Annotated in this window: 99 protein-coding genes (2 of these 99 cut by a window edge); 47 read left to right on the top strand and 52 right to left on the bottom strand. The window is 60.0% G+C overall.

Features of this window, described 5'->3' with window-relative positions; all coding sequences use genetic code 11:
- The 7 genes from AC3IP0_RS16630 to AC3IP0_RS16600 all read right to left on the bottom strand — a co-directional run.
- A protein-coding gene (locus AC3IP0_RS16630) for a TetR/AcrR family transcriptional regulator (protein ID WP_489316201.1) crosses the window boundary here: on the bottom strand, positions 1 to 440 show its 5' portion. Its footprint begins 205 nt before the window's first position; 440 of the gene's 645 nt are visible here — the first part of the coding sequence; its start codon is at positions 438 to 440; its stop codon lies off the left edge, out of view.
- 67 nt (positions 441 to 507) lie between these two features.
- Entirely contained in the window at positions 508 to 1,332 is an 825-nt protein-coding gene (locus tag AC3IP0_RS16625; RefSeq protein WP_489316200.1) for an SDR family NAD(P)-dependent oxidoreductase, read from the bottom strand.
- A 30-nt stretch (positions 1,333 to 1,362) separates the two neighbouring features.
- Complete coding sequence (locus AC3IP0_RS16620; RefSeq protein ID WP_489316199.1) at positions 1,363 to 1,779, bottom strand: MaoC family dehydratase; 417 nt, start codon at positions 1,777 to 1,779, stop codon at positions 1,363 to 1,365.
- A gap of 14 nt (positions 1,780 to 1,793) precedes the next feature.
- Positions 1,794 to 2,234: a MaoC family dehydratase N-terminal domain-containing protein gene (locus AC3IP0_RS16615; RefSeq protein WP_489325364.1), complete on the bottom strand. Its 441-nt coding sequence runs from the start codon at positions 2,232 to 2,234 to the stop codon at positions 1,794 to 1,796.
- A 29-nt stretch (positions 2,235 to 2,263) separates the two neighbouring features.
- Positions 2,264 to 3,448 (bottom strand): lipid-transfer protein, encoded by a 1,185-nt coding sequence (locus tag AC3IP0_RS16610; protein WP_489325362.1) that lies wholly within the window; start codon positions 3,446 to 3,448, stop codon positions 2,264 to 2,266.
- A 27-nt stretch (positions 3,449 to 3,475) separates the two neighbouring features.
- Positions 3,476 to 4,576: an acyl-CoA dehydrogenase family protein gene (locus tag AC3IP0_RS16605; RefSeq protein WP_489319794.1), complete on the bottom strand. Its 1,101-nt coding sequence runs from the start codon at positions 4,574 to 4,576 to the stop codon at positions 3,476 to 3,478.
- Between the two features lie 305 nt (positions 4,577 to 4,881).
- Complete coding sequence (locus AC3IP0_RS16600) at positions 4,882 to 7,713, bottom strand: winged helix-turn-helix domain-containing protein (RefSeq protein WP_489325361.1); 2,832 nt, start codon at positions 7,711 to 7,713, stop codon at positions 4,882 to 4,884.
- 197 nt (positions 7,714 to 7,910) lie between these two features.
- Between AC3IP0_RS16600 and AC3IP0_RS16595 the strand changes: the two genes are divergently transcribed.
- From AC3IP0_RS16595 to AC3IP0_RS16520, 16 genes are all read left to right on the top strand, one after another.
- Positions 7,911 to 9,065, top strand: a complete 1,155-nt coding sequence (locus tag AC3IP0_RS16595; protein ID WP_489316196.1) for a CaiB/BaiF CoA transferase family protein — start codon at positions 7,911 to 7,913, stop codon at positions 9,063 to 9,065.
- A 39-nt stretch (positions 9,066 to 9,104) separates the two neighbouring features.
- On the top strand, positions 9,105 to 9,908 hold the full coding sequence (locus AC3IP0_RS16590) for an enoyl-CoA hydratase/isomerase family protein (protein ID WP_489325359.1): 804 nt from the start codon (positions 9,105 to 9,107) through the stop codon (positions 9,906 to 9,908).
- 51 nt (positions 9,909 to 9,959) lie between these two features.
- Positions 9,960 to 11,516, top strand: a complete 1,557-nt coding sequence (locus AC3IP0_RS16585; protein WP_489316194.1) for an acyl-CoA synthetase — start codon at positions 9,960 to 9,962, stop codon at positions 11,514 to 11,516.
- A 4-nt stretch (positions 11,517 to 11,520) separates the two neighbouring features.
- A complete protein-coding gene (locus AC3IP0_RS16580; protein WP_489325358.1) occupies positions 11,521 to 13,044 on the top strand; it encodes a long-chain-fatty-acid--CoA ligase in 1,524 nt (507 codons plus the stop codon).
- Between the two features lie 247 nt (positions 13,045 to 13,291).
- Complete coding sequence (locus tag AC3IP0_RS16575; RefSeq protein WP_489316192.1) at positions 13,292 to 14,431, top strand: acyl-CoA dehydrogenase family protein; 1,140 nt, start codon at positions 13,292 to 13,294, stop codon at positions 14,429 to 14,431.
- Positions 14,432 to 14,459: 28 nt separating this feature from the next.
- Positions 14,460 to 15,668: a lipid-transfer protein gene (locus tag AC3IP0_RS16570; protein ID WP_489325356.1), complete on the top strand. Its 1,209-nt coding sequence runs from the start codon at positions 14,460 to 14,462 to the stop codon at positions 15,666 to 15,668.
- Positions 15,665 to 16,822 carry an acyl-CoA dehydrogenase family protein gene (locus AC3IP0_RS16565; RefSeq protein ID WP_489325354.1) on the top strand — a complete coding sequence of 386 codons (1,158 nt, stop codon included), beginning with the start codon at positions 15,665 to 15,667 and terminating at the stop codon, positions 16,820 to 16,822. Before AC3IP0_RS16570 ends, AC3IP0_RS16565 begins: the two co-directional genes overlap by 4 nt.
- Positions 16,823 to 16,846: 24 nt before the next feature.
- Positions 16,847 to 17,848, top strand: a complete 1,002-nt coding sequence (locus tag AC3IP0_RS16560; protein ID WP_489325352.1) for an acyl-CoA dehydrogenase family protein — start codon at positions 16,847 to 16,849, stop codon at positions 17,846 to 17,848.
- 9 nt (positions 17,849 to 17,857) lie between these two features.
- Positions 17,858 to 18,646: a crotonase/enoyl-CoA hydratase family protein gene (locus tag AC3IP0_RS16555; RefSeq protein WP_489325351.1), complete on the top strand. Its 789-nt coding sequence runs from the start codon at positions 17,858 to 17,860 to the stop codon at positions 18,644 to 18,646.
- 167 nt (positions 18,647 to 18,813) lie between these two features.
- Entirely contained in the window at positions 18,814 to 20,646 is a 1,833-nt protein-coding gene (locus AC3IP0_RS16550) for a DUF1302 domain-containing protein (RefSeq protein WP_489325350.1), read from the top strand.
- Between the two features lie 26 nt (positions 20,647 to 20,672).
- Entirely contained in the window at positions 20,673 to 22,040 is a 1,368-nt protein-coding gene (locus AC3IP0_RS16545) for a DUF1329 domain-containing protein (RefSeq protein WP_489325348.1), read from the top strand.
- A gap of 138 nt (positions 22,041 to 22,178) precedes the next feature.
- Positions 22,179 to 24,398, top strand: a complete 2,220-nt coding sequence (locus AC3IP0_RS16540) for a helix-turn-helix transcriptional regulator (RefSeq protein WP_489325346.1) — start codon at positions 22,179 to 22,181, stop codon at positions 24,396 to 24,398.
- Between the two features lie 53 nt (positions 24,399 to 24,451).
- Positions 24,452 to 25,882: a coniferyl aldehyde dehydrogenase gene (locus AC3IP0_RS16535; RefSeq protein WP_489325345.1), complete on the top strand. Its 1,431-nt coding sequence runs from the start codon at positions 24,452 to 24,454 to the stop codon at positions 25,880 to 25,882.
- A 28-nt stretch (positions 25,883 to 25,910) separates the two neighbouring features.
- Positions 25,911 to 26,993: a Zn-dependent alcohol dehydrogenase gene (locus AC3IP0_RS16530; RefSeq protein WP_489316183.1), complete on the top strand. Its 1,083-nt coding sequence runs from the start codon at positions 25,911 to 25,913 to the stop codon at positions 26,991 to 26,993.
- Between the two features lie 143 nt (positions 26,994 to 27,136).
- Complete coding sequence (locus tag AC3IP0_RS16525) at positions 27,137 to 28,330, top strand: acyl-CoA dehydrogenase family protein (protein WP_489325343.1); 1,194 nt, start codon at positions 27,137 to 27,139, stop codon at positions 28,328 to 28,330.
- A 12-nt stretch (positions 28,331 to 28,342) separates the two neighbouring features.
- On the top strand, positions 28,343 to 29,485 hold the full coding sequence (locus tag AC3IP0_RS16520) for an acyl-CoA dehydrogenase family protein (protein ID WP_489325342.1): 1,143 nt from the start codon (positions 28,343 to 28,345) through the stop codon (positions 29,483 to 29,485).
- A 28-nt stretch (positions 29,486 to 29,513) separates the two neighbouring features.
- Here the strand turns inward: AC3IP0_RS16520 and AC3IP0_RS16515 are convergent, their stop codons facing one another.
- Positions 29,514 to 30,146 carry a dihydrofolate reductase family protein gene (locus AC3IP0_RS16515; protein WP_489325341.1) on the bottom strand — a complete coding sequence of 211 codons (633 nt, stop codon included), beginning with the start codon at positions 30,144 to 30,146 and terminating at the stop codon, positions 29,514 to 29,516.
- A gap of 269 nt (positions 30,147 to 30,415) precedes the next feature.
- Between AC3IP0_RS16515 and AC3IP0_RS16510 the strand changes: the two genes are divergently transcribed.
- The 5 genes from AC3IP0_RS16510 to AC3IP0_RS16490 all read left to right on the top strand — a co-directional run bounded on the left by AC3IP0_RS16510 (position 30,416) and on the right by AC3IP0_RS16490 (position 35,333).
- Positions 30,416 to 30,988: a hypothetical protein gene (locus AC3IP0_RS16510; protein ID WP_489325339.1), complete on the top strand. Its 573-nt coding sequence runs from the start codon at positions 30,416 to 30,418 to the stop codon at positions 30,986 to 30,988.
- Between the two features lie 382 nt (positions 30,989 to 31,370).
- Complete coding sequence (locus tag AC3IP0_RS16505) at positions 31,371 to 31,907, top strand: hypothetical protein (RefSeq protein ID WP_489325338.1); 537 nt, start codon at positions 31,371 to 31,373, stop codon at positions 31,905 to 31,907.
- A 130-nt stretch (positions 31,908 to 32,037) separates the two neighbouring features.
- Positions 32,038 to 32,880 (top strand): DUF6502 family protein, encoded by an 843-nt coding sequence (locus tag AC3IP0_RS16500; RefSeq protein WP_489325336.1) that lies wholly within the window; start codon positions 32,038 to 32,040, stop codon positions 32,878 to 32,880.
- Positions 32,877 to 34,481, top strand: a complete 1,605-nt coding sequence (locus tag AC3IP0_RS16495; RefSeq protein WP_489325334.1) for a DUF5666 domain-containing protein — start codon at positions 32,877 to 32,879, stop codon at positions 34,479 to 34,481. The genes AC3IP0_RS16500 and AC3IP0_RS16495 overlap by 4 nt, the downstream gene beginning before the upstream one ends.
- 102 nt (positions 34,482 to 34,583) lie before the next feature.
- Positions 34,584 to 35,333: a hypothetical protein gene (locus AC3IP0_RS16490; protein ID WP_489316177.1), complete on the top strand. Its 750-nt coding sequence runs from the start codon at positions 34,584 to 34,586 to the stop codon at positions 35,331 to 35,333.
- A 106-nt stretch (positions 35,334 to 35,439) separates the two neighbouring features.
- Here the strand turns inward: AC3IP0_RS16490 and AC3IP0_RS16485 are convergent, their stop codons facing one another.
- The 3 genes from AC3IP0_RS16485 to AC3IP0_RS16475 all read right to left on the bottom strand — a co-directional run bounded on the left by AC3IP0_RS16485 (position 35,440) and on the right by AC3IP0_RS16475 (position 38,027).
- Complete coding sequence (locus AC3IP0_RS16485) at positions 35,440 to 36,243, bottom strand: 2OG-Fe(II) oxygenase (RefSeq protein WP_489316176.1); 804 nt, start codon at positions 36,241 to 36,243, stop codon at positions 35,440 to 35,442.
- Positions 36,244 to 36,326: 83 nt separating this feature from the next.
- Entirely contained in the window at positions 36,327 to 37,136 is an 810-nt protein-coding gene (locus AC3IP0_RS16480; RefSeq protein ID WP_489316175.1) for a glycosyltransferase, read from the bottom strand.
- A 405-nt stretch (positions 37,137 to 37,541) separates the two neighbouring features.
- Positions 37,542 to 38,027 carry an adenosine-specific kinase gene (locus tag AC3IP0_RS16475; RefSeq protein ID WP_489325333.1) on the bottom strand — a complete coding sequence of 162 codons (486 nt, stop codon included), beginning with the start codon at positions 38,025 to 38,027 and terminating at the stop codon, positions 37,542 to 37,544.
- A gap of 459 nt (positions 38,028 to 38,486) precedes the next feature.
- On the opposite strand from AC3IP0_RS16475, the gene AC3IP0_RS16470 reads away from it, so the two are divergent.
- The gene (locus AC3IP0_RS16470) at positions 38,487 to 39,188 is read left to right on the top strand and encodes a hypothetical protein (RefSeq protein ID WP_489325331.1); all 702 of its coding nucleotides are present in this window, start codon (positions 38,487 to 38,489) and stop codon (positions 39,186 to 39,188) included.
- A gap of 706 nt (positions 39,189 to 39,894) precedes the next feature.
- Here AC3IP0_RS16470 and AC3IP0_RS16465 read toward each other — a convergent pair.
- The 11 genes from AC3IP0_RS16465 to AC3IP0_RS16415 all read right to left on the bottom strand — a co-directional run bounded on the left by AC3IP0_RS16465 (position 39,895) and on the right by AC3IP0_RS16415 (position 52,099).
- Positions 39,895 to 40,245, bottom strand: a complete 351-nt coding sequence (locus AC3IP0_RS16465; RefSeq protein WP_489316173.1) for a copper-binding protein — start codon at positions 40,243 to 40,245, stop codon at positions 39,895 to 39,897.
- A complete protein-coding gene (locus AC3IP0_RS16460) occupies positions 40,242 to 43,400 on the bottom strand; it encodes an efflux RND transporter permease subunit (RefSeq protein ID WP_489325330.1) in 3,159 nt (1,052 codons plus the stop codon). The genes AC3IP0_RS16465 and AC3IP0_RS16460 overlap by 4 nt, the downstream gene beginning before the upstream one ends.
- Entirely contained in the window at positions 43,397 to 44,881 is a 1,485-nt protein-coding gene (locus tag AC3IP0_RS16455; RefSeq protein WP_489316171.1) for an efflux RND transporter periplasmic adaptor subunit, read from the bottom strand. Before AC3IP0_RS16455 ends, AC3IP0_RS16460 begins: the two co-directional genes overlap by 4 nt.
- Complete coding sequence (locus AC3IP0_RS16450) at positions 44,878 to 46,134, bottom strand: TolC family protein (protein ID WP_489325328.1); 1,257 nt, start codon at positions 46,132 to 46,134, stop codon at positions 44,878 to 44,880. Before AC3IP0_RS16450 ends, AC3IP0_RS16455 begins: the two co-directional genes overlap by 4 nt.
- 100 nt (positions 46,135 to 46,234) lie before the next feature.
- On the bottom strand, positions 46,235 to 46,576 hold the full coding sequence (locus AC3IP0_RS16445) for a hypothetical protein (RefSeq protein ID WP_489316169.1): 342 nt from the start codon (positions 46,574 to 46,576) through the stop codon (positions 46,235 to 46,237).
- Positions 46,577 to 46,884: 308 nt separating this feature from the next.
- Positions 46,885 to 47,793, bottom strand: coding sequence for a MurR/RpiR family transcriptional regulator (locus AC3IP0_RS16440; protein WP_489316168.1), 909 nt, complete (start codon positions 47,791 to 47,793; stop codon positions 46,885 to 46,887).
- 127 nt (positions 47,794 to 47,920) lie between these two features.
- Complete coding sequence (locus AC3IP0_RS16435; protein WP_489316167.1) at positions 47,921 to 48,685, bottom strand: ABC transporter ATP-binding protein; 765 nt, start codon at positions 48,683 to 48,685, stop codon at positions 47,921 to 47,923.
- Between the two features lie 18 nt (positions 48,686 to 48,703).
- Positions 48,704 to 49,816, bottom strand: a complete 1,113-nt coding sequence (locus AC3IP0_RS16430) for a succinylglutamate desuccinylase/aspartoacylase family protein (protein ID WP_489325326.1) — start codon at positions 49,814 to 49,816, stop codon at positions 48,704 to 48,706.
- 9 nt (positions 49,817 to 49,825) lie between these two features.
- The gene (locus tag AC3IP0_RS16425) at positions 49,826 to 50,524 is read right to left on the bottom strand and encodes an ABC transporter permease (RefSeq protein WP_489316165.1); all 699 of its coding nucleotides are present in this window, start codon (positions 50,522 to 50,524) and stop codon (positions 49,826 to 49,828) included.
- Positions 50,525 to 50,536: 12 nt separating this feature from the next.
- On the bottom strand, positions 50,537 to 51,226 hold the full coding sequence (locus tag AC3IP0_RS16420) for an ABC transporter permease (protein ID WP_150756328.1): 690 nt from the start codon (positions 51,224 to 51,226) through the stop codon (positions 50,537 to 50,539).
- Between the two features lie 96 nt (positions 51,227 to 51,322).
- A complete protein-coding gene (locus AC3IP0_RS16415) occupies positions 51,323 to 52,099 on the bottom strand; it encodes an ABC transporter substrate-binding protein (protein ID WP_489325324.1) in 777 nt (258 codons plus the stop codon).
- Positions 52,100 to 52,542: 443 nt separating this feature from the next.
- Between AC3IP0_RS16415 and AC3IP0_RS16410 the strand changes: the two genes are divergently transcribed.
- Positions 52,543 to 53,352: a hypothetical protein gene (locus AC3IP0_RS16410; RefSeq protein ID WP_489325322.1), complete on the top strand. Its 810-nt coding sequence runs from the start codon at positions 52,543 to 52,545 to the stop codon at positions 53,350 to 53,352.
- 151 nt (positions 53,353 to 53,503) lie between these two features.
- Here the strand turns inward: AC3IP0_RS16410 and arsH are convergent, their stop codons facing one another.
- The 4 genes from arsH to AC3IP0_RS16390 are packed head-to-tail and all read right to left on the bottom strand — an operon-like array spanning position 53,504 to position 56,365.
- Entirely contained in the window at positions 53,504 to 54,199 is a 696-nt protein-coding gene (arsH, locus tag AC3IP0_RS16405; RefSeq protein WP_489316162.1) for an arsenical resistance protein ArsH, read from the bottom strand.
- 11 nt (positions 54,200 to 54,210) lie between these two features.
- Entirely contained in the window at positions 54,211 to 54,681 is a 471-nt protein-coding gene (locus tag AC3IP0_RS16400) for an arsenate reductase ArsC (RefSeq protein WP_489325320.1), read from the bottom strand.
- 29 nt (positions 54,682 to 54,710) lie between these two features.
- Positions 54,711 to 55,994 (bottom strand): arsenic transporter, encoded by a 1,284-nt coding sequence (locus AC3IP0_RS16395; RefSeq protein ID WP_489316160.1) that lies wholly within the window; start codon positions 55,992 to 55,994, stop codon positions 54,711 to 54,713.
- A 23-nt stretch (positions 55,995 to 56,017) separates the two neighbouring features.
- A complete protein-coding gene (locus AC3IP0_RS16390) occupies positions 56,018 to 56,365 on the bottom strand; it encodes a metalloregulator ArsR/SmtB family transcription factor (protein ID WP_489325318.1) in 348 nt (115 codons plus the stop codon).
- A 153-nt stretch (positions 56,366 to 56,518) separates the two neighbouring features.
- Between AC3IP0_RS16390 and AC3IP0_RS16385 the strand changes: the two genes are divergently transcribed.
- A complete protein-coding gene (locus AC3IP0_RS16385) occupies positions 56,519 to 57,022 on the top strand; it encodes a GNAT family N-acetyltransferase (protein WP_489325316.1) in 504 nt (167 codons plus the stop codon).
- Between the two features lie 42 nt (positions 57,023 to 57,064).
- Here AC3IP0_RS16385 and AC3IP0_RS16380 read toward each other — a convergent pair whose 3' ends face one another.
- The 11 genes from AC3IP0_RS16380 to AC3IP0_RS16330 all read right to left on the bottom strand — a co-directional run bounded on the left by AC3IP0_RS16380 (position 57,065) and on the right by AC3IP0_RS16330 (position 68,117).
- Positions 57,065 to 57,898: a DUF2950 domain-containing protein gene (locus AC3IP0_RS16380; protein WP_489316158.1), complete on the bottom strand. Its 834-nt coding sequence runs from the start codon at positions 57,896 to 57,898 to the stop codon at positions 57,065 to 57,067.
- An 80-nt stretch (positions 57,899 to 57,978) separates the two neighbouring features.
- Positions 57,979 to 59,514 carry a DUF3300 domain-containing protein gene (locus AC3IP0_RS16375; RefSeq protein ID WP_489325314.1) on the bottom strand — a complete coding sequence of 512 codons (1,536 nt, stop codon included), beginning with the start codon at positions 59,512 to 59,514 and terminating at the stop codon, positions 57,979 to 57,981.
- Positions 59,515 to 59,678: 164 nt separating this feature from the next.
- On the bottom strand, positions 59,679 to 60,956 hold the full coding sequence (locus AC3IP0_RS16370; RefSeq protein WP_489316156.1) for a peptidase MATCAP family protein: 1,278 nt from the start codon (positions 60,954 to 60,956) through the stop codon (positions 59,679 to 59,681).
- Positions 60,957 to 61,043: 87 nt separating this feature from the next.
- Positions 61,044 to 63,170 (bottom strand): TonB-dependent receptor family protein, encoded by a 2,127-nt coding sequence (locus tag AC3IP0_RS16365; RefSeq protein ID WP_489325312.1) that lies wholly within the window; start codon positions 63,168 to 63,170, stop codon positions 61,044 to 61,046.
- A 109-nt stretch (positions 63,171 to 63,279) separates the two neighbouring features.
- A complete protein-coding gene (locus AC3IP0_RS16360; RefSeq protein ID WP_489316154.1) occupies positions 63,280 to 64,020 on the bottom strand; it encodes a Mut7-C RNAse domain-containing protein in 741 nt (246 codons plus the stop codon).
- 173 nt (positions 64,021 to 64,193) lie between these two features.
- Positions 64,194 to 65,000, bottom strand: a complete 807-nt coding sequence (locus AC3IP0_RS16355) for a lytic transglycosylase domain-containing protein (protein WP_489316153.1) — start codon at positions 64,998 to 65,000, stop codon at positions 64,194 to 64,196.
- 317 nt (positions 65,001 to 65,317) lie between these two features.
- Complete coding sequence (locus tag AC3IP0_RS16350; protein WP_489325311.1) at positions 65,318 to 65,509, bottom strand: cupin domain-containing protein; 192 nt, start codon at positions 65,507 to 65,509, stop codon at positions 65,318 to 65,320.
- 669 nt (positions 65,510 to 66,178) lie between these two features.
- Positions 66,179 to 66,382 (bottom strand): hypothetical protein, encoded by a 204-nt coding sequence (locus tag AC3IP0_RS16345; RefSeq protein ID WP_043302433.1) that lies wholly within the window; start codon positions 66,380 to 66,382, stop codon positions 66,179 to 66,181.
- 68 nt (positions 66,383 to 66,450) lie between these two features.
- Positions 66,451 to 66,675, bottom strand: a complete 225-nt coding sequence (locus tag AC3IP0_RS16340; RefSeq protein ID WP_008019294.1) for a hypothetical protein — start codon at positions 66,673 to 66,675, stop codon at positions 66,451 to 66,453.
- 28 nt (positions 66,676 to 66,703) lie between these two features.
- Positions 66,704 to 66,955, bottom strand: a complete 252-nt coding sequence (locus AC3IP0_RS16335; protein WP_043302427.1) for a hypothetical protein — start codon at positions 66,953 to 66,955, stop codon at positions 66,704 to 66,706.
- A 259-nt stretch (positions 66,956 to 67,214) separates the two neighbouring features.
- Positions 67,215 to 68,117 carry a LysR substrate-binding domain-containing protein gene (locus AC3IP0_RS16330; protein WP_223455646.1) on the bottom strand — a complete coding sequence of 301 codons (903 nt, stop codon included), beginning with the start codon at positions 68,115 to 68,117 and terminating at the stop codon, positions 67,215 to 67,217.
- 251 nt (positions 68,118 to 68,368) lie between these two features.
- Here AC3IP0_RS16330 and AC3IP0_RS16325 point away from each other — a divergent pair, with 251 nt between their 5' ends.
- From AC3IP0_RS16325 to AC3IP0_RS16300, 6 genes are all read left to right on the top strand, one after another.
- On the top strand, positions 68,369 to 69,568 hold the full coding sequence (locus AC3IP0_RS16325; protein ID WP_489325310.1) for an agmatine deiminase family protein: 1,200 nt from the start codon (positions 68,369 to 68,371) through the stop codon (positions 69,566 to 69,568).
- 321 nt (positions 69,569 to 69,889) lie between these two features.
- Entirely contained in the window at positions 69,890 to 71,179 is a 1,290-nt protein-coding gene (locus AC3IP0_RS16320; protein WP_489325309.1) for a polyamine ABC transporter substrate-binding protein, read from the top strand.
- 118 nt (positions 71,180 to 71,297) lie between these two features.
- Positions 71,298 to 73,007: an amidase gene (locus AC3IP0_RS16315; RefSeq protein WP_489316149.1), complete on the top strand. Its 1,710-nt coding sequence runs from the start codon at positions 71,298 to 71,300 to the stop codon at positions 73,005 to 73,007.
- Between the two features lie 146 nt (positions 73,008 to 73,153).
- Positions 73,154 to 74,110 (top strand): agmatinase, encoded by a 957-nt coding sequence (gene speB / locus AC3IP0_RS16310; protein WP_489325307.1) that lies wholly within the window; start codon positions 73,154 to 73,156, stop codon positions 74,108 to 74,110.
- Between the two features lie 163 nt (positions 74,111 to 74,273).
- Complete coding sequence (locus tag AC3IP0_RS16305; RefSeq protein WP_489325306.1) at positions 74,274 to 74,894, top strand: tyrosine-type recombinase/integrase; 621 nt, start codon at positions 74,274 to 74,276, stop codon at positions 74,892 to 74,894.
- An 897-nt stretch (positions 74,895 to 75,791) separates the two neighbouring features.
- A complete protein-coding gene (locus tag AC3IP0_RS16300) occupies positions 75,792 to 76,142 on the top strand; it encodes a BON domain-containing protein (RefSeq protein WP_489316147.1) in 351 nt (116 codons plus the stop codon).
- 198 nt (positions 76,143 to 76,340) lie between these two features.
- Here AC3IP0_RS16300 and AC3IP0_RS16295 read toward each other — a convergent pair whose 3' ends face one another.
- On the bottom strand, positions 76,341 to 77,234 hold the full coding sequence (locus tag AC3IP0_RS16295; protein WP_489316146.1) for a LysR family transcriptional regulator: 894 nt from the start codon (positions 77,232 to 77,234) through the stop codon (positions 76,341 to 76,343).
- 99 nt (positions 77,235 to 77,333) lie between these two features.
- On the opposite strand from AC3IP0_RS16295, the gene AC3IP0_RS16290 reads away from it, so the two are divergent.
- Positions 77,334 to 78,476 carry an alpha/beta hydrolase gene (locus tag AC3IP0_RS16290; protein ID WP_489316145.1) on the top strand — a complete coding sequence of 381 codons (1,143 nt, stop codon included), beginning with the start codon at positions 77,334 to 77,336 and terminating at the stop codon, positions 78,474 to 78,476.
- 45 nt (positions 78,477 to 78,521) lie between these two features.
- Positions 78,522 to 79,733: an MFS transporter gene (locus tag AC3IP0_RS16285; protein ID WP_489325304.1), complete on the top strand. Its 1,212-nt coding sequence runs from the start codon at positions 78,522 to 78,524 to the stop codon at positions 79,731 to 79,733.
- Positions 79,734 to 80,027: 294 nt separating this feature from the next.
- Here the strand turns inward: AC3IP0_RS16285 and AC3IP0_RS16280 are convergent, their stop codons facing one another.
- Both AC3IP0_RS16280 and AC3IP0_RS16275 read right to left on the bottom strand, forming a co-directional pair.
- Positions 80,028 to 81,161 carry an ATP-binding response regulator gene (locus AC3IP0_RS16280; protein WP_489325302.1) on the bottom strand — a complete coding sequence of 378 codons (1,134 nt, stop codon included), beginning with the start codon at positions 81,159 to 81,161 and terminating at the stop codon, positions 80,028 to 80,030.
- Positions 81,162 to 81,210: 49 nt separating this feature from the next.
- On the bottom strand, positions 81,211 to 86,073 hold the full coding sequence (locus AC3IP0_RS16275) for a HAMP domain-containing protein (RefSeq protein WP_489325301.1): 4,863 nt from the start codon (positions 86,071 to 86,073) through the stop codon (positions 81,211 to 81,213).
- Positions 86,074 to 86,371: 298 nt separating this feature from the next.
- Here AC3IP0_RS16275 and AC3IP0_RS16270 point away from each other — a divergent pair, with 298 nt between their 5' ends.
- Positions 86,372 to 87,013: a response regulator gene (locus AC3IP0_RS16270; protein WP_489316141.1), complete on the top strand. Its 642-nt coding sequence runs from the start codon at positions 86,372 to 86,374 to the stop codon at positions 87,011 to 87,013.
- A gap of 349 nt (positions 87,014 to 87,362) precedes the next feature.
- Positions 87,363 to 87,662 (top strand): hypothetical protein, encoded by a 300-nt coding sequence (locus tag AC3IP0_RS16265; RefSeq protein WP_489316140.1) that lies wholly within the window; start codon positions 87,363 to 87,365, stop codon positions 87,660 to 87,662.
- Between the two features lie 281 nt (positions 87,663 to 87,943).
- On the opposite strand, the gene AC3IP0_RS16260 is transcribed toward AC3IP0_RS16265, so the two are convergent.
- From AC3IP0_RS16260 to AC3IP0_RS16250, 3 genes are all read right to left on the bottom strand, one after another.
- Positions 87,944 to 88,597 (bottom strand): hypothetical protein, encoded by a 654-nt coding sequence (locus tag AC3IP0_RS16260; RefSeq protein WP_489316139.1) that lies wholly within the window; start codon positions 88,595 to 88,597, stop codon positions 87,944 to 87,946.
- A gap of 278 nt (positions 88,598 to 88,875) precedes the next feature.
- Positions 88,876 to 89,154 (bottom strand): DUF2790 domain-containing protein, encoded by a 279-nt coding sequence (locus tag AC3IP0_RS16255; protein ID WP_489316138.1) that lies wholly within the window; start codon positions 89,152 to 89,154, stop codon positions 88,876 to 88,878.
- Positions 89,155 to 89,568: 414 nt separating this feature from the next.
- Positions 89,569 to 90,873: an MFS transporter gene (locus AC3IP0_RS16250; RefSeq protein ID WP_489316137.1), complete on the bottom strand. Its 1,305-nt coding sequence runs from the start codon at positions 90,871 to 90,873 to the stop codon at positions 89,569 to 89,571.
- Positions 90,874 to 91,034: 161 nt separating this feature from the next.
- Here AC3IP0_RS16250 and AC3IP0_RS16245 point away from each other — a divergent pair, with 161 nt between their 5' ends.
- Complete coding sequence (locus AC3IP0_RS16245) at positions 91,035 to 93,857, top strand: AMP-binding protein (protein ID WP_489325299.1); 2,823 nt, start codon at positions 91,035 to 91,037, stop codon at positions 93,855 to 93,857.
- 339 nt (positions 93,858 to 94,196) lie between these two features.
- Positions 94,197 to 96,056, top strand: a complete 1,860-nt coding sequence (locus AC3IP0_RS16240) for an ABC transporter ATP-binding protein (protein ID WP_489325297.1) — start codon at positions 94,197 to 94,199, stop codon at positions 96,054 to 96,056.
- Between the two features lie 401 nt (positions 96,057 to 96,457).
- On the opposite strand, the gene AC3IP0_RS16235 is transcribed toward AC3IP0_RS16240, so the two are convergent.
- Together AC3IP0_RS16235 and AC3IP0_RS16230 are read right to left on the bottom strand one after the other, a co-directional pair.
- Entirely contained in the window at positions 96,458 to 96,892 is a 435-nt protein-coding gene (locus tag AC3IP0_RS16235; RefSeq protein ID WP_489325295.1) for a GFA family protein, read from the bottom strand.
- Between the two features lie 70 nt (positions 96,893 to 96,962).
- A complete protein-coding gene (locus AC3IP0_RS16230) occupies positions 96,963 to 97,904 on the bottom strand; it encodes a carbon-nitrogen hydrolase family protein (RefSeq protein ID WP_489316133.1) in 942 nt (313 codons plus the stop codon).
- A 103-nt stretch (positions 97,905 to 98,007) separates the two neighbouring features.
- On the opposite strand from AC3IP0_RS16230, the gene AC3IP0_RS16225 reads away from it, so the two are divergent.
- Positions 98,008 to 98,703: a winged helix-turn-helix transcriptional regulator gene (locus AC3IP0_RS16225; protein ID WP_489316132.1), complete on the top strand. Its 696-nt coding sequence runs from the start codon at positions 98,008 to 98,010 to the stop codon at positions 98,701 to 98,703.
- 288 nt (positions 98,704 to 98,991) lie between these two features.
- On the opposite strand, the gene AC3IP0_RS16220 is transcribed toward AC3IP0_RS16225, so the two are convergent.
- Positions 98,992 to 100,023 carry an IS110 family RNA-guided transposase gene (locus tag AC3IP0_RS16220; protein WP_489325293.1) on the bottom strand — a complete coding sequence of 344 codons (1,032 nt, stop codon included), beginning with the start codon at positions 100,021 to 100,023 and terminating at the stop codon, positions 98,992 to 98,994.
- A gap of 339 nt (positions 100,024 to 100,362) precedes the next feature.
- Here AC3IP0_RS16220 and AC3IP0_RS16215 point away from each other — a divergent pair, with 339 nt between their 5' ends.
- Positions 100,363 to 101,337: a quinone oxidoreductase family protein gene (locus tag AC3IP0_RS16215; protein WP_489319792.1), complete on the top strand. Its 975-nt coding sequence runs from the start codon at positions 100,363 to 100,365 to the stop codon at positions 101,335 to 101,337.
- The gene (locus tag AC3IP0_RS16210) at positions 101,334 to 102,260 is read left to right on the top strand and encodes a LysR family transcriptional regulator (RefSeq protein WP_489316131.1); all 927 of its coding nucleotides are present in this window, start codon (positions 101,334 to 101,336) and stop codon (positions 102,258 to 102,260) included. The genes AC3IP0_RS16215 and AC3IP0_RS16210 overlap by 4 nt, the downstream gene beginning before the upstream one ends.
- Positions 102,261 to 103,251: 991 nt before the next feature.
- On the opposite strand, the gene AC3IP0_RS16205 is transcribed toward AC3IP0_RS16210, so the two are convergent.
- The gene (locus AC3IP0_RS16205; protein WP_489325292.1) at positions 103,252 to 103,590 is read right to left on the bottom strand and encodes a hypothetical protein; all 339 of its coding nucleotides are present in this window, start codon (positions 103,588 to 103,590) and stop codon (positions 103,252 to 103,254) included.
- Positions 103,591 to 103,905: 315 nt separating this feature from the next.
- Between AC3IP0_RS16205 and AC3IP0_RS16200 the strand changes: the two genes are divergently transcribed.
- The 5 genes from AC3IP0_RS16200 to AC3IP0_RS16180 are packed head-to-tail and all read left to right on the top strand — an operon-like array spanning position 103,906 to position 108,952.
- Positions 103,906 to 105,378 carry a c-type cytochrome gene (locus AC3IP0_RS16200; protein WP_489325290.1) on the top strand — a complete coding sequence of 491 codons (1,473 nt, stop codon included), beginning with the start codon at positions 103,906 to 103,908 and terminating at the stop codon, positions 105,376 to 105,378.
- A 49-nt stretch (positions 105,379 to 105,427) separates the two neighbouring features.
- A complete protein-coding gene (gene ctaD, locus AC3IP0_RS16195; RefSeq protein ID WP_489319791.1) occupies positions 105,428 to 107,200 on the top strand; it encodes a cytochrome c oxidase subunit I in 1,773 nt (590 codons plus the stop codon).
- Positions 107,197 to 107,889 (top strand): cytochrome c oxidase subunit 3, encoded by a 693-nt coding sequence (locus AC3IP0_RS16190; protein ID WP_489325289.1) that lies wholly within the window; start codon positions 107,197 to 107,199, stop codon positions 107,887 to 107,889. Before ctaD ends, AC3IP0_RS16190 begins: the two co-directional genes overlap by 4 nt.
- A 6-nt stretch (positions 107,890 to 107,895) precedes the next feature.
- Positions 107,896 to 108,621 carry a heme-copper oxidase subunit III family protein gene (locus AC3IP0_RS16185; protein ID WP_489325287.1) on the top strand — a complete coding sequence of 242 codons (726 nt, stop codon included), beginning with the start codon at positions 107,896 to 107,898 and terminating at the stop codon, positions 108,619 to 108,621.
- A gap of 13 nt (positions 108,622 to 108,634) precedes the next feature.
- A complete protein-coding gene (locus AC3IP0_RS16180; RefSeq protein WP_489316126.1) occupies positions 108,635 to 108,952 on the top strand; it encodes a cytochrome C oxidase subunit IV family protein in 318 nt (105 codons plus the stop codon).
- A gap of 32 nt (positions 108,953 to 108,984) precedes the next feature.
- Here AC3IP0_RS16180 and AC3IP0_RS16175 read toward each other — a convergent pair whose 3' ends face one another.
- Both AC3IP0_RS16175 and AC3IP0_RS16170 read right to left on the bottom strand, forming a co-directional pair.
- Entirely contained in the window at positions 108,985 to 109,545 is a 561-nt protein-coding gene (locus AC3IP0_RS16175; RefSeq protein WP_489325285.1) for a magnesium transporter, read from the bottom strand.
- 133 nt (positions 109,546 to 109,678) lie between these two features.
- Complete coding sequence (locus tag AC3IP0_RS16170; protein WP_489319790.1) at positions 109,679 to 109,969, bottom strand: hypothetical protein; 291 nt, start codon at positions 109,967 to 109,969, stop codon at positions 109,679 to 109,681.
- A 277-nt stretch (positions 109,970 to 110,246) separates the two neighbouring features.
- On the opposite strand from AC3IP0_RS16170, the gene AC3IP0_RS16165 reads away from it, so the two are divergent.
- Positions 110,247 to 110,498, top strand: coding sequence for a hypothetical protein (locus tag AC3IP0_RS16165; RefSeq protein ID WP_489316113.1), 252 nt, complete (start codon positions 110,247 to 110,249; stop codon positions 110,496 to 110,498).
- Positions 110,499 to 110,916: 418 nt separating this feature from the next.
- On the opposite strand, the gene AC3IP0_RS16160 is transcribed toward AC3IP0_RS16165, so the two are convergent.
- Together AC3IP0_RS16160 and AC3IP0_RS16155 are read right to left on the bottom strand one after the other, a co-directional pair.
- A complete protein-coding gene (locus tag AC3IP0_RS16160) occupies positions 110,917 to 111,402 on the bottom strand; it encodes a MaoC family dehydratase (protein WP_489316112.1) in 486 nt (161 codons plus the stop codon).
- Positions 111,403 to 111,482: 80 nt separating this feature from the next.
- Complete coding sequence (locus AC3IP0_RS16155; RefSeq protein ID WP_489316111.1) at positions 111,483 to 112,100, bottom strand: LysE family translocator; 618 nt, start codon at positions 112,098 to 112,100, stop codon at positions 111,483 to 111,485.
- A gap of 189 nt (positions 112,101 to 112,289) precedes the next feature.
- Here AC3IP0_RS16155 and AC3IP0_RS16150 point away from each other — a divergent pair, with 189 nt between their 5' ends.
- A complete protein-coding gene (locus AC3IP0_RS16150) occupies positions 112,290 to 112,742 on the top strand; it encodes an Lrp/AsnC family transcriptional regulator (protein WP_008053368.1) in 453 nt (150 codons plus the stop codon).
- A 156-nt stretch (positions 112,743 to 112,898) separates the two neighbouring features.
- On the opposite strand, the gene mhpT is transcribed toward AC3IP0_RS16150, so the two are convergent.
- Positions 112,899 to 114,116: a 3-(3-hydroxy-phenyl)propionate transporter MhpT gene (gene mhpT / locus AC3IP0_RS16145; RefSeq protein WP_489316110.1), complete on the bottom strand. Its 1,218-nt coding sequence runs from the start codon at positions 114,114 to 114,116 to the stop codon at positions 112,899 to 112,901.
- Positions 114,117 to 114,462: 346 nt separating this feature from the next.
- Between mhpT and AC3IP0_RS16140 the strand changes: the two genes are divergently transcribed.
- Positions 114,463 to 115,343 carry the 5' portion of an OprD family porin gene (locus tag AC3IP0_RS16140; protein WP_489327813.1) on the top strand. It continues 427 nt past the right edge of the window, so 881 of the gene's 1,308 nt are visible here — the first part of the coding sequence; it begins with the start codon at positions 114,463 to 114,465; its stop codon lies off the right edge, out of view.

The following is a 115,343-nucleotide window of genomic DNA, read 5'->3' as shown; positions in this document are numbered from 1 at the left end:
AGTTTGGGTTCGGCGCAGCTGAGCGAGCCTTCACGCACGCCTTGCTCCAGCAGATCTTGCACGTCTTTGAGGTAAACCCGACGGGCCTGGCGCACCAATGCCAGCGACTTTTCGTCCAGGCTCCTGAATTCCAGGTTGCCGAGTACTGCCTGGTCCTGATGTTCCAGGTGATAACGCACATGGCAGGCCACGAAAGCGCGGAGTTTGAAATCGGCACGCGCTACGGCGGGGCGGCACCGGGCCCACTCCTGGGACATTGCCTCGAAGTATTCGAGGATCAGCTCCAGCAGCAACTCGCCTTTGCCTTGGTAATAGAGGTACAGCGTCGAGGAGTTGATCCCCGATTCAGCCGCCAGTTGCCGAAGGCTCATCGACCCGTAGCCATTACGCGAGATCAGTTTGATGGCAGCCTGGCGGATATTGGTTTCAGTCATGTTCATGGGTGATCCTGCGGTCATCAATCTCAAACAACACCGCCGCGCCTGACCGGTGCGGCGGCGTGAACAGTTACTGCAGATTACCGGCCACCGCGATGGTCTGGGCCGTGATGTAGTTCGACTCCGGCGAGCAGAACAGGTACACGGCGTCGGCCGCTTCCTTCGTGGTGCCCGGGCGACCCAGCGGGTTGCGCTGGGCGAACGACCTGGCTGCTTCCGGGCTGATGCCGACGCGGATGTCACGGCCTTCGATGTTCACGGTGGCACCGGCATGGGCGTCCGCGCTGGTCATGCGGGTTTCGATGAAACCGAAGGCCACGGCGTTGACGTTGACCTTGAAGCGGCCCCATTCCCGGGCCAGCGCGCGGGTCATGCCCAGTACACCAGCCTTGGCCGAGGAGTAGTTCATCTGCCCTGCATTACCGTTGAGGGCCGAGACCGACGAGATGTTCACCACTTTGCGGAACACTTCGCGCTCTGCTGCGGCGTCCGCCTGGGCCTGCGCCTTGATGATCGGGTAAGCGGCACGCAGGATGCGGAACGGTGCGGTCATGTGGCAGTCGAGAATCGCGTACCACTGCTCGTCGGTCATCTTCTGGATCACGTCGTCCCAGGTGTAGCCGGCGTTGTTGACGATGATGTCGATGCCGTTGAAGTTGTCCATCGCGGTCTTGATGTAGCGCTCGGCGAAATCCGGGGCGCTGACGTTGCCGTGGCACACCGCGGCTTCGCCACCCATCTTGCGGATCAGTTCTGCGGTCTCATGGGCCGGATCGGCGTCCAGATCGTTGATCACGATGCGCGCGCCTTCGCTTGCAAGTTTCAGGGCGATCTGCTGGCCGATGCCACGACCGGAACCGGTGACCAGTGCGACTTTGCCTTCGAGTTTTGCCATGGGGTGTTGCTCCTCAATTATTCGGTTTGTTTACAGAGCGATTACGGCGTCACCAACAATTTTGGTGTCGCCGTATTGATTGGTGGTGCGCACTTCGACCTTGACCCGTTGCTCGCCGTCGACTTCAAAACGCTCGACGACGGTGCCGGTGCAGGTGATCTGGTGGCCCAGGTGGGTGATGCCGAGAAAACGCACGCCGAACTCGCGCAACTGGCGCTGGTCGACCCACTGGGTCAGCAGGCGACCGAGGTAGGCCATCGACAACATGCCGTGGGCGAACACGTCGGCCATGCCGGCCTTGCGCGCGTAATCGGTGTCGATGTGAATGGCGTTGTGGTCGCCCGACGCGCCGGCAAACAGTGCCAGGGTGGTGCGGTTGATCGGCGGCAGCGCCAGCGGTGGCAGGGTGTCGCCGATGTTGATTTTTTCCAGGCTTATGGCGTTCATCAGTGTTCTCCGCTTCAGCTGTTGCGCTGTACGAGCACGCTGCGCAGGTCCGCGACGTGCTCACCGTGCTGGTTGGTGACTCGGGTCTCGCGCACCACGAATTCCAGCGCGCCGCCTTTTTTGTCGTAGATGTCGGCGATGCGTACGTCGAAGCGCAGGGTGTCGCCGGCATAGGCCATGCGGTGGTAACGGAACGACTCTTCACCGTGCAGGATGCGTGCGGTGACGATGCCCAGTTCGTCACGCCAGGCGTTGGACGGGATCTGGAATTCCAGCGAGAACAGGAAGGTCGGCGGCAACGGCAGGTTCGGATGCCCTGCATCGCGAGCGGCCAGCTCGTCGAAGTAGATCGGGTTGGTTTCCCCGGTGGCCTTGGCGAAGAAGCGCAGTTGCCCGGCTTCGGCGGTGGCGAGGAACGTGGGCAGTTGTCTGCCGATGTGTTTCTTGTCGATCATCTGAGTGACTCCTTGATTACCCGGTCGCTTCAGTTTTTCTGGTACACGGTGACGACGCAGGCGCCGCCCAGACCGAGGTTGTGCTGCACGGCGATGCGCGCGTTCGGCACTTGGCGTTGTTCGGCGGTGCCGCGCAGCTGATGAGTCAGCTCGTAGCACTGCGCCAGACCCGTGGCGCCCAGCGGGTGGCCCTTGGAGAGCAGGCCGCCGGAGGGGTTGGTCACCCACTGGCCGCCATAGGTGTTGTCGCCGTCATTGACCAGTTGCTCGGCGCCGCCTTCAGCGCACAGGCCGAGGCCTTCGTAGGTCAGCAGCTCGTTCTGCGCGAAGCAGTCGTGCAGTTCGATCACGTCGATGTCCTGCGGGCCGATGCCGGCCTGGTTGTAGGCGATGTCGGCGGCCATGCGTGTCATGTCGAAACCGACCACGCGGATCATGTCCTTGGCGTCGTAGGTGCTCGGCAGGTCGGTGGTCAGGGCCTGACCGGCCATCAGCACGTCGGTGCGCAAGCCGTGTTTTTTCGCGAACGCTTCGGACACCACAATGCTCGCGGCAGCGCCACAGGTCGGCGGGCAGGCCATCAGGCGGGTCAGCACGCCTTCCCACAACATTGGTGCGGCCAGGACTTCTTCCGGGGTGACCACGTTGCGGAATACGGCCAGCGGGTTGTTGGCGGCATGGCGGCTGGCCTTGGCGCGGATCTTGGCGAAGGTTTCCAGTTGCGTGCCGTACTTCTGCATGTGCGCGTAACCGGCACCGGCGAACTGGCGGATGGCGGTCGGCAGGTCGGGCATGCCCACCAGTTCGTTGGTCAGCTTGAGGGCGCGCTCGGTGGCCGGGGCGCGGTCGGTCCAGGCGGATTTCAACGCGCCGGGATTCATCTGCTCGAAGCCAAATGCCAACGCGCAGTCCACCGCACCGCTGGCCACGGCCTGCCGGGCCAGGAACAGCGCGCTGGAGCCGGTGGCGCAGTTGTTGTTGACGTTGATCAGCGGGATACCGGTCATGCCCACGCGGTACAGGGCTTTCTGGCCGCAGGTGGAGTCGCCGTAGACGTAACCGGCGTAGGCCTGCTGGATGTCACTGAAGTCCAGCCCGCAATCGGCCAGGGCCAGGCGAATCGCCTGTTCACCCATGATGTCGTAGGGCTCGTTGGTCCCCGGTTTCTTGAACTGGATCATGCCGACGCCAGCAACGAACACTTTATTGCTCATCGTTGTTTTCCTTGTTGTTTGAGAGGGTCAGAGCTTGCGCGCGATCATTTCGCGCATGACTTCGCTGGTGCCGCCGTAGATGCGGTTGACGCGCATGTCGACGAACGCGCGGGCAATCGGGTACTCCATCATGTAGCCGTAGCCACCGTGCAGCTGGACCATGTCGTCGATGCATTTCCACAGGGTTTCGGTGGTGTGGAGCTTGGCGATTGCGGCTTCTTCCAGGGTCAGCCGGCGGCGCATGTGTTCGCCCAGGTAGTAGTCGACCATCACCCGCAGGGCGGTGGCCTGGGCCTTGATGTCGGCGAGCTTGAATTTGCTGTTCTGGAAGTCCCACACGGTCTGGTTGAAGGCCTTGCGGTCTTTCACGTACTCGATGGTCCGCTCCAGCAGGCGCTCAAGCTTGGCGGCGGCGGAGATCGCGATGGAAAAACGCTCCTGGGGCAGTTCCCCCATCAGGTAGGTGAAGCCCAGGCCTTCCTCGCCCAGGCGGTTGCCCACCGGCACGCGGACGTTGTCGAAGAACAGCTCGGCGGTGTCCTGGGCGTGCTGGCCGACCTTTTCCAGCTTGCGGCCATGCTTGAAGCCGGCGCGGCTGGTTTCCACGGCAATCAGGCTGATGCCCTTGGCGCCAGCGGCCGGGTCGGTCTTGCACACGACGATCACCAGGTCGGCGGTCAGGCCGTTGCTGATGAAGGTCTTGCTGCCATTGATCACGTACTCGTCGCCATCGCGCACGGCGGTGGTGCGCACGGCTTTCAGGTCGCTGCCGGTGCCGGGTTCGGTCATGGCGATGGCGAGGATGATTTCGCCTGCGCAGATGCCCGGCAGCCATTTCTTTTTTTGTTCTTCGTTGCCGCAACGGTTGATGTAGGGGGCGATCACGTCGGAGTGCATGCCGAAGTAGGCGCCGCTCACGCCAGCCCGGGCGAACTCTTCGTTGAACACCGCGCAGTGGCCGAAGTCGCCGCCGCCACCACCGTATTCGGTGGGCAGGGTGATGCCGAGCAGGCCTTCGCGGCCGGCCTTGAGCCAGGTTTCCCGGTCGACCTGGCCGGCCTTGTCCCAGGCGGCCTGGCGCGGCAGGCATTCACGCTCGAAAAAACGCCGCACGGTGGTGCGGAACATCTCATGGTCGTCGCGGAAAACGGTTCGGGCGATGTGCACGCAAGACTCCTCAAAAATGCCAGGCCGGCCAAAGGCCGAGCGCTTACGCAAGGCGCGGACTGCGCCTGTGATCTGAGGGCTACGATAGGTGGGGGGGCGCGAGTGAACGCCACCCGAGGTGGGTGGCGGTTAAAAAATCACTGAAGACAACACAATCCCTGTGGGAGCGGGCTTGCCCGCGAAGAGGCCAGCAAATTCAACATCTGTGTTGACTGACACACCGCCTTCGCGGGCAAGCCCGCTCCCACAGGTTTCTCTATTGGCAGTTAGTGAGTACCAGTGCCTGGATCACCCTGCGATTCCAGGTCCCGCACCCGCGCCACCGCTTCATCGCGGCTGCTGACGCCGAGCTTGCTGTAGATATGGCTCAGGTGCCATTTCACGGTTTCCGGGGACAGCCCCAGCGCACGGGCGATTTTCTTGTTGGGCAGGGCCTGGGCCAGCAGGCGCACGACTTCGATTTCCCGCTCGCTCAAGGGCTCGATCCCGGCCGCCAGCGGTTTGCTGGTTGCCGCCGTCGCGGGCTTGGCTTTCGAGACCGCAGGGGCCGTGGCCCCGGCGGCCTGCAAGCGTTCGACATAAAACGCCAGCACCGGGTCCAGGACTTCCCGGCTGGTGATATCGCAGATCAGTTTCAACCCATCCGGATGGGCGTCGATGAGGCTGCGTACCAGGCCGAAGCGTTGCCCTCGGCGCAGCGCCTCCATGACCTTGTCCCGCGCCTGCTCATGGTGACCCCGTTCGGATTCGATCACGGCACTGAGCACCATCAGGCGTACTGCTCCGAGTTGGCGGCGGTGCCTTTCACAGGTTTCGATCAGCTGTTCAATGCGTGTGAAGGCGCCGTCCAGGTCGCCCTGTGCCAGTTGCCAGCGAGCGCGGGCGTTCTCGGCCAGGATGTGGATTTCCTTGAGTGCCGTGTGCCCGGCGTCCGGGTGGCGCGCGTCGATGGCCTCCAGGCGCGCCAGCTTGGCCTGGGCTTGTGCGGTCTCCCCGAGAATCAGCAACCAGCGCACCTGCCAGGTCAGGCAGTAGGCTTGCAGGCGCTCCAGGCCGAGTTTGATCGCGTACTCATCAAGCCGCTCGACGAACGCCAGGGCCTCCTGATGGTTACCCGCCAGCCATTGCACATTCCACAGCACTTGCAGCACCCGCAGCACGGAATCGGGAATCGAGATCCGTTCGAGAATGTCGATCCAGCCCGAGAGCATCTTGAACGCGGCGTCGAGGTCGTTGGTTTCGTACAGCACTTCGCCGAGCAGCGCAGCGGAGAGGTAAGTCGCGTCGGCACCGCCCTTGCCGCATTGGCTGGCTTCATGCAATACATCGCGGTAAACCCGTTCCGCCTGGGTCATCTGGCCTTCAAGGGCCAGGCTCAAGCCGATCAGGCAACGCCCCTGAAGGCTGCCCGCCGTGGTCCCCAGCAGCGGCTGGCCATTGATCAGCAGGTTCGGCCGGTCGAGTTGCACCTGGCGGGCCTTTTCGTATTCACCGCGGTGCATGTACAGCCAGGACAGGATGTTGGCACAGGAGCCGATGGCCACGCTGTTGCTGCCCGCAGGCGGGTTGAGCAATTGCGGCAGGACCGTCATGGCCGCATCGGTGTCATCCCGTTGCAGGGCCAAAGAGGCGCGCAGCAGCGAGATCATGAAGCGGTCATGGACTTCGCTCTCGGGAACGTCGCGAAACAGTTGTTCGAGGCTGGCGGTGCAGGCCACGAAGTCCCTGGCATACAGCTGCATCCGCGTTTTGAGAATGCGCAGCTTGACCCGGGCCTGTACCTGTTCGACCGGCAACAGCCGCACCAGCTCGATCAACATGCGCAGGTCGCCATGGGCGTACAGCGCCTCGCAGTGTTGTTCCACCAGATCGGCGGCGGCCGACGGGTCGCCGCCCATGACCGCATGGTGCACCGCTTCATCCAGGTGATTGTGCTCGCGGAACCAGTTCCATGCGCGAACGTGCACCGCTTGTTGCTCGGCGTTGCTGCGCGAGTCGAAATACTTGAGCAGGGTTTCGCGCAGCAATGGGTGCAGGCGATACCAGGTTTCGTGCTCGGCGCTGTCCACCGGAATCAGGAACAGGTTGTCCCGCTCCAGCCGCGTCAGCAGCGCGTTCGCCTCGGCAACCGCCTGCGGGTGACCGCTCAAGGCAGCGCACAACGAGGCGCAGAAACGGTTGCACACGGCCATGAGCAGCAACAGGTCCAGGTCTGTCGGTGACAGGTGGGACAACACTTCGACTTCGAAAAACCTGGCGAAGGCTTGATCGTCCCGTAGCTGCGCCTGCACCGACGTTGCCTCTGTGGCGGCAGGCGGGCGATTCTTTTTGCGGCTGACGGCGAGCAGTTGCAGGCCGGCGACCCAGCCATCGGTCAGCTCATGCATCATCCTGGCGTCGCGGGCGGTGATCTCGCCCAACTGCGCCTTGAGGAACTGTTCGGATTCGGCGGCCGTGAAACGCAAGTCCCGCAGGTTCAGCTCCAGCACCAGTTCCTGGCTGCGCAACCGCGCCAGGGACAGCGGCACGACACTGCGCGATATCAGCGCCAGATGCAGGTTGGCCGGGGCGTAGTCGATCAGCCATTGCAGGGCCTGGTGAATGCCCACGTCTGTCAGGTGATGCAGGTCGTCGAGTACCAGCACCAGCTCACGGCCACGGCTGGCAATGCTGCGCACCAGGGTGATGACGGTGCGTTCCACGGCTTCGCTGTCGATGCCGCGACCTTCCAGTTGAGTCGCCTCGCGCACGAGCGTCGGGTCGATCTGACCGAGGCTCGCCAGCAGATAGTCAAGAAAGCGCGCCAGTTCGTTGTCATCCGCCGACAGCGTCAGCCACGCCACATCGAACCCCAGCGGCAACAGCGCCTGGCGCCAGGCGATCAGGGTCGAGGTCTTGCCACAGCCGGCCGGCCCCTTGAGCACGATGCAACGCAGGCGGCGGGCCTTGAGCATTTGCTCCTGCAGGCGCTCGCGGGAAATCAGGCGCCCGGCGCTGCGCGGCGGAATCAGTTTGGTGCTGACGATCGGGGACTGAACCGGATTGAAGACCTGGCTGGCATGGGTGTCCGATGCATTGGACTTGCGGTGTTTATCCATGGGGCTGTCCGATTCTTTTTTGTTTTGTGAGTGCGCCGAATCTCATCGAGTGTAACCCAGACCATGGGCGGGATGACCCTGTCTTTGGCGGCCACCACCCGATGCGGGTGGTGGTCGGTGGGGCCGGGATTGATCTACTGGATGGCACAACAATAGGAGTGCTGCTGGCGCTCCAGAAGAATCACGGAGCGTTGGCGATGGGCGTACTGAGCGGCATTCGGGTGGTGGAGTTTGAGGCAATCGGGCCGGCGCCGTTTGGCACCATGCTGTTGGCCGACATGGGCGCCGACGTGGTGCGCATCGACCGGCCGCAGAAGGCCAGTGACCTGGGGCCGAAACTTGAAGGCAAGCGGGCCGACATCACCGGGCGCAACCGCCGTTCGGTCACCCTCGACCTGAAGCATCCCGACAGTGTCGCCGTCGCGCTGGAGTTGATTGAGCGCGCCGACGTGGTGATTGAAGGGTTTCGCCCCGGCACGATGGAGCGTCTGGGTCTCGGCCCGGAAGTCGCGCTACAGCGCAATCCGCGCCTGGTCTACGCCCGTATGACCGGCTGGGGCCAGACCGGCCCGATGGCCGATCGCGCCGGCCATGACCTGAACTACATCGCCTTGTCGGGTGTGTTGTCGAGTATTGGCCCGGCCGGCGGTCGGCCGGTGCCGCCGCTGAACCTGGTGGGTGACTACGGCGGTGGCGGCATGTTGCTGGCGATGGGCGTACTGGCGGCGCTGGTCAATGTGCAGCGCGGCGGCGCCGGGCAGGTGGTCGACGCGGCGATGACCGAAGGTGCGGCGCAGCTGGGCTCGGTGATCTGGGGCCTGCTGGCCGGTGGTCACTGGAAAGAACAGCGCGGCAGCAACCTGCTTGATGGCGGTGCGCCCTGGTACGACACCTACGAAACCCGCGACGGCCAGTACATGGCGATCGGGCCGATTGAATCGCGCTTCTATGGGCAGATGCTGGACATTCTCGGACTCTCCAACGCAGACCTGCCCAGCCAGCACGACCGGGCTGGCTGGCCGCGGCTGCGGGAGGCATTTACTGCCGCGTTCCTCGGCCGTACCCGCAAACAGTGGGAGGAGGCCTTCGAAGGCAGCGACGCCTGCGTTGCGCCGGTGCTCGGGCTCGCCGAAGCGGCCAGGCACCCCCACGGCATTGCCCGTGGCAGCTTCATCGAGGTCGACGGGGTGGTGCAACCGGTCCCGGCTCCGCGTTTCCTCGGCACGCCATCGGCGCAACCGCAACCGGCGCCCGAGCGTGGCGAACATGGCGGCGCAGCACTGCGTGACTGGGGCTTCGACAGCGCGGCCATCGAGCGCCTGCGTGAACTGGGCCTGGGTTTTGGCGCCTGAAAAACAACATGAAGAATCGCGCAGCGCAGGAGTTACACCATGGCCATTCAGTTCAAGATCATCGATCACGTGGCACTCATCACGCTCGATGCGCAACAGTCGAACAACGCGCTGAGCGTCAGCGATCTGATGCACCTGCGCAAGACCCTGGGTGCCTGCCAGGATGACGAGCAGGTGCGGGTGATCGTCCTGACCGGTGCCGGCGAACGCGCGTTTTGCAGCGGTGCAAGCCACAAGGTGTCGTTGCTGGCGGCATCCGGTTTTGTCGCCGGCACCCTCAAAAGCCGCGAGACCGAAGCCGAGGAGGGCGGCTACAGCCGGCTGTTCGACCTCAGCGACCTGGACATCTGGAAACCGGTGATTGCCGCCATCAATGGGGCCTGCCTGGGTGGCGGCCTTGAGCTGGCGCTGCAATGCGATCTGCGCATTGCCTCGACCAGCGCCACGTTCGGTTTGCCTGAGGTGTGCGACGCGACCATTCCGGCGGCCGGTGGCGTGCAGTACTTGCTGCGTGCAATTCCAGCGGCCCATGCCATGAAAATGGCGCTGACCGGGGAGTCGATCAACGCCGGGCAGGCTCTGGACATCGGTTTGATCATCGAGCTGCTGCCCAAGGAACGCCTGCTGCCAGCGGCGCTGGATCTGGCCGAGCGCATTGCCGCCAACGGCCCGCTCGCGGTGCAGTCGATCAAGCGCCTGGCCTTGCAGAGCGCCCATCTCGCGCCCCGGGACTTCGTCACCCAGGCCCATCTGCACTGGGGCTTGCTGCGCGACAGCGAGGATCACGCCGAAGGGCGCATGGCCCAGGTCGAGCAGCGTTCGCCGAAATACACCGGTACCTGATCCCCAGAGTCGCGTTCGTTACCTGACAACAATAATTCACAGGAGAACCTCATGTATCTGACCCAAGGCCTGCACCGTGTGCTGCAGCAACGTCCCCATGCCGTGGCGACGGTCTTTCGCGACCGGCGCCGCACCTATGCCGAACTGGCCGACCGGGTGGCTCGCCTGGCCGGGGCCTTGCAGCAACTGGGGATGCGGACCGGCGATCGCGTTGGTCTGCTGGGCCTGAACTCCGACCGATTCCTTGAGTATTTCCTGGCGACCTGGTGGGGCGGTGGCGTGGTCAACCCGGTGAACATTCGCTGGAGCGTGCCGGAAATCGTCTATTCGCTGGACGACAGCGACACGCGCATCCTGCTGATCGACGACACCTTCCTGCCCTTGGCCGAAGGCATTGCCAGCAGTGCCAGGGTGCGGCCGCTGTTGATCCACATCGGCGACGGGCCGTTGCCAGAAGGCATGCTGTCCTACGAGCAATTGATTGGTGAAGCCACGCCTGTGGACGACGCGTTTCGCGGCGGCGACGACCTGGCGAGCATCATGTACACCGGCGGCACCACCGGCCGACCGAAAGGCGTGATGCAGTCGCATATGAACCTGTGGACCGCTGCCGTGGCCCGCGCCGCCGACGTACCGGTGCCGGCGGACGCCTTGACCCTGCACATCGCGCCGATGTTCCACCTGGCGGCGCTGTCGCGGGTGATCCTGATTTCGCTGCTGGGGCTGCCGAGCATTTTCGTTCCGGCCTTCGATGCCCTGGACGTGATGCGCACCATCGAGCGCGAGCGCATCACCGATATCCTGATCGTGCCGACCATGCTTCAGGCGCTGATCATGCACCCGGATTTCGCCAGGCATGACCTGAGCTGCCTGCGCAGCCTCACTTACGGCGCCTCGCCGATTGCCGTGCCCTTGCTGGAAATGGCACTCAAAGCCTTGCCGAATGTCGAGTTCACTCAGGGTTACGGCATGACCGAAGCGGCGCCGCCGATCTCTGCCAACGGCCCGGAAAACCACAGCGCCGAAGGCATCGCCAATGGCCGCCTGCGCTCGGCCGGGCGCCCGGGGCTGGGCGTCACGGTGCGCATCGTCGACGAAAATGACAACGAAGTGCCCTGCGGTACCGTCGGCGAAGTGGTGGTGCGCGGCCCGAACATCATGCTCGGCTACTGGAACAACCCCGAGGAAACCGCCAAGGCCTTGCGCGGCGGCTGGATGCACACCGGCGACGGCGCCTACATGGACGCGGATGGCTTTATCTACATCGTCGACCGCTTCAAGGACATGATCGTCAGCGGTGGCGAGAACGTGTATTCCGGCGAGGTGGAAAGCGCCATTGCCAGTCACCCGGCCGTCGCCGCCTGCGCAGTGATCGGCATTCCCTGTGCACAGTGGGGCGAAGCGGTGCACGCGGTGGTGGTGCTCAAGCCGGACAACGACGTTGCAAGCGCCCAGATCATTGAACACTGCCGTCGGCAGATTGCCGGCTACAAGACCCCGAAATCCGTGGAGTTCCGTGCTGCGTTGCCGTTGTCCGGTGCGGGCAAGGTACTCAAGCGCGATCTGCGTGAACCGTTCTGGCGGGGCACGGATCGGGGTGTGAGCTGAAAGCATGTACATGACCCAATGCCTGCAACGCACGCAGCAACAGAACCCGGACCACATCGCGACTATCCATGGCGAGCGTCGCCACACCTACCGTGAATTTGGCGAACGGGTCGCTCGCCTGGCGGGCGCCTTGCAGAAGCTCGGCATGGCGGCCGGTGACCGGGTCGGCATGCTGGCGCTGAACTCCGACCGCTACCTGGAATACATCATGAGCGTGTGGTGGGGCGGAGGGGTGCTCAATCCGGTGAACATCCGCTGGAGCGTGCCGGAGATCGTCTATTCGCTGGACGATTGCAGTACCGGCATCCTCATCGTCGATGAGCACTTCGCCGGGCTGGCCGACAGCATTCGTGCCCGTGCCCAGCGTGCTCCGTTGTTTATCTACGCGGGTGACGGTGACGTGCCGGCCGGCATGCTGGGTTTCGAGTCACTGATTGCCCAGACTGCCCCGGTGCAAGACGCCGGGCGGGGCGGTGAAGACCTTGCCTGCATCATGTACACCGGCGGCACCACCGGGTTTCCCAAGGGGGTCATGCAGTCGCACCTGAACCTGTGGTCGGCGTGCATGCCTCGCATGGTGGACATGCCGCCGATCCGCGGCGGTCTGTTGATGCATGTCGCGCCATTGTTCCATGTCGCCGGCATGGCCCGTGCGCTGATTCAGTTTCTGGCCGGTGAAAGCCATGTGCTGGTGTCGAGCTTTGACCCGTTGCAGGCCTTGCAGATGATTGAGCGCGAACGGGTTACCGAGACGTTGCTGGTGCCGACCATGATCCTTGCGCTGTTGGCTCATCCAGACGTTGACAAGTATGACCTGGGCAGCCTGAAACGCCTGACCTACGGCGCTTCACCCAGCGCCGGGGATATGGTCGAGCAAGTGCTGGCCAGACTGCCGGATATCGAATTGTCCCACTCCTACGGGCTGACCGAGGCCTGCCCGGTGGTGTCCAGCAATCTGCCGTGCAATCACACGCCAGAGGCGCGCATCAGCGGCCTTTCACGCTCGGTAGGGCGTGGCGGCCTGGGCGTCAACGTGAAGATTGTCGACCCGCAGGGGCAAGAGGTTCCCCGTGGCACAGTGGGCGAGATCATTGTGCGTGGGCCGAACATCATGCAGGGCTACTGGAACAAGCCCGAGGAAACTGCCAGGGCGTTGCGCGACGGTTGGCTGTACACCGGCGACGCGGCGTGGATGGACGAGCAGGGCTACCTGTTCATCGTCGACCGCTTGAAGGACATGATCGTCAGCGGTGGGGAAAACGTTTACTCGGCGGAAGTCGAAAACATACTGTCGCGGCACCCGGCCGTGGCGATGTGTGCGGTGATCGGTGTTCCCCATGAGCAGTGGGGCGAGGCGGTGCACGCGGTGGTGGTGTGCAAGCCTGATTCGCAGGTCGATGAAGAACAAGTGCGCCTGTTTTGTCGTGAATTCATCGCCCCCTACAAGTGCCCAAAGACCGTGGAGTTCCGCGACGAGCTGCCGCTGTCGGCGGCGGGCAAAGTCCTCAAGCGCGAACTGCGCAAGTAACCAAACCACAAATCCCCTGTAGGAGCTGCCGAAGGCTGCGATCTTTTGATCTTGTTTTTGAAAAGCAAAGTCAAAAGATCGCAGGCTTCGCCAGCTCCTACCTTGATGGTGTTTCATTTCAAGCCCTCCGTAAAACCGCTCCGCAAATCCGCTACCCGATCCGGGTGGCCTCACGACCCACCCCCCGCCCATACAGTGGACTCACGAACCAGGCGCATGCCTGCCTGGCAACCCACTGGAGATCCCGATGCACATCAACCGTACCGTCTACCGTGAAGACCACGAAATGCTGCGTGAAACCGCGCGCCGTTTCTTCGAGCGTGAATGCCTGCCCAAGCAGGCGCAGTGGGACGAGGCCGGGCAGGTCGACCGGGAAACCTGGCTCAAGGCGGGCCGCCATAACCTGCTGTGCCTCACCGTGCCGACCGAGTACGGCGGTGGCGGCGGCGACTTCGGCCATTCGGCGGTGCTGATCGAAGAGCTGTACCGCGCCGGTGTCTCGGGCTGGAGCCTGGGTGTGCATTCCGACATCGTCGCGCCTTACATCGTGCGCCTGGGCACCGAAGAGCAGAAGCAGAAATGGCTGCCGAAAATCTGCTCTGGCGAAACCGTGCTGGCGGTGGCCATGACCGAACCGGGCACCGGTTCCGACCTCAAGGCGATCCGCACCACTGCCGTGCGCGACGGTGACGAGTGGGTGATCAATGGCAGCAAGACCTTCATCAGCAACGGCCTGACCTGCGACATGGTCGTGGTGGTGTGCAAGACCGACCCGAGCGCTGGCGCCAAGGGCTGCAGCCTGATCATGGTCGAGTGCAATCGCGAGGGTTTCCGTCGTGGCCGCAAGCTGGAGAAGGTCGGCCAGCACGCTGCCGACACCGCCGAGTTGTTCTTCGACGATGTGCGTGTGCCGGTGGGCAACCTGCTCGGTGAAGAAAACAAAGGCTTCATGCACCTGATGGAAGAGTTGCCGCAAGAGCGCCTGGTGATCGCCCTGTACAGCGCCGCCAAGCTCGAGCGCCTGCTGGAGCAGACCGTCGAGTACGTGAAGGACCGCAAGGCCTTCAACCAGACCGTGTGGGATTTCCAGAACACCAAATTCAAGCTGGCCGACATCAAGGCCAAGGCCACCGCCGTGCGCCTGACCATCGACCACTACATCGCCGAACACATGCGTCGCCGCCTGACCGTACAGGAGTCGGCCATCGCCAAGCTGTACGCCACCGAGACGCTTTGGCAGTGCATCGACGACATGGTCCAGCTCCACGGCGGCTACGGCTACATGCTCGAGTACCCGATTGCCCGCGCCTTCGTCGACATGCGCGTGACGCGCATCTTTGGTGGCACCAGTGAAGTGCTGCGCGAGCTGATCGCGCGCCAGTTGTGATCCTTCCCCCTCATTTTCAGGTGACACCATGAGCGAAAAAGTACTAGTGGCCGGCGTCGGCATGATCCCGTTCCGCAAGCCCAGCGACAGCCCGACCTATGTGCAGATGGGGTCCGAAGCGGTACGCCTGGCCCTGGCTGATGCGGGCATTGACTACAAACTGGTGCAAGAAGCGTATGCCGGTTATGTCTACGGCGACTCCACCTGCGGCCAGACCGTGCTGTACGAAGTGGGCATGACCGGGATTCCGGTGGTCAACGTCAACAACAACTGCTCCACCGGTTCCACCGCGCTGTACCTGGCGCGCAAGGCCATCGAGTCCGGTTCGGCAGATTGCGTATTGGCGGTGGGTTTCGAGCAGATGCAGGCCGGCGCGTTGAAATCCCACTGGGACGACCGCCCGCCAACCCGCGAACGCTTCCTGCCGATCCTGCGCGGTCTCACCGCCGATATGGATGGCATGCCTCAGGCCATCCGTACCTTCGGTGGTGCCGGGCGCGAGTACATGCACAAATACGGCACCAAAATGGAAACCTTCGCCGCCGTGCGCGCCAAGGCCAGCCGTCATGCAGCCAACAACCCGCTCGCATTGTTTCGCAAGGTGCTCAGCGTCGAAGACGTGATGAGCGACCCGGTGATTCTGCCAGGCGTCATGACCCGCCTGATGGCGTGCCCGCCAACCTGCGGTGGTGCCGCGGCGATCCTGGTGTCCGAGTGTTTTGCGAAAAAGCATGGCCTGCGCCGCGATGTGGAAATCGTTGCCCAGGCGATGACCACCGACACCCCGGAATCCTTCAATTTCGAAAAACCGTCGCTGCTCGACTGGGTCGGTACCCACATGACCCACGCCGCCGTGGGCCAGGTCTACGAGAAGGCCGGTGTCGGCCCGCAGGACATCGATGTGTGCGAACTGCATGACTGCTTCGCCCAGAACGAAGTGATCTGCTACGAGTCGCTGGGTTTCTGCCCCGAGGGCGGGGCCGAGAAGTTCGTCATGGACGGCGACAACACCTACGGCGGACAAATCGTCATCAACCCGTCCGGCGGCCTGCTTTCCAAGGGCCATCCATTGGGCGCGACCGGTCTGGCGCAGTGCTACGAGCTGACCCAGCAATTGCGCGGTAATGCCGATCAGCGCCAGGTCGACGGTGCACGTCTGGCCATGGCCCATAACCTCGGGCTGGGCGGTGCATGCGTGGTGACGCTGTACGGCAAAGCCAGTGGGGGTGCCCAGTGAGCAGCTTGCTCGACGCCTTTCGCCTGACCGCGCTGCCGCCACACGCCGAGGCCTTTCGTGCCGAGGTCAAAGGTTTTCTGGCCGAGCATCTGCCGAGCGTTCCGGCGAATGTACGGGCCCGCAGCTGGACCGGTTTTGACGCCGGTTTCAGTCGCCAGCTCGCGCACCGTGGCTGGGTCGGCCTGACCTTGCCGACCGCTTATGGCGGTGCCGGGCTGGATGCGTTCAGTCGCTTCGTGCTGGTCGAGGAACTGCTGTCGGCCGGTGCTCCGGTGGCGGCGCACTGGATCGCCGACCGCCAGAGCGGGCCGTTGATCCTGAAATTCGGCAACGACGCGCAGAAGGATTTTTTCCTGCCGCGCATCTGCGCCGGCAAGGCGTTTTTCTGCATCGGCATGAGCGAACCGAACTCGGGGTCTGACCTGGCCAGCGTGCGCAGCCGCGCCACCCGTTGCCCTGAAGGTTGGCGTCTGAGCGGGCGCAAGATCTGGACCACCAATGCCCATCACGCCGACTACATGATCGCCCTGGTGCGCACCAGCGGTTCGCCCGAGGACCGTCACAACGGGCTGTCGCAATTCATCATCGACCTCAGGCAGCCAGGCATCAGCGTGCGTCCCATTGTCGACTTGGCCGGCGACGCGCATTTCTCCGAAGTGGCCTTCGACGATGTCTTGCTCGGCGAAGACGCGTTGGTGGGCGAGGAGGGCAGCGGCTGGAAGCAGGTGAATGCCGAACTCGCGTTCGAGCGCAGCGGGCCGGAGCGCTTCTACTCCAGCGTGGTGTTGCTCGATCTGTGGGCCGACACCTTGCGCCGTCACGGCGCCACTGCACAGGAATCCGCGTTGCTCGGCAGTTTCCTCACGCAGTTGACCTGCCTGCGCAACCTCTCGCTGGCGCTGACTGCATTGCTCGCCCGGGGCGAAAGCCCGGTGGTGGAAGCTGCGCTGGTCAAGGACATCGGCACTGAATTCGAACAGGCGATCCCGACAGCGATTGCCACGGCGATCAGCGCCCATCCGGATGTACCCGTCGATGAGGAGCTGTACCGCACGGTCGTCTACCTGAACCAGGTCGCGCCGACCTTCTCGTTGCGCGGCGGCACCCGGGAAATCCTGCGCGGCATGATCGCTCGCGGCCTCGGCCTGCGCTGATGCACCTCGAATAGGAAAAACTTCATGTTCACTGAAGCCATTGAAAAGATCCTCAGCGACTTGTGCACGCCGGCGCTGGTCCGTGCCGTGGAAAACGGAGACAGCGCTGCAACGCTGTGGAGTGCCCTGGAAGACAGCGGCTTTCTGGAATTGCTGACGCCTGAAGTCGCCGGTGGCGCGGGACTGGCGCTGAATGCACTGCTGCCGATTTTTGTCGCCTTCGGTCGCTGCGCGCTGCCGGTCCCGGCGGCGCAAAGCATTGCTGCCCGCGCGTTGATGTGTGACTGCCCGAGCCGGCCACCGACCGGCATGTTGACCCTGGCCGGTACGGCCTGCCGCCAGCCCGATGGCCTGTTGTGTGTGCCGCGTGTGGCGTTTGGTTTGTTGGCTGATTTCGCCCTGGTCAACCTGGACGGCGAGTTGCTGCTGCTCGATTGCAGCCTCGCCCGCCGCGAGTCCACGGGCGTTCACGGCAGTCAATGCGCCACCTTGTACTGGCCGCAGGATTCACTCGGCAGCGCAATCGGCAATAACGGCGAAGAAGTACGAGTGTTCAACGCGGCTATCCACGCCGCCGCCATCGCCGGGGCCATGGAGCAGGTTCTCGCCATGACGCTGGAGTACTGCAACGACCGGGTGCAGTTCGGCAAGGCCATCGGCAAATTCCAGGCCGTGCAGCATCAACTCAGCGTGATGGCCGAGCAAGTGGCCGCCGCGCGCATCGCCGCTGAACTGGCGTTTTCCGGCGATTTTCAGGTGCCGGACCTGATGGCGACGGCCATTGCCAAAGCGCGGACCAGCATGGCCGTGCCTCAAGTCACTGCCATCGCCCACGCACTGTTCGGCGCCATCGGCGTGACCGAAGAACTGGACTTGCAACTGTTCACCCGGCGCCTGCACGAGTGGCGCATCAGCGACGGCTCGGAAACCTGGTGGAACGGCATCGTCGGCCAGGCGTTTCTTGAACAACCGGATACCTGCGCCAGCCATTTCGTGCGTCACGTCACCCTGTCCCCATCGGCCTGAGGATCATCCATGAGCCCGTTTTTGAAGTACGAACAGGAAGGTCATGTCGTCACCCTGACGATGAATGACCCCGAACGACGCAACCCGCTGACCGGCAACAGCGCCGTGCCGGAATTCCTCGAAGCCATTGAGCGGATTGAACGCGACAGCAGTGTGCGTGCAGTGATCATCACCGGCGCCGGCACGGCGTTCTGCTCCGGTGGCAACGTGCGCGACATGGATCGCTACGCGCAGATGTCGGGCATGCAATTGCGTCAGGAATATCGCACCGGCATTCAGCGCTTGCCCTTGGCGTTGTTCAATCTGGAAGTACCGGTGATCGCCGCGGTCAATGGCGCGGCCATCGGCGCGGGGCTGGATCTGGCGTGCATGTGTGACATCCGCGTGGCGTCGGAGCACGCGAAGTTTGCCGAGAGTTTCGTCAAGTTGGGGATCATTCCTGGCGACGGCGGCGCCTGGTTGTTGCCACGCATCATCGGTTTGTCCCGCGCCACCGAACTGACCCTGACCGGACAAATGATCGACGCACGCCAGGCCGAGCAATGGAACCTGGTGTCCCGCGTTGTCCCCGCCGAGCAGTTGCTGGATACGGCGCGGGAGATCGCCGCGTCGATCGCCGCCAACCCGCCTCACGCCGTGCGCCTGGCCAAGCGTTTGTTGCGCGAGGCCTTGCACACCCGACTCGACACGCTGCTGGAAATGTCGGCGACGTTCCAGGTGCTGTCGCACCAGACCGCCGACCACCGCGAAGCCGTGGCGGCGTTTATCGACAAGCGAGCACCAACTTTTACCGGGTGAGTGTCACCGAGCGTAACGCACGGTGACCGTGGTTCGAACCGGGTGGTTACGCGGCACAAAACCCCATCAATAAGGCTGTTTCAAATCACCCGTTCGGGTGTGAGACCCCCAACGGAGCGCCGCTAGCATGGGCGCTCCAACACTTAATCCTTAACCGGAGAAACCGCATGACAACAAAAACAATGCGCGGAGTCTTCCAGCCGAGTCTGCTGGCCGTCGCTGTGATGGTTGCCACTTGCGCGAGCAATGAGGCTCACGCTGTCGCTTTCAATATCGGGGAAATTCAGGGCAATTTCGATTCGTCGCTGTCGATTGGCGCGAGCTGGTCGGCAGCTGATCCGGACAAGCAATTCATCTCCAACTTCAACTCCCAGGGTGTCACCGGCGGCAAGTCCGCGTCCCGGACCACCGACGACAACCGCCTGAACTTCAAGAAGGGTGAAACCTTCTCGAAGATCTTCAAGGGCGTGCATGACCTGGAGCTCAAGTACGGCGACAGCGGCGCCTTCGTGCGCGGCAAATACTGGTACGACTTCGAGCTGATGGACGAGAGCCGTCCGTTCTATGACATCGACGACTCGGGACGTGACCGTGCGGCCAAGTCGTCCGGCGCGATGTTCCTCGACAGCTTCGTCTACCACAACTACACGATTGGCGATCAGGTCGGCAACGTGCGCCTGGGCAAGCAAGTGGTGAGCTGGGGCGAGAGCACCTTCATCGGCAACTCGATCAACAGCATCAACCCGATCGACGTCGCCGCCTTGCGTCGCCCGGGTGCGGAAGTGAAGGAGGGTCTGATCCCGGTCAACCTGCTCTACGTGTCCCAGGGCCTGGCGGACAACATCACCGCTGAAGGTTTCTACCAGCTGCAATGGGACAAGTCGGTGGTGGACAACTGCGGCACATTCTTCGGCAATGACGGTGTGCCGCAAGGTTGTGACGATCGCCTGGTGATCGCCGGTCTCGACCTGCCACCGGGTGTTGCGAAGAACACCGGCGGTCTGGCTGCCATTGCCGCCGGCACCGACGACGCGTTCATCCCGCGCCTGAAGGACAACGATGCGCGCGACGGTGGCCAGTATGGCCTGGCGCTGCGTTGGTATGTGCCGGAAGCCAACGACACCGAGTTCGGCGCCTACGCGATGAACTACCACAGCCGTAACCCGCTCCTGAGCATCAATCAGATGAGCAACCCGGCCGGTGGCGTGGCCTCGGCGCGCAGTGCGCGTTACTTCATCGATTATCCGGAAGATATTCGTCTGTACGGCTTGAGCTTCCAGACCAACGTCGCCGGCGTATCGCTCGGTGGCGAAGTCAGCTACCGGCCAAACATGCCGCTGCAACTGAACACCGCTGACCTGTTGTCCGCCGCGACCTTCGGCGCAACGTCACCGCTGATCACCACCGGTTTCGCCGGACGCACCCTGGGTGCCGAGGTCAACGGCTACAAGCGCATGCCGGTGACCCAGGCGCAGGTGACCGCCACGCAGTTCTTCGATCAAGTGTTCGGTGCCAGTCGCCTGACCCTGGTGGGTGAGGTGGGTTACAACAAGATCAACGGCCTGGGCAAGGCGGACGGTACGGACTTGCGCTTCGGTCGCAGCCCGGCCTTCGGTTCCGGCGAACTGCCGGGCGCAGCGGGCGCGGCCACCTGCCGAGGTTCGGCGGCAGGCCTGCCCAACGCCAGCAACCCGGCGCAGGAATGCAACAACGATGGTTTCTACACCAGCAGCAGCTGGGGCTATCGCCTGCGCGGCAAGCTCGACTACCCGAACGTGATCTCCGGCATCAACCTGTCGCCGAACCTTGCCTGGTCCCACGACGTCCAGGGTTTCGGCCCGAACTTCGAAGAAGGCTCCAAGGCCGTGAGCCTGGGTGTCGATGCCGATTACCAGAACACCTACACCGCCAGCCTGAGTTACACCAACTACTTCGGTGGCGATTTCAACACCAACGTCGACCGCGACTATGCCGCGCTGAGCTTCGGCGTGAATTTCTGATGCAACCCTGCCAGAGGAAACTGAACATGAACGCACGTTTAATTCTGCGCGCTGGCGCACTGAGTCTGTCGTTGCTGGCCAGCGGTGTGATGGCCGCGGTTGCCCCACAGGAGGCGGCGCAACTGGGGACTACGCTGACGCCGTTGGGGGCACAGAAAGAGGGCAATGCCAACGGCAGCATTCCGGCCTGGACCGGTGGCCTCAAACCCGGTGCGGCGGCACTCGACAATGGTTTTCTCGGTGATCCGTTTGTCGGTGAAAAACCGCAGTTCGTGATCACGGCAGCCAACGTCGACCAGTACAAGGACAAGCTGACCCCGGGCCAGCTGGCGATGTTCAAGCGTTATCCGGACAGCTACAAGATCCCGGTGTACAAGACCCTGCGCACCGCAGCGTCACCGCAGAATGTCTATGACATCGCGAAAAAGAGTGCGGTGACCACCGAGCTGACGCCCGATGGCAACGGCCTGGTGAACTTCACTCAGACCCGTTACTACCCGTTCCCGATTCCAAAGAACGGCGTGGAGGTCTACTGGAACCACACCAACCGTTATCGCGGCGGCAACATGGAACGTATTGCGGCCCAGGCTGCTCCGCAAACCAATGGTTCTTACAACATTGTCGAGTACGAAGACAAACTGGCCTTCCCGCAATTGATGGAAGGCGTCGATGCCGGGCAGGCCGACAACGTCCTGTACTACTACAAACAGGAAATCACCGCGCCGTCGCGCATGGCCGGCAGCGTGATCCTGATCCACGAGACCATCGACCAGGTCAAGGAACCGCGCCTGGCGTGGGTCTACAACGCCGGCCAGCGCCGCGTACGGCGTGCACCGCAAGTGGCTTACGATGGCCCGGGCAACGGCTCCGACGGCATGCGCACCGCCGACAACACCGACATGATGAACGGCGCACCGGATCGTTATGACTGGAAGCTGGTGGGCAAACAGGAGCTGTACATCCCGTACAACAACTACAAGTTGCAGTCGCCGAAGGTCAAGTACGACGACATCATCAAGCCGGGGCATATCAACCAGGACCTGACGCGCTACGAATTGCACCGCGTCTGGCACGTGCAGGCCACGCTCAAGCCCGGTCAGCGTCACGTGTATGCCAAGCGTGACATGTACTTCGATGAGGACACCTGGCAACTGGCCGAGGTCGATCACTACGACGGTCGTGGCCAGCTGTGGCGGGTGGCGGAAGGTTATGCGATCAACGATTACGAGCGTGGCGCGCCGAACTTCGCGATGCTCGGCATCTACGACCTGATCGCCGGCCGCTACAACGTGCTGGCCATGACCAACCAGTCCAGGCACGCCACCACCTATGGCTTGACCGCGAAGATGACCGATTTCACCCCGGCTGCGCTGCGCAACGACGGCATTCGCTGACCGTTCGCCCTCGCCTCAAGCAACGCCCTGTTCGCAGGGCGTTGTGCATTGCGAGCCTTGCACCCACCTGATGCGGGTGGCGCGCAAACCGGTGTCCGGCTCAATGATGGAGTCCACTTCCCATCAGCGAGGTCCGCCATGTTTGTGCCACGGCCGCATCTGATCGATGCACTTGAGGGCAAGCAGTGCCGCTTGCAACTGCTTTGCGCGCCTGCCGGGTATGGCAAGACGTCATTGTTGCAGCAGTATTTGCAAGGCGTTGCGCCGCCGGGGCAAGTGGTGTGGATGTCTTTGGGCGCACAGCCGCAGACGCTGGAGCACTTCATTTCAGGATTGGCGGGTGAATTGGGGTTGGCGGCTGATACGGCTCCCTATGCGCTACTGGATGTTCTCGATTCAAGAAATCTGGAGACTGAGCCATCGCTATCGCGAGCAAGCTCGCTCCCACAGGGGAACGCGGTCAACTGTGGGAGCGAGCTTGCTCGCGATGAGGCCCTTGCGACCAGCGGAGATCTCAAGCTTCGCCTGGTTTTCGACGATCTCCCGGCACAGATGCCGGCAGACCTGAACCACTGGTTCGACCAACTCCTGTCCCTCAAAACACCACGACTGCAAGTGTTGGTCACCTGTCGCCAGCGCCCGGACTGGAATCTGCCGCGCTTGATGCTGACCGGGCAGTTGCAGGAGCTGGGCACCGGGCAACTGGCCCTGCGCCCCGATGAGTTCGAATCGCTGATCGATGCCCTTGCGCCGCACACCGATGCAACGGCCAGAGAAAAACTCTGGCATGAGACAGGCGGGTGGTGCGCCGGTATTCGTCTGTCGCTTTCTCTGGAGCAGGCACAGTCCTCACCCTTGCTCACTCAATACCTTGAGCGCGAACTGTTGTCGCGGCTGAGCCAGGAACAGCGCGAGGTCCTGTGCGGGCTCGCGCATTTGTCCCGATTCAGCGCGGACTTCTGCGAACAGTTATGGGAAGGCCAGCAGGGTGGTCGGGTGTTCAACAGCCTGCTGCACGGCCAGGCTTATGTGTTCCCGGTGGAGCAACAATCTGGCTGGTTCCGGCTGCTTCCGGCCGTGGCCCGGGCGTTGCAGCATCAATTGGCTGGCCTGGCGCTGAACCGCTTGCGATTGCGGGCCTGTCAGTTGCTCAGCGTGCTGGGGCATGTCGATGAGGCGGTGGAGCAGGCGTTGTGGGCTGATCAGCCCGAGGTGGCCGCCAATTACATGGAGCGCTTGTGGCTGAGCTGGATCCTCGGCGAACAGCATCTGAGCAAGCTGATGGACTGGCGTGAGCGTATCGAACCGCAGTTGCTGCACAGCAGCCCGCGCCTGATTTACCTGTGTGCCAAGGCGTTATTGTTCAGTGGGCGGCTGGACGAGGCCGCCGAGTGCCTGGCGCGGCTCGGGCATTTTCTGCCGTTGCCCGATACCCGGCGCAATCATCGTCTGCTGGCGAACTGGCAGGCGCTGTACGGCACCTTGCAGGCATTGCGCGGCCATGCCGACTCGGCGCGCCTGCATTGTCGGGCGGCCCTTGACGACCTGACGGCTGAGGATTGGCTGTCGGTATTGCTGTGCCATTGCATCCTGGCGCGAATCGCGATGGAGGCCGGCGACCTTGTCGAGGCCCAGTCGCTGCTGGATCACTCACTGGAACTGGCCCGGCGCCAGGGCAGTCATGAGTCGGAAGTGCTGGTCAACGTCGACCGGGCGCGCCTGCTGATGCTTCAGGGGCAATGGGGGCAGGCGCAATCGCTGGTGCGTAGCGAGCTCAACCGACTGACCGTGAAGGGCGCGCAACCTTACCCGTTGCTCGGGCGGCTGCTGTTTGCCCAGGGCGAGTTGCTGTTGCAACAGGGCCACACCCACGAAGCCGAGGTGGTGGTGCAAGCGGGGCTGTTGCAGGTCCGCGACTGCTGCGCCCCCTTTGTGCTCAACGGCTATCTGCTGTTGTCGGAAATCGCTTCGCGCAGCCGTGACCCGGAAAAGGCCCGCTGGCACTTGTACGAAGCCGAGCGGCGCATGCATTGGGGCAAGATCCACGCTGCGTGTTACCAAGGGCCGATCGCACGGCAGAAAGCCCGGATCGCCGCCCGCGAGCAACCGGCCAACGACGACAAGGTTTCGCCGGTTCGCCTGACCGGCGTGGCGGATTACCAGGATGACCTGACACCCCGCGAGGTCTCGGTACTCAAGTTGCTGGCCGAGGGGATGTCGGTACGCGAAGTGGGCAGCCGCTTGTTCATCTCGGAAAACACCGTGAAAACCCACGCCAAGAACATCAACGTCAAGCTCGGCGCCTGTCGTCGCACCCAGGCCATCAACAGCGCCAAGGCCATGGGCATCCTCGCTTGAATCCATCGACGTGACGCCACCCACCTGATCCGGGTGGCGGCGCCGCACCAGCGATGATCAACCATGCAGCCAGACCCTGTGCATTGCAGCCCGACCGTGGCCGCGTCCTGACAAAAACAAGCGAGGTAGTGATGAGCGCCATCGAGAGTTCGACGAGCTGTGACATCCGCACGATCCTGGAAAAACAACGCGCGGCCTTCCAGGCCCGCGAACCCTATACCCTTGAAGAGCGCTGTGAATTGCTCGACCGGGCGATCGGTTTGCTGGTCAATCATGAGCAGGAAATCATCGAGGCCCTGACCGCCGATTTCGGCCATCGCAGCCCCGGTTTCTCCAAGGGCAGTGAAGTGCTGTCGCCACTGGCCACGCTCAAGCAGACCAAAGCCGAACTGGCGCAATGGATGCGCCCGGAACAACGTCAGGCCCGGGCCGGTGAAGCCTGGTTGCAATACCAACCCCTGGGGGTCGTGGGCATCGTCACGGCCTGGAACGTGCCTGGCTACATGGTGTTCAGCGGGCTTGCCGGCGCGTTGGCGGCGGGCAACCGGGTGATGATCAAACCGTCGGAATTCAATCCGCACACCTCGGCATTGATCGCCCGTCTGATTCGTTCGGTGTACGCCGAAGAAGAGGTAGCGGTCGTTCTGGGCGGCGCAGAGGTCGGCCAGGCGTTCTGCGGCCAGCCGTTCGATCATCTGCTGTTCACCGGTGCCACCAGCATCGGCAAGCACGTGTTGCGGGCGGCGGCGGAGAACCTGGTGCCGGTGACCCTGGAATTGGGCGGCAAGTCGCCGACGATCATCTCGCGCTCGGCAGACTTCAACGAAGCGGTGGCCAAAGTGGTGATCGGCAAGCTGCTCAATGCCGGCCAGCTGTGCGTGGCGCCGGACTACGTGTTTGTCCCGCAAGAGTCGGTGGACGCCTTCATCGGCGTGGCCAGGGCCGTGGTGGCGAAGTTTTTCCCGACGCTCAGGGACAACCCCGACTACACCTCGATCATCAACGCCCGGCATTTCGAGCGCTTGCAGGGTTACCTGAGCGAGGCCCGCGCCGCCGGTGTCGAGCTGATCGAACTGAACGCCGGCGCTGAAGATTTCAGTCAATCGACACTGAACAAGATCGTGCCGACGCTGCTGCGCAACCCCGGTGACGATTTGCAGGTAATGCAGGACGAAATCTTCGGCCCGTTGCTGCCGATCAAGCCTTACGAATCGATCAGCGACGTGATTGCCCGGATCAACGCGCGGCCGCGTCCGCTGGCCTTGTACTACTTCGGTAACGATGCCGCCGAAGAGGCCCAGGTACTCAGCCGCACCTGTTCCGGTGGCGTGACCCTCAACGGCGTGATGAGCCACGCCAGCACCGAAGGTTTGCCGTTCGGCGGCGTCGGCCAAAGCGGCATGGGTGCCTACCATGGCATCGACGGTTTCCGCACCTTCAGCCACGCCAAAGCCGTTTTGCGTACAGCGGCCAACCCGGCCTGAACCCCACATCATTGTTGAGAGAACTGCCATGAAAGCTGCCGTATTCCATCAGGTTGGAGCCCCGCTGGTCATCGAAGAGGTGGGCATCAGCAAACCCGGTCCGCGCGAAGTGTTGATCCGTACCAAAGCCGTGGGTGTGTGCCACTCGGACTTGCATGTCATCGACGGCTCGTTTCCGTATCCCGGCCCGATGGTCCTGGGTCATGAAGCGGCCGGCGTGGTCGAGCAGGTCGGCTCCGAAGTGCGTTCGGTCAAGCCCGGCGATCATGTGGTCACCTGCCTGACGGTGTTCTGTGGCCACTGCGATCATTGCGTGACCGGCCATCTGGCGCGCTGCGTGTCGCCGGAAACCAAACGTGGCAAGGACGAAGAGCCACGCCTGACCTACGTGCACAAACCGATGCCGCAATTCGTCAACCTGTCCGGGTTCGCCGAGCAGATGCTGGTGCACGAAAATGCCTGCGTGGCGATCCGCCGCGACATGCCGCTGGACCGCGCCGCCTTGCTCGGTTGCGCGGTGACCACCGGCACTGGCGCGGTGTTCAACACCGCCAAGGTGCGGCCAGGCGAGACCGTGGCCGTGATCGGTTGCGGCGGTATCGGCCTGGCCGCGATCAACGGCGCGGCGCTGGCCGGGGCAGGGCGGATCATCGCCATCGACATGCTCGACTCGAAGCTGGAACTGGCCAGGCAGTTCGGCGCCACCGATGTGATCAACGGCCGGGATGGCGATGCCGCCAGGCAAGTGATGGAGTTGACTCACGGCGGTGTGCACCACGCCTTCGAATGCATCGGCCTCAAGCAGACCGCCGAACAGGCCTTCGCCATGCTCGCCCGTGGCGGTACCGCCACGGTGATCGGCATGCTCAAGCCGGGCCTGAAGATCGAGCTGGATCCGCTGCAATTGCTCCACGAACGGCGCATCCAGGGCTCGCTGATGGGCTCTAACCGCTTCCCGGTCGACATGCCGCGCCTGGTGGATTTCTACATGTCCGGCAAGCTCAAGCTCGATGAGATGATTTCCCAGCGCATCCGCCTGGACCAGATCAACGAGGCGTTCGATGAGTTGCGTCGCGGTGAACTGGCGCGCTCGGTGATCGTTTTCGAATAAGCAGCGTAAATACCCTGTGGGAGCGAGCTTGCTCGCGAAGAGGCCGTCACATCCAACATCAACGTTGACTGGCACGCCGCCTTCGCGAGCAAGCCCGCTCCCACAGGGGGTGTGGGTAAGCCCAAATGGTTTTGGAGTGGATGATGGACATTGAATTCACGGTGCAGGAACAGGCCTTTCGCCAGGAAGTCCGAGTCTTCTTGCGCGACAATTTGCCTGGCGAGCTGTCCGAGCGAATCTCGTTGGGCAAACGCCTGAGCAAAGCGCATCAGGTGCAATGGATGCAGATTCTCGACCGGCAAGGCTGGCTCGCGCCGGGCTGGCCGGTCGAGTTCGGCGGCACCGGCTGGAGTGCGGTGCAGAAGCATATTTTCGACGAGGAATGCTTTGCCGCGGGCGCACCGAAAGTGGTGTCGTTCGGCCTTAAGATGGTCGCCCCGGTGATCATCAAGTTCGGCAGCGCCGAGCAGAAAGCACACTTCCTTCCCCGGATCCTTTCCTGTGAGGACTGGTGGTGCCAGGGCTACTCCGAACCCGGGGCCGGTTCTGATTTGTCGTCGTTGAAAACCCGCGCGGTGCGCGAGGGCGATCACTACGTGGTCAACGGCCAGAAGACCTGGACCACGCTGGCGCACTTTGCCGACTGGATGTTCTGCCTGGTGCGTACCGACCCCGAGGCCCGTCAGCAACGGGGCATTTCGTTCCTGCTGATCGACATGAAAACCCCGGGTATCACGGTGCGGCCGATCATCACCCTGGACGGCGAACATGAAGTCAACGAAGTGTTCTTCGACAATGTGCGGGTGCCGGTGGCGAATCTGGTCGGGCAAGAGAATGAGGGCTGGACCTGCGCCAAGTACTTGCTGACCCACGAGCGCACCAGCATCGGCGGGATCGCGCAGAACAAGGCATTGCTCACCCGGCTCAAGCGCATTGCCGGCCAGGAAGTCCGTGACGGTCGGCCGCTGATCGAAGATCCGTTGTTCCGCGCGCAGATTGCCGAAGTCGACATGCAATTGATGGCGGCCGAAATGAGCAACCTGCGCACGTTGGCGGCGACACAAAACGGCGATGTACCCGGTGCCGAAAGCTCGTTCCTGAAGATCAGGGGCACCGAGATTCGGCAGGCCATCACCTACCTGATCAGTAAGGCCATGGGGCCGTACGCGTTGCCGTTCATTGAAGATGAACTGGGTTATGGCAGCGAACCGTTGCTCTACACCGACTACAGCAGCGCGGCCACCTACCAGTACCTGGATGCGCGCAAGGCCTCGATCTATGGCGGCGCCAATGAAATCCAGAAGAACATCATCGCGAAAATGATCCTCGAACTCTAAGGCGCCACGACCATGGATTTCAAACTGACAGAAGAGCAGCTGATGCTGCAGGAAACCGCCGCGCGCCTGGTGCGTGACGTGTATGGTTTTGAGCATCGCGAGCAGTACCGCCAGAGCCAACAGGGTTTCAGCGGCCCGTTCATGCAGCAACTGGGTGAACTCGGACTGTGCGCCGTGCCCTTTGCCGAAGCCTATGGCGGCTATGGTGGCAGCGGTGTGGAGAACATGCTGATCATGACCGAACTGGGTCGCGGCCTGTGCCTGGAGCCTTACCTGCACTCGGTGATTTTCGCCGGCGGCCTGGTCGAGCAGTTGGGCAACGCAGCCCAGAAAGACACGCTTTTGCCGCAAGTCGGCAGCGCCAGCCTGCAACTGGCCGTGGCCCTCGATGAACCACAGAGTCACTACCAGTTGCACGACGTTCAGACCATCGCCGAGCCAGTCAGCGGTGGCTGGAAACTCAATGGCCGCAAGTCGGTGATTATCGGTGGCCAGAGCGCCGGGCTGATTCTGGTGTCGGCGCGCACCAGTGGCGGTGTTCGGGACGAGAAAGGCATCAGTCTGTTCCTGGTCGACCCGCAAGACAGCGGCGTCAGTCGACGCACCTTCGACACCCTGGACGGGCGGATGGCCTGCGAGCTGTACCTTGAAGACGTGTTCGTCAAAAGCAGTGCGGTGCTCGGCGAAGTGGGGCAGGCCTTGCCGGCGCTGCGTTATCAGCAAGGCCGTTGCATCGCCGCGCAATGCGCCGAAGCCGTGGGCAGCATGGAGGCGGCGTGCGCCTTGACCCTCGATTACCTGAAAACCCGCCAGCAGTTCGGTCAGCCCATCGGCAAGTTCCAGGTGCTGCAACACCGGATGGTGGATATGCGCATCGAGCTGGACCAGGCCACCTCGATGACCCTGCTCGCCGCCTGCGTGGCCGATCAGGCCGACAGTGACGAGCGCAGCCGCGTCCTGGCCGCCGCCAAGTTTATCGTCAGCCGCGCCAGCCGTTTTGTCGCGGACCAGGGCATCCAGTTGCACGGTGGTATCGGCCTGACCTGGGAATACATGTTGTCGCACCATGCCAAGCATCTGTTGATGGTGGCGCGCCAGTTCGGCGACGACGACCATCATTTGCAGGCTTACGCGAAGTTGATGTCGGCGGCGTGAGGCATACCCCAACCGAGAGAGACGGTGGCTATCGCTGCCTGACGCCCTCGAACGAACCTGTGCGCACCTCGCCGCTGCGGGTGTAGCGGGCGATCAGCACCCCTCCGGGGGAGCTGATCGAATTCACCAGGGTGAAGGCCGATGCTTGTGCGTTGTCGTCGAACAGGCGCTTGCCGCGCCCCAGCAGGATGGGATGAATCATCAGCCGCAATTCGTCCACCAGGCCGGCGGCAAGCAGTTGCCGCACCAGGTCGCCGCTGCCTTGGGTCAGTAGCCGGGGACCGTCCTGGCGCTTGAGCGCGTTGATCGCGTCGACCAGGCTGCCCTCCAGCGCATGACTGTTGTGCCAGGCCAGCGAGTCGGCGCGATGGGTGGCCACATGCTTGGGGACGGTGTTGAACAGGTCAGCGATGGTGTGATGGGGTGCGTCGGCCTGAATGTTCGGCCAATAGGCGGCAAAGATGTCGTAGGTACGACGCCCCAGCAGCAACTCGAATGGCTGCGAGAACAGGTCCATTACGGCCTGGCCGGTGGTTTCGTCGGCGTAGGGCACGATCCAGCCACCGAAGCGGAATCCGCCACTGCAATCCTCCTCAGGCCCGCCGGGCGCCTGCATGACGCCGTCCAGACTCACGAACGCGGCAACGGTCAGTGTGCGCATGCTCTTCTCCTGATATTGGTTCTGGTTTAAGGGTTCAGGCAGGGAAGCCTGCGACACCTTGAGACAGTTCCCTGAAAGATAGTCGAACCAGACGCTGTGAAATCGACAACAAAACGCGCGGTCCATATACGACGAAAGTCGTATGGCGGTCTGTGTTGGTGAATGTTAATTCGCGGTTGTCTTGAAAGCGCAATTGCAAATTTGTATCATTCGTTTTCAATTCAGCGAAGCAGGGAACGCAGCGCCAAAACAATAAAAAGGTCAAGGCAATGCTCAAAATGCTTCTCGTGTACGGTCATCTGCTCGCTACGTGTATTGCCCTGGGGAGGGTGTTGCAGGCGGATCACAAGCTTTGGAGTTGGCGCAAGGAAATACTGGACCAGGCGAGGCTTGAATACCTCGATGAAACCCAGAAGATCGTCAGCCTTGCCCTGCTGGCCCTTTGGGCAAGTGGACTGTTGCTGGTGCTTCAGGGTTATCTCAATGAAGGCGATGCGTATCTGCTCAATCAGAAACTCTGGGCCAAGGTGACGGTCGTCGCGCTGCTGAGCCTCAACGGTGCACTCTTGCATCGAGTCGGCTTCCCTCTGCTGCAAAAGGCTCCATTCGTCGCACTGCGCAGTGCAGGCCGCACGCGGCTCGCCTTGTTGGGTGCGCTTTCCATGAGCGGTTGGCTATTCGCCGCTTTCCTGGGCGTGGCTCGAGCCTGGAATCACGTGTTGCCTTACCTGCATGTGATGGGCGCATTCGCCGCATTCTCGTTACTGGCCTGTTGCGTGGCACTGGTAGTCGCCGGCAGGGCGGGCAGTGTCGGTGCGCAAAAAACCTCGGTACCTGGGTAGCGATCAACAGACTGTATTTCACATCTGTAAACCTCCGGTTTAAAACGTAAAGGATGACCCCGGTTTCCGCCTGTTCGAGACCGGGGATTCATGCGCGATGAGCTGGCGAAAGCCCAGGTGAACCTGGCGGTCGGCAAAAACACACCCATGCACCCCGACATGGGCTACTCCCTCTCCATACGTGTTCCTGGCCGTCGGTCGGCTTTCTCCTGCGCGGGTTGACCCTGAGCCAGAAAGGGCTAACTTCTGTGTGTGGGAAAAAATCCCACGCGCAAGAATTCAGAAGAAGCTTCAGGTTTGACGGTTTGCTCCCATGCCGCTCCCGGATTGCAACGCGTATGGCGTTGACACTGCTCGCGGTAAATCACCAGGAGAATGCACGATGAATAATTACCTGCTTTTCAAGAGAGGATTGCTGGCTCTGGCAATTGGCGGTGTCCTTTCGGCTTCCATCGTTCTGGTACCAGATTCCATTTCCCATGACTCCAGTGCCTATGCCAAGGATGGTGGTGGTGGTGGTGGTGGTGGAAGCGGCGGTGGCGGCAATGGTGGTGGCGGTAGCGGTGGTCACGGCGGGAACAGTGGGAGCGGTGGCCATGGTGGCAATAGTGGGAGCGGCGGCAACAGTGGCCACGGTGGTAACAGTGGAAGCGGTGGCAACAGTGGTCACAGCGGCGGCGACCATGGGAATTCGGGCCATGCCGGTTCTGGAGGCGCAAACTCCGGTCGCGGTGGTACCCATGCAGAAGCGGGCGATGATCACGGCAATCACGTCGGCGGCGAGCCTGGTGACGACCACGGCGTTCACGTCGGCGGCGAGCCAGGCGATGACCACGGTGTCCACGTTGGCGGCGAGCCTGGTGATGACCACGGTGTCCATGTCGGCGGCGAACCCGGCGACGACAACAGCCGGATCTGAAGCGTTTTGTGGCTCATGCAAAACCCTGGGGACCGGTTTTGCATGAGGCGTGGCAAAAAATACGTGCTTGGGTTTATGGGATTATTTCCCACATGGCTATACTGGGATTATCTATCCAGGAATTCGCTGAATGCAATCGTCCACGCTGCCTACCTCGCTCCTCAAAGCCTTGCGGCATGTCATGCAGCCGCTGGTACGCCTGATGCTGCGCAAAGGCGTCACCTACCTGGTGTTTGCCGACCTGCTCAAGGAGGTTTTCGTCGAAGTGGCGGACCGTGAGTTCCGCCTGGGCGAGAAGGCACCGACCGACAGCCGCATCAGCCTGCTCACCGGTGTGCATCGCAAGGATGTACGGCGCTTGCGCAATACCGGCGACCCGGCTGCTTCCACGCTTCCGGAAAACATCACCTTCGGTGCGCAACTGGTCAACGCCTGGGCCAACGCGCCCTTTTGCAACGACGCCGGCCAGCCACTGCCGTTGCCTCGACTGGCCAGTGTTGGCGGCGATCGCTCCTTTGACGCCCTGGTGGCGAAGGTCAGCACCGATATCAGGGCGCGGGTGGTATTGGACGAGTGGCTGCGCCTGGGCGTCGTGCGCCTTGACGAACAAGAGCGCGTTCACCTTGAAGCCCAGGCCTTCGTGCCACAAAAGGGCTTCGATGAGAAAACCGCTTACCTGGGCCATAACCTGCACGATCATGCCTGCGCTGCGGTACACAACCTGAGCAGCGACGGCCCGGCCTTTTTTGAACGCAGCGTCCACTATGATGCACTGGCCCCGATGAGCGTCGAGGCGTTGCGTGAGGCCGTGGCCAGCGAGGGAATGCAGGCCCTGTTGAGCTTCAACCGACTCGCCAGCGAACTGGAATTCCGGGACCTGCCCAGCCTTGAACCGCGCCAGCGCATCACGGTCGGCCTGTACTTCTACACTGAAGCTTCCGATCCCAATTCGCCAAAAGCGCCTGAACCATGACCGTCAAATTGCGCCTGATTCGTGCAATCGCCCTCGTTCTGGGCCTCGGGTTTGCGATTGTGTTGCAAGCCGCCCCGGCCTGTGTCAGCCAGAATGACGCGGGCACCAGCGAAGTGCCGGTCATTCAGGCACCAGGGGGCACTGGCGGCACGGGCGCAGCGCCTGGCGGCATGGGCGGTACCGGCATCGACACCGACAACGGTGGAGTCGGTGGTACCGGCGCACCGCTGAAAAAGCTCCCTGGCGGCATTGGCGGCACTGGGGCCGTTGCAGGCGGCGTGGGTGGTACGGGCATCAGCAACGATAACGGGGGAATCGGTGGTACCGGCATTGTCGGCACCATCACCGGGTTCGCCTCGATCTGCGTCAACGGCGTGGAAGTGCACTTCAACAAAAACGTTCCTGTCAGCGAGAACGGCATTGCCACCTCCAGTACCCGCCTGGCGGTAGGCCAAGTGGTTGCCGTGGAAGCGTTCAACTCCCGGCGCGGTCTGGAGGCCGGGCGCATTTCTATCCTGCACGCCTACGAAGGTCCTTTGACAGCCCTGCCGCGCGATTCCATGCCCATGCGCGTCATGGGGCAACCGGTACGCCTGGCCAAGGGTGCCCAGGTCGCTGCCGGCCTGCGCCCGGGCGATCCCGTACGGGTCAGCGGGCTGCGCGATGCTCGTGGCGAAGTGGTGGCCAGCCGCATCGACCGGGCGCCCGGCCTCAAGGAGGCCAGTGCCATCGGCCCGGTGGATCGCAGCGGCTATCTCCAGGGGCTCAAGCTCAGCAATCACCCAGGCCCGGCGCAGGAAATGCTGGTGCGCGGCCACTGGTCCGGTCGCGAGCTGGACGTGAGCCAAAGCCGCCCCGACCCGAGCCTGCCTTTCATCGGCCGGGCACACAATGCGGTGATCGAGGGCCTGGTACAGGGCCGGCAGGACAGCCATCTGGTGGTGGGCGGCTTTAATGTGACGCTGGCGCGCGACACCGTGTTTGTCGGTGTGCAGGCTTCGGAACTGGCGCTGGATCGACGCGTGCGGATCAACGGCGTGTTCACCGGCGCGCGGGAGGTGCAGGCGACGCGTATCGAATTGCCCCGCGAGCGCTCCGATTCTTCAGCCAGCAACCGGCACGGACGACTCGGTTCCAGCGAGCAAGACACCGACGACTCAAGTGGCTCGGGCAACTCGAGCGACTCCGACAGCTCTGGCAATTCTGGCAACTCCGGAGATTCGGGGAGTTCGGGCAGTGACAGGAGCGGCCGCTCCGAGAGCGAAGGCCGCGTTGTCGACGATACTCGCCACGGGGGCAATGACAGTCATGGCGGTGGCGACAAGATAGAGCGCGTGGACGTGGACGTGGACGTGGACGTGGACAAGTCCGGCAAGTCAGAGCGAGTCGAGAAGGTCGAGCAATCCGGTAAAGTCGAGAAAGTGGAGAGGGTAGAGAAGGTAGAGAAAGTCGAAAAGGTCGAACGTCCGGAGAAAGTCGAGAAAGTTGATCGGCCAGAGAAGGTAGAGAAGGTTGATCGACCAGAAAAAGTTGAGAAGGTAGAAAAAGTCGAAAAAGTCGAGCCGGTTGAAAAAGTCGATCGCTCTGGCAAGTCGGGTTAAGCAGTGCAGTCATGATGCACTTTCGTCATAAGTAACTAGGCTGGGTAAGTCACGCACCAAAACATGCGTGTGAACTTCGATGACGCCAGACACGAGGTGAACATGGACCCCAAGCGCATCCTGCTCGTCGGTTGGCTTGCCAGCCTGGCCTTGCCGGCCTTGGCTGATACCTTCACGACCTCGATCGGAACCGACTACTCCCGGGGCGACTATGGCACCGGTACTACGTCCGAAACCTGGTACGTCCCGCTGGTGGGCAGGTACGAAACCGGTCCCATGACCTACAAGCTCACCGTGCCCTGGCTACGCATCACCAATCCTTCGGTCGGCCCTGACGGCGAACCGCTGCCCGGTGGTTGCGGCAAGGTGGAAAGCGGTCTGGGCGACACCGTTGCCGGTGCCGACTATGCCGTGCTTGACGGCAGCGTTGGCGGGCTGTTCGTGGACCTGATCGGCAAGGTCAAGTTGCCCACCGCCGACGAAGACGAGTGCCTGGGCACCGGCAAAACCGACTATTCCGCCCAGGTCGATGTCGCCAAAGCCTTCGGTCCTGTGACCGGGTTCGCGACCCTGGGCTGGAAAAAGTTCGGCGACCCGTCGGGCTCCGACTTCGACAACCCGATATTCGCCGGCCTGGGCTTCGCCATGCCCGTGTTTGCGCGCACCACGGCGGGCGTGTCCTACGACTGGCGGCAGAAGGTCGTTTCCACGGGCGACGAGATCAAGGAACTCACGCTCTTCCTCACGCACAAGCTCAATCAGCAATGGAAGTTTCAGCTGTATGCCGTCAAGGGCTTTTCCGACGCCAGCCCGGATGGCGAGGCAGGACTGTTGCTCAGCCACGCGTTCTGATTCCTGGCCGTTGCCTGCTGCGCGCCCTGTTCGGTATCGACATACCGGGACAATTCCTGCTGGTCCGCGGTATGACGTCATTGTCCGTTCCCGGGCGTTTTGCAGTTCAGTTTTTCTTCTTGATCAGTTTATTGATGTAGTACTTCAGGCTTAAACGATCTTTGGGCCTTGGTTTGTAGTGGGTTTTGTTTCTTTGTGCCGGATCGATCGCCATGGTTCCCGCGGTGTAGTAATAAAGCGCGATAGACCTGCGGGTGATGTGCTCTGGAGTCGTTAAAGGCTCCGGGTGCCCATGATTGCTGTCCTTGTCTGTGTTGAAAATGACACAGCGATTGTAAATGGGCAGGACTTTTTTAAGGCAGGTCTTCATGCCGACATCCCAAAGTTCCAGGTTGCCGCCGTATTCCTCCTGCCAGTCTTCATTCAGATAAATGATGATATTCAGTCTGCGCTCGACATTAAGCTTTTTGTTGAGCCTGAAGTCCGAGTGCACCCCCAGGAAACCACCGCTTTTCGTTTCATGCAGGCCGCCGCCGGCAAAGTAGGGGTCGGGTATCAACCCTTCGATGCCTGTGAGCTTTTCAAGAAACTGCAACATGGGGGCCGAGTTAAAGGCGTTGAAAACAGTCTTCAAATAGGGGTCGCATTCGTTGGGACTGATCTGACGTTTTCGTTGACCTTTATAGCCGCGCTCGTAGAGCATTTCGTTGTTGGTTGGCTCGACCGGGAAGTGCGAGCAGATGCTCGCAATCAGGTCTTCGTGCAAGAAGTTGTCGATGACTATGTGCGGAAATGGCGTAGCCTGAACATAGCTACCGGTCAACGAGGCACCAAAGGCGCTGGCGGCATTCTGGTCGAAATCAAGCTCCGGGGACAGGGTGATAGGTAGTGCTTGAGTGATGGGTGCCATTACCGCTCCAATGACCTGATATAAAAACCTATGGGTGACTTCACGCAGGGTTGAACGCCCTGCTCGTTGAGTCTATTCGCAGCTCAATTTGTTCTGTCGTCCTTGTTCAGACGCTTAAGGATGTTGTTGTACATTTTGGTTCGTCTATGAGTTTCACCATAGCCGCCAACCGCTGCAACAGTGCCGGACTGAATGTGATCCAGATAGCTGAAGATTTTACGTGGCGATAACATTTCAACGACATAACCCAGCGCGGTCATGCGGTCCTGAAGCGTATAGCCAGGCACGCGATCATCCATCGAAAAGTGCATGTTGTGCTGTTTGACAAGCTTGCAGTTCCACAATGTGCAGAAACTTTTCAAATAGACTTCTTTGTAAGGCTTTGGTTCTCTTGAACGCAATCCCATGGAGATTTTCAGGCGTCTGAAGTGATGCTTGAATAGTCGTGAGCTATAGCGCCAGACAGTTCTCATGGTGCCGCGGTTTATTTGCTCGACACAACCGACGGCCACGACTTTTGGATTGTTCAAGCATTTATTCAGCATCATCGAAAAAACATTCTTGTCGAAAACAAATGTATCGGTGTGCATCAGGAATAAATAATCGGTGTCAATTCGCTCCAGAACCATGTCAAGTGCCTTGCCATGCGCAATATGGCCCGCTTCTGGTTCGGAAACAGAGCGCTCGATCAAATTGATCCAGTCAAGAGTTCGTAAGTACTCAGTGCTCTCATCGGCGGAATAGTTGTCAACCACCCATACCGGGACACTGTTGCTGCCAAAATGCTGGTGTAATAAGTCCAGGCATATCTTGGTGATTTCTGGTGTTTTGTAATTTACTATAACTATGCTGAAGGCTTTGGAGCGTTCAGTCAGTAAATCAGGGTTGTTCATCGTTCAGGTGCTCAATGTTGTTTTATTTGATTGTATGAATGAATGAACTTGTATACAGTTTTTGCTTGTTTGCCGCGCAAAATCTTGCATGGCCATAGAGCACAATTTGTTAAGTCGCTTTGTCATGCATAGTAACCACGGACTGCTCAGGCCCGATGGAGAGCAGTAGAAGCGGACTTCATCGTATAAGGATCTGCTCTGCAGGTAAACATTTTGACTTGATTCGTTACATCAGGAGGCTGGTCAGGCCAGCGTCTTGGGACGGTGTGAACTGCTCTTGCGTAACGCATTCAGGTAATTTGTTACGTCACGTGGTGTGCCAGCACCCGCAGTACCGTCCCAAACAGGGCGTCACGCGCCGAGTAGCATGCGCCGGTTGAGCGTGGGTGGGGCACGCTCTGCAATTCACAGTTTGTAGCCAATCTGCCGCAACAAGTTCTTGCGCCACAGGATGTCTTCATCGCCTTCGATGTCATTGGCACAATAGCCATCCACTACGCCCAGGATCGCTCGCCCTTGCTGCGTCTCAGCGAGAATCACTTCGGTTGGATTGGCTGTTGCACAAAAAATACGGCATACCTCTGGCACCATTTTGATGGTGTTCAACACGTTCAGCGGATAGAAACCGTCACCCAGGAAAATGATGAAGCTATGGCCTGCGGCGATGGCTTTCGCATTCCTCTGTGCAAGTTCAATCATTGAGGTATCGGTGCCGGACCATCGCACCAGGCATTTGCCGGAAGCTTCACAAAAGGCCACGCCAAACTGGATACCTGGCACGGTATTGACCAGCGCTTCGTGGATGTCCTCGACGGACTTGATGAAGTGCGTCTGACCCAGAATGAAATTCGTCACATCCGGCTTTTCGATTTTCAACGTGATGAGTTGCATCTCAAACGCCTCCTTTCACGATGTTGCCAAGAGAGCCTGGCAACAAACCAAGCATAGCTACTCATTGGTTATTGCTGCGTCCTCTGTCTGCTTTTGGCTGATTGCTCAACGCGTGCCATGGATCTGATATCTGGTCGTTGACACCCGGCCTGACAGTACTAATCTAAATGATGTGGGAATATTTCCCACGCAAAGATACCAGCTGGCTCCGAGGGATCGTACGGAAACCGCAGTGGCTCGTTGTTGCTGCAGATTTATGGCCGTGCCGGTTGGCTGGCCGCTCCAATGGGCGGCCGCGAACTCACTGGACATTGCGTTCGATAGGGAGGTGACAACGCAACTCCAAGCGGAGGTGCATCATGCTGCTCAAGAAATGTTTGTTGGCTCTGGCAATAGGCGGGGTCCTGTCGGCATCGACTGTTTTGGTGCCCGATTACATCAGTAGTTTCTCCAGCGTGTATGCCAAAGATGGTGGCAGCGGCGGTGGTGGTAGCGGCGGAGGCGGTGGCGGTCACGGCGGTGGCGGCGGTTCCGGAGGCGGTGGTCACGGTGGTGGCGGCGGTTCCGGTGGCGGTGGTAACGGCGGTGGCGGCGGCTCCGGAGGCGGTGGTAACGGCGGTGGCGGCGGCTCCGGAGGTGGTGGTCACGGTGGTGACGGCGGCGGCGGAGGCGGCCACGGTGGTGGCGGCAGCGGCGGCGGTGGCTCTGGCAGTGGAGGCTCCGGAGGCGGTGGGCATGGTGGTGACGGCGGTGGCGGTCATGGTGCAGCAGGCCATGGCGGTGACGGTCGCGGTGATGCTGACCATGGTGGTATGGCCGGGAACAGAGGCCCGGGCAATGCGCGTGACAACGACGATGACCATGGTGATATGGCCGGGAATAGAGGCCCAGGCAAGGCGCAAGACAACGACGATGACAACGACGCGGATAACGCTGCAGATGCAGCCAGGGAAGCCGCAGAAGACGCCGGTGACGCTGCAAGGGAAGCCGCAGAAGACGCCGGTGACGCTGCAAGGGAAGCCGCAGAAGACGCCGATGACGCTGCAAGGGAAGCCGCAGAAGACGTTGGTGACGCTGCAAGGGAAGCTGCAGAAGACGCTGCTGACGCTGCCAGGGAAGCCGCGGAAGACAGAGGCGTTGCCAGAAATGACGCTGATGTAGCCAGAGACGCAGCCAAGGCTGATGCAGATGCAGCCCGGGATGCGGCAAAAGCCGCTGCGGATACGGCCCGGGACGTCGCCAGAGCTGAGGCGGATGCAATCCGGGATGCCGCAAGAGCTGCTGGCGTACCGCGCGCAGAGGCAGATGCAGCCAGAGACGCTGCCCGGGCCGCTGCGGATGCAGCCAGGGACGCCGCCAAGGCCGACGCAGATGCTGCCAGGGATGCTGCACGGGCTGCTGCGGATGCAACCAGAGACGCAGCCAAAGCCAAGGCGAACGTAGCCAGAGAGGCTGACAAAGCCAAGGCGCGGGCGGCCAGAGAGGATGTGGCTGACGCCCCGGATGCACCAGATGCCCCAGACGCACCTGACGCACCGGATTTCGATACGGTTGAGATAGAGAACTAGGCCCGCACGTTCGGTAATGAACACGGCAGGCATACCCGTCGATGACGTCCCGGGGGTTTGAAGGACGTATCGGCAATGAGTCGCAAGCCCTGAAGAATCGCGGGGCTTGCGACTTTTTTTCGAAATCTGTCGCAGGTCTGAAACACTGACGAGGATGACGCAAGAGGAGACGGTACTGGACGGGTAAGCAAATGCCAGCCGTTCACAAAACCCCGAACCCTCCGTTTTTCCCGAACCAGCGGATTAAATGGGTTATGTCCGGCACGACAAAACGTGCCGGACACTTCCACCACCGGAATTTACTTTTTAATGGACACAATCGAGGCGCTGTTACCCTCTAGCCGGAAGGAGAACGTCACGCGATCTCCCGCTGTCAGTCCTGTTAGCTGATCTTGCGTTACGGAAAAGGCCATGGTCATCGCTGGCCATTGCACAGCTGGAACAGCGCCGTGAGCGATGGTCACCGTATTCTTCGTAGTATCGATAGCCTTGATCGTTCCCTCGGCAGCGGCGACGGGGGTCTGCTTTATTTCTTGCTGCTTCTGCATGCCCTCCATACCGTCCATTTTCATGCCCGGCATATCCTCTGCCAGGGCAGAAAACGACAGCATAACTACGGTGCTTGCAACTGCAATCAGGGTCAGTTTCATACGACTTTTCCTTGAGGGGAGGTGGGTTCAACTTGGAGGTGACGGCGACGCATCAGGCGATACGCTGCCGGAATGACGAACAGAGACAGCAAAGGTGCCGTGACCATACCGCCGACCATGGGCGCGGCGATGCGGCTCATGACTTCGCTGCCGGTGCCGCTGCCCAACAGGATGGGTAACAGACCGGCAATGATCACCGCCACGGTCATGGCCTTGGGTCGAACACGCTGCACAGCACCTTCACGAATCGCGGCAACCAGCCCGCGTTCAGTGCTGTCGCCAAGGTCTACACGTTCGGCCCAGGCATTTTTCAGGTAGAGCAACATAATCACGCCGAACTCGGCAGAAACGCCGGCCAAGGCGATGAAGCCGACCCCCGTGGCGACCGACAGGTTGAAGCCCAAAAGATAGAGAAACCATGCCCCCCCGGTCAGTGCGAATGGCAGAGTGGCCATGATCAGCAGGGCCTCATCGAATCGGGCAAAAGTCAGGTAGAGCAACACGAAGATGATCAGCAGCGTGGCAGGCACCACCAGTTTGAGTCGTGCGTTGGCCCTTTCGAGAAACTCGAACTGTCCTGAGTAACTGAGGCTCATGCCGGGCTGCAACTTGACCTGCTCATTGACGACCCGGCGTAGGTCGGCGACCACAGAAGCGATGTCCCTGCCTCGAACATCGATGTACACCCAGCCTGAAGGCCTTGCATTCTCGCTCTTGAGCATCGGTGGGCCGTCGCTGACCTTGACCTTCGCCACAGTGCCCAGGGTGATCTGGCTCCCGAGCGGGGTGTAGATCGGCAATTGTTCCAGGGCGCCGAGCGAGTCGCGCCACTCCCGTGGGTAACGTACGTTGATCGGGAAACGCGCGAGACCTTCAATGGTCTCCCCGACATTTTCACCACCGATGGCACCGGCCACGATGGACTGCACATCGGCGATGTTGAGCCCATAGCGGGCGGCGGCTTTGCGGTCGATATCGACATCGATATAGCGACCGCCAGTCAGCCGCTCGGCCAGGGCCGAACTGACACCGGGTACATCCTTGGCTACTCGCTCGACCGCTTGGGTGACAGCATCAATTTCCGTAAGGTTGGTGCCGGCAACTTTCACGCCGATGGGACTCTTGATCCCCGTAGCCAGCATATCGATGCGGTTACGAATCGGCGGTATCCAGATGTTGGTCAGACCGGGCACGCGCACCACACGGTCCAGTTCCTCCACCAGTTTTTCCTGAGTCATGCCTGCGCGCCAATGCTCATGTGGCTTGAATTGGATGGTGGTTTCGAACATTTCCAGCGGTGCCGGGTCGGTGGCGGTTTCGGCACGACCGGCTTTACCGAAGACGTGCTCGACCTCTGGCACGGTCTTGATCAAACGGTCGGTCTGTTGCAGCAGTTGCGCCGCTTTCTGCGCCGACAATCCCGGCAGGGCAGAAGGCATATAGAGCAGGTCGCCCTCGTCCAGCGGGGGGAGAAACTCGCCACCCAAACGCGACATTGGCCATAGCGCACTGACAAAAACCAACAGCGCCACCAGCAGCGTGATCTTCGGTCGACGCAAGACCGCGTCCAGGGCCGGCTGATAGATACGAATCAACCACCGGTTCAACGGGTTCTGTTGCTCACTGGGGATTCGTCCTCGAATCCAGTAGCCCATCAGCACCGGCACCAGAGTCACCGACAATCCCGCTGCTGCGGCCATGGCGTAGGTCTTGGTGAACGCCAAAGGGCCGAACAGCCGTCCTTCCTGAGCTTGCAGCGTGAACACCGGAATGAACGACAGGGTGATGATCAGCAAACAGAAGAAAAGCGCCGGGCCTACCTCTGCCGCTGCTTCGGTCATGACATGCCAATGACGCTCACCCTTCAGTTCCTCCCCTGGATTGGCCACGTGCCAGGCCTCAATCTTTTTGTGGGCGTTCTCGATCATCACCACGGCGGCATCGACCATGGCGCCGATGGCGATGGCAATCCCGCCCAAGGACATGATGTTGGCGTTGATGCCCTGGTAGCGCATGACGATGAAGGCCATCAGCACCCCCACCGGCAGAGAGATGATCGCCACCAGCGATGAGCGCAAGTGCCAGAGAAAGATCCCGCAGACCAACGCGACGACGATGAACTCTTCGAGCAGCTTGTGGCTGAGATTTTCCACCGCGCGGTCGATCAGCTTGCTGCGGTCGTAGGTGGTGACGATTTCCACCCCGGCCGGCAGACTGCCTTTCAGTTCGTCGAGTTTGGTCTTGACCGCTGCAATGGTCTCGCGAGCGTTCTTGCCGCTGCGCAAAATCACCACGCCACCGACCGTCTCGCCTTCGCCGTCGAGTTCGCTGATGCCACGGCGCATTTCCGGTCCCGACTGGATCGTGGCGACATCGCCAAGGGTCACTGGAACACCACCCGCACCCAACTTGAGTGGAATCGCCCGAAAATCATTGAGCGTCTTCAAGTAACCGGAAGCCCGCACGATGAACTCGGTCTCTGCCATCTCCAGCACTGCGCCTCCGGTTTCCTGGTTAGCCTTGCCGATAGCGTCGGTGACCTCGGCCTGAGTGATGCCGAGGCTCGCCAGTTTCAGCGGATCCAGCTGCACTTGGTACTGCTTGACCATCCCGCCGACCGTCGCTACCTCTGCGACGTTGGGCAGCGTCTTGAGTTCGAACTTGAGGAACCAGTCCTGAAGCGCGCGCAGTTGCGCCAGGTCGTGTCCACCACTGCGATCCACCAGTGCGTATTGATAGATCCAGCCCACTCCCGTCGCATCCGGCCCCAACGCCGTCTTGGCGCTGGCCGGCAACCGACTTTGTATTTGGCTCAGGTATTCCAACACCCGTGAGCGAGCCCAATACAAATCCGTGCCGTCTTCGAACAGCACGTAAACGAAGCTGTCACCGAAGAAGGAATAACCACGCACGGTCTTGGCGCCGGGCACCGAGAGCATGGTGGTGGCCAACGGATAGGTCACCTGGTTCTCGACAATCTGCGGCGCTTGTCCTGCATAAGGGGTGCGGATAATCACCTGCACATCGGAAAGGTCTGGCAGCGCATCGATGGGCGTGCTCTGCACCGACCAGATCCCCCACGCCGTGACGAACAATGTCGCCAGTAGCACCAGGAATCGGTTGGCCACCGACCAACGAATCAGGGTAGCAATCATGGCTGGCCCCCCGATTTATCCAGGCGCTCGACACGCAAGCCATCGTCGGTCTGGCTCACTGCGACCCGAACCTTGTCACCCGCCTTGAGGCCCTGCATCAGCGCCGGACTGGCGAGAGGGAACGTCATCGTCATGCCAGGCATGCCCAGCGTCTTGAAGGGACCGTGGGCGAGCGTGACTTCTTTGTCGTTGATCTCAACGATCTGCCCATCCGCCTCATGCAAACTGGCGGCTGCTCCACTGGGTGGCGACTCTTGCTCCGTGCGAGCAACAATGCCCTTGAGACTGGCCTCGGAATCGAGGAGGAACTGGCCAGACGTAACCACCTTCTGGCCTTCTTCCAGTCCTTTCAAAATCGCCGTCTTGCCATCGCTTTCCTGCCCGGGTTGCACCTCCACCGGGCGGTAGCGGCCGGCGTCTTCGGCGAGCATCACCAGGGCACGTCGGCCAGTGCGAATCACCGCTTCGCTCGGCACCCACAATACACTTTGCTCAGATGTACGATTCAGGCGGACCTGCGCCGTCAAACCTGGTCTCAGGCGCCCATCTGGATTGGGCAGTTCCACCCGTACGCGAAGGGTGCGGCTGTCCGGATTGGTTTCGGGCAAAATCGCGCTGACCTTGCCACTGAGCGTTGTCCCTGGAAAGGCTGGCAAGCGCGCTTCGACTGCCTGCCCCACGGTGATAGCTCCGGCATCCGATTCCGGAACGGCCACGGCCAGCCAGACACTGCTCAAGCCATTGACGCGTGCCAGAGTCTCGCCAGCCGACACGGTCATACCCGCACGCACGTTCAACTCTTGCAGCACGCCGCTGATGGGGCTGGTGAGGGTCAGGTTCGGCTGGACTTTGCCACTGCGCTCTACCTGGGTGATCAGCGCAGCCGGCATCCCTGTGAGCCGCAGTCGCTGACGGGCCGCCGCCAGCAGGTCAGCATCATCGTTGCGCTTGAGGGCAAGGAACTCTGTCTGGGCGGCCGCCCAGTCCGGCACCAGGATATCCGCCAATGCCGCGTTGGCTTTGAGCAGATCACCGGGTGCATGGGCATAGACCCGCTCCACAAAGCCAGGGGTGCGTGCCTGAATCACTGCGACATCCCGTTCGTTGAACGCCAGGACACCTGTCACATCGAGGCTGGAGTCAAAGACTCCGCGAGTGACGGTCGCAAAACGCAGACCGAGATTCTGGGTCAGGCTCGGATCGATACTGACGGTCGCACGATCCTCGACGCCGCTGGCGTACTGGGGGACCAGTTGCATGTCCATGAAGGGGGACTTACCCGGTTTATCGAACTTTTGCTGCGGGTACATGGGGTCGTACCAGTACAGAGCCTTGCGTTCGTCCGGTGAATTAGGGCTCTGCTCCGAAGCGGTACCTGGTACTCCGCTCATGCGCTGGTGAGCGAACCAGTAACCAGCGGCAACACCCAATGCCAGCGAGAGGCCAACCAGCAATGCCCCGTTCCATTTTTCAAGGCTCATTGGCCGGACTCCCCATAAGCAAAAAACAGACGCGCACTGGTCAGTGCTCGCTGTTCTTCCACGTCGATCTGTTTGAGTCGGGCTTCGATGAGTTCACGTCGGGCGGTAACAACGGCGTTTAAATCGCCTTTGCCGGCACGGTAGCTGGCCATGCTGAGTTCGACCTTTTCCCTGGCCAGGGGCAAGAGGCTTTCCTGGTTGCGGCTTACCGCACGATTCAGGCGCTCATAGTCAGCCAGTTCGTTTTCCAGTTGCTGAGTGTGCTCGCGTGACAGGGCTTCGCGCTCAGCCTCAAGCTGACTGAGTTCGGCCTGTTTGGCTGCGATTTTGGGGTTTTGCCGGGAGTCAGGAAACAGCGGCAAGTCCCAGGACAATTGCACGCTGACCATATCGCCAAACTCACGACCACGGTGCTGGTAATCCAGCTCCCAGCTCCAGTCCGACTGCTTCTGCGACACGGCTTCACTAACCTTGGCTTGCGCTTCGCGGGTCATCGGCGCAAACGCTGCCAACTCGGGGTGGTGTTGCAGTTTATGGGTATAGCTTGAGGTATCGACGGGCCAGTCAGGCAAGCTGCCCACAGGCTTGTCGTTGGCGGCGGAGCCGATCCAGCGTTTGAGGGCCGCTCGGGCCTGCGCTCTCTGGAGAGCCAGATCGTCCTGTTGCTCCGCCAGTCGGGCCGCTTCTTGCTTGGGCGTCACCGCATCGGCGGGTTGAGCGCGACCACCGGCAATTTGCGCCCGGACGGTGTCGGTCAGCAGGCGGTTTTCTTTATATAAGTCCTGGAACAGCGCATCTTTGCGCTCGACCGAGTAGCTGCTGATCCAGGCCAATGCCGTGGATTGGCGTACGTTCAGTCGTGCAACTCGACGCTCGGCGGCAGCGCGATCAACGGCAGCGTTGGCGACCTCGATGCGAGCCTTGCGCTTGTCACCGTTGGGCATCTCTTGCCTGACTCCGATCATTTGCATGGTCATGAAGTCGTCGTTGATGCTCCAGCGATCCGGGCCGCCGATGGGGTAGTTCTGCACACCTGCCAGCAACTTGGGGTCAGGTAATTCACCCGCTGGAATAGCCGCACTGCTGGCAGCCTGAATTTTGGCGTCTTGTGCGGTAAGCGACGGCGCATTGTTTTCGGCCAGCCGCAGCGCTTCATCGAGTGTCAATGCGGCAGCGAAGCCCGGCAATGCCAGTACGCTTGCCGCCAGACCGGCCACGAGCGACCAACCTGTGCAATAGCACTTGGAGTTCATGTTTACGATTCCTGTGATCATCCACTGCACGCGTCAAAAAGACATGCGCACAGCCAGTCCATCCCGCTAATGCGGAATGAGGCTCAATGTTGGACAGGAATCAAACGCGAGGCGGTCGCCATACCCCGGACGGGGTTTGTACGGGCAGGGAATCACTGAAGAAGGAAACCACTACGGGGCTGAACACGGTTACAGGAGGCTTGAGGATAGAGACTTGCAGCATGCCGCCAGTCTTGCATTCCTGGCCCGGCTTGCAGGGTTTGCCATGCTCTGTCGGGCTTTTCATGTCGTTGCAGCAGTCCATTTCCATGTCATCCATCATCGCCATGCCCATCGTCTTCATCGGGCACGGTTCTGTGGGCGCCTGAACACCCGCCATCCCGCTGAGGGGAAGCACCAGGCTAATCACGAAAATGAGGCAAAACCGCAGGTAGCGTTTCATGGGCTGGAGTGTAGCGGCTGAAATGGGCTCTTACAATTGGATGAACGTTCTCACAGCCTGCCGAAGGCCCTGAATCAGGCGATATCACCCTACCCGAATTAAGTCAGCATTATCGCTGACAGAGGATTTACGCAGCAGGTGCAATGACCCACAAGCGACACGCGTTGAAAATTCCTGCCGCAATCCAGCCCATCCATGGTGGTTTGTGCGAAAGCCCGCACGGTTACCTGAGGTTTTTGCACGAATCTTCACGCTGGAGGTCGCACCAGACCGCAATCAGCAAGAAGCGGGCGTTGGATTTCCATCGCTCACTTTTTCGCTGGTTTACCGCTGGCAGGGATGTGCAGGTACGACATCACGCTTTCAGTCAGTTCGGTTGCCAGTTTGACCGCTTCTTTATTGCGCGCCATCACGCCGGCGACCAAGCCTTCGATCAGGGCCAGCACGGCGATGTTGGAACTGGTCAGCACCGGGTGATCGCAAGGCGCAAACAGCGTGTGCTGGGCAATGCCGGTGAGCGGCGAGGCGGGTGAGTCGGTAATTGCCAGCACCGATGCGCCGCGTTCATTGGCGAAGCGTGCCAGTTGCAGGGTGTCGAGGGAGTAGCGCGGCAGGGCGATCGCCAGCAGCACGTCCTGATCGGTGATTGCGGCCAGACGGTAAGCGGCGTTTTCGTTGCCGCCTTCCATGCTGATGGCCGTGGCGTCCGCACAGAAGGGCATCAGGGTCGAGGCGGCGAGGCCGGCGAAGTAGACACTGTTGCCGAACCCCAGGATGTATATTTTTCGTGCTGTGGTCAGGCGAGTGACGAACGCTTCGAAGGTGTCGGCGTGGTTGTTGCTCGCCGCCGTGGCCAGGTTGCTGCTGGCGCTCTGGAGTTGCTCATGCAGGCCAAACGCACCACCCGGGCGATGGGCAAGTTCGTTTCGCAGTTTGTCGACCGGCGACACCATCTGCTGCAACGTAGTGACCAGCTCGGCCTTCATGCCGCTGTAACCACCGAGGTCCAGTGCTTTGGCCAGACGGTTGACGGCGGCGGGTGAGGTCAATGTTTCGTGAGCCATCTCCTCGATGGTCAGCGTCGCGGCCTTGAGTGGATGACGCAGGATAAAGTCCGCCACCTTGCGCAGTGACGGCGGCAGATCGGAAACGATTTCCGTGAGTTTGCGCATGACCGGCGCGGCATAGACAGTGGTGTCTTTCGATGGGGTTGGCATATCCAGCTCAACATTTCCTGAAGGTGAGAGAAGGGCTGTGCCTGATGCCCTGACAAGGTTGGCTGGAGTGTATCCGAAGCCAACCTCGTCTGGGCAGCACCGAGCAGTGGATGGGTGGGCGGCGGTCTTACTTCAGGCTCCCGGCCAGAAACTGCTGGAGGCGTTCGGACTGTGGGTTGACCAGCACTTCACGCGGGTCGCCACGCTCTTCGACAACGCCCTTGTGCAGGAACACCAGTTGGTTCGACACCTCGCGGGCAAAGCCCATTTCGTGAGTCACCACCACCATGGTGCGGCCTTCCTGCGCCAGATCCTGCATGACTTTAAGCACTTCGCCGACCAGTTCGGGGTCGAGGGCCGACGTCGGCTCATCAAACAGCATCACTTGCGGTTCCATCGCCAGCGCGCGGGCAATGGCCACGCGCTGCTGCTCGCCACCGGACATATGTGCCGGCCAGGCGTTCATGCGGTGCGCCACACCGACTTTGTTCAGGTAGTGCTCGGCCTTTTCCCGTGCCTCTTTCTTGCCCAGGCCCAGCACATGCACCGGGGCTTCCATGACGTTTTCCAGGGCGCTCATGTGTGACCACAGGTTGAAGTGTTGAAACACCATCGACAGTTGCGAACGCATGCGTTGCAACTGCCTGGGTTCGGCCGCCTTCAACCCGCCAAGCTTGTTGGCCACCAGCTTGAGCGGTTCGCCATTGAGCACGATATTGCCCGCATTGGGCTGCTCCAGCAGGTTGATGCAGCGCAGGAACGTACTTTTGCCAGAGCCGCTGGAACCGATGATGCTGATCACGTCACCGGCCTGTGCCTGCAGGGACACGCCCTTGAGCACCTGGTGCGCGCCGTAGCTTTTATGCAGGTCTCGAACTTCAAGTTTGTACATGGTTTGAACTCTCTGGAGTCAGTCGCTGAGCAAGCGACCCTGGCGAATAGGGGTGACGCCTGCCACTTTGGCCAGCCACAATCCCGGCTGGGCAAAGCGCAGCCGTTCGCGGGCATAGAGAATGCCGTCGGTGCTGGCGCTCACCACGCTATGGCGGTCGGTCAGCGGGTCGATGACCTCGAATAGCGGATCGCCGACCTTGACCTGGGCGCCCAGCGGTTGCAGAAAACTCACCACACCCGGATGGGGCGCACAGGCGTACTGCGCGCCGGCGAATGGCATGGCCTGGCAATGGCTCGGTGGTGCCGCTGGCCAGTCACCGCTGATCAGGCCTTGTTCGGCGAGATACCCGAGAATGGCTTGTGCACTGTCGAGGCATTGCTCGCGCTCGGTGTCTGCCATGCCACGCAGTTCGATGGTGGTGGCCGCGCACGCCAAGGGAATGCTGGCTTCGGGAAACAGCTCGGCCAGGCGTAGCCATGCAATGGCGCAGGCTTCGTCGAAGGCACTGCCGCCCGCATCTTCGGCCAATAACGTGACCCCGGCGCCGAGGCGGGCAGCCAGTGACTGCAAGCGTGGCCAGACTTGCGGCATCGCATACATCAACATGATCGATTCGAAATCGCAGTGCAGGTCCAGCACCACATCGGCGTCACAGGCATGCTGCAGCAACAGGCGGCGCAGGCCGTCGAGTTCCGAGGTCGGTGCCGGCATGGCGGCGAGGGCATCGCCCATGGCGCGGCGGATGAGTGCGATGTTGGCGTCGGCATCGTCGCCCAATCGGCCTTCCAGCAGCGGCGCAACGGCATCGACCAACTCCGGGAAATCGCGATTGAAGTTCTTGCCGCTGGAGAACTCGAAGCGCCCCTGATGGGTGGCCTGGAACATCTGGGCGATACCGATCGGATTGGCCATTGGCACCAACTCGATCACCCCGGTCAGGCGGCCTTGGGTTTCCAGTTCCAGAAGACGGCGCTTGAGCTCGACGGCAACGCGCATCCCCGGCAATTCGTCGGCATGCAGTGACGCCTGGATGTAAGCCTTGCGTGGTCCGCTGCCAAAACGGAACAGCGATAGCGTTCGTTCGGTGCCCGAGGCACTCCACGGCAACAGGTATTGAATGTGCTCCATAGCAGCTCCTTAGTGCTTGCGCGGTGCCAGATACGCCAGCCAGCGGCGCTCGGCCAGCTTGAACAGACGCACCAGGATGAAGGTCAGGGCGAGGTAGATGAGGCCGGCGGTGATAAACGCCTCGAACGGTAGATAGAACCGAGAGCTGACAGTACGCGCGGCCCCGGTGATGTCGACGAGGGTGACGATGGAGGCCAGGCTGGTGGTTTGCAGCATCATCAGCACTTCGTTGCTGTATTGCGGCAATGCCCGGCGCAAGGCCGACGGCATGAGAATGCGGCGATACAGGGTCAGGCGTGACATGCCCATGGCCCTGGCGGCTTCGATCTCGCCATGGTTGGTGGATTTCAGACTGCCGGCCAGCAGCTCTGCGCTATAGGCACTGGTGTTGATCGCGAAGGCCAGGCAGGCGCAAAAGGTGGCGCTGGAGAGGTAAGGCCAGAGCACGCTTTGGCGCACCGCTTCGAACTGCGCAAGGCCGTAATAGATCAGGAACAATTGCACCAGCATCGGCGTGCCGCGAATCACGTAGGTATAGAGCCAGGCCGGGAAGTTGATCAGCGGCGATCGCGACACCCGCATCAATGCCAGTGGAATCGCCAATACCAGACCCAGGGCCAGGGAAATGAACAGGACTTTGAGGGTCAACAAGGCGCCATTGAAGTACAGCGGCAGGTTTTCCCAGATCAGGTTGTAGTCGAGAATCATGGGTAGCTCCCCTCACAATTCGGCGGCTTTGATGCCGACCGAGTAGTGTTTTTCCAGATAGCGCAGCACCAGCAAGGACAGGCTGGTGAGCATCAGATACAGCGCCGCCACCGCGAGGAAAAACGTGAATGGCTCGTGTGTGGCATCCGCTGCGTTCTTGGCTTTGAACATCATGTCCTGCAAGCCGATCACCGAGATCAGCGCGGTGGATTTGGTCAGCACCAACCAATTGTTGGTAAACCCCGGGATGGCGAAACGAATCATCTGCGGTACCAGAATTCGCCAGAACACCTGCGCACCGCCCATGCCATAGGCCACGCCGGCCTCGGCCTGACCCTTGGGGATCGCCATGAAGGCGCCACGAAAGGTTTCCGAGAGGTAGGCGCCAAAAATGAAGCCCATGGTGCAGACGCCGGCGATAAAGGGGTTGATGTCGATATAGCGGGTGTAACCGAGCGCCAGGGCGATGCGGTTCACCAGATCCTGGCCGCCGTAGAAGATCAGCAGGATCAGCACCAGGTCTGGAATGCCGCGAATCAGGGTGGTGTAACTTTCCCCGAGCATGGCCAGCCATTTGAGCGGTGACAAGCGAAAGGCCGCGCCGACCAGGCCCAGGGCAATCGCCAGGGACATGGACGTCAAGGCCAGGTTTATGGTCAGCCAGGCGCCATCGAGAATGCTCGATCCGTAGCCGTGAAGCATGATGAAGTTCCTCAAGCGAGCGCCGCGAGGCGCGCAAGACAAGCCCCGACAGACGCCTGCGGAGGGCCGCGCCGGGGCTGGGGTCAGGGGTAAGGCTTACTCGCCGTAGATATCGAACGCGAAGTACCTGGCCATCACTTGCTGGTACTTGCCATTGGCGCGAATGGCGTCAATCGCGGCACTCAGGCGCGCAACGTTGGCAGTGTCGCCTTTGCGCACGGCGATCCCCGCGCCTCGGCCAAAATATTTCGGGTCGTTGATGTCGGGCCCTGTGAGTGCGAAGCCCTGGCCGGCGGGTGTCTTGATGAAGCTCTCATCGGTGTTGACGATGTCGGCGAGGGTGGCGTCCAGACGACTCGAGGCGAGATCGAGGAAGGCTTCATTCTGTGAGCCGTAGCGCACCACGACGACGCCGGCTTTTTCCAGTTGCTCGGTGGCAAAACGATCGTAAGTCGAGGAGCGTTGCACGCCGACTTTCTTGCCCTTGAGGTCCGTCAAAGGGTCATTGATCACGTTGCCGGCCTTCATCGCGAACTTGCCTGGCGTGTGGTAGTACTTTTTGCTGAAGTCCACGGATTTCATCCGGTCTTCGGTGATCGACATCGACGACAGCACGGCATCGATCTTGCGCACTTTGAGCGACGGGATCATGCCGTCGAACTCTTGAATGACCCACTCGCACTTGACCTTCATTTCTTCGCACAAGGCGTTGCCGATGTCGTAGTCGAACCCGCTGACGTTGCCTTCGGGTGTCTTGAAGGAGAAGGGCGGGTAGGCGGCTTCGATACCGATACGCAGGCTGTCTTCGTCGGCATGTGCCAGGAAACTGAAAGCGCATAGCGCCAGAGCACCTAGAAGTTCTGTCTTGTTCATATTGTTGACTCCTTGGAGGGCATTTGGGGGAAACGGGTGCCCGCCATCCGGGTTGGCGCGGTGGATCAGTCCTGTGATCGGCGAGGCTATAAATGACACAATAAAAATCAACATGCAAGATATCTGAAAATAAACATATCAGTTTGAGGCGTGACGATGCTCCAAATGGGTCAGGTTGAAGTTGTTGCTCAACCCATGCGTCAGTCCTGATGCTCTTTTTTTTGAACTCGGGCTGAAAGCACTTATCCAAAAAAATGTGGGAATGTTTCCCACGCAACGATGCCAGCTGGCTCTGAGGGATCGTGCGGATACCGCAGTGGTTCGATAATGCTGCAGATTGATGGCCGTGCCGGTTGGCCGGCTGCTCCAATGGGCGGCCGGAAACTCACTGGACATTGCGTTCGATACGGAGATGAGTACGCAACTCCATGCGGAGGTGCATCATGCTGCTCAAGAAATGTTTATTGGCTCTGGCCATCGGCGGAGTCCTGTCGGCATCGACTGTCCTGGTGCCCGATTACATCGGTAGTTTCTCCAGCGTGTATGCCAAGGATGGCGGCAGCGGTGGAGGCGGTGGTGGTCACGGTGGCGGTGGCGGCTCTGGAGGTGGTGGTCACGGTGGTGACGGCGGAGGCGGTCACGGTGCCGGCGGCCATGGCGGAGAAGGTGGCGATCATGGTGCAGCAGGCCATGACGGTGACGGTCATGGAGGTCCGGGGCGCGGCGACGCTGACCATGGTGGTGTAGCCGGGAACAAAGGCCCGGGCAATGCCCATGACAACGACGCTGACGACGCTGATCATGATGCGGACAACGATGCCGCAGATGCAGCCCGGGACGCTGCCAAGGCTGATGCCAAAGCAGCCCGGGACGCGGCCAGAGCGACTGCGGATGCAACCCGTGATGCGGCAAAAGCCACTGCCGATGCCGCCCGGGACGCCGCCAGGGCTGAGGCGGATGCAGCCCGGGATGCCGCAAAAGCTGCTGGCGTAGCCGGCGCCGATGCAGACGCGGCCAGAGACGCGGCCCGTGCCACCGCGGATGCCGCCCGTGACGCCGCCAAGGCTGAAGCAGATGCCGCCAGGGATGCTGCCCGGGCTACCGCCGATGCCGCGAGGGACGCCGCCAAAGCCGAGGCGAAGGCAGCCAGAGAGGCCGCCAAAGCCGTGGCGAAGGACGCCAGAGAGGATGTGGCGGACGCCCCGGATGCCCCGGACGAACCGGATTTCGACGCGGTTGAGGTCGAGAACTGAGCCTGCACGTTCGGCAATGAACACGGCAGGCATACCGTAGAAAACGTCCCGGGAGTTTGAGGGACGTATCGGCAAAGAGTCGCAAGCCCTGAAACGTCGTGGGGTTTGCGACTTTTTTTCGGCTATTGAGCCTGGTGGAACATCTCTACAGTCAGATCGACCGCTGATTCACGCGCTGACTCAGTTCCTGCGCTGACTCTTTGCGTTCCGAGTAGCGATCAACCAGATCGGGGCGATCCCGTAGCAGCAGGGTAAATTTCACCAGTTCCTCCATGACGTCCACGACCCTGTCGTACAGCGACGAGGGTTTCATGCGATTGGCGTCGTCAAACTCCAGAAAAGCCTTTGGCACGGAGGATTGATTGGGGATGGTGAACATGCGCATCCAGCGTCCCAGCACACGAAGTTGATTCACCACATTGAAGGACTGGGAACCGCCGCAGACTTGCATGACCGCGAGGGTTTTACCCTGGGTCGGGCGAACGGCCCCCAACGCCAACGGCACCCAGTCGATTTGCGCCTTGAACACCGCAGACATGGAACCGTGGCGCTCTGGCGAGCACCAGACCTGGCCTTCGGACCACTGCATCAGTTTGAGCAGTTCCTGGACTTTCGGGTGATCGGAGGGCGCGTCGTCCGGTAGCGGCAGGCCTGAAGGATTGAAGATCCGTGTCTCGGCGCCGAAGTGTTCGAGCAACCGGGCTGCTTCCTCGACCAGCAGGCGACTGAACGACCGCGCACGAGTCGAGCCGTATAGCAACAGGATGCGCGGCTTGTGCTGGTCGTCGCGTCCATGGGCGATGGGCTGGGTCAGTGACGTGTCGAGATGGGGCAGGGGATGGGTCATGGGGGCTCCGGTCAAAGCGTGCCGATGCGGTCGAGTTCCCGCTTCAGCGCATCGCGGTCAAGTTGTGCAAAAGGCAGGTCGAGCAATGCCCTGCAGCGTGTTTCGATGCGGGCCAGGGTTGAGTGGAACGCCGCCGATACCGTCGCTTCATCTCCCTGTATGTCCGATGGGTCTTCCAGGCCCCAATGAGCTTTCAGTGCCGGCCCGAAGTACACGGGGCATGCCTCACCGGCGGCCTTGTCGCAGACCGTGATGACGATGTCCGGCGGGTTGGCTTCGAAAGCCTCATTGCCTTTGCTGCTCAAGCCGTCGATGGCAATGCCGGCCTCTTGCAACGTGCTCAGGCTGCGGGGCAGCACCTGGCCCTTGGGGAAGCTGCCGGCACTGATCGCCTCAAAACCTTCGGGGGCGAGATGGTTGAACATGGCTTCGGACAGGATGCTGCGACAGCTATTGGCGGTACACATAAACAGAACGCGCATGGTGACTCCTCTTTGCAGTCGCACAGGGGCTAAACGCTCAGGCGCAGGGCCAGGGCAGACAGGGTGATGAACAGAATCGGCAGGGTCAGGACCACGCCGACCTTGAAGTAGTAGCCCCAGGTAATGCGGATGCCCTTGCGCTCCAGGACATGCAGCCAGAGCAGGGTGGCCAGGCTGCCGATGGGGGTGATTTTTGGGCCCAGGTCGGAACCGATGACATTGGCGTAGATCATGGCTTCACGCACCACACCGGTGGCGTCGCTGGCCTGAATCGACAGGGCACCCACCAGCACCGTGGGCATGTTGTTCATGCCCGATGACAGCAAGGCCGTGAGCAGTCCAGTGCCCAACGCGGCGCCCCAGATGCCGAATTCGGCCATGCGGTTCAGGGCCATGGTCATATAGGTGGTCAGCCCGGCATTTTTCAGCCCGTACACCACCAGGTACATGCCCAGCGAAAAGATCACGACCTGCCAGGGCGCCTCACGCAGCACCCGTCGCGTTGAAATCACATGCCCACGCGCCGCCACGGCGAACAGCATCGCGGCACAGACCGCTGCGATTGCGCTGATGGGAATGCCCAAGGGTTCCAGGGCAAACAGCCCGATCAGCAACAGAGCCAGGACAATCCAGCCGACGCGGAAGGTCAGTGGATCACGCACGGCGCGTCGCGGATCCATCACGTCATCGAGAGAGTAGTGCCTGGGGATGTCACGCCGGAAAAACCAGTAAAGCACCACGAGCGTGGTCGCCACGGCAACGAAGTTGACCGGCACCATGATGGCGGCGTACTCGCTGAAGCCCAGGTCGAAGTAGTCGGCCGAAACGATGTTGACGAGGTTGGACACCACCAGCGGCAAGCTCGCCGTGTCGGCAATGAAACCGGCCGCCATGACGAACGCCAGGGTAGAGGCTGGCGAAAAACGCAGTGCGAGCAGTATTGAAACGACGATGGGGGTCAGGATCAGGGCTGCACCGTCGTTGGCAAACAGGGCGGATACGCCGGCCCCCAGCAGTATCGTGAAGACGAACAGGCGCCGCCCGTCACCCTTGGCCCAGCGCGCCACATGCAGTGCGGCCCACTGGAAAAACCCGGCCTCATCGAGCAGCAGACTGATGATGATGAGCGAGATGAACGTCGCGGTGGCGTTCCAGACAATGCTCCACACCAGTGGAATATCGCCCAGCGTCACGACGCCTGCCAGCAGTGCCAGGACGGCCCCCAGGGAGGCGCTCCAGCCGACGCCCAGGCCCTTGGGTTGCCAGATGACCAACACCATGGTCAGCAGGAAAATGGTAAACGCAGTAAGCATGCACAGTCTCGATGAATGAAGGGTCAGCAGCAGGCGGAAGTGTTGAGCGGGCGGTCGCCCATCGCGGCGAGGCGAGTGCTGTCGTTCGCAAGCCAGTCGGCGTTTGCCAGCAAGGTTGTCTCGAGAACGTCGCGAACCCACGCGGGCAGGTCGGGGTTGAGCCGGTAATACACCCACTGTCCCTGGCGGCGGTCGAGAAGCAGGCCGCAGCCGCGAAGCTGTGCAAGATGGCGGGAAATTTTAGGTTGGCTGTCGTCCAGGGCACAGACCAGTTCACACACGCATAACTCGCCTTCACGCGTGATGAGCAAAGTGGCCCGGGCGCGGGTTTCGTCGGCCAGGCATTTGAATACGGCGGCAGGATTGAGCATTGGCGTGGCTCGATACATATGGTTATTCGAATATACGATTTTCCATATGTGTTATGCAAGCCGCTCTGGCTCGAGAAGGGAAGGCTCGGCCCGGATGTTCAGGTATGGGATAGACTCGAGCCAATTCGGCACAAGACACAGGAGAGGTGATGAATGGAATCGTTTAGCGTACGCGAGCTGAAAATGACTGACGCTCAAGCGTTGCTGGCTTTCGAAATCCGGAACCGTGAATGGTTCGAATCCCATATCGATGCGCGCGACCCTGCTTTTTACTCGTTGCAGGGTGTCGCCGATCACATCGAAAGCTATTTATCCGATTTCGCCATCGGTGCCTGGCACCCCTTTGTCATCGAGGGTTCCAGCCAGAGAATCGTCGGTCGAGCCAATCTGAAAAGCATCGATTCATCGACGGGTTCTGCGCAGGTGGGCTATCGGATCGATCAGCGCGCATGCGGCCAGGGGCTGGCAACACTGGCGCTGAGGCACCTGATCCAGGAGGTACGGATGCGCTGGGGACTTGCGCATCTGGTTGCGTATGCCTTCAGGGAAAACGCCGGCTCCAGAAAAGTACTGGATCGGTGCGGATTCAAGCTTGAGCAACCACCCTGCAACGACAACACGGGGGGCGAAGACCGATTTGTCCTGTCGATCAGATAAGTGCTTTCAACCGTTCTGAAGGCTTGAAGCAGGTCACGCCTGCTAGTCCTGATCTTCAGCCACCTCTTTCCAGCTGTCATCCGGATCAAAGCGCTTCATCGCCAGCGCCAGTTTTTCACCCTCGGGCCCCAGGTCTTTCTCGAACACCTGGCCTTCATGACTGATCATGAAACTCATCACGCCGGTGTCGTTGTACTTCACCGGCCAGGCGATCAGCGCAAAGCCCCGGCTCATCTTGTCACCGATGAGGTAACTGTAGGCACCGCCCGGTGCCGAAGGACCCTGGCCATCAAGGATGCGGAAGCGGTAACCGTGCCATTCTTCGTCGGCAATGGCTTTGCCGAACGAAGGCCCCAACGGGCTGATCTGGCCGCTGTCGTCTTCCTCCCAATAAAGTCCGTCGTGCTTGCCGGGGGTGCTGAAGATTTTCTGCGCATACTCGAGTGCGCCGTCATCGTCTCGATCCACCGACGCATAGTCCATCTGGGCGTCGTGATAGGCCAGCACCGATTGCACCGCGGCAAGTTCATTGCGGCCGATTTGACGTGCACGGATCTCGGCGCTGCCGGCCTTCATGTCAAAGCGCCAACCGTTCTCGTTCTTTGTCAGGGGGATAGGCAGTGTCCAGTTCTTGCTGCCAACCGCCAGGATGGCCTTGCGGTCGCTGGTGTTTTCAATGTGGTGTTGCTCGCGGTACTGCTGCAAAAACGCATCCACATCTTCGCGCTGTACGCCTTCGCGGGGGATATAGCTGTGCCAGTCGCTGCCCAGCAGCTCGGTCAGGCGTGCCTGGTCGGAGTGTTCGGTGCCCAGTGCTTCGACAAAGGCTTCTGCGGCCTTTTCAGGCGTTGGAAAGGCCTGCTGTGCCGTCGCCATGCACGACCACAACAAGCCGGCGGCTATAACCAGGACATGAGGGAGCAAGCCCGTGAGTCCCTTCAATCGAGGATGGTTTTTCAACGGCGGCCCCCCCTTTGACGCGCTGGTGGATTGGACGGCCGGCTGACCTGGTGCCCGGCCGGTCGCGAGGCACTGGGGCGTTGGGCGGATGCCTGGCTGGCCCGGCCACGATTGGCCTGGACGTTGGCCTGGGACGGTGAGCGTGCGCCGGCGAATGCATTGTTGCGGGCACTGCCGGCACTGGCGGCGGGCCGTTTATTCGTCGCTTGGCGCGTCTGCGCGGAGCCTTCTCTGCGCTGATTCAACTGGGAACTCTGGTTCCTGGCCTGCTGGGTTTCTCTCCTTGGCTGTTGGTTCTCCCGGGTGTTTCTGGCCGTGCCCTGGCTTCTGTCCGCCGCCTTGGGCCTGTCTGCACCGGCCTGCAGCCGATCGCCGCCTGCGGTTCCGGACTGGAGTTTGCGCGTTTGATCACGGGCTTCGCGGTTGCTGGTGGCTGGTCGTTCGATACCGTGCTTGTCCATTGAGCTGCGGGCATTTTCACGGGCCTGGGCGCGTTGGGCATTGTCCCCGCGATAGGCTTCACGCTGACTGGCGCCGTTCAGTTGCCGACCGTACTGTGCGCGGCTCGCATTGTCTCGATAGGGCACGCCATTGCGATGCACCGGGTTGTGCTGCCATTTGTTGTTGGTGATCCGGTTGTTGGCATTGATGTTGTTGTAGCGATTGACGTCGATGTCGACGTCGTTATTGCCCCAGTCACATTCACCCCACAACGATCCAACGATCGCCACACCGGCACCGAACGCGAGTCCGGCCATCAGCGCCTGACCAGGGTAATAGGCCGGTGGCGGTGGATAGTAAGCGGGCGGCGACGCAGGGTAAGCCCAGGTGCCGTAGGTGGTTGTCGGGTTATAGGTGGGGACGTACACCACCTGCGGATCGGCAGGCTGAATGATGATGGTGGAGTTGCTGGCCGGAGCCGATTCAGGGGCGGGAGCCGCAGTCGTGGTCGCCGGTGCTGGCGACGGGAGATTCTGGATCGTCACGTTCTGATACTGGTTGCTCTGCAGGTTCCCGGCTGCCTGTGCCTGGCGACGCAAGCGTTGCGCGCTTTCCATGACATCGTCGGGCTGCGCCAGGAAGGCATCACCCAGGCGCTGGACCCAGACGGGGTCCTGCCCCAGCAGTACCAGAACCTGCGGGAAGGCGACCAGTGCCTGCACGCTCGGATCCCAGGGCTGGTTCGCCACCTGTTTGACCGCATCGTCACCCTTGGCGTCCGGGTGCGCTTTGGACCAGTTGACTGCCTCGCCGACTTCCCCGGGGTAGGTGGTGGCCATCAGCACCTGTGCAAACAGCGGGTCCGGGTACAGCGCAATGGGCGCCAGCATCTGATCCAGCTGTTCCTGGGTAAATACCGGATCCTTGGTCACCGGGGCGGCGGGCGCTGCAGTGGCCGCGCTTGCCGGTGCGGGGGCTGCGGCGGGTGCCGGGGCCGGTGCGGCGGCGGTCCCATCCGTACCCAGTGCCAGGCAGGAAGATCCGCTCAAGAACAGTACGGCCGACAACGCGTAGAGTAATGGATTGTGCATTGCACCCCCCATGGGGTCAGGCAGGCTTGAAATGAGTGGATCAATCCCGGCAGGTGAAGCCGACTTTGCAAGCCACAGAGCCCGGCCCCGACACCGCTTTCTAATGGTAGCAGTTGATTTTAAAAACCCGGGTTGACTTTAAAACGGTGTGATCCTGTTCCTGATCAAAGTGCGCTGGCATCGCTTTCGTGTTCTTCGGCGAATGCCATGAACACCTCCAGGTCCAGCACATCCAGCTTGATCTGGGCAATGAACGCCGAGAAGGCCAGGTTCGCGGCCAGCAGGCGCAGGTCGCTGGCCCAGGCCGGAAGATAGACCGGCCCCTTGAGCCAGCCGGATTCGAACAGAGGTGCCAGGCGCACGGTGTCACCCAGGCTGAGGCGCCCGGCAAACAGATGCCCCACCAGTTCTGGCCGGTTATCGCGGATTGCGATACGCAGCAGGGTGTGGACGCCGAGCAACCCGGTCAGGTAAGCGGCATCCTTGGTGAATGCCGAACCGCCCCGCAGGTCGGCGCCGCGGAATACCCGTTGGGTCGAGCGGAAGGATTCCTCTTCTGTCTGCCCGGCCGCCAGAAAACCTTCGAACACCTGGATGAAGTCAGCCCCCTCCAGCGCCTGCTGGACGGCGAGCACGCGCAGGGCCAGGCGGCGCAGGCGATTGATGTCCATGCTGCCGGTGAACAGTTCGGCCAGGGTGGCAATGCCTTCCTGGGTCTGGGTGGTGCGGGGCGCCCCCAGGCCCAGGCTTGTCAGGTTGGGCTGGCGCGCGCCGTTCTGTGCCGTGGCGACATGCACGAAAGCCTCGTGTTGCAACAGCTGATGCTTGTCCAGCTCCGAAAACAGCGCGCTGGCCCGCAGGCGAATGCGGCTCGATCCGGCGATGGCCTTGGCGGCCAGGTTCGGATCGAGCACGACCGTGATCTGCCCGGCACCGAAGAAACGGTCCAGTTCCGGTTGAATCCAGGCGGCGAACGCCTTGGCCGGGATCTCGGCCGGGCAGGGTGGAATCCGCGCACCGCCCAGCAGGGCGTCGGTGGTCTTGAGGAAGAACCGGGCCGCGTCGAGCATGCTCAGTTGCAGGCGCGTGTAATAGAAATCCGGGCGCCGGTACAGCGCCGACGAATATTGGGTAAAAGCGGGAGTGCCAATGGCCCCCAGCATATGTCCGGCCGTGGCATAGCTACGGGCGGTCATGGCCAGGAAATTCCCGGCCGGATGCCCCACATCGCAATGGCTGATAAAGGTTTCCAGGGCGGCGATGTCGGCGCTGTGCTCGCGGGGTTGCAACTCGACCTTGGGTAACTCGGCACGCCCGCCGCGCCATTTCGCCAGGAAGTCTTCCTCGACGCCATTGGGCCAGGACAGGGCATCCAGCACGCGGATCTTGCGGGTCAGGCCGGGCAGGGCGGCATCGAGTTCGGACAGGGCGGCGGCGCTCATGGAGATCTCCTTGAGGGACGAAGTGACGTTACAAAAGCTTAGTCGTCGCGGGCGGTTGTGTGCGTTTACGAAGTGAGGTAAACGGCCTCAGAGCAGGCTCCACGATACCCCGACGTACATCGCCATGCCTTCTCCGGGGGTGGATCGCGCCGCATCCAGACCTTTGTCGTCGTAGCCTGGCGTGACCGTGGCGGCATAGTGCTTGTCGGTCAGGTTGCGCATGTCCAGCCAGGTCTGCCAGTCGCCCTTGGGGGCGTTGTAGCCCAGGGTCGCGCCGAATATGGCGTAGGGATCGGCGTAGTAACTGTTGGCGTAATCGACCGCTACCTTCGACACCCATTGCGTGTTGACCGCGGCGAAAAAGCCTTGTGGCCAGTCGTAGCGCAGTTCGCCCTGGTAATAGTGCATCGGCAGGCCCGGCAGGCGGTTGTCGCCGAATCGCTCATCGTCGCGGTAGTGGAAGTCACTGAAGGTATAGCTCTGGCGCAGGCTCAACTGGCCGCCATCGTCCGGCGACCAGAGGGGGCTCAGCAGGCTGGCTTCCACGCCCTGGTGCACGGTAGGGCTGGCGTTGAGCTCGTAGGGCGTGGTGGCGTTGGCGTCCGGCAACACCGACAGCAGTTCGTGGCGCACCTGGGCGTAGTACCAGGCCAGGCTCCACTGCCCCAGCGCGCTGTCACCGCGGCCGCCGACTTCCAGGGTGGTGGCGGTCTGGTTTTGCAGCGTGACCGGTTGGCGCTGGGCGCCCGTGGCAACGCCGCTGCCTGCAGGGAATCGAATGTTCGAGCTATAGATCAGCGACCACGGGTGCGGTGCCTCGACCGAGCGGCTGAGATTGCCGAACAGTTGCAGGTCAGGTGTCAACTGGTAACGCAGGCCCACGCGCGGGGCGTAGTCCCAGTCGTGCAGGCTGGTCTTGCCACCTTCTTGCGGGTAGGTGACATCGCTTTCACGGCGGGTGTAGATCGCAGCGAGGCCGGTGGTCAGCCACAGGTCGTCGGCGATCTCCAGGTCATTGCCGGCATGCAGGACCGTGTCCGAGCCCTGATAGGTGAAGTTGCGAATCAGTGTGCCTGGTGCATAACCGGCGGTGTTGCCGGTGGGGATGCGCACGAACTCACTGGCGCCGGCATTGGGCAGGTGTTTGGTCATTCGCAGGCCCAGGGTGCTTTGGCTTTCCAGCCCCCAGATGGTGTCGCGACGCTTGTAGTCGAACGTGCCGCTGACGTCCGTGTACGCCACTTTCAGGCGGTTCGGGCCCTCGCTCAAGTCCATGGGATAGTCGTGGTAGACAAGGCCGGTCTGGATGCTCGAATCGTCATCGATGTAGTAGGTGGTCTTGTTGCCGATAAAGGTGCTGCCCGGCTCGTCGCGGCGGTCGTCCCGCGCCACGTAGGCCGGGTTGGCCGCCCGCGGGTCGTGCTCGATGGAGTGCTTGGTCACCCGTCCTGCGAGGTCGTTGTCGGTCTGGCGGTGGCGCAGGTAGAAGCGTGTTTCCAGGTTGGGGTTGACGCGATAACCGAAGTTGGCGATTACACCCTGGCTCTCGCTGGCCGTGTGGTCCTGATAACCGTCGGCGTTGGCGTCGGTCATGGCCACGTAGTAGTCGAAGGCGCCGAGCACCTGTCCGGAACTGACCTGGCGCTGGAGGTAACCGTGGCTACCCGTCGCGTAGCGCACCTGCAACAAGGGTGAGTCGTAGCCGGTATGGCTGACGTAATCGATGGCCCCGCCCAGAGCCAGGGCGCCCCGGTCGAACCCGTTGGCGCCGCGCAGCACTTCCACATGGTCGAGCCACAGTGGTTCCAGCAATTCATAGGGCGTGCCGCCGGGGCCGGTCAGCGGCAGACCGTCGAGCATGGTGTACAGCCCCGAGGCATGGGCGCCCGGTGCGCGGTTGATGCCTGATCCGCGGATCGAGATCTTCACCCCTTCGTTGCCCGCCGACTGGGCATAGATCCCCGGCTGGTACGCCAGCACATCCTGATTGCTGGCCACGCGGCCCTGCAACGCACGGCGCATGTCGACCAGGTTGGTGCCGCCGGGCACCTGGGCCAGCCGGGCCCTGGCGTCCTCGATCCCCTGGTCTTCGTCGCTCTGGTCCTCGGCCCCAATCAGCACTTGTCCCAGCTCCAGGCCCTGAGCCTCGGTCATGGCCGGACAAACAAGGGCCAGGCCCAGCAGCGCAGCGGGCAAGGAATGAGGCGAGGGCATTGGGGAAACTCCAGACGTACGGGAACGGGCAATGAACAGTGCGACGCAAGAAGGAACGAAGGGAGCACATGGCAATTTTGTTATTTTTTTGCCCGCCAAGGGCTGGCGGCTATCGGTTCAGCAGCGGTGCCAGCAATGCACACATACCGCGCCAGTGCGAACCCTCCCAGTAAATCCGTTGGCAGGCGTCGCAGCGCAGGAAGTGCGAATAGAGGGCGCCAATGCGTGGCGGCACCTGCGTCCGGGCCAGTTCCAGGCTGATCTCGTGCAGCGGCAGGTTGCAATGAAGGCACAGGCTGAATGGTCGTGCGCTACGCGCCAGGTCGAGGCGCTCGTACAATTCGCGCAGCTGCAGCGACGGTTTCAGGGCATGCACATAACAGCCGTGGCTGATGATTCGCCGCTTGAGCAGTTCGCGGTCGCGGGTCAGCACGATACGGCCTTGCTGCGCAGCGATCTCGGCGATCTCGCCATCCTCGAAGCCATTGTCGTAGAGGGTGTCGAAGCCGCTCATGCGCAGCAGGCTGGCCAGCCCGCCAAGGTGCGCATCAGCGACGAAACGCAGCACCCGTAAAGGTTGCGTTCGAACCTTCAGCAGGGGGCTGATGTCCAGCGCTTCGAACTTGGGATACACCGCCAGCCGGTCACTGTCGAGGATCACCCGCTCCAGGCCCACCGACTCGCCGTTGAGCAGCACCAGTTCGACCTCGGTGTGCGGCACCCCGAGCGCCTCGATCATGTGCTTGACCGTCGCCCCTTGCGCGCACTGGCAGGTAAAGGGTTGCCGCCGCCGGTCGGCCGGCAGGAAATCGTTGAGCTCCTCGTAGAAGCGGAAAGTTGCACTGGTCATGTTGAACAGTATGGCAGGGCTGCAGGATGAGCGTTTCTGGTCCAGACATCTTCTGAATAGCCCCTGATCTTGTAGACATTGAATGACCGTTGTTGGCCGATTTCTGCCCCTCACGGAGGGCCGCCGTGGAGGGGCCGGCGTATTACCTATTCCGGGTTATGCGCCCTACGGTACTAGCGATGGTTGCGATAGCGTTCGGTCAAGGACTGCACGAGGGTGACGTAGGATTGCGTCTCGCCGTAGGGAGGCACCCCGTTGTACTCGACCACGGACGCTTCGCCGGCGTTGTAACCTGCCAACGCCAGCACCTGGTTGCCGTTGAAGCGCTTGAGCAGCCAGGCCAGGTAGCGCACGCCGCCACGAATGTTCTGTCGTGCGTCGAACGGATCGTCCACGGCGAAGCGCTCGGCGGTGGCGGGCATCAACTGCATCAGCCCCTGGGCGCCGGCTTCGGAAATGGCGTTGGGGTGAAACGCCGATTCGGCATGTATCACTGCGCGGACCAGCGCCCTGTCGACACCATAATGACCCGAAGCGGCTTCGATCTCCCGCCGATATGAATGGGTGTCCAGGCGCAGTGAGGCGACCTTGAAATCCTTCGGCGCCATGCACAGATAGCAGCCCTTGATGTAATAGAGCTCAAGGACATCGACCCGTGCGGAGATCCCGACGGGGCGCCGGCTCACATATTGACGAATACCCTTGTGGATGAAGGTGAACACCCGAATCCGCACCGCGCCTGGGTCGTCGTCCCGCACAACCCGTGGCAGGGCCATTGCCTTGGCGCCGACACCGGCGCCCGCCATGCCATTCAGGCGAGTGCAGCGGGCGCTGGCGATGGCTTGGCTGGTGTAGCTGATGGCGCCGTCCCTGGCTTGGCACTTGAACATGGCGCTGGCGCACAGTGGAGCGACCAGCAAGGTCAGCTCGATGCAGCCAAGAAGGCTCTTGCGAGCCCATCGCCATGCTCTGGAACTCATCACATCGCTCCGCGCCGCAGGCGCCGATCAGGCCTGGGACGCCTGGCCCGGGCGCTGCCTTTGGAGGGCCTATTCTGGGTGACCCGCCTTTTGTTCTGATAGTTATACCCCTTGTAACCGGCCTTGGAACTTACGTTGACGTACGGGCTGCCGGCGTTCCCAGGCGAGGCGCAGGCCTGATTGCTCGCACGACGCGTCGTCCCGGCTTGCCAGGGCCGGGCGCAAGTCCGATCCGCGGGTGACGGACCCGGAGCCGGGGCGGGACAGGCCCAGGCAGGCGACGGCAAAGTTGTCGTCGTTATCCGCCCGGGCCGAACTCATCCGAGAATGAAATACACCTTGCGCACCGGCGTGATGTTTTCCCAGGTTCTCTTGTACCCCGCCGCCAACACGAACGAATCCCCCGGCCAGAAGGTCTTCTCCATGCCGTCCGCATCGGTAAGGCGCACGGTGCCTTCGAGGATGTGGCACATCTCGTCGTAGTCGCACTCGCATCTCGGTCTACGCACTGACCGAAACACGGCTGCTTCCTGCGAAGATCCAGCGGTTCATCGAGTTCATACGCGACCATCTCAACAGTGCTCGATGCCTGACGACTGGATAGGGGGCATCCCGACGCAAACGAATGTCTCCTTCTGGCCGTTCTCTGCCGATCATGGTTACAAAGCGTGCTGGTCAAATCCGATGCAATCGGTGGTCAGAACGAATGCAAATGACTGGTCAGGTCGAATGCAAGCGGGTGGTCAAGTGGAGTGCAATTTCGCAGTCATCTGACATGGTCGCTTCTCCAGTTCTTGTAGAAATCGTGGCAGCGACCAAAAAAATGGCCCGCATGCGGGCGGGCCAAATGGGAATTCTTCAAAGGAGCAGGGTTAATCTGCGCTCCACCATGTGAGCGATTGGTGAAAAGCATGTCGCAGAAACGAAAAAACCCGGCACATTAGCCGGGCTCTCTGTAGATGGGCCAAATCCCTTTGGCTGACTGTATTGTGCTTGGTAGGTGTGACGAAGGCATGACAGGGGCAGATACGAGAAGCCCGGCTCTGGACCGGGCATTTGAGTTACATCGGTACGACCGCCAAGCCGCTACAACATCTCGCCGTCATACCACGCGCCTACTCCGCCTTCCCCCGCACACTTCTTCTCGCCTTCATAACCCGCCAGCTAGTTTGTGCCGTTCAATGGAGAACCCTGCGACTCTCTCCAATCCTGATCCGATCAAGCGCCCGGTTTAATGCGTCCAAGGCATCGAGGAGAGCTTTCGCCTCGGCTTCCCGGCCATCCCCCCATAGGCGTTCAGCCATTTTGTTCAGGGCTTGGATAGAACGCTCAATTTCAGCAGCAGTCACTGCTGCTTTACTGTCCGTCAGCTTCTTCTTCATTGAGTAACCGTTTACAGGGCATTGCTTGTATTTCAGATCTAGCGCGAATACGCCCGCCAGACGCATGGCTATTCAGCCTTCCGGACAATCCTTCCCGCCTTCACCTCATCTGTGTAAGCAGTCAGCCGATCAGCTTGCTCATGCAGCTTTTCGATCGTCTCCATTGCCTCCAGAAGCTCTGTATCCCCGCGCTGTTTTGCAAGCCTGAACATTTCCAGGGCAGCTTCTTCGAGGGAATATGCAGCGGCTTTCAAGTCGCGGCGTAACTCTTGATTGGGTTTGTTAAGTGCCATGACAACCTCCTGCCAATCCCTTCCGCGATCATTGGCAGTGGTCTGCCTTCGCCGGCCGGACTACCTGACCTGCACCGATTTCTTTAATCCAGCCATCTAACCGATTCTCACCTTGCTGGAAGATTGTGATCATCCTTCGAAGCGCCTCAGCGTCTGGTCCATTACCTGCGTGGCTTAGCCGCTCGGCAATCCGAACTAACTCCACGGCCGACCACTTCAGATCAGAGGCGACACCCTGCAGATCGCGCTTCAGGTCCTGCACTGGTTTGTTGAGCCCCATCATCACCCCTTACAAGCCCCCACAACACTAATCCGATATTCAGCTGCGAAATTGCACTCTACTTGATCACCCGCTTGCATTCGACCTGACCAGTCATTTGCATTCGTTCTGACCACCGATTGCATCGGATTTGACCAGCACGCTTTGTAACCATGATCGGCAGAGAACGGCCAAAAGCAGCAGTTCAAGACTCCTAAAAATCCAGAGGTCATTCAGCTTTGTGCTGAGCCACGTGAACGTTAAACCGCCCAAACAACGCTTACGGGTAGGCCGGGACTATCTTTGCCTGCTCGATCAGCCAATCGATGAGCAAAGCTATCTCAGGGATATCGCGACTCTCCTCGTTGCAGATGCAGAAATAGTCCATCCCCGTCGGCACCTTCAGTGCAAAGGGCTGCACCAGGCGGCCCTCATCCAAATCGCGCAATGAATTGATCTCGTCGCTGAGTGCAACACCATAGCCATCTCGCGCCGCCTGCAGGGCAATGCCAAAGTCTTCCAGATGGACATCGGCATCACCTGGGTAAGGCAAGCGCGCCTCAAGTAGCCAGCGCCGCCATTGAGCGCCGTCATCCTCATGCAATAGGCGGTGGTGAACAAGGTCGGACGGCTGCTTGAGCGCACGCGGGCCGCGCAGCAATTGCGGGCAGCAGACGGGAAACATATGCAGGCTTTGCAGTGGTCGCCACCAGAAACCCTCCCACGTCGGAGCGTCGTAGAGCACGGCGATATCGGCCCTGCGCCAGTCCACCTCGCTGATGTCGTCGGCAGTAATGACGCGCAGGTGAATGTGCGGATGTTCTGCACGAAAGGCGAACAACTTCGGCATCAGCCAGGCCGCGCCAAAAATCGGTTCTGTGGAAATGGTCAGGACTTTCGTCGCCGGCTCCTGGAAATACGCCTCGGAAATCTGTCGCACCCCTTCGGTGATCTCGCCGATGCCTCGAGCTACCGAACGTTGTAGAGCCAGGCCTCGTTCGGTCAGCACCAGGAAGCGGCCCTGCTTGTAGAAAAGATCGATGCCGAGTGAGCTCTGTAACGCTCTTATCTGCTGGCTGACAGCCCCGGCGGTGACATGCAGCTCAGCGGCGGCCGCACCGACATGGCCCAGCCTTGCAACACATTCAAATACGCGAAACGCATGGAGCGGAGGTAAGGGCATGCGGGTTTACCATTTAGTTTTTCTGCCTGTTTTTTTGACAATTTATATAGATTGATTGTGCCTTGAGCAACCGCAAAGATTCAGTGGAGGGAGGCCAAAGACAACAATTCAATAGGTGGCCCTACGAAGCACAGGCAACAACAGGTGTGGCAAGGAAGCGATGAGGGGTGGGCTCGGTGCACCTCTACCTGTTTCGCTCGTGTGCCTTGGTAAATGAAATATCTGGCTGGATAACCTGGGGGACTCGTTACATGGATAAAGAACAAGACATTCAGTTGGCAACAGAGCGGTTGATGGCAGATCAAGCCGCAATGGAGGGGCCTACGAACCCGGGAAGGCGCCGGTTCAATATGGGCGCGTTGGTGGCTATTACTGCAACTGCCATCGGTACATCAGGGCTTGGACGCTTGGCCCGAGCGGCGGAGCCCAACCCTGCCTCCGATGGCTATCGGGTGCCGGCAGAGTGGGAGCCACACCAGAGCGTGTTGATGGCGTATCCCTATGACAAGAGCTACAAGGACCAGCTGAAACCCATGCAGGATTCTGTCATCAACGTAGCGAATGCCATTGCGCAGTTCGAGCCGGTCTTGATGATGGCGATGACCGGCAATACCGAGGTTGTACGCAAGCGCTGCGGCCCTAACGTTACTGTCATCGAGTATCCATACAACGATTGCTGGACCCGTGATACCGCGCCAGTATTCGCGCTGAGCCCATCAGGGCACGACATGCTGGGACGCGATTTCATTTTCAACGGCTGGGGCAACAGGTGGTCGGCCACCCTGGATGATCAATTGCCCGTCGGTGTCTGCGCCACCCTTAACGTGCCTAAATCACCAGTCAATATGGTGTTTGAAGGTGGCGCGGTGATTACCGATGGGCAGGGCACGCTCATTACCACCGAACAGTGCCTGCTCAATCCCAATCGTAACCCGAGCATGACCAAGGCACAGATCGAGACCGCGCTGCTGCGTGCCTATAACGCGACCAAGATGATCTGGCTGCCGTATGGGGTGTACGGCGACGACGGCGCTGCCGCTACCGATGGGCATGTCGACCTGGTTGCTGCCTACATCGAGCCAGCCCATCTGTTATTGAATTACCCGTCGGACCCAAGCAACCCCAACGTGCCCAGGATGGCGGCAAACCTGACAGTGCTGCAACAAAGCACCGATGCAAGGGGCCGCCCCTTCAAGATTACCAAGATGCCCGTTCAGCCAACATTCAAGGTGTCAGGCCTGACGGTGGAGAACTTCAGCTACATCAACTTCTACAAATCCAACGTCGGCATCGTGGTTCCTACTTCAAGCACTCCTGCAGATGAGATTGCCTTGAATCTCTTCCGGGAGATTTCTCCGGGACGGCCAGTCGTGGGTGTCGATGGCACCATCCTTGCCAACAATGGCGGTGGTGTGCATTGCATCACCCAACACATTCCTAGTGTCGGTTAGCTCTGAAAGAATTGCCGCCTATGAGACGCAAGCAATAGCCAGACTGCTTTCCCTCGCAGGGTTGGGCCAGTTCGGCTGATCCAGCCCTGCGCGGGGAATCACCGCCTAACTCCAAAAGATGACGTGCCCGCGTTTGTGCATGCCGCTGCCTGGTGCATCCCGTCAGCGCCTGCACGAAGCGTAGGAGACATCGGCGTCAGACCCTATCGTTTAGTTTTTTTGCTTTAATTACTTGTAGTTTATATAGATTGATTGTGATTCAAGCAGCCGTAACAATTCATTTGGAGCTAGGCCAAAGACAATAATTCAAAAGGTGGTCCTATGAAGTACAAGCAGCAACAGCCGTGGCAAAAAATCGATATGGGAGCGGACTCGGTGTCCTGGCGCACCGCCCGCGTTGGAGTCGGCAGCCTGCGTGCCGTCCTGCTGAAAGCTCTGACGATGCTTGCTGGCCCGGCGCTGGCAGCCGAACGAGTGGGCACCATCTCCCAAAGCTGTGAGAAATGGATCAAGCATCAACTCCCCCGTACGCTCCTCGCTACGATCTGCAGCCTAGGCCTGCTGAGCGCTAACGCTAATGCGGAAGAGCGCACCCTGCGTGTCTACAACTGGTTCGACTACGTCGCGCCGCAGACCTTGGACAACTTCAAGAAGGAGAATGGCGCAAAGCTGGTCTACGACATCTTCGACAGCAACGAAACCTTGGAGGCCAAACTGCTCACCGGCAACTCCGGTTATGACGTGGTGGTGCCATCCGATAGTTTCCTCGCCAAGCAAATTCAGGCCAACGCGTTCCAGCCACTTGACCGAAGCAAGCTACCCAACTGGAAGCATCTGGACCCGCAATTGATGAAGCTGATCGAAGCCAACGATCCGGGTAACCGTTTCGCCGTGCCTTATATGTACGGAACCGTGCTGATCGGTTTCAACCCGGCCAAGGTCAAGGCTGCGCTCGGCGAGAACGCGCCGTTGGACAGCTGGGATCTTATCTTCAAGGAAGAGAACATTGCCAAGCTCAAGCAGTGCGGCGTGGCACTTCTCGATTCGCCGACGGATATGATCCCCATCGCCCTCCACTACCTGGGCCTGCCGCCCAACAGCACTGAGGCCAAAGACTACGCGAAGGCCGAAGAACTGCTGAAAAAGATCCGCCCCAACGTCGCCTACTTTCACTCCTCAAAATACATGACCGATATCGCCAATGGTGACATCTGCGTGGCTGTGGGTTACTCCGGCAGTTTCTCCCAGGCGGCCAATCGCGCCAAGGAGGCCGGCAACGGCGTGGTGGTGGATATGCGCTTGCCCAAGGAAGGCGCACCGGTCTGGTTCGACGTGCTGGCCATCCCCAAGGATGCGAAGAACCCGGATGATGCCCATGCCTTCATCAACTACCTGCTGCAACCGCAGGTGATTGCCCCGATCAGCGACTACGTCGGTTATCCCAACCCGAACAAGGACGCCACTGCCCTGGTCAGCCCGGGAATCCGCAACAACCCCAACCTCTACCCCTCCGCCGACGTCCAGACTTCTCTATTTGCGCTAGTGCCATTGCCGTCCAGCGCAGAACGCGCTCGCACCCGTGCATGGACCAAGCTCAAGTCGGGAACCTGACAGTAAATGGTGCTGCGCCAGTGAAACTCAACGGAACCAGGCACATGGCCGATGCGGTTTCGCTGGCACGCTGCGCCAATCAAGCCACCTTAAAGACCCAGTAGCCAGTGGTAACAGCATGATTGAAGTAACTGAGGTTTCTATTGCCGAGCTGCGCGCAGCCCTTGACGCCGGCCGAACCACGGCAGTTGAGCTGGTCCAGGCCTATCTCTCACGAATCGATGCCTACGACGGCCCCAACACGCCCACCGCCCTCAACGCGGTGGTGGTGCGCAACCCGAATGCGCTTGAAGAAGCGCAGGCCTGCGACGCCCGTCGTGCCCGTGGCGAGACCCTCGGTCCGCTCGATGGTATTCCCTATACAGCCAAGGACAGCTATCTGGTCAAAGGCCTGACCGCGGCGTCCGGCAGCCCGGCCTTTAAGGACCTGGTTGCCTATCGCGATGCGTTCACCATCGAGCGCTTGCGCGGCGCCGGTGCCATCTGCCTGGGCAAGACCAATATGCCGCCCATGGCCAATGGCGGCATGCAGCGCGGCGTGTATGGCCGTGCCGAGAGCCCGTACAACGCGGACTACCTCACTGCACCCTTCGCCTCGGGTTCCTCCAACGGCGCAGGTACGGCCACCGCCGCCAGTTTCGCCGCCTTCGGCCTTGCTGAAGAAACCTGGTCGAGCGGCCGCGGGCCGGCCTCAAACAATGGTCTGTGCGCCTATACACCGTCGCGTGGGGTGATCTCGGTGCGCGGCAACTGGCCACTGACGCCCACCATGGATGTGGTCGTGCCTTATGCCAGGACCATGGCCGACCTACTCGAAGTACTCGACGTGGTGGTGGCCGACGACGCCGACAAACGTGGCGACCTATGGCGCTTACAACCTTGGGTGGCGATCCCCAGCGTCGCCTCGGTGCGTCCTGCCTCCTACCTGGAACTGGCTGCCAGGCCCGCCGCACTCGCCGGCAAGCGCTTGGGAGTACCGCGCATGTACATCAACGCCGACCCCGACGCGGGCACCAGCGAAGCGCCGGGTATCGGGTGGGCGACAGGCCAGCGGATCAACACCCGTGCCTCGGTGATCGCCCTCTGGGAAAACGCACGAAAGACTCTGGAAGCGGCCGGTGCCGAAGTGGTTGAGACGGATTTCCCGCTGGTCTCCAATTGCGAGGGCGATCGACCTGGGGCGCCGACGGTGTTAACCCGCGGCCTGGTGTCCAGGGAGTTCCTCCATCACGAACTGTGGGACCTGACCGCCTGGGCCTTCGATGATTTCCTGCAAGCCAACGACGATCCCAAGCTAAACCGTCTGGCTGACGTCGACGGCCCGCAGATTTTTCCGCACGACCCAGGCACTCTGCCTGACCGCGAAGATGGCCCGGCCATTGGCATGGACGAATACGTGCGCATGGCCAAGCGTGGCATCACCCCGTGGGATCAGATCACCACACTGCCCGATGGCCTACGCGGGCTGGAGCAGACCCGACGTATCGATCTTGAGGAGTGGATGGATCGGCTTGGGCTCGACGCGGTGATTTTCCCGGCGGTCGCCGACGTGGGCCCGGCGAATGCCGATGTCGATCCGCAATCGGCGGATATCGCCTGGAGCAACGGCGTCTGGGTCGCCAACGGCAACCTCGCCATCCGTCACCTCGGCGTGCCAACGGTCACCGTGCCGATGGGCGTGATGCCGGACATCGGCATGCCCGTCGGCCTGACGTTTGCGGGGCGCGCCTACGACGACTCAGCGCTGCTGCGCCTGGCGTCGGCATTTGAGGCCACCGGATCGAAGCGCTTGATCCCGGTGCGAACCCCACCCTTGCCAGGCGGCTGAAAACCGCAATGGGTCTGGCGCGATAAAGCGCCAATCCTGCCCATTCACGGCAAGCCCGAGCAACAGAAACCAACCTTTGCCCCAGCGAGCATTGCGTGAGCGTACGCATGCCTGGGTCAGCTTCAGTAACCCGCATTGAGAATCCCATGCTAAATGACAATTCGATAATCGATCAGGCGATGACACGTGACAGCCTGTATGGCACCGAGGGTGAACCGACCTACGGTGGTATCACCAGTTTTATGCGGCGTCGCTACACCCGCGATTTGCGTGGTGTGGATATCGCCATCAGCGGCATCCCGTTCGATACCGCGACCAGCAATCGACCGGGCAGTCGCTTCGGACCGCGGGCGATCCGCGAGGCATCGGTACAGTCCGCCTGGGCGCGTCACTGGCCTTGGGAATTTGACCCGTTCGATCTACTGGCTTGTGTCGATTATGGCGATTGCTATTTCGATTACGGCACCCCAGAGCAGACCCCAGCGGCGATCAGGGCCCATGCCGAGCGGATTCTGGCGGCGGGTACTGCGATGCTGACCCTGGGCGGCGATCACTTCATCAGTTATCCGCTGCTGCAAGCTCACGCGGCCAAGTATGGTCCGCTTTCCTTGATCCATTTCGATGCGCACCATGACCTGGAGTCCGACGGCGAGGACAAGCGTATCGACCACGGCTCGATGTTCTATCACGCCGTCCGCGAAGGGCTGGTTGATCCTGCACGGTCCATCCAGATTGGCCAGCGCACGACCAATGACGACGTCATGGGCTTTCAGGTGCTGAATGCCAGTGAAGTGCATGATCGCTCTACCAAGGAACTGGCGGAGATTATCCGGGTGCGCGTTGGCGACCATCCGGTCTATCTCACCTTCGATATCGACTGCCTCGACCCGGCATTTGCCCCAGGCACGGGGACGCCGGTCTGCGGTGGACTATCGAGCCATCAGGCCTTGGCGATTCTGCGAGGTCTGCGCGGTATCAACCTGATCGGCATGGACGTGGTGGAGGTAGCACCGCCCTATGACCACGCCGAGATTACTGCGCTTGCCGGGGCCGCGTTGGCGATGGAGATGATCTGCCTGTATGCCGCGCGGCATAAGCTGTAAACCAGTGGTCTGGACAGCTACAGACATTTTTCGACCAGTTGCTCTAATGACAGCAACTAGCCGGTTTCTGCCTGTCCCCACCGGCCGCTTTAGGGTCGGATAGCGACCACCAGCCATTGTGACTGATCCACCCTTGTCCTCCCCTCAACGTGGAGGACGAGCCATGAATACTATTGCTAGATACCGCTATCAGCCTTGGAACAAGGGAAAGCTTGTCGGGCAGAAAGCTCCGCTTCGAGTCAGAGATATCTGGGCTATCCGCGTAAGACTTCAGCTTGCTGAGAAGACGCATGATTTGGCGCTTTTCAACTTGGCCATTGATAGCAAGCTGCGTGCCTGTGACTTAACCAAGTTGCGAGTTCGAGACATCGCCCATGGGGAGCATGTGTCGTCACGGGCCATCGTGATGCAGCAAAAAACTCATCACCCAGTGCAATTTGAAATCACTGAGCAAACTCGAACAGTTCTGGAGGCTTGGATGCACCAGGCGCGTCTCCGCAGCGAGAACTTCTTGTTCCCGAGCCGGTTGCACGCCTCGGACCATCTTTCCACCAGGCAATACGCTCGAATAGTCAAAGCGTGGGTGACAACCATTGGCCTTGATCCAACTATGTACGGAACCCACACGCTAAGGAGAACCAAGGCTTCGTTGATCTATCGTAGGACGAAGAACCTGAGAGCAGTTCAACTCCTGCTTGGTCATTCGAAGCTTGAAAGCACTGTCAGATACCTGGGAATCGAGGTCGATGATGCCCTGGAAATGGCGGAACAAACGGAAGTCTGACTATCCATAGTGACGGTCGATGCTTGACCGTCGCTATCCGACCCATAGCTGCCTGTCAATAACGGCGAAAATCGGCCATGAGAACGCACTTGGACGATGGTTGGCACAGCAGTTGAACGAAGCCCATCATTACCCAAAGATAGGCCATGCATCCAAAAAACTGGACATGTACCAGCAGGCCGTAGCATGCGTTGGCAACCCTCAAGTCATTGTGTTACCCGGGCCGCATCCACTGTCCGTTTTCCAATCTGAACACGGTTCAAAAACCTGATCTAAGCTCAATTGCGCTTGGGCTAATCCTCAGCCTCAGCCTTGTAAAAGCGCCGCGGTAGTCCAAATGCTCAACCCCGAGAAAGGAGCTAGCAATGAACAAAGGCTTTCAGCTCGCTCCGTTTATTTCCTTGGCGGTGAGTGCTTTTGGCCGATTCTGTTGAAAAAGTCGACCATGGTTTCCGCAGCAGAAAAGTATGCGTCCGAGATTGAAATATATACTTTCGGCAGAGGCTTCCGGACTCAGATTTCACGTAGCAGTGTGCAAAAAAGGCGTTTTAACCAGTCAATGACCAGGCTGTTTGGGCGTACCGACTTTTTCAACAGAATCGGTCGTTTTCTGTCGGTCGAGATCGGCAGCTATGGGTTGATCAGGGCTGATCGCAGTAAGGACTGTTTGGAGTGCTCTGTAGGTGTTGCGCCTGGCACAGAGCGACCAAGGCGGACGTTCACGGGGACAGCGCTCTGACCGCAGGCAACGGCCGTACTATAATTAATTTCTGTCAATGTTTGCGTGGCGAGCGCTCCAAAACGAATCAGGTATCCATAGCGTTCACCTGACGGGCAGAGGGCGGCACAGCAAATGGGATGGACAGTACGTCTGATTACGCGAGAGAGGGTTCAGCCATGAAAATTCACTCCTTCCAGCATTACTCTCATGGTCTGGAAATGACCGTTCACGATGCATGGATTACCGCCAAGGTGAAGTCGGCCCTGGCATTTTCCGATCCGACCCTTAGCCTGCATATCAATGTCAAAACCCATGCGGGCATAGTGGGGTTAAGCGGCCGCGTCAACACTCATAGACAGTGTGAACAGGCCATTGGTCTGGCCCGTTCGGTTCATGGTGTCGCCGAAGTCGATGCCAGCGACTTGCAGACACATGTGTTCACACCAGGGAGTTTTCCAGAAGCGCCCAACGCCGAAGAGAGCACTGAGCGCCGGCCACAATCGTCAACAAAGATGGACGACAAATGATAATGGCAACTTTGTAGGCGCCGCGTTCCCAGTCGGGAACCGAGGGCGGAGGGAAGCTGAATGCCTGTGTGCCCCAGAGTGAATCGCCCATGGTTTCGTGGACATTTCCGACTGGCTGCTTATGGCCGAATGCTGCCCTCTGACGAGGGGCAGCCACCGATCCATAGCAGACGTTGCAGCGCGTCGAATACAGAACGCTCAGCGTCTATATTTCAGCGCCTCGACCAATGCAGAAAAGGCCGGAGATGCCTGGCGTCTGTTGGGGTAGTACAAATGGTAACCCTGAAACTCGGGACACCAGTCAGCCAGGACTTCTTTAAGTCGGCCGTCGGCCAGATACGGTGCGACCAATTCCTCTGGTACGTAGGCCAGACCAACGCCATCAACGGCGGCATTGAGAACATGCATGATGCTGTTGAAAACGAGTTGCCCATCTGCCTTGACCGTAAACGCCTGGCCATCTCGTTCAAACTCCCAGGCGTAAATCGCCCCTGATGGCCGGTGGCGGATATTGACGCAGTCATGGTCAGTCAACTCATGAGGTGTTGTGGGTACCGGGCGGTGTTCGAAATACGCCGGGGATCCCACCACCGCCAACCGCCAATCCGGTCCTATGCGAACCGCAATCATGTCCTTGCTGATCGATTCGCCCATGCGAATGCCAGCATCGAAGCGTTCCTCGACCACGTTGGTGAATCCATAGTCGACGTAGAACTCCAGTGTGATATCCGGATAATTCTTCAAGAAGCCTGCAAGCATCGGCCGAATGCACAACTCAATCTGATCGTCAGTACAGGAAATACGAATCGTGCCACTGGGCTTGTCCCGTAATTCGCTCAAGGCTTCAAGCTCGACAGCGATCTGATCGAAAAGCGGGGCGATCGAACGCATCAATCTTTCTCCCGCCTCTGTGGGCGACACATTGCGTGTCGTGCGGGCCAGCAGACGTATCCCCAGTCTTTGTTCAAGTGCCCGGATCGTATGACTCAACGCAGAAGGAGTGATGCCCAGTTTCGCGGCGGCCTTCGTAAAGCTTTGATCGCGCGCCACTGCCAGGAAAGCTTGGAGATCGTTGACTTTGGGGTTTGCCATTGCTGAGCTTTTCTCACAACTACATGAAGATTATGCCTACTAATCAGGATGTCTCGAATCCGTCAAGCTCTGTCACCTATCTGGAACGGAGTAGTGAAGATGAGCGAGACACCTGTAACCCTCCTTGAATCGACAGAAGCCTTGAGCCCTCCAGGTCTTGCCAGACGCGAATTCGTAAAGGCCACCGGCGTCAGTATTGCGGCTCTGGGCGTTCTTTCGATCGCAGGCGGGTCGGCCTTCGCAGCTGACTCGAAAAACGCTGTCAGCCCGCCGGAGGGCGCCGACAATTTTTACAAAAGCGACAAGGTCACTGTGCATAAGGTGACCTTCAAGAACTCATACAATCTTCAAATTGTGGGCAATCTTGTAACGCCCAAAAATCTGGCTCGAAACGTTAAAGCGCCGGCGATTATCGTCGGTCATCCCATGGGAGCGGTCAAAGAGCAAAGCTCCATGCTCTATGCACAAAAGCTGGCGGAACAAGGCTTCATCACGCTGGCGATTGACTTGCCGTTCTGGGGAGAGAGTGAGGGCCTGCCTCGTAACCAGGTCGCCCCCGAAATGTATGCCGACGCATTCAGTGCTGCGGTTGACTACCTGGGTACGCGGGACTTCATTGATCGCAAGCGTATCGGCGTACTGGGTATCTGTGGCAGCGGTGGTTTTGCTATCAGCGCGGCCAAGATGGATCCTCGTTTGAAAGCCGTGGCCACTGTCAGCATGTACGACATGGGCGCGGTTACCCGTCATGGTCTGGGGCACTCAGTGACTGTCGAGCAACGCCAGGCCATGCTCGCCAAAGCCGCCGAGCAACGCTACGACGAGTTCTCTACCGGGCAAATGCAATTTCTGAACTATTTGCCGGTGCAGCTTGGTGAAGATGCAGACCCAGTGACTCGTGAATTCTGGGACTTCTACCGTACGCCACGCGGCATCCATATCCCTCATGGCAGAGCATTGGAACTGACGCAAAACCGCACCTTGACCAGTGAAGTCAGGTTCGTGAATTTCTATCCATTCAACGATATCGAGACGATTTCCCCGCGTCCGCTGCTGTTCATCGCTGGCGATCAGGCGCACTCCAGAGAGTTCAGTGAGGACGCCTACCAACGCGCCGCCGAACCGAAGGAACTGGCCTGGGTTGCCGGGGCCGGTCACGTGGATCTTTACGACCGCGTGAACTTGATTCCCTGGAGCAAGCTCACCGCCTTTTTTACCCGGCATCTGACGATGGTTGGCTAAAAGGCCAGAGCTTCAGCCAACAACTATTTGATGAGAGGTTTTTGCATGACGGCTCAAGTATTCGACACCCCGGCAAGTGATGCCCTCGGCACGCCGGGGACGGAGGAGCAGCCGGCTTACTGGAGTGGCATCTTTGCGATGACGCTGTGTGTATTCGCGCTGATCGCCTCGGAGTTCATGCCGGTCAGTTTGCTCACACCGATTGCATCGGATCTGCAAATCAGTGAAGGACTGGCCGGGTATGGGATCGCCATTTCCGGCGCCTTCGCGGTGCTGACAAGCCTTTCGATTTCCAGGCTTGCGGGCTCATTGGACCGCAAGACGCTGTTGCTGCTACTGACCGGGATTATGTGCGTGTCGGGGCTGGTAGTCGGTCTGGCGCCAAACTATACGGTGTACATGATTGGTCGTGCGCTGATCGGCGTAGTGATCGGCGGGTTCTGGTCGATGTCGGCGGCAATGGCCATGCGCCTGGTACCGTCCCATAGCGTGCCCAAGGCGTTGGCAATCTTCAACGGCGGCAATGCTTTGGCAACCGTAGTGGCCGCACCACTGGGAAGCTATCTGGGGAGTGTCATCGGTTGGCGGGGTGCTTTTTTCTGCCTGATTCCGGTAGCGATCATCGCGTTGATCTGGCAGTGGATCAGCCTGCCAGCCATGACGGCGGCGCCGCGCAAAGCGGGCGCTGGCAATGTCTTTCGATTGTTCAAGAGCCCATTAGTCAGTTTCGGCATGTTGAGTGTGGGCACTCTCTTCATGGGGCAGTTTGTATTGTTCACCTATCTGCGCCCGTTCCTGGAGACCGTCACTGGTTTAGATGTCTCCACGTTGTCGATGATCCTGCTGGTCATCGGCGTCACGGGTTTTGTCGGAACCATTCTGATCGGCACTTTCCTGAAAACCGGCATGTACCGCGTCCTGGTCTGGATTCCACTCTTGATGGCCGCCATTGCACTTTCCTTGATTGTCCTTGGCGGCGGAGTCGTGGCAGCTTTTGTATTGCTGGGGCTGTGGGGCCTGATCGCGACGGCGGCACCTGTGGGGTGGTGGTCGTGGCTGGCCAAGGCGTTGCCCAAGGATGCTGAAGCCGGGGGTGGCCTGATGGTGGCAGTCATTCAGCTATCCATTGCGCTGGGCTCTACCCTCGGCGGGCTGCTGTTCGACGGGAGCGGCTATCGCATGACATTTCTCGCAAGCGCTATCTTGCTGGTACTCGCCGCGGTGATGGCCTTTTTCACATCGCGAAACCAGGTTTAATAGAAGGCAGACTTGAGTTCGCCCGCAGTGCGCACGAAGAAACAGTTTTAAACAAGGCAGGCAACTGTCCGTAGTTTGCCGGATCGGATTTGATCCAACGTCTGCCATTGGCTGTGGAATCAACCGGTCGATGCAACAGATTGGCTAAATTGTTCAGTGGGCGTTTCGTAGTTTAGTGTTTTCCAAGGGCGCCAATGCGCAGCGATCTGGCCACTCTCGAAGCCATTGCCATAGTCGCAGTCTGGTTGGCCCGCCCGATGAACACGGGCCATAGCACTTTCAGTGCCATCCGGATCAATCGAGTGGCAGCGATATCGTTAATCTCGTTCCTTTGTCCGGTGCGCTGTCTATCGTGAACTCCCCGCCCAGCATGCTGATGCGTTCCTTCATTCCCACCAGCCCGAACGAGTTCAATTTTTTGCGATCCGTCATGCCTACGCCGTTGTCCTTGATCTGCAGGTAAAGCCGGCGACCCTCCCTGGAGAGTTCGATATGCACCTTTGTTGCTTGGGCGTGCCGGGCAATGTTCGACAGCGATTCCTGCACGATGCGGAACAGCGTCGTGGCGGATTTTTCATTCAGGTCGCAACGGAAATTTTCGTCTTGCGCCGACATCGTGCAATCGATCGCGCTGCGCTGCCGGAACTCTTCAAGTTGCCACTCGATCGCAGCCTGCAATCCCAGATCGAGTACGGGTGGTCGAAGATCATTGATGATACTGCGGACACTGCGGATGGCTGTATCGAGGTGATTCAGAGCATCGCTGGCCTTTTCGTTGAGCTTGGGGTGCATGGTACTGGTGCGCGCCTGCAACATGGAGACATCGATTCGCAACGCCAGCAGACTCTGTCCCAGCTCGTCATGGATGTCGCGTGCGATCCGCTTTCGCTCTTCTTCCTTGATGTGCTCCTGATAGGAGGCCAGCTCACGCAACTGCAGCTTCGATTGCAGCAATTCTTCGGCCTGCATCGTCAGTTTGCGCTGCAAGTAGAACAGGTCGACAAACACCTGGATCTTGGCGCGAAGCACCTCGGCCACAATCGGCGAGAAGATGTAATCCACTGCGCCGGACGTATAACCGCGGAAACGCTCGGAATCCGTTTCGGCCTCCGCTGTGACGAAGATAATGGGCGTGTGGGCCGACTTCGGGCGGCCGTGAATGAGTGCAGCGGTTTCAAAACCGTCCATCACTGGCATTTTCACGTCGAGCAGAATGACGGCGAAGTCGCGCTGCAATAGCAGGCGCAGCGCCTCGCGCCCGGAAGTCGCCGTGGCAATATCGAGGCCCATGTCGGCAATCACTGCGGCGAGCGCCGTAAGCTTGGCGGGATTGTCATCCACCAGCAACACGGATGCTGGCACGCCATCAGGCGGGAGCGGGTGCCGCACCTGGGCTCTCTCATTGAATACCGGAGGTTCCTGCTGCATGTTTATGCCACTTCTGTTTGCGCTAGCGCGCAATGAGCGCGGTACCGCGTCATCGATAGAGCCATTTGCGCATCAGTGACAGCAGCTGGTCGGTATCCACCGGCTTGCTGACATAGTCCGAGGCTCCTGCCTCGATGCACTTTTCACGGTCACCCATCATTGCCTTGGCCGTCAGCGCAATCATGGGCAGGGTTTCAAATCTCTTGAATGTACGGATCTGGCGCATGGTTTCAAAGCCATCCATCTCGGGCATCATGATGTCCATCAGCACGATGTCGGTATCGGGCTGCTGCTGCAGCAGTTCTATGGCGGTTCGACCGTTTTCGGCCGTGGCCACCAGCATTTGGTTGCACTCAAGCACGCTGGTCAGGGCAAAGATATTGCGCACGTCATCGTCGACCACCAGGGCCTTTTTACCCTCGAGACTGTCCGAACCCTCATAGAGTTTTTCCAGCATCCTGCGCTGGGTCTGCGACAGACTGGCGACGACACGGTGTAGAAACAGTGCGGTTTCGTCGAGTATGCGCTCGGGGGACTGAACGGCCTTGATGACGCCCTTGCCGAGCAGTGTCCTGAAACGCTCGTGTTCCGGCTTGGTCAGTGTATCTGCACCATAGGCGACGATCGGCAATTCACGCATGGCGTGGTCTTGCTGCAATGCCTCGAGAAAGCTGATGCCGGATGCGTCGGGCAGTTTGAGATTGATTGCCATGCAGTCGTAGCGTTTCTTTGCCAGTGTCTTCAAGGCTTGCGCGCCGCTGACGGTCGTTTCGATCTTCACGTCGGTGTTGCCGAGCAGATCGAGGATGCGGGCGCGGCTCCCTTCGTTGCCGTCGATGAGCAGCAGATTCCTGGTCTTGCGCCGAGCGAATGCCACGATGCCGACCAGCGCATTTTGAATCTCGTCGGCTGTGACCGGTTTGAGCAGATAGTCGAAAGCGCCATAGCGCAGCCCGCGTGTGTGGTCGTCAGCGGTCGAGATGATCTGGACCGGGATGTGACGCGTGGCGAAATTGCGCTTCAACTGCTCGAGCAGCGACCAGCCATCGATGTCCGTCAGGCCCGGGTCCAGGGTGATCGCGGCGGGTTTGAAGCGCTCGACAAGCTCCAGTGCATCCGCGCCACGGGTCGTGACGATAGCCCTGAACCCCTTCTGGCGAGCGGCCTCGAGCAGAATGCTGGCGAATCGGGCGTCGCCCTCGAGCATCAGCAGCACCTGGTCCCCAGGTTGGACAGACTCGCGGTCGTCCAGTATCTGTACAGACGGACCTGGCATGAGGTCGCGCTTGGCTTGGCCAGGTACTGTCTCTGTCGCTGATTCGTCTGGCATCTGACGCTGGGCATCCTGTGTCCGCAAGGGCACGTACAGCGCGAAAGTACTGCCCTTGCCGGTCTCACCGGGGATCAGCCGCAGCTCACCACCCAGCCGGTGTGCGAGCTCGCGGCTGATCGACAGGCCGAGGCCGGTGCCGCCGTACTTTCGTGAGGTTCCGGTATCTCCTTGCTGGAACGCTTCGAAGATGAGCTTCTGCTTGCCGGCAGATACGCCAATGCCGGTGTCGGTGACCACGAAGGCGACCACGGTATCGGCACGATTGAGTTCGCTGTTGTCCACGCTCCAACCGGACACAACGGGCGCGATGCTGATCTTGACGCTGCCTTGCTCAGTGAACTTGAAGGCGTTGGACAGCAGATTCTTGACCACCTGCAGCAGGCGCTTTTCGTCGGTCCAGATGACGGGGGGCAGGGCAGGGGCCAGTTCAATCGTGAAGGTCAGGCCCCGGCTTTCGGCGACTGGCCGGAAGGTGCGTTCGATCTGGTCGTGCAGATCGGCGAACAGCGCTTCATTCAGATCCAGAGTGACCGTTCCCGACTCGATCTTGGACAGATAGAGAATCTCGTCGATCAGCTCCAGCAGGTCTTTGCCCGCGCTACGGATGGTCTTGGCATATTCGACCTGCCGGGGCGTGAGATTGTGCTCCGCGTTGTCGCTGAGCTGCCGGGCCAGGATCAGCAAGCTGTTCAATGGCGTTCTGAGCTCATGGGACATGCTGGAGAGGAATTCGGACTTGTACTTCGAGGTCAGCATCAGCTGCTCCGCCTTTTCCTCCAGCGACAGCTTGGTGATTTCGACTTCGCGGTTCTTGCGCTCGACTTCGGCTTTCTGCTCCGCCAGCAGTCCAGCCTTGTCCCCCAGTTCCTCGTTGGTCTGTCTCAATTCCTCTTGTTGCTTTTGCAGCTCCTGCGCCAGCGATTGCGACTGCTTGAGCAGTTCTTCGGTACGCATATTGGCTTCGATCGTGTTGAGCACGATACCAATCGATTCAGCAAGCTGATCAAGGAAGGTTTGATGAATGATGCTGTAGCGCGTGAACGAAGCCATTTCGACGACGGCCTTGACCTTGTTCTCGAACAGGATTGGCAACACGATGATATTCAGTGGGGCGGCCGCACCCAGTCCCGATGAAATCGCGACGTAATTGGCGGGTACATCGGTCAACAGGATGCGCCGCTTCTCGTAGGCGCATTGCCCGACCAGGCCCTCGCCGAGCCGCCACTCATCGTTCACATTGATGTTGCCCTTGTACGCATAAGCGGACAGCAGTTTGAGTTTCGCAGGATCGGGCGGGTTCTCGTTCATCATGTAGAACACACCGTGCTGGGCGTTGATCAGTGGAGCCAGTTCAGACAGCACCATCTTGGAGACTGCCGCCAGATCGCGCTGGCCCTGCAGCAGACGGTTGAATTTCGCGAGATTGCTCTTGAGCCAGTCCTGCTCCGCGTTTTGCCGCGTGGTTTCCCGCAGGTTGCGGATCATCTCGTTGACGTTGTCCTTCAATTCCGCCACTTCACCCTTTGCTTCCACCTCAACGTAACGAGTCAGATCGCCCTTGGTCACGGCAGTCGCCACGTCGGCAATTGCGCGCACCTGATTGGTCAGGTTGGCCGCCAGACCGTTCACGTTGTCGGTCAGGTCGCGCCAGGTGCCGGCAGCACCCGGCACGTTGGCCTGGCCCCCCAGCTTGCCCTCGACCCCCACTTCACGCGCCACCGAAGTCACCTGATCGGAGAACAGCGCCAGCGTATCGGTCATGCCGTTGATGGTGTCGGCCAGTTCGGCGATCTCGCCCTTGGCTTCCAGTGTCAGTTTCTTCTTCATGTCGCCGTTGGCTACTGCGGTCACCACTTTCGCGATGCCTCGCACCTGGCTGGTCAGGTTGGCCGCCATGAAGTTCACGTTTTCGGTCAAATCCCTCCAGGTGCCGGACACGCCTTGCACCTGTGCCTGTCCCCCAAGCTTTCCTTCGGTGCCGACTTCGCGCGCCACCCGCGTCACTTCGGCGGCAAAGCTATTGAGCTGGTCCACCATGGTGTTGATGGTGTTTTTAAGCTCCATGATTTCGCCCTTGGCTTCCACGGTAATCTTGCGCCCCAGGTCGCCTTTGGCCACCGCCGTCGTCACGTCAGCGATGTTGCGGACCTGATTGGTCAGGTTGGCCGCCATGCTGTTGACCGAGTCGGTCAAGTCTTTCCAGGTTCCACCGACGCCCGTCACCCTGGCCTGGCCACCGAGCTTGCCGTCAGTCCCCACTTCGCGAGCCATGCGCGTCACTTCGTCGGCAAAGGTCGAGAGCTGGTCCACCATTGTGTTGATGGTTTCCTTGAGCTGGAGAATTTCACCTTTCGCTTCGGCTGTGATCTTGCGTGACAGGTCGCCGTTGGCCACCGCCGTCGTCACGTCGGCAATGTTGCGCACCTGGGTGGTCAGGTTGGCCGCCATGCCGTTGACCGAATTGGTCAAGTCCTTCCAGGTACCGGACACGCCGGTCACTTCGGCCTGTCCGCCCAGTTTGCCTTCGGTACCGACTTCCAGCGCGACGCGTGTCACCTCCGAGGCGAAGCTGGAGAGTTGGTCGACCATCGTGTTGATAGTGTTTTTCAGTTCGAGAATCTCGCCCTTGGCTTCAACGGTAATTTTCTTGCCGAGGTCGCCGCGCGCCACCGCCGTCGTCACCTGTGCGAGGTTGCGCACCTGGGTGGTCAGGTTGGCCGCCATGCCGTTGACCGATTCGGTCAGGTCGCGCCACGTCCCTGATACGCCGCGCACTTCCGCCTGACCGCCCAACTTGCCTTCGGTACCGACTTCCAGCGCCACGCGGGTCACCTCCGCAGCGAAACTCGAGAGCTGGCCGACCATCGTGTTGATGGTGTTTTTCAGCTCGAGAATCTCACCCCTGACTTCGACGGTAATCGTCTTGCCCAGATCGCCTTTGGCCACCGCGGTCGTCACGTAAGCGATGTTGCGCATCTGGGTGGTCAGGTTGGCGGCCATGTCGTTGACGGAGTCAGTCAGGTCTTTCCAGGTGCCGGACACCCCTTTGACATTGGCCTGCCCACCGAGAATCCCTTCAGTGCCGACTTCGCGCGCCACGCGGGTCACCTCGGAAGCGAAGGAGCCCAGTCGAGTCACCATGGTGTTCACGATCCTGGCGGATTTGAGGAACTGGCCCCGCAGTTTCAGGCCGTCTAGTACCGGTGGTACCTGCTGGCTCAGATTACCCTCGGCAACCGAACCGATAACGCGAATCATCTCGCTCATCGGGCTGATGAGGTCGCTGGTCAGCGCATTGCTCGAGTTGACGATCTTTTGCCATGAGCCTTTCATCATCGGCAATTGGATACGCTCATCGACCTTGCCCTGCTTGCCGATCAGTCGTGCCACGCGTTCGAATTCGGTGGCGGTGTCGGCCGCCATGTCGATGATCTCGTTGAGCGTGTCGGCGATCTTGCCCGGCATGCCGGTCCAGTCTTCCGGCATACGCGTGGTGAAGTCACCATTGCGCAACGCCTTCAGCGCTGTCAGCAACGTCTTCATGTCGAAAGTTTCGATCGGTGTCGTCACTGTGGCCATGTCTATGTCCAGTCAAGATGGATGCCACGCGCAAGGCGTCATGCGGGAGCCGGCATTGCAGTATTGACCATGCTGAAAGCTGAGCGTTGGCTTACGAAATATTAGCAAGGTTGGCGCAATGCCCCGGATCCTGGGGAAATTGGCCGGGAACAGGCCGTTCCAACCGATAGCACCGGCAGTCCGGAGTAGTGAGCACTAACGCCTGAGGCAAAAAGTGCAAGTGTGCTCTGTGCCTGCTAACGTCAAACGCTGCAGCAGATTCCATGGCTTGCTGGCCACTGGTGAATGGAAAATACAGATGGTTGACCACAAAATCAGAGTCTTGCTGGTGGATGATCACAGCATCGTGCGTAGCGGCGTGCGACGCATGCTGGAGACTGCCGGCGAGATCGACGTTACGGGTGAAGCAGAGACGGCACAAGACGCAATGCTCTTGGTCCGGGAGCAGGATTTCGACGTGGCGCTGGTAGATATTCAGCTGCCCGACAAGACCGGCCTCCAACTTCTCAAGCTCATGCGTGCAGAGAAACCCAGGCTCGCCGTTCTGATGCTGAGCATGCATTCGGTCGAGGCCTATGCGTTACGCGCGATCAAGCTCGGCGCAGCGGGATACCTCACCAAGGATATTTCCGCAGCCACCCTGGTTACGGCAGTTCGCAAGGTGGCCTCAGGCGGCAAGCACGTCAGTCCTGAACTTGCAGAAAAGCTGGTCAACGCAATCGGCAGAGGCGACGGGGCACCCCACGAAGCGCTATCCGACCGGGAGCTTGAAGTACTAAAGCTCCTCGCTTCAGGCGAGAGGATTGTCCGCATCGCTCAGCTATTGCACTTGAGCCCGAGTACCGTCACGACGTACCGGGCACGTATCCTGGAAAAAACCGGGATGGACAGCAACGCGAAACTCGCCCGCTATGCACTCGAAAACGGCCTGTTGACTTAGAACACCCTGCCATCCGACGCAGCCGGGCCACTCAATCGTTCTCGGCATCTTCCACACTCTGCGGTAAACGCCCAGCATCGCCGGATCCAGCCTGTTTGTAGTGGAATCACTACAAGCGCTTGGCCGATATCGCCACAAGGAAGTCCTGCTAACGTCGATAGCGGGGTCCGCTCCAATCAAGCATATTTACCTCTCGGCAAATTTTCGTCCGCTCAATGGAATTGTCTTCGTCAACGTCTTGTACAGCCATTTTCACGAGTCAGAAAAGACTCCGGAATCGATATTCGCAAGTTGAGCAAGGAGTACACGCTGCATTCATGTTGAATCAATGTTCTAACTAGAGGACGTCATGATGATAGGTTATTGGTTATGTGCGTTGCTGTGGGGTGTGGTGCTGCTGGAGGAGATCCAACTCATGCCCCTTCAAGAATGGAAAGACGAGGGTCTGAAAAAGGTTCTGTTGTTGCGCCGGACCAGAACCCGGACCGGCTACTTTATTGCGTTGATCGCGGGGGCCTTGTGCCTTTATAGCGAAATCCTGGTGGCGCCGGTCGATCAGAACATTTTCAATCCGGAGCGGATACTTGCCCTATGTGGTGTTCTTTGGGGTGCTTATCTTTCCGTAGTCTGTATGAAGGGCAAGCGATAGACGCCGGTCATCCGGGGTTAGCGGACGAGTTCCAGGCGCGCGGCATTATTGATCGGGATGAGCGAAAGATCTGAGGCGACGGAGCATAATGCCCATGCTGTCGAGGCGGATTCAACACACTGGATTGGGTGTAGGCGGGATCTTGGTTAAACCGGCGCTGGCAGCAACCTTGGGCGCCGCCAGCGAGGCTTGAGGCTGCACATTTCTGTCAGCCGGGATTTTGTGAACTGCTAACAGCGGGATTTATTGGCTAAAGCTGAACTTCCTTGTTCAACCTGGCTTCACCATCCAGCCAAGGCGGCGTTTCCTGTTGTCCTGGTGCCTTGCTCCATACGCGCTTCGGTGTCTCTGTCTTTTGCCCAGGCAGTGAGCAGTACCATTGCCCCGAAACCGCCGACGATGAGTACCGGATAGGCTGCCAGCAACTCCACCAGCGAGTACTTCCAGGCCAGCGGGCGACCAACACCCAGCATGGCGGCATAGAACCACGACACGCCGGAGAGGGCGCCGGAGAACAGCGCCAGCATGCGCAGGCTGAAGGAAAGTTTGAGTAACGAACCGGCTTTTTTCAGCGCCGGCAATACGGCGCTATGCAACAGGTAGCCGTTAAAGGTCAGCAGCACAACGATGCCGATCTTGGCTTGCAATTTTGGATTGAGGAAATATTCCATCCCCTTGCCGGCATAATCGATCCCGACGATGCCAATGCCCGTAATCCAAAGCGCTATAAGTGCAAGTACTACGGTTTTTTGAAGGCTTTCCATGTGCGCGTCATCTTGGTGACCTGACGCATCCCCCTTCAGGAGTTGCTTGACCATTGCAATGTCACTGGTCAAAACCAGCCCGATTGCAACGCAGCAGGCGATAAGATGAAAATATACAACGCCCAAACGCACATATTCCACGGTGGACGAAGAAAACATACTAAGTTCCATGGTGACCTCTTGGCTTCAATAGTGAATCAACTTGGCTCTCGGCACGGCTTGATTGGAATTTGCCGTTGCTGACTGCCATTTAGATCCAGCCATTGTTATCAATTAATCTTGCGACATTACGCCGTCAAGATAATAGTGAGTTTCGCGAATGAACTTTTAGTCATTCGAATATGTCCATTTTCAGGTAACAATAAACATCATCCGCACTGAGTGCATATGAGGTTTAACTTCCGCTTCTGGGGAGGGCGGTGAGGCCCTGAACCCGATCGACTGGTTGATCAGGCAATGCTGGTGGGATCGGCGGGGCTTCCACCCCATTCGAGGAAACGGATCTTGTGAACCTCGCCCTCGCTGTCTTCGTAGACCAGGGTCACCGGTACCACACCGGTCTTGTCGGATGTATCGGTGCGCTGCAGTACCCGTTTCACATCGATGTCCATCCCGTAGTGGTATTCGACGGCTGAGACATGCGCGCCGGGTTCTTGCAGGCTGTTCTGGTCGAACATACTGGGTGCGAGACTGGAAATCACGGCACTGACAATTGTGGTCATGCTCATAAGGCTGTACCTCTACTGACGTTTGCTTGACAAGGACCTAATGTGACACGTCGAGAAAGTGAAGTTCACTTGACCGCGACGAACGCGCCCGATTGAAAAGCCTGTAGTGGCTGCAAACTCCCGGCAATTCCCCGCGCTTGACGCCTCTCGACCATTCGTCCTTTAAACCCCGTATTTGTTGGTCAAAGTCCGTTTTTGAAGGAGGTCATGACATGTCATGACGGATTTTCACGCAAGGTGAATCAGTGCTTTCAATTCAGCCGGCTGAGTCCGAGCGACCGCGAACGCCTGCTATCGAGCCAGGGGTTTTGTCAGGGACCTGCCTGGTGCGCGGTTGAGTTTCCGAGTGCCCACTTCTGACCGACTCTCGCACTCCACGACTGACCGGAACCGCCCCAATATAGATAGTCCCTCTCACTTTTCGAGGCTCTCGGTACAGCTGACAGCTGCCTGCCGCCCGCGCTCGAGGTTGACGCCGGCCAGGATCAGCAGGCCGACCACGAAATAGCTGCCGGTGATCAGCATCGCCAGGCGGTGATCGCCGCCGGACAGCCAACTGGTCAGGCCGTAAGTCATGGGGCCGAGGATTGCCGACAGTTTGACCGCCAGCCCCCAGAGGCCGAAGAACTCCGCCAGACGCGTCGGCGGCGCCAGCAGACCGACTATCGCGCGGCCGGCCGATTGGCTTGAGCCCATGCACAGGCCGGCGAGGTTGGCCGCCAGCCAGAACAGCCCGGGGCCACTGGCGAACCAGACCAGACCGACCATGCCGAGCCAGCCCAGCAGGGTCAGCGCCAGCGTGGCGCGATGGCCGAGGCGGTCTTGCAGCCCACCGAACAGCACGGCACCGATGGCGGCCGTGATGTTCACCACGAAAATCAGCAGCAGCGTGTCCTGGGTACTGAAGCCCATGACCTGATTGGCATAGATGGCCGCCAGGGTGATTACCGCCGAGATCCCGGCCTGGTAGCAGACGGTGCAGGCAAGGAAGCGCAGCAGGTCGCGATAGTGGTCGGCTTCGCGCAGCGTCTGCGCGAAGCGCGCCAGCGCCGCTTGTGCAATAGGCATATCGCCGCGCCCTGGCTGCGGCTGGCTGCGTTCGCGCAAGAACAGGAAGGTTGGCACGCTGGCTACGGCGAACAGAGCCGCGGTGATCAGCATGCACACCGGCACGAACTGCGCCGCAGTCTGGCCCTGCGCCTGGGCCCAGCTGACAAAGGCCAGGCAGGCGCCCAGGCTGACCAGACCGCCGAGATAGCCGAACCCCCAGCCCCAACCGGACACCTTGCCCAAGGCCTCCGCACGGGCGAGTTGGGGCAAGAAGGCGGCGATCAGGTTCTCGCCGCTGCCGAAGCAGAAGTTGGACAGCACGATGAACAGGATCGCGACACCGAGCTCCCCCGGCCCGGCCAGCGCGAGTCCAGCAGTGAAGGCGACGCAACCGAGCGTGCTGAACAGCAGCAGGCGCTTCTTGCAGGCGAAGGCGTCGGCATAGGCGCCGATCAGCGGCGCGGTCAGGATGATCAGGACATAGGAGAGAGCGGTGGCGCTGGTCCAGGCCAGCGTAGCCCAGGCTTCGCCCTTGGCGACCACCGCGACGAAGTAGGCATTGAACACGGCGGTGATCACCACTGTCGTGTAGCCGGAGTTGGCGAAATCGAACATCGCCCAGGCCCAGATTTCTCGGCGTGTCACTCCGGGGGCAAGGCTGGCTGGCATGGCGATCTCTCTGTAGGCGCTGCGTCCTTAAGAGCCTAGCCCTGGCTCAGCCACCCCGCGAGCGCAGCAATCGATGATGGCATTCCCAGTCGCCGCCATAGGCGCATAATGGCAATTGGCAAGGATCTACACACAGAGTGTCCTGTCATGAGGGGCCGCCGATGTCTCGTCCGCCTCCAGAAACGCGCGCCGTTCCCCATTCCGATGGGGACGCGGAGAAATTGCTCGAAATTGTCCAGCGCACCGTGGTCGAGTTGCGCCCGCAGGCGGCAGAAGGTTTGCAAGTCACCTTGCAAAGCGTGCTGGACCGGGACCTGGGCGTAGACAGCCTGGCTCGGGTCGAGCTCTGGTCACGCATCGAGCATGAGTTCGCTGTGCGCTTGCCGGAAAACCTGTTCGCCTCGGCGGACACTCCCGCCGATGTACTGCGCGTATTGCGCAGCAGACCTGGTGCCGAGGCGGCTCGCCCGTTGCCCTTCAGCGAGGCCCCGGTAGCATCGGGGCAGACGCCGGACACCGCGCGAACCTTGATCGAAGTGCTGGAATGGCATGTGCGCCATCAGCCGCAGTATCCCCACGTGCGCCTGCTGGATGAAAGTGACCAGCCGGAAGATATCAGCTACGGCGCCTTGCACCAGGGCGCTTTGGCAGTTGCCGCAGGGCTGCAACGCAGTGGCTTGCAGGCCGGGCAGGCCGTGGCCCTGATGCTGCCCACAGGGCGCGACTTTCTCCATGGGTTTTTCGGCATCCTGTTGGCCGGTGGTGTGCCGGTGCCCATCTACCCACCGCTACGCCTGTCGCAGATAGAGGATCATCTGCGCCGCCAGGCCGGCATCCTGCGCAACGCCGAGGCCAAAGTGCTGATTACCGTGACGCAAGCGAAGCTGCTCGCCCGGCTGCTCCGGCCACAGGTCCCGAGTCTGACTCGCATCGCCAGTGTGGCCGAGCTGACAGGCGAGGGGGGCGAGTGCGTCACACCGCCGCGGCAACCGGATGACATCGCCTTCCTGCAGTACACCTCGGGCAGTACTGGCCAGCCCAAGGGTGTAATGGTCAGCCACGCCAACCTGCTGGCCAATCTGCGCGCCATGGGCACGGCGCTGAAGGTGGGGCCGCAGGACGTGTTCGTCAGTTGGTTGCCCATGTACCACGACATGGGCCTGATCGGTGCCTGGCTGGGCAGCCTGTATTACGGCTACAGCCTGGTGCTGATGTCGCCGCTGGCTTTCCTTGCGCGGCCGGCGCGTTGGCTATGGACCATCGATCGCTTGCGCGGCACGTTGTCGGCGGCGCCCAACTTCGCCTACGAACTGTGCCTGAGCAAACTCGCTGACGCCGACCTCGAGGGCCTGGACCTGAGCAGTTGGCGGGTGGCCTTCAATGGCGCCGAGCCGGTCAGCCCGGATACTTTGCAACGCTTCACCGAACGTTTCGTTCGCTATGGCCTGGCGCCCACCGCGCTGGCGCCGGTCTATGGATTGGCCGAGGCCACGTTGGGCGTGGCGTTTCCTCCCTTGAACCGAGGGCCGCTGATCGACAGGGTGCAGCGCGAGGCGTTCCAGGCCAGCGGCAATGCACTGCCCGCCGAAGCCGGCGCAACGCTGCGCTTCGTCTCCAGCGGCCGGCCGCTGCCGGGCCATCAGATTCGCATCGTCGATGGCAACGGGGTCGAAGTCCCCGAACGCAGCGAAGGTCACCTGCAATTCAGCGGGCCGTCCACCACCGGTGGCTACTACCGTAACCCCGAAGAGACCCGCCGGGTGCTATGCGATGGCTGGTTCGACTCGCTCGACTTCGCCTACATGGCCGGCGGTGAGGTCTACCTGACCGGCCGCGCCAAGGACCTGATCATCCGTGCCGGGCGCAACATCTATCCCTATGATGTCGAAGCGGCGGTCGGCAATTTGCCCGGCCTGCGCAAAGGCTGCATTGCGGTGTTCGGCAGTCCTGACCCGGCCACCGGCACCGAGCGCCTGGTGGTGTTGGCGGAAAGCTACGAGAAGGAAGCTGCCGCGCGCCAACGCCTGCAGCAGGAGATCAACCGCATCGTGGTCGACCTCACCGGTGTGCCGCCCGACGATATCGTTCTGGCGCCACCGCATAGCGTACTGAAGACCTCCAGCGGCAAGATTCGCCGTGCCGCCAGCCGCGAACTGTATGAGCGTGGCGAAGTGGGTCGGCCGCACCTCGCTGTGTGGCGCCAGTTACTGCGCCTGGTGCTGCAGGCCGTACGCGGGCATTTCGGTCGCAGCTGGCGGACCTGCCGCGCCGCGCTGTATGCCGCTTACATCTGGCTGTTGTTCTGGCTGGTCACACCGCTGACCTGGCTGGGCGTCGCGCTCCTGCCGCGCCAGCGTTGGTGTCGCAGCTTTACCCGCGCGGCCGCACGGCTGTTCGTGCGCCTGGCTGGAGTGCCGTTCAGCGTCACGGGGCTGGAGCGCCTGCCTGAGTCAAGGGTGAGCGTGCTGGCCGTAAACCATGCCAGCTACCTCGACGGCATCATTCTCTGCGCAGCCCTGCCGCCGCAGTTCAGCTTCGTTGCCAAGCGCGAACTGGCTGAGCAGTGGATTGCCGGCCTGTTCCTGCGCAAGCTCGGCGCTCGCTTTGTCGAACGCTTCGACCTGCAGCGCAGCGCCGCAGACACCGAGCCCCTGGCCGAGGCGCTACAGGCTGGCCAGCCGCTGGTGTTCTTCCCCGAGGGGACCTTTACCCGCGAGCCAGGCTTGCGCAACTTCCACATGGGCGCCTTCGTGCTCGCCGCGCGTGTCGGCGTGCCGCTGCTGCCGGTCGCAATCCGCGGTACGCGCAGGGTACTGCGCGACGGTCAGTGGTTCCCGCGCCACGGTGCAATCCACGTCAATGTCTGCCCCCCACTGTTGGCGCAGGGGCCGGGCTGGATAGAGGCAATCAAGCTGCGGGATGCAACGATAGCGGTGCTGCTGGAGCACCTGGACGAATCTGAACGGGCCCAGCTCGCAGGTTAGGCGATTACTTCGCTGCTGTCGGCTTTCCAGAGCTGTTTAAAGAGTGGGCAAGCGTCAAAAGCTAAACTGGATTCTTATCCTTCATCGAACAAGTCTGATATCGACATCTGCTGTGAGTGACCGCTTCTAGCTGTGGATTCAACCGGTCTTGGCCAGCCCCCTTCGATACCGGCCGATTTATCCCTGCCGACCGGGTCTCTGGCAACGTATGAGAGCCCGCACCCGGCAACCCAATCCTCAGAGCGACCTGCCAACAGCGCCATACCTCAACTTCGCAAAACCCTCAAAGCAACCGTTCAATGGCAGAATCTCCTCAATTTGATCGTTTTGGAGAACACCATGCTTCGTGCGTTTGAACGAAGACTCGACCCCTTTCCTCCTGACGAGGTACCACCGCCACCCAACGGCCTGGCTCGTTTCCTGTGGGCCTGTACGCGGGGCGCCCGCGGTTACATCCTTGCGCTTACGTTGCTCAGTGCCGCTGTGTCGATTTACGAAGCCTGGCTGTTTTCCTTCCTCGGGCAGGTCGTGGACCTGCTCTCGACCTGGCAGACAGGCGGTGAAGCGGCTGCGCAGGAAAGTCGCGTGTTGTGGGGCATGGGCACCGTAATGGTGACCAGTGTCGGACTGGTGGCGTTGCGCACCATGGTGCAGCACCAGATATTGGCGATTAACTTGCCGTTGCGGCTGCGCTGGGACTTCCATCGCCTGATGCTGCGACAAAGCCTTTCGTTTTTTTCCGATGAGTTTTCCGGCCGGGTCACTACCAAGGTGATGCAGACTGCGCTAGCCGTGCGCGACGTGCTATTCACCCTTATCGAGATCGCACCCGGGATCGGGGTGTACTTCATCGCGATCATCGCACTGGCCGGCGGTTTCGCACTGAAACTGATGCTGCCTTTCGTTGCCTGGGTCGTGTTGTTCGGGCTGGCCATGCTGTACTTCGTGCCCCGCCTGGGGAGAGTCGGGCAGGAACAGGCCAATGCGCGGTCGATGATGACCGGGCGCATCTCAGACGCCTACACCAACATCACTACGGTGAAGCTGTTCTCCCACTCCAATCGTGAAGCGCACTTCGCGCGTGCAGCGATGGAGGATTTCAAGCAAACCGGCTTTCGCCAGATGCGCCTGGTCAGCCAGTTCGAGATCGTCAACCAGGCATTGGTGGTGGCGTTGATCATGGCAGCAGGTGGTTATGCGCTGTGGCTATGGCACCAGGGTGAGGTCGGCGCAGGTGCCGTGGCGGCAATCACCGCCATGGCGTTGCGTATCAATGGCATGTCGCACTGGATCATGTGGCAAATGACCTCGCTGTTCGAGAGCATCGGCACCGTACAGGATGGCATGGCGACGCTGACCCTGGGCACCAAGGTGCAGGACGCGCCGGGTGCCGGCGTGCTTGTGACCTCCGGCGGCGCGGTAACCTTCGATAAGGTGAGCTTCAACTACAATGGCGAACGCCAGGTGCTCGATGGCCTGAGCCTGAGCATCCGCCCGGGCGAAAAAATCGGCCTGGTTGGCCGCTCTGGCGCCGGCAAATCCACGCTTATCAACTTGCTGCTGCGCTTCTATGACGTCGACAGCGGGGAGATTCGCATCGACGGCCAAAACATCGCACAAGTGACGCAAGACAGCCTGCGCGGCTCCATCGGCATGGTCACGCAGGATACCTCCCTGCTGCACCGTTCCATTCGCGACAACATCGCCTACGGCCGTCCCGATGCGACCGACGCGCAAATCCGCAGCGCCGCGGCCAATGCCCAGGCCGATGAGTTCATCAGCCAACTGAGCGACCGGCAAGGCCATACCGGCTACGACACCCTTGTGGGTGAGCGGGGCATCAAGCTGTCGGGCGGCCAGCGCCAACGCGTCGCGATTGCCCGGGTGATGCTCAAGAACGCCCCGATCCTGCTTCTTGACGAGGCCACCAGTGCGCTGGACTCGGAAGTCGAAGTGGCCATTCAGGAAAGCCTCGATGAAATGATGCAGGGCAAGACTGTGATCGCCATCGCCCATCGGCTGTCCACGATTGCGGCCATGGACCGGCTCATCGTCATGGATGACGGACGCATCATCGAACAGGGCACCCACACCGAATTGCTCGGGAAGAACGGCGTCTATGCGCGGCTGTGGCAGCATCAAAGCGGAGGGTTCCTGGGGGAGGATAAGGGAGTGGTCGAGGTTATGGATCAGGCGTGAGCGTGAAGGGTGCGCAGCAGAGGGGCTTTGAGCGGTGCAGTGGGGCGAGAGGGGAGGGTCACGACCGTCGCCACTCGTCAAGGGCTGCTCTGACCACTCTTCGAGTGTTGTAGATGACACCGGAGCCGGGTGCACGAAAATACCAGCGTAAATCAAAGGCATGTTTCTGGTTGGAGCGTACTACGCATCTAGAAAAACGGGTTTGATTCACTGAGTGTTTCCTGAAGTCCGTGACGGTTCTTTGGTCGACTCTATTGCACGATCAGTTTCAGATGTTGAGGCCGCTGGGTCGCTTGCGATGCTGCTTCATTTGTTCGAAGCCTTTCTGTATGACAGTGCCGAACAGGTGGCAACTGGCGTAATCAAGCAAGGTCGGATCGCCGCACGCTACCGTGCTGGCGCTATTCGTCCACGCTGACGCCCGATCCCCCTAATTCGCTGGGGACATCCTTCAGCTTGGGCAACCCGTCTTTGATGCGCAACCTGGTCTCCTGATAGTGGACGTGAACGCCTGGCGAATAAGCAAGATCCGGGATGACAGCGGCATACACGTCGATGAGCCCCATCCCTGGGTGTTCGGTGAAGATGTGCCCGCCGCAACTCTTGCACCATTTGCGATAACTTTGCGGTGTCTTGTTGTAGGTGCCAATGTTGTCCGCCCCCCGAGTTACTTGCACCGCCTCGGGTTTCCACAGCGTGAAGGCATTGACCGGTGCTGCTGACCAATGTCGACACGACTCGCAATGGCAATAGCCCATTGCGGCCGGCTCACCGCTGACGGTGAACTCGACTGCGCCGCAAAAACAACTGCCTTTGTAAGACCTTTGAATGCTCATGGAATGACTCCTTCATCAGTTGTTACGCATACCGTCGAAGTTGGGATGGATCGCCTGAGCGTTGGTAACTTCACCCGTCGATGTAGCGCACCGCTGTCGCCGGCGTGCGTCGCACCTGCAGTTCGAAAATATCAGGGCGCGCATAGTGCCCGGTGACGTCGAGCGTCCGCCGCGCTGGCGCCACGAGTGAGACGTCGATATCCGCATACACAATGCCTGCCTCTCGGTGCAGTGGACCGGCTGTGATCCGGCCTTGAGGGTTGACCACCACCGAGTCGCCGTCGTTGATCCACTCTTGCGGATCGGGAAACAGTTGCAGGCGAGCCGGAAAGTCATCGGGGATGTCGCTGCCGCGCAGCAAGGTGCCGCTGCCAAGCACCCAACAGCGGCCTTCGAGTGCAATGTGGCGCATCGTGCTGATCCAGCCATCGCCACTGTCATACGTGGGTGCGATGTAGATCTCCACCCCTTGGGCATACAGTGAATAGCGTGCCAGCGGCATGTAGCTTTCCCAGCAGATGAGCGTACCAATGCGGCCGACGGGTGTGTCGACCGTACGTAACCCTGACGCATCACCGAAACCATGGACCATGCGCTCGGGGTTCGTTGGCATCAGCTTGCGGTGTCGGTTGAGCACTGCGCCGTTCGCGCCGATAACGACTACGCTGTTGTAGAGCGTGCCGCCGCCATGGAGCCGGTCGCATTCATTGATACCGCACACGATCGTCACGGCATGAACTCTGGAGGCCTCGCACAACTCGCTCAGGTCACCGTTCGCGATATCAACGGCGTTGGCCAGCAGCCGCGCATGCAACTGGCCCATTACAGCCCCGTCCCTTCCCGCCGCCAGCCGCCAGATCCATGACGGGTAACCTGGAATGAACTGTTCGGGCAAAACGATCAACGAGGCTCCCGCCGCCGCAGCCTCAGCGACCGATTGCACGGCTCGGGCGATCGTCGCGCTGCGATCGAGCAGCACTGGCGGTCGCTGAATGATGGCTATCTTGGTCATGGCGTTCTCCTGAGACGGTGGCTTTCGCAGGTTTGAGCGTGCACGTGGCGAAGTCGCGAGGCTAGTTCAGAATCTGAAGCGTTGTAGTTGCGGAGTACAGGCGATGGATGAAAGCTACGGTCAGTTCTGCACGGTCGCGCGCGGTGCTGAAGCACTGTGCGAGCGCTGGACGCCTTTGGTCGTGCGCGAGCTGCTATGCGGCAGTAAGCGCTTCAATGAACTGCACCGTGGCGTACCACGGATGTCCACCAGCTTGCTGGCACAGCGGCTGCGCCACCTGGAAGATATCGGTGTCGTACATCGCACAGCCGCAGGCAAGGTCTGGGAGTACAGCCTGACCGAAGCAGGCGAGGATTTGCGCCCCATCATAATGGCTCTAGGCCATTGGGGCGCGCGTTGGATAGGCAGTCGCCTTCGCGATAACGAACTCGACGCGGGCCTGCTCATGTGGGACGTGCGCCGGTTCGCGCGCATCGAGATGTTCCCGTCCCGGTCGGTGGTCATCCACTTCAAGTTCCGCGACGCGCGATCCGGCGAGCAAGAGTGGTGGCTTGTGGTCGAACATGGTGTGGCAGATCTGTGCCGCGACGACCCCGGACGCGAACTCACGCTCGTCGTGGACTCTAGCGTGCGCGCGTTGACCGAGGTGTGGGCCGGCGACCGCACACCAAGGGAGGTTCTTCAGTCGCGAGAGCTGCGTGTAGACGGCGCTGTGCAGGATGCGGAAAACTTGTGGCGCTGGCTTGGCACGAGTGCGTTTGCCGGTACCCGGAGCGCTGCAATCCAGCCTTTGCAATAGCCATCGAGAAAAGTAAGCGTTCGACCGTCCGTATATGGACTCCTCCTCATTGCAAGCCTCCTTTGCTTTGGCGCCCGTGCCGACTGCACACGTATATTCGGCCTCTTACTGCGGCATCGTTTCGATGCAGGGCCATGATGGGCTATTCGCGCGTCGGCTCCCGATCGCTTTTACGTGCTTTATGCACCTGGACGTTAAAGGGTTTTGCCGACGCCGGTTCGACCGGTTTGCCATTGCTCGGGTTGCTTCGCAATCGTGGTGTATGGGGCTTCTTCCGGGATGAATGGGTCAGGCCTCTGCCCGATCCGGTTGGTAATCAGTACCGTTGCGCAGCATCGCCCAAGCCATGCGTGCAGTTTTGTTCGCCAAAGCGATAGCGGCGACATTGGGATGTGAGCGCTCGGCTAAACGGACAGCCCACTGGCTGAGCCGGTCATCTTTAAATTTGGCCGTGCGTAATGCCGATCGTGCACCATGGATCATCAGCGTTCGCAGATAAGCATCGCCACGTTTGCTGATGCCCAGCAGTCGATCCTTGCCGCCGGAGCTGTGTTGCCTCGGCGTCAGCCCTAACGAGGCGGCCAACTGCCGGCCATTGGCAAACTGTCGGGCATCACCAATGGCAGCAACGAGTGCGGTGGCTATCATCGGGCCGACCCCGCGCAGCTGCTGCAAACGAACGGCCGTTGGTTCACTTGCCGCGATTGCCGATATCTCGCTGTCGAGTTCGCCCACGCGTTCATCCAGTGTGCGAAGGTCGCCCCACAAGCCATCCAGCAGACGACGAAAACGTACCGTCAAACCGTTATCCGCCTCTTCCAACCAGCACGGTATGGCGCGACGCAGCATCAGCAACTCCTTCGGAGCAACGAGGCCGTACTCGGCGATCAGCCCACGAATCTGATTGGCTTTGGCCGTCCGCTGTTCGATTAAGCCGGCCCGGATGCGATGCGTCGCCTGGATATCCTGTTGTTCGATGGTCTTGACGGCGACGAAGCGCATGCTGGGGCGGCTCATCGCTTCGCAGATTGCCTCGGCATCGTTGGCGTCGTTCTTGTTGCTCTTGACGTACGGTTTGACGAACTGCGGCGCAATCAGCCTCACCCGAAATCCACGTGCTTGTAGTTGCCGCGCCCAATGGTGCGCACCGCTACAACTTTCCATGCCGATCTCACAGCCGGGTTCGATCTTCTCCAGCACCGTTTGCAGCCAGCGTTCGCGAGACAGACGCTGCCGCCAGACTGGCTGCTCATGACGATCCACGCCGTGGATCTGAAACACGTTCTTGGCCAAGTCGACCCCAATGCGCATAAGCTTCATGTGTGGACTCCTTCTCACGGTTGACTGCGGTTCGCACCTTCAGTCTGGCACTCAAGATGCCGAAGTGAGGAGGAGTCCATCCCATTGCTTTTGGCCGATTATTGCCTGACGCAAAAGGCAGCCACCAACCCATGGCAGACTCACGGAGACAACCCTTGGTTTCTCCAAAATCACAATGAGCCCGGCATGCTCCACAGAGTATCGCGTGCTATCCGCGATTACATTGCTGCAACCAGTGCATTAATGTCCTGCAATCAACTCGTCTTGTTCATCAGAAGATCAGTTCTCACACTGAGGCCACTTATTTGATAGCGGCTTCTGACTGAAGGAGAAATGACCATGGTATCTGCGATCCGGTTCAACCAGCTCGGCAACCCTGAAGTACTGAACCTGGAGACACTGAGCGAACAAGCGCCAGGCCAGGGAGAGGTCTGGCTTGAGCAAGAGGCGGTAGGTGTCAACTTTCTCGACGTTACCCAGCGCAAGGGAGCGGTGCCCATTGCGTTGCCATCTGGACTTGGGCTGGAAGGCGCGGGGCGTGTCACAGCTGTGGGTGCGGGTGTCAGCAACGTGCGAGCAGGGGATCGCGTGGCCTATGCCACCGGCCCTATCGGTTCCTATGCTTCGGCCCGGCTTTATCCGGCAGAGCGGCTGGTCAAAATTCCGGATTCGCTGTCATTTGACGATGCAGCAGCCGTCATGTTCAAGGGCATCACTGCGCAGTACCTGTTGAAAGCCACCTATCCTGTGGGGCCCGGTACAACCATGCTCCTCTACGGTGTGGCTGGAGGGTTGGGGGAAATCATGGTGCCTTGGGCCAGACACTTGGGTGCCACCGTGATCGGCGTGGTTTCAAAGCAGGCCAGTGTCGAGAAAGCTCAGGCGTCGGGATGCGATGAAGTCCTGGTGTTCGATGCTGACAGCCTGGCTTGCGAGGTGGCTCGTATCACCCAGGGTAAAAAGGTCGACGTTGTCTATGACCCAATAGGGCGTGTTTCTTTCCAGGCATCCCTGGATAGCTTGCGACCAAGAGGGCTGATGGTATCGTTTGGCGCTTCATCAGGTGCGCCGTCAGCCGTGGAGCTGTCGACACTCAATGCCAAAGGCTCGCTGTTCCTGACACGTCCTTCGTTGGCAGCCCATACGGCGAGTGCCTCCGAGTACCAGGAACGAGCGCAGGATGTGTTGGCCGCCATCGGTGCGGGTATTATCAAGCCTCGGGTCCGGGCAAGCTATTCACTGGCGGACGCAGCATTGGCGCATGCCGATCTGGAGTCGGGGCGTTCATCGGGGGCGATCATTTTAAAACCATGAATCTTGATGTTCTGAACAATCAGTACAGTGACGAAATCGCTGCGTTTCTGGCCGTTGCCTCGCAAGGCTCATTTGTCGGGGCTGGCCGGCTATTGCAGCGACATCCTACCGTCGTCTCAAAACGTCTCGCCGCAATGGAAAAGCGCCTTGGCGTTCGGCTCGTGGAGCGCTCCACCCGGCAGGTTCGAATTACTGAAACAGGTGCCAGGCTGGAGCAGCGCCTTCGCTCAGCCATCGAATTGATGAATGAAGCGCAGCAGCAGGCGTCCGAGGGTGCCAGCGAAATCCGCGGTACTTTGCGCCTTGCATTGCCGGCAGCCATGGGCAGGCGTTGGCTTGGCCCGATGCTGCCGGAGTTTCTCGAGGCTCATCCGCATGTCTCGATCCTTGCAGACTACAGCGAGCGTCTGGTCGATATCATCGATGAAGGTTTTGATGCGGCGATCCGAATCGGAGAGTTGGAAGACAGCCGGTTGATCGCCAGGAAACTGAGTGACCATCGCCGGATACTGTGTGCCTCGCCTGCTTACATCAGACAGCACGGCATGCCCGAAACGCCACAGGACCTGATCAGGCACAATTGCCTTCGCTTCAGCGGCCTTGCGTCTTTTCCTCAGTGGAGACTCCATCGCGGCAATGAGCTGCAGACGGTTTCTCCCAAAGGAAACCTGACGGCCAATGACAGCGAATCATTACTTGCAGCGGCCCGCGCCGATGCGGGAATACTGGGGGCAGGTGACTGGTTGATGAGTCGTGATATTGCTGCCGGGAGGCTGTTGCATGTCCTTCCTGACTGGCAATTGGATACCGCCGGTGGGGTCTACCTGGTCAGGCCATCGGCCAGGTTTCCGGGCGCGGTGGTCGTCGCGTTCAAACAATGGATCGAGTCAAAGTTTATCCCCGCGCCCCCATGGGCCATTTGACCGGCTGACCTTCGGTTCCCACCTGACCGACACATGGCTGCCGGTGATGTGTTTATAAAATCAGGAGGTGACTCACCTTTTCCATTGCATCAAAGCCAATACAGGATAGCAACGGACCACAACCAGCCGATGCAGAGGGTGGTAGCAAGGTAGATCGCCACAATCATCAGAGGCTGATTCCACATGACACACCTCCCATAACCGCTTTCTTTACAGGGTGCCTGGTAAAACGGGCGCTCGTATGAGCAATACCGCAATCATCAAGCCATTTGAGTGAAAGACGCATTTGTCAGAACACTCCAAGGGTGAACTCCATCGCCAGTACAGCGGACAACGCCAACGTCATCACCAACGCGATAAACATCAGCCCCAACTCAGCGAGCTGCTTATAAAGGGGCATCGGCCGTTTCGTGATTCGAGCAATTGATCTATTAGTGGAAGACATCACCTATCCTCACTTTTGCGTGGAACACGCGCCACAGGCTTGACCTGGGCAACAAGGCGATGGAACTGCATGGTGGTGTCGCGCGTTTCATTTTTCACCCCTCGCGTCATGCCGGATCTGGCGAGCCCCGCCGTCTCCATGATGTCCGGGACGACAGCTGTTGCGGGTATCAGGGGTGGTGCAACTAATGAGCCATTTCAATAGTGCGAAGAAAAAACTCAAATGAATTAACAAGCTGGTTCCAAGGGTTTCAAGCGAGAGGAAGGGGGAGGGGGGAATATTCCTCAAATTTGGTGGAAAACACCTGGTTGGGTGGGTGTAATACCCCATTTATGGCGAGAGTAGCGGCCCTGTTTCACCAATCGCTTTTGGCAGGGGCAACTTGCCCCTGAGGCGAGGTGGATTTAACTGGGCGGGAAGGGCCGCTTCTGCCTGTGGTTTCAACCGGTCGAGGCAACACAGTGAATTCTGTTTAAAGGACGAGTAAGTTTTCGCCACCGCACATTACCCCGCGGAGAAACACCGATGCCGGGAATCACGTAACCGCTACTCAAGCAGTTGATCAATCAACACCGCATTGGTGTAGATCAAACTGCCGTCACTCGCTCGGTGTCCAACCAGATGGAACTGACCGCGTTCGTCGTGCAAATAGACACGCATTTGACAGTCGGACAAGGGGGCGTATCCCTCGGGCATGATCAGTTCCATCGAGTCCATATCGACATCGACCATGGCTTCACGCTCGTGGGTCTTCTGCAAGCGCTCTTCGGCCTCCTCCAGACGGACATGGAGAGGTCCGTCGACGTAGAAATGGACTTCCCCCATCCGGGTGGACTTTTGGGCGTTGCTGGGTTTGCACCAGCCTTCGATCGTCAGGGCACTCATGACGAAACCTCCCATGTGGATTGCTGGACTGTGTAGCTATCGTCCCTGCTCAAGGTCATCACTTACGTTTGACGACTAAACAAGGGCAGGGTTCGTCCTTTGGGACCGCTTCCGGTCGATCTCTGCCGTCCGTCATCAGAAATTCAGTATAGCTGGCAACCGGACCTCCTTTGCCAACCTCACGGTACAAGCCGATGGCTCTATACTCCTTACTGACTTTACCGCCCGGATGGGTGGTATTTGTCTGCCCTGCCTGGACGTCAGTGGCGATGCTTTTGCATAACCAATGAGCAACAGGAATAGGATGAAGAGGAAATGGCAATAGCAATTGTCCTGATACTAATCGTTATTGCATCAGTGCTATTCCACATACTAGCGCCTTGGCATGCGACACCGGCAGCTTCCAACTGGGGGTCCATAGACACCACCCTGTTCATTACCCTGATCATTAGCGGAGTATTTTTCATTGCCATCACGGTATTCATGGCGGTCGCGGTGATGCGGTATCGTCACAAGGAGGGTGCCAGGGCGGCCTACCAGCCAGAAAACAAAAAGCTGGAACTGTGGTTGATTATCGTTACCTCGGTAGGTATTGCCGGGATGTTGGCGCCAGGCCTGGTTGTCTACAACGATTTCGTCCGGGTGCCGAAAGAGGCTTACGAACTTGAAGTGGTCGCCCAGCAGTGGCAGTGGGCCTTTCGTTTTCCCGGCCAGGACGGGAAATTGGGTAAGTCGGATATCAAGTTTGTTGATTCCGCCAACCCCCTCGGCCTTGATCCCAAGGATCCTGCAGGGCAGGACGATGTGCTTGTCATGAATAATGAAGTTCGCCTTCCGCTCGATCGGCCGGTGAAAGTCTTGCTGCGCGCTAAAGATGTCCTGCACGATTTCTATGTACCGCAAATACGCAGCAAGATGGATATGGTGCCAGGAATGGTGTCGTACTTTTGGTTTACGCCAACTAAAACCGGAAAATACGAAGTTCTTTGCGCTGAATTTTGTGGCGTAGGTCATTACAACATGCGCGGCCATATGATCGTGGAAGAACAGGGCGTCTTCGATCAATGGCTGAAAGGCCAACCGACTTTTGCGCAGACATTGACGATAGCGGCCAAACCCGGTCGAGACAGCGTGCTGGAAAAAGGCCGCCAGTTGGTCGAACAGCTCGGCTGCAAGGCCTGCCATAGCCAGGATGGCAGTGCCAGTCTCGGCCCGGGATGGAAGGGGCTGTACGGCCGCACTGAACAGCTTGCCGATGGCACCAGTGTGGTGGTCGACGAGGCCTACCTGAAAGAGTCGATTCTCGATCCAAAGGCCCGACTGGTACAGGGCTACCCGCCGGTCATGGTGGCCTATACTCTCAAGGACGATGAGCTGGGTGCTGTCATCGCCCTGATCAAATCACTGGGTGCTGCGGGGCAAGTCGATGAACCTTCGACCGGTGAAGCGTCGAGCCCGGGTGAAGACTTGGTGGTGCAGGGACAGCGGCTGGCCGGGGCGCTCGGCTGTCTGGCCTGCCACAGTGTCGATGGCACCAAGGGCGTCGGCCCCAGCTGGCAGGGCCTGTATGGCAAGACGCAAACCCTTGCCGACGATACGAGCGTAAAGGTCGATGAGGGCTATATCAAGGATTCGGTTCTTCATCCCAATGCCAAAATCGTCAAGGGCTATGCCGCCGTCATGCCGGCCCTGGCTCCGAGTGACGAGGAGTTGAATGCACTGATCGCTTTTATCAAATCCAAAGCGAATGCTGACGCTGACGCAAACAAGGCGGAGCCAGGGACGTAGCCGTAAAACAGCCAGAAATACACTGAAACTTCGGCAGGAGGATGACGTGATGGCCTATGCGGAGCAAGCCGAAACAGAAGCACTACACGAGCCAAAAAGTTTCCTGACCAAATATATCTGGAGTCAGGACCACAAGGTCATAGCCATTCAATATTCGTTGACGGCCATCTTCGTGGGGCTCATCGCTTTGGTGTTGTCCAGCTTGATGCGCATGCAGATAGGCTTCCCCGGTAGCTTGGCGTTCATGGACGCCAGTACTTACTATCAGGCGATGACCATGCACGGCATGATCATGGTCATTTACTTGCTGACGGCCTTGTTTCTGGGTGGCTTCGGCAACTATCTGATCCCGCTGATGGTGGGCGCCCGCGACATGGTCTTCCCCTATGTCAACATGCTCAGTTACTGGTTTTACCTGGTGGCGGTGCTGGTGTTGCTCAGCAGTTTTTTTGTCCCTGGCGGTCCGACCGGTTCGGGCTGGACGCTCTATCCGCCACAGTCCATTACCCAGGGGACACCGGGGGTCGAGTGGGGCATTGTCCTGATGCTCGTCTCACTGGCGATTTTTATTGTCGCCGCCACCATGGGCGGGTTGAACTACGTCACCACGGTGTTGCAGGCGCGCACGCACGGCATGACCTTGTTTCGCATGCCGCTCTCGGTATGGGGCATCTTCATGGCCTCGATCATGGCCTTGCTGGCGTTCCCGGCGTTGTTCGTCAGTGCGGTCATGATGCTGTTCGACAAGCTGTTGGGCACCAGCTTCTTCATGCCGGCGATGATCTCGCTGGGGCAACAGCTCGATCACCAGGGTGGCAGCCCGATATTGTTCCAGCACCTGTTCTGGTTCTTCGGCCACCCGGAGGTCTATATCGTTGCTCTCCCTGCGTTTGGCCTGGTCTCCGACTTGATCAGTACCCATGCGCGTAAAAATATCTTCGGTTACCGAATGATGGTGTGGGCCATTATTGCCATTGGCGTACTCAGCTTTGTGGTCTGGGCGCACCATATGTATGTCAGCGGAATGAACCCGTACTTTGGCTTTTTCTTCGCCGTCACCACCTTGATCATCGCGGTGCCGACTGCGCTGAAAGTCTATAACTGGGTACTGACCCTGTGGCGCGGCGACATCCACCTGACCGTGCCGATGCTGTTTGCCCTGGCCTTTATCGTCACCTTCCTGGTCGGCGGTCTGACCGGGTTGTTTCTCGGCAATGTGATCGTGGATATCCCGCTCTCGGACACCTATTTCGTCGTGGCCCATTTTCATATGGTCATGGGGGTCGCCCCGGTCCTGGTGGTGTTCGGCGGTATTTATCACTGGTTCCCGAAAGTCACAGGACGCATGTGGAACGACACCCTGGGCAAGCTGCATTTCTGGATTACCTTTCTGGGTACCTACGCCATCTTCTTCCCCATGCACTACCTGGGTTTCCAGGGCATGCCACGTCGCTACTACGCCTATGAAAACTACGCGTTCATCCCGCAGTCCGCGCAAGACTTGAATGCCTTCATTACGGTGATCGCATTGATTGTCGGCGTTTCCCAGTTGCTGTTCCTGTTCAACCTGACCTGGAGTGCATTCAAGGGCAAGCCGGCAGGCAGTAATCCCTGGGGCGCGGCCAGCCTGGAGTGGCAAACGCCGGACACCCCGCCGAAACACGGTAACTGGGGAGAGAAATTGCCGGTCGTGCATCGCTGGGCCTATGACTACAGCGTGCCGGGGATAGAGCAGGATTTCGTTCCGCAAACGGTTTCCACCGAGGAGTTGGAGCAGATGCGGCAACTCAGTGCCGGAACCAAGGCGGACATCAAGACATGAACAGACTGCTATTGAGAAACGCCGACGGCGCTGATCCCGGCGGCAGTTGGAGTCGCGACCCTGAGGGTATTCAGGCCGCCGAGGATGCCAATAGAAGGCAAATCGCAAGGGTAGGCCTGCGCTTGTTTCTGGTGGTGGTGAGTTCGTTATTCTTCCTCTTCCTGATCGCCTTTATTGCCCGTTCTCAAATGGCCGACTGGCTACCCCTGACAGAGCCTTTGGCGCCATTAGGCAATCTCCGGCCGCTCTGGCTGAATTCGGCTTTCCTGGTATTGAGTTGCATCGCATTGCAATGGTCGCGTATGGCCGCCCGAAAGGCTCGGCCGGGCGCAACTGTCATTGGTTTTGCATTGGGGGGTGTCTTTGCCATTGCCTTTCTGGCGGGGCAACTCTGGCTCTGGCAGCAGTTTGTCGCCTGGGGCTACTTTGTCGCCAGCAATCCGGCCAACAGTTTCTTCTACCTGTTGACCGGCCTGCATGGGCTCCACCTGCTGGGCGGGCTGATCGCCTGGTGCTGGATCGTCGCTAAATTCCTGCGTCATGTGCCACTGGCGCAACTTGGCGTCAGCGTAGAGCTCTGTGCCATCTATTGGCATTACTTGCTGGGCCTTTGGTTCGTGCTATTCGCGCTGCTGGCCAGCACGCCGCAAACCTATGAAGCCATCGCCAGATTCTGCGGCCTGAGGTGAACAACCATGGCATTGCACCCACAAGCCCAAGCCCAAGCCCAAGCCGAGATCAGTTCATCCAATCCACCAGGCTTGCCGCCTGCACCGGGATGGCAGGGCATCGCCAGCGATTGGGCCTCGGATAAAGACGCCTTCAAGCAGGTGCCTTGGGGCAAGGCGATGATGTGGATATTCCTGCTCAGCGACACGTTTATATTCACCTGTTTTCTGACCGGCTACATGTCGGTACGCATGACCATCACCAGCGCCTGGCCGAACCCCAGTGAAGTGTTCGCATTGACGATCGGCGGCAAGGAAATCCCGCTTATTCTGATCGCCATCATGACCTTTGTGCTGATCAGCAGCAGCGGCACCATGGCCATGGCCGTCAATTTCGCCTATCGCCGTAATCGTGCGAAAACCACGGCCCTGATGCTGGCGACCGCTGCCTTGGGGGTGACTTTCGTCGGCATGCAGGCATTTGAATGGACCAAGCTCATCGCAGAAGGGGTGCGTCCCTGGGGGAACCCCATGGGAGCGGCGCAATTTGGCGCGAGCTTTTTCATGATTACCGGTTTTCACGGACTGCATGTATCAATCGGCGCCCTCTACCTCAGCATTGTGGCGCTGAAGGTATGGCGCGGAGATTATGAGCGCTCCGGAAACTATCAGAACGTCGAGATAGCCGGGCTTTACTGGCACTTCGTGGATTTGGTGTGGGTATTTATTTTTGCTTTCTTCTATTTATGGTAGAGGAGCACGGGTGATGGCACATGCTCAGGGTCAGCAACATCCAATCAGTTTGTACCTTAAGATCTGGGGGCTGTTATTCGTCCTCAGCACGCTGTCGTACCTTGTCGACTATTTCCACTTCCATGGCTATCTTCGCTGGTCCCTGATTATCACTTTCATGTTGTTGAAGGCAGGTTTGATTGTCTCCATCTTCATGCATATGGCATGGGAGCGCCTGGCATTGGTCTACGCCATACTGGTGCCACCTTTGTGTTTACTGGTGCTCATCGGGCTGATGGCCACCGAGGCAGACTATGTATTCCTCAGCCGGGTCATTTCCTTTGGCCAGTAAGCATCTTTCGGATGGCCTGGAGTCTCCAGGCGCTAACCGGATATCACTCGCTTGAACTGATGCCATTTATGCTGCCAGGCCACTGTCCAGTGCGGGGCTGCCGCTCCCGTGCCGGCGACCTTCAGCTTTGGATGCTGTTTGATGACCTGATCCAGTACCGATTCCTGATTCGGTTCAACATCCACGAAGAAGATATGTTTGCCTTCTTTTACGGCCTGTTTGAAATTTCGGAAGTGAGTGTTCGGCACCTGGAAGCCAAAAAAACCGCCTTCCCAGATGCAGAAGCCCAATACAACAATGGCAAGGAAGATAAAGGGCATCCAGCCTGCGGCGGATTCGGTCCAGCCCATCCAATAGGCGCCACCCAGGACCAACGCTGCGAGTGGCACGCCGATCACCGCACCAATCTCACCAGAGTGAACAGCATCCTGTTCCATTAGCGAACTGATCTCGTGGAGGTGATGTTCTTCTACATCAGCAACTTTTTCACTGAGTACATGAATCTGTTCGGAGTTGATGCCGCTGGCTTCCAATTCATATTCAACGTTTTCAAGATCGTTGAGATTGTCACTGATGTAATAGTGTCGGTTCATGCCACACCTCCCATCTCGGGTTTGCTGTAGACCTCCTCTGTCCGGCAGCAGTCGGTAGCTGTACTGTGGGGAACGTTGCACACCCCGTGCAATCTGGAAAAAGTATAGCACTCACCACCCTGCGGATCGGTTGCTAGCTGATCTGCACAATGACCGGGCCTTCCGTCACGATCGGCGGGTTCGCGCGGATATTCGATGCATTTTTCTGAATCCAGTCACGCGCGACTTTCAGGCTCGCATCGCTGCCGGCCTTATCCGTGCAAACAGTCACCGCTGTACCACCATCACCCGTATTCAATAGTGTGTAGCTGACGAGGCCAGGCACTGTCCGCAGGGTCGCTTCGACGTCGGCATTGCGCTCTTCCAACAGCTTGAAAAGCTCCTTTGCTCCAGTACCCAGGTAGGTTCTTATAACCGCATACATAGTCGTCTCCCTTGGGAGTGCCGCCTTGATGTCAATCCAGATCCGTTGATGGCCGCTATCACTTAAGTTTTCAGTTCGCCCTGATTTATTAAGCTTAGCCAAACGCCGGCGACAATCGTAATGCAACGACCACCGGCCACTTCTGGCCGTTCTCTGCCGGTCGCCGATCCTGATCCCTCTAGGCAGTCTGTGTGCATGGGCTACACTCAAAGGTGCGCCGATTTAATCCTGCTTGCGGGGGCGCTTGAGAAATACTCGCTAAAGCAGAGTAGCTACCATGCCTACTCTTTCGATTGATTCACACACCCGTCTGCTTATCGCCAAAGCCATCATCTCTACTACAGGTGAAGCCGAAGCTATTCGTATCGTCCCGCTGCCGGACGGCGGTCAACTATTGCTGATGTTCAACTGCGGGCATATCGCCGTCGACCTCGTATCGGATCAGGACGATCTGTTCGACAACCACCACCTCGTGTTCGACGTATCTGCACAGGTCATTGCCGACATGGAAAGCCATCGCGGCGAATAGGTTGGGTTGTTCCGATCCTGAGAAACTAGGCCGTCTCGCGAGACGGCCTTTTCACAATAGTTCGCGACGGGCGCGCTGTTGGCGCAGTCGCTCTGAAACCGTAGGTTTGCGTGTCACTGGTGACACCGACCGGGCTGGACCATGTCCTTGCTCGGATGGACTGCCTGCGTAGTTCGCCAAGCTACTCTCGCGGGTCTCGCGCACCAACGCATGATCGGCGCGTTCGGATTCAGTCAATGGCAGCTCAGAGGCCATTGCATGCTGCCGCTGGTTATCGCCTAACTCGAACGCCTGCTTTGTCGTTGAGACCGTCCGGCGGTCAGTGTCCGCTCCTGGCCGATTACTTCCGGTCGTAAAAGCCTGCAACCACCCATAGCGGACACACAACGCATAAGTCGCTGCCACTCACGTCAGGCAATCAACTCATGGACCGGGCTGCGCCATTGGTGGGGTCGCCGTCAAAGAGCATTTGTGTGAGTCGTTCACGTTCTTCAGTTCCCGGCAGCACACCGCAAGTCGTGGCCTCCAGTACTGTGATGCCCTCTGCATTGAATATCCTGACTTCGGCCTTTGCATGTCCTCGCTCATCGATGTCAACGATGAGCCAATGGCAGGTGATCTGTTCTCCCGCGTAAACGGGACGCTTGAAGTTGAAACTCATCCCTGTGGCCAGCCACCCGATTTGCCCGCCGACTTCGGTGAGCAGGCTGGCTGTCAGAAGGCCGTGGGCAATGGGCGCCTTGAACCCGCGCAACTCTGCGTAGCCTGTGTCGCAGTGAACCGGATTGTAGTCTCGGGAAATCTGCGCGAACTGACGAATATCGTCTTCTGAAAAACAGCGGATTACCGTGAACCGGGCGCCGGCCTGTAGACCTTCGGCGGCACGTTCTCTTGGGCTCTTCATGAAAGCTCCCTGGAAGGCGAGGGTGGAAAGGTATGCTCGGGGCCTGGAAATACGCTTGCACTCATGACCAGTGCCGGGAATTAACCCAGCATCTGTTCGGTAAACAGCGTCACGGCGATGATGATCATGGTCGCTCCGGAGAAACGACTGACCCACCGAGCGGCGGTTGGGCGTGCCTTTAGAACAACCTGTGAGCCAAACCCGACCAGCAGATAAATAACGCTACAACTGACGGTGTGGACGAGCCCGAGCGCTAGCATCTGCGTCGGTACGGGCCAGGGGGCAGTGGCGTCGGCAAACTGAGGCAAGAGGGCCAGGAACAGCAGGAACACTTTCGGATTCAAGCCGCTGACGCAAAGCCCCTTGAGTGCCCAGCGCAGCCATGAGCCTGAGGTCTGAACTTCATCCGTATGGGGTGTGGAGGGACGGGTGAGCATGTTGATGCCCAGCCAAAGCAGGTAACCCGCCCCGGCCACCGTCAGCACTGACAAGACCCCAGGATGGTTGGCGACCAGGGTGCCAACACCCGCGGCTACCACCACTGTGGCAATCAAGTGGCCGGATAACAATCCGCCCACAGCCGGAATGACAACGCGATGCTTCAGGCCAGCGGATATCGCGTAGGCCCAATCCGCTCCGGGCGTAACGACGAACAGAAACGACACCGCCCAGAAGGCAACAAAGACACTGAAGGTCATGGCGTCACCCGCGCCCGTTCATCAATCACCGCGTTGTTCATCGTCCCGCCTCTCATATCAAAGGCCGTCCCTCTTGTTTTCTGAAGAGGAGTACGGTTGTTAATGGATGGGGGAAGATTAATGAAATGTTGTTAGAATTAACTTTCAAAGATGGTCGTATTTTCATTGCAAAGAGGGAGATTATTCTGCGTGGACAGAACTGACCGGAAGATTCTTGCCGAGCTGCAAAAGGATGGCCGCCTTTCGGTCACTGAACTTGCCGAGCGTGTAGGCTTGAGCCTTTCACCCTGTCATCGGCGAGTGCGGGCACTGGAGGACTCCGGTGTATTGCTGGGCTACCGCGCGCAGCTTGATCCCGGTGCATTGGGCCTGAATTTTTCCGCAATGGTATTTGCCACGCTCCGCGAGGGTGACCGGCAAGCGGTCGAGGCGTTCGAGGCGGCGCTCATTGATATACCCCAGGTGGTCGATGCCCAGAGGTTGTTTGGGGAGCCGGACTACCTGCTGCACGTCGTAGCTCAGGACTTGCCCGCCTTTCAACGGCTTTACGATGAGAGCCTCTCGACATTGCCTAATGTGCAACGGCTCACCTCGACCCTGGTCATGAAGCGGGTCATTCAAGACCGGCCGCTACCTTTGTGATCGGCGCGCACACCTTCTGGTTATTTCGGCTGTTTGCGACGGGGTTTCGGGCATGTGCAGGCCTCCTCAGCAGTTTTCGAAGTGGGTCCTGCGCTGGCCGCGCAGGACGATATCAAAGCGATACGCCAGGCAATCCTGAAGCCTCTGTCCCGGGGCTCAGTTTGCAGCTTGGGGTTGAGACTCGGTGGTCGCTCCGTTGCGGGCGATCACGGTCAGGATCGACAGTGCGGCGATCACCAGCCCTGGTGACGTTGCCAGTAGCACGCCAGTGGTGCCGGCACCGGCGGCGAGGATCTGGCCGGCGGCCAGGGGACCTGCCACCGAACCGAGCCGGCCGATGGCCACGGCCGCGCCGACACCGGTGGCGCGCACCGAAGTCGGGTAGGAAGGGGGCGCCAGTGCATACAGCACAAGCTGTGCGGCCATGACGAACAGCCCGACGGCAAACCCGGCGATTGCCATTGGCACGATACCCACTGACAGGCCGACCCCGGCCAGCGCCGCCAACACCCCGGCGTACACGAACAGGACCACTTTCAGGCCGTTGCAGCGGTCCAGCATCACTCCGCCGAGCAGCGAACCAATGGCGCCGCCTATGTTGAACAGCATCTGCACCATGCCTGCCTGGGGCTTGGTGAAACCCTGTTCCAGCAACAGCGAGGGCAGCCAGTTGAGCAGCATGTACATCACGGTCAGGGTGAAGAAGTAGCTCAACCACAAGGCCAGCGTACAGCGTGCCCGTCCTTCGCCGAACAGCGCCTGGGCGGTGGACGACCGTGGGCTGGCGGTCGTGACGTGTTGCTGGTGGAAGGCCGTGGATTCGGGCAGCAGCAGGGCCATCAGCGGCACCACCAGTAGAGGCGTCAGACCGCCGATGATAAAGGTGGTTTGCCAGTGTTCACTGGAAAACATCGCCACCACAGCCGCCAGCGCGCCGCCCAGGGGCACGCCGCAGTACATGACGCTGATGGCGGTGCCGCGATGGCGCTCGCTCACGGCCTCGGCACACAGGGCAATCAGGTTGGGCAGGGCGGCACCCAGGCCCAGGCCGGTCATGAAACGCACCAGCAGCAAGCTGGAATAGCTCTCGACATAGGCGGTGCAGAGCGAGAAGACACCGAACAGCAGCACGGCGCCGACGAGGATTTTCTTGCGGCCGATACGATCGGCCACCCAGCCGCCAAAAAACGCACCCGGCAGCAGGCCGATGATCCCGGCGCTGAACACCCAGCCCATCATCTTCGGGTCCAGGGCAAAGCTCTGGCGCAACCCCGCGGCAGCGGTGCCGGCAGCCTGCAGATCGAACCCCTCGATGAGCGCAACGATAAAGCACAAAGCGATTGTCAGCGTCGAGCGACGCGATGGACTGTCCATGGGTGAACCTCATTGTTGTTTTTGTTATGCAGTCGAGCCCTCCGTGCGTTGGGGGCGCCGTCGGTGACCGCTGGCGATTAAGATAACAAAGATAACTAAAAAAAGAATGGTGTCTTGAAAATTGTAAAAAACCACAAATAAAGTGTTTAAAAACAGCGTATTAAGAATGCATTCATATTTATATGTTGAAATAGATAATAATATTAATGTTCGATTATCGGTCAGCTGCGATTGACGGCGACCCTTGGCTGTTTCCATTCTCTGGTCGTGAAGCCGGCAGTCCCGTGCGGATCCGGCACCCACGAACAACAATAAAAAGTGGACATCGAACATGCCAAAATGCCCCATGAACACCGGTTCCGTAGCGTCGCTCTCCTGCGTTTGCAGTATCCATCCAGGGTGGGTCGTGGCACTGCTAGGCGTCAGCGTTCTGCCCTCTCAGCTGCGGGCCGAGGGGTTTATCGAGGACAGTCACGCAAACTTGACCCTGCGCAATTACTACATTGACCGTGAATACCAGGACGGCGGCGCCAAGACTGCCGCGCGGGAATGGGCTCAGGGTTTCATCCTGGGCATGGAGTCGGGGTTTACCGAAGGAACGGTTGGCTTTGGCCTGGACGTGCGGGGGCTGCTGGGGGTCAAGCTCGACTCCGCTCCGGATCGCAGCGGCACCGAACTGTTGCCGGTGTCGGCAAGCGACAAGCGCGCGGCGGATGACTATTCGCGGCTGGCGCCGACGGCCAAGCTGCGGTTTGCCCAGACAACGATCAAGAGCGGCGATGTCTCGATCTTCCTGCCGTTTGCCTTCGCCAGCCCGTCGCGACTGCTGCCACAGACCTTTCGTGGCACCACGCTCAGCTCCAGGGATTTTGATGGCCTGACCCTGAACACCGGTTACATCGATCGCATCAACAAGCGCGATTCCACGGACTATCAGGCCATGACCATCGCCTCGCCGAACCGGCGATTCAACGGCGCTGCCACCACCTCACACCTGGCCTATTTGGGGGGTGATTACCAGGTCAACAAGGATCTGAGCCTGCGCGCCTACCATGCCGAAGTGACCGACCTGTACCAACAGGACACCCTGGCATTGCTGCACAACCTGCCGCTCGGCGAAGGTGTGTTCACCAGCGACTTGCGCAGTTTTTTCAGTCGCGAGGATGGCAGCGCCAAGGCGGGCAGGGTGGACAACCGCAACCTCTCGGCATTGTTCGGCTACCGCTT

The organism is Pseudomonas sp. GL_103 (genome assembly GCF_057835175.1).
This window is presented reverse-complemented; position numbering and strand designations above follow the sequence as displayed.

Coding starts and splice junctions, on each gene's coding strand:
- AC3IP0_RS16470 (WP_489325331.1), top strand. CDS start 38,487: ATGCCAAAGATGGTGGCAGCGGCGGTGGTGGTAGCGGCGGAGGCGGTG.
- AC3IP0_RS16250 (WP_489316137.1), bottom strand. CDS start 90,873: ATGCCAGCCAGCCTTGCCCCCGGAGTGACACGCCGAGAAATCTGGGCC.
- AC3IP0_RS16580 (WP_489325358.1), top strand. CDS start 11,521: ATGTACATGACCCAATGCCTGCAACGCACGCAGCAACAGAACCCGGAC.
- AC3IP0_RS16460 (WP_489325330.1), bottom strand. CDS start 43,400: ATGATTGCTACCCTGATTCGTTGGTCGGTGGCCAACCGATTCCTGGTG.
- AC3IP0_RS16500 (WP_489325336.1), top strand. CDS start 32,038: ATGCAATCGTCCACGCTGCCTACCTCGCTCCTCAAAGCCTTGCGGCAT.
- AC3IP0_RS16270 (WP_489316141.1), top strand. CDS start 86,372: ATGGTTGACCACAAAATCAGAGTCTTGCTGGTGGATGATCACAGCATC.
- AC3IP0_RS16275 (WP_489325301.1), bottom strand. CDS start 86,073: ATGGCCACAGTGACGACACCGATCGAAACTTTCGACATGAAGACGTTG.
- AC3IP0_RS16315 (WP_489316149.1), top strand. CDS start 71,298: ATGATTGAAGTAACTGAGGTTTCTATTGCCGAGCTGCGCGCAGCCCTT.
- AC3IP0_RS16290 (WP_489316145.1), top strand. CDS start 77,334: ATGAGCGAGACACCTGTAACCCTCCTTGAATCGACAGAAGCCTTGAGC.
- AC3IP0_RS16450 (WP_489325328.1), bottom strand. CDS start 46,134: ATGAACTCCAAGTGCTATTGCACAGGTTGGTCGCTCGTGGCCGGTCTG.
- AC3IP0_RS16475 (WP_489325333.1), bottom strand. CDS start 38,027: ATGCAACTCATCACGTTGAAAATCGAAAAGCCGGATGTGACGAATTTC.
- AC3IP0_RS16260 (WP_489316139.1), bottom strand. CDS start 88,597: ATGGAACTTAGTATGTTTTCTTCGTCCACCGTGGAATATGTGCGTTTG.
- AC3IP0_RS16510 (WP_489325339.1), top strand. CDS start 30,416: ATGCTCAAAATGCTTCTCGTGTACGGTCATCTGCTCGCTACGTGTATT.
- AC3IP0_RS16170 (WP_489319790.1), bottom strand. CDS start 109,969: ATGTATGCGGTTATAAGAACCTACCTGGGTACTGGAGCAAAGGAGCTT.
- AC3IP0_RS16210 (WP_489316131.1), top strand. CDS start 101,334: ATGAATCTTGATGTTCTGAACAATCAGTACAGTGACGAAATCGCTGCG.
- ctaD (WP_489319791.1), top strand. CDS start 105,428: ATGGCCTATGCGGAGCAAGCCGAAACAGAAGCACTACACGAGCCAAAA.
- AC3IP0_RS16215 (WP_489319792.1), top strand. CDS start 100,363: ATGGTATCTGCGATCCGGTTCAACCAGCTCGGCAACCCTGAAGTACTG.
- AC3IP0_RS16220 (WP_489325293.1), bottom strand. CDS start 100,023: ATGAAGCTTATGCGCATTGGGGTCGACTTGGCCAAGAACGTGTTTCAG.
- AC3IP0_RS16175 (WP_489325285.1), bottom strand. CDS start 109,545: ATGAACCGACACTATTACATCAGTGACAATCTCAACGATCTTGAAAAC.
- AC3IP0_RS16255 (WP_489316138.1), bottom strand. CDS start 89,154: ATGAGCATGACCACAATTGTCAGTGCCGTGATTTCCAGTCTCGCACCC.
- AC3IP0_RS16165 (WP_489316113.1), top strand. CDS start 110,247: ATGCCTACTCTTTCGATTGATTCACACACCCGTCTGCTTATCGCCAAA.
- AC3IP0_RS16525 (WP_489325343.1), top strand. CDS start 27,137: ATGGACATTGAATTCACGGTGCAGGAACAGGCCTTTCGCCAGGAAGTC.
- AC3IP0_RS16365 (WP_489325312.1), bottom strand. CDS start 63,170: ATGCCCTCGCCTCATTCCTTGCCCGCTGCGCTGCTGGGCCTGGCCCTT.
- AC3IP0_RS16190 (WP_489325289.1), top strand. CDS start 107,197: ATGAACAGACTGCTATTGAGAAACGCCGACGGCGCTGATCCCGGCGGC.
- AC3IP0_RS16535 (WP_489325345.1), top strand. CDS start 24,452: ATGATCAACCATGCAGCCAGACCCTGTGCATTGCAGCCCGACCGTGGC.
- AC3IP0_RS16455 (WP_489316171.1), bottom strand. CDS start 44,881: ATGAGCCTTGAAAAATGGAACGGGGCATTGCTGGTTGGCCTCTCGCTG.
- AC3IP0_RS16200 (WP_489325290.1), top strand. CDS start 103,906: ATGGCAATAGCAATTGTCCTGATACTAATCGTTATTGCATCAGTGCTA.
- AC3IP0_RS16185 (WP_489325287.1), top strand. CDS start 107,896: ATGGCATTGCACCCACAAGCCCAAGCCCAAGCCCAAGCCGAGATCAGT.
- AC3IP0_RS16575 (WP_489316192.1), top strand. CDS start 13,292: ATGCACATCAACCGTACCGTCTACCGTGAAGACCACGAAATGCTGCGT.
- AC3IP0_RS16305 (WP_489325306.1), top strand. CDS start 74,274: ATGAATACTATTGCTAGATACCGCTATCAGCCTTGGAACAAGGGAAAG.
- AC3IP0_RS16245 (WP_489325299.1), top strand. CDS start 91,035: ATGTCTCGTCCGCCTCCAGAAACGCGCGCCGTTCCCCATTCCGATGGG.
- AC3IP0_RS16410 (WP_489325322.1), top strand. CDS start 52,543: ATGCTGCTCAAGAAATGTTTATTGGCTCTGGCCATCGGCGGAGTCCTG.
- AC3IP0_RS16550 (WP_489325350.1), top strand. CDS start 18,814: ATGACAACAAAAACAATGCGCGGAGTCTTCCAGCCGAGTCTGCTGGCC.
- AC3IP0_RS16230 (WP_489316133.1), bottom strand. CDS start 97,904: ATGACCAAGATAGCCATCATTCAGCGACCGCCAGTGCTGCTCGATCGC.
- AC3IP0_RS16570 (WP_489325356.1), top strand. CDS start 14,460: ATGAGCGAAAAAGTACTAGTGGCCGGCGTCGGCATGATCCCGTTCCGC.
- mhpT (WP_489316110.1), bottom strand. CDS start 114,116: ATGGACAGTCCATCGCGTCGCTCGACGCTGACAATCGCTTTGTGCTTT.
- AC3IP0_RS16415 (WP_489325324.1), bottom strand. CDS start 52,099: ATGAACAAGACAGAACTTCTAGGTGCTCTGGCGCTATGCGCTTTCAGT.
- AC3IP0_RS16505 (WP_489325338.1), top strand. CDS start 31,371: ATGAATAATTACCTGCTTTTCAAGAGAGGATTGCTGGCTCTGGCAATT.
- AC3IP0_RS16430 (WP_489325326.1), bottom strand. CDS start 49,816: ATGGAGCACATTCAATACCTGTTGCCGTGGAGTGCCTCGGGCACCGAA.
- AC3IP0_RS16345 (WP_043302433.1), bottom strand. CDS start 66,382: ATGAAGAAGAAGCTGACGGACAGTAAAGCAGCAGTGACTGCTGCTGAA.
- AC3IP0_RS16465 (WP_489316173.1), bottom strand. CDS start 40,245: ATGAAACTGACCCTGATTGCAGTTGCAAGCACCGTAGTTATGCTGTCG.
- AC3IP0_RS16435 (WP_489316167.1), bottom strand. CDS start 48,685: ATGTACAAACTTGAAGTTCGAGACCTGCATAAAAGCTACGGCGCGCAC.
- AC3IP0_RS16485 (WP_489316176.1), bottom strand. CDS start 36,243: ATGGCACCCATCACTCAAGCACTACCTATCACCCTGTCCCCGGAGCTT.
- AC3IP0_RS16420 (WP_150756328.1), bottom strand. CDS start 51,226: ATGCTTCACGGCTACGGATCGAGCATTCTCGATGGCGCCTGGCTGACC.
- AC3IP0_RS16330 (WP_223455646.1), bottom strand. CDS start 68,117: ATGCCCTTACCTCCGCTCCATGCGTTTCGCGTATTTGAATGTGTTGCA.
- AC3IP0_RS16560 (WP_489325352.1), top strand. CDS start 16,847: ATGTTCACTGAAGCCATTGAAAAGATCCTCAGCGACTTGTGCACGCCG.
- AC3IP0_RS16340 (WP_008019294.1), bottom strand. CDS start 66,675: ATGGCACTTAACAAACCCAATCAAGAGTTACGCCGCGACTTGAAAGCC.
- AC3IP0_RS16300 (WP_489316147.1), top strand. CDS start 75,792: ATGAAAATTCACTCCTTCCAGCATTACTCTCATGGTCTGGAAATGACC.
- AC3IP0_RS16205 (WP_489325292.1), bottom strand. CDS start 103,590: ATGAGTGCCCTGACGATCGAAGGCTGGTGCAAACCCAGCAACGCCCAA.
- AC3IP0_RS16395 (WP_489316160.1), bottom strand. CDS start 55,994: ATGCTTACTGCGTTTACCATTTTCCTGCTGACCATGGTGTTGGTCATC.
- AC3IP0_RS16610 (WP_489325362.1), bottom strand. CDS start 3,448: ATGAGCAATAAAGTGTTCGTTGCTGGCGTCGGCATGATCCAGTTCAAG.
- AC3IP0_RS16370 (WP_489316156.1), bottom strand. CDS start 60,956: ATGAGCGCCGCCGCCCTGTCCGAACTCGATGCCGCCCTGCCCGGCCTG.
- AC3IP0_RS16390 (WP_489325318.1), bottom strand. CDS start 56,365: ATGCTCAATCCTGCCGCCGTATTCAAATGCCTGGCCGACGAAACCCGC.
- speB (WP_489325307.1), top strand. CDS start 73,154: ATGCTAAATGACAATTCGATAATCGATCAGGCGATGACACGTGACAGC.
- AC3IP0_RS16325 (WP_489325310.1), top strand. CDS start 68,369: ATGGATAAAGAACAAGACATTCAGTTGGCAACAGAGCGGTTGATGGCA.
- AC3IP0_RS16375 (WP_489325314.1), bottom strand. CDS start 59,514: ATGCACAATCCATTACTCTACGCGTTGTCGGCCGTACTGTTCTTGAGC.
- AC3IP0_RS16540 (WP_489325346.1), top strand. CDS start 22,179: ATGTTTGTGCCACGGCCGCATCTGATCGATGCACTTGAGGGCAAGCAG.
- AC3IP0_RS16445 (WP_489316169.1), bottom strand. CDS start 46,576: ATGAAACGCTACCTGCGGTTTTGCCTCATTTTCGTGATTAGCCTGGTG.
- AC3IP0_RS16155 (WP_489316111.1), bottom strand. CDS start 112,100: ATGACCTTCAGTGTCTTTGTTGCCTTCTGGGCGGTGTCGTTTCTGTTC.
- AC3IP0_RS16495 (WP_489325334.1), top strand. CDS start 32,877: ATGACCGTCAAATTGCGCCTGATTCGTGCAATCGCCCTCGTTCTGGGC.
- AC3IP0_RS16555 (WP_489325351.1), top strand. CDS start 17,858: ATGAGCCCGTTTTTGAAGTACGAACAGGAAGGTCATGTCGTCACCCTG.
- AC3IP0_RS16590 (WP_489325359.1), top strand. CDS start 9,105: ATGGCCATTCAGTTCAAGATCATCGATCACGTGGCACTCATCACGCTC.
- arsH (WP_489316162.1), bottom strand. CDS start 54,199: ATGACCCATCCCCTGCCCCATCTCGACACGTCACTGACCCAGCCCATC.
- AC3IP0_RS16530 (WP_489316183.1), top strand. CDS start 25,911: ATGAAAGCTGCCGTATTCCATCAGGTTGGAGCCCCGCTGGTCATCGAA.
- AC3IP0_RS16265 (WP_489316140.1), top strand. CDS start 87,363: ATGATGATAGGTTATTGGTTATGTGCGTTGCTGTGGGGTGTGGTGCTG.
- AC3IP0_RS16480 (WP_489316175.1), bottom strand. CDS start 37,136: ATGAACAACCCTGATTTACTGACTGAACGCTCCAAAGCCTTCAGCATA.
- AC3IP0_RS16240 (WP_489325297.1), top strand. CDS start 94,197: ATGCTTCGTGCGTTTGAACGAAGACTCGACCCCTTTCCTCCTGACGAG.
- AC3IP0_RS16440 (WP_489316168.1), bottom strand. CDS start 47,793: ATGCCAACCCCATCGAAAGACACCACTGTCTATGCCGCGCCGGTCATG.
- AC3IP0_RS16385 (WP_489325316.1), top strand. CDS start 56,519: ATGGAATCGTTTAGCGTACGCGAGCTGAAAATGACTGACGCTCAAGCG.
- AC3IP0_RS16160 (WP_489316112.1), bottom strand. CDS start 111,402: ATGAAGAGCCCAAGAGAACGTGCCGCCGAAGGTCTACAGGCCGGCGCC.
- AC3IP0_RS16380 (WP_489316158.1), bottom strand. CDS start 57,898: ATGGCGACGGCACAGCAGGCCTTTCCAACGCCTGAAAAGGCCGCAGAA.
- AC3IP0_RS16360 (WP_489316154.1), bottom strand. CDS start 64,020: ATGACCAGTGCAACTTTCCGCTTCTACGAGGAGCTCAACGATTTCCTG.
- AC3IP0_RS16490 (WP_489316177.1), top strand. CDS start 34,584: ATGGACCCCAAGCGCATCCTGCTCGTCGGTTGGCTTGCCAGCCTGGCC.
- AC3IP0_RS16335 (WP_043302427.1), bottom strand. CDS start 66,955: ATGGGGCTCAACAAACCAGTGCAGGACCTGAAGCGCGATCTGCAGGGT.
- AC3IP0_RS16235 (WP_489325295.1), bottom strand. CDS start 96,892: ATGAGCATTCAAAGGTCTTACAAAGGCAGTTGTTTTTGCGGCGCAGTC.
- AC3IP0_RS16400 (WP_489325320.1), bottom strand. CDS start 54,681: ATGCGCGTTCTGTTTATGTGTACCGCCAATAGCTGTCGCAGCATCCTG.
- AC3IP0_RS16615 (WP_489325364.1), bottom strand. CDS start 2,234: ATGATCGACAAGAAACACATCGGCAGACAACTGCCCACGTTCCTCGCC.
- AC3IP0_RS16295 (WP_489316146.1), bottom strand. CDS start 77,234: ATGGCAAACCCCAAAGTCAACGATCTCCAAGCTTTCCTGGCAGTGGCG.
- AC3IP0_RS16585 (WP_489316194.1), top strand. CDS start 9,960: ATGTATCTGACCCAAGGCCTGCACCGTGTGCTGCAGCAACGTCCCCAT.
- AC3IP0_RS16225 (WP_489316132.1), top strand. CDS start 98,008: ATGGATGAAAGCTACGGTCAGTTCTGCACGGTCGCGCGCGGTGCTGAA.
- AC3IP0_RS16425 (WP_489316165.1), bottom strand. CDS start 50,524: ATGATTCTCGACTACAACCTGATCTGGGAAAACCTGCCGCTGTACTTC.
- AC3IP0_RS16620 (WP_489316199.1), bottom strand. CDS start 1,779: ATGAACGCCATAAGCCTGGAAAAAATCAACATCGGCGACACCCTGCCA.
- AC3IP0_RS16605 (WP_489319794.1), bottom strand. CDS start 4,576: ATGTTCCGCACCACCGTGCGGCGTTTTTTCGAGCGTGAATGCCTGCCG.
- AC3IP0_RS16625 (WP_489316200.1), bottom strand. CDS start 1,332: ATGGCAAAACTCGAAGGCAAAGTCGCACTGGTCACCGGTTCCGGTCGT.
- AC3IP0_RS16285 (WP_489325304.1), top strand. CDS start 78,522: ATGACGGCTCAAGTATTCGACACCCCGGCAAGTGATGCCCTCGGCACG.
- AC3IP0_RS16515 (WP_489325341.1), bottom strand. CDS start 30,146: ATGCGCACACTGACCGTTGCCGCGTTCGTGAGTCTGGACGGCGTCATG.
- AC3IP0_RS16595 (WP_489316196.1), top strand. CDS start 7,911: ATGGGCGTACTGAGCGGCATTCGGGTGGTGGAGTTTGAGGCAATCGGG.
- AC3IP0_RS16180 (WP_489316126.1), top strand. CDS start 108,635: ATGGCACATGCTCAGGGTCAGCAACATCCAATCAGTTTGTACCTTAAG.
- AC3IP0_RS16320 (WP_489325309.1), top strand. CDS start 69,890: ATGAAGTACAAGCAGCAACAGCCGTGGCAAAAAATCGATATGGGAGCG.
- AC3IP0_RS16280 (WP_489325302.1), bottom strand. CDS start 81,161: ATGCAGCAGGAACCTCCGGTATTCAATGAGAGAGCCCAGGTGCGGCAC.
- AC3IP0_RS16545 (WP_489325348.1), top strand. CDS start 20,673: ATGAACGCACGTTTAATTCTGCGCGCTGGCGCACTGAGTCTGTCGTTG.
- AC3IP0_RS16520 (WP_489325342.1), top strand. CDS start 28,343: ATGGATTTCAAACTGACAGAAGAGCAGCTGATGCTGCAGGAAACCGCC.
- AC3IP0_RS16600 (WP_489325361.1), bottom strand. CDS start 7,713: ATGGATAAACACCGCAAGTCCAATGCATCGGACACCCATGCCAGCCAG.
- AC3IP0_RS16355 (WP_489316153.1), bottom strand. CDS start 65,000: ATGAGTTCCAGAGCATGGCGATGGGCTCGCAAGAGCCTTCTTGGCTGC.